Source organism: Streptomyces sp. NPDC055400, assembly GCF_053644375.1.
The window spans coordinates 1-114,904 of sequence record NZ_JBSHLM010000012.1 but is presented as its reverse complement, the minus strand read 5'-3'; the positions used below and the strand labels follow the sequence as shown (position 1 = coordinate 114,904).

Sequence of the window (114,904 nt, the reverse complement as noted above, 5' to 3'; positions counted from 1 at the left end):
TCCTGCCCCAAAGGCGTCAGTCCCGGGCCCGGCGCCGCCGTGTCCAGCAGGTGCTTGAGATTGGACGGGGTCTGGCCATGGCGTATGAGCAGCAGGCGCATGCGGGAACTACCTCCTCGGGTCGGAACACGTCCCACCAGCCTCCCACCTGAACCTGGGGTGCCACACGCTCGGCCCGTCGGCGCGGGCGAGCGGTGAGCTCTCCTCTCGTGGGAACAGCGGCTGGGTGAGGTGCCCGCTATCCCGGCTGATCACGCCGGACTTCTGGTTCGTCCGCCTCGCCCTTCCCGCTCGTCCTCTTCACCGACGTGCTCGTTTCGCCAAACCTGTTCATCTCGCCGACGCTGCCGGTGAGCGTCCGCTCGTAGCCGCCCGCAGAAACCTTGGCCACCATCTCGGCGAGATACCCGCAGGCCCGCGAGATCTCCTTCTGGGACTGGTTGCGTTCACTGACGGCGGCCGCCACCAGCAGGGCCGTCAGCGCGGAGGAAGCGTTGAAAGCCTGCAAGGTGATCATGTTGGTGAGCAGATCGTGACCGGCGAACGGTCCTGACCCCCGGGCGGCGGCGACGATCGTGAAGGTGGACACGGCCAGGGCGCAGGGCGCGGCCCCGGCCAGCTGGAAGCGGAAGGCCGCCCAGATCAGCAGCGGGAAGCCCAGGAACATGAGGGGCGCACTGCTCCCGAGGAGGCCGACGCCGGCCGTGGCTGCGAGGAGCAGGAAGCCCTCCGCCCAGCGGGACGGCCGAGCGTCCTTCGGCCAGCGGGCAGAGCGGAGAACGAGCAGGACCGGCGTCACCACCAGGACGCCCATCGCGTCGCCGGTCCACCAGACCGACCACGTCGGCCAGAACCCGTCGCCGCTCACCACTCCGGACAGGGCCAGGGTCCCGCTGCCGATCGTCGCGCTGACCAGCATCCCGGTGAACGCACCGAGAAAGATCAGTGCGAGCACATCCCGCAAACGGTCCAGTTCGACACCGAATCCCGTACGACGGAGCAGGGCGAACGAGCAGAGGGGCGCGAGCGTGTTGCCCACCACGATGGCGAGCACGGCCGGCAGCGAGGGGCCGAGCGAGGCGTTGACCAGGAGCGCGCCGAGCGCGATCCCGGGCCAGACCCGCGGGCCGCGCAGGAGGAGACTGGCGACGGCGATACCGGTCGGCGGCCACAGCGGGGTGACCTGGCCGCGCACCAGCTGCTGGAGCAGTCCCAGCTTGGCCGAGCCGTAGTAGACCGCGGCCACGATGCAGATCTCCAGGGCGGCTGCGGCGCCGCGCCGGAGCCGTTCCTGCCGGGCGACAGTCATGGGGACGGCCTCCGCTTCGACCTCGCTCCGTGATCCATCATCCGCCGCTTCCCCGGGATCCTCCACGGCACCGTCGAGCCGGGTGTCCGGCGCGGACCCGAGGTCAGGCGGGCGGGGTGCGCAGGGCGAGGACGGCCATGTCGTCGTGACCGTCGCTGGGGTGGTGATCGGCCAGTGCCTGAACGAACTCCGGAAGCGGCAGGGCGGCGTAGGCGGTGGCGAGATCGGCGAGATCGCCGAGGCTCTCGTCGATGGACCGGGCAGGGTGTTCGATCAGCCCGTCCGTGAAGAAGACGACGGTGGAGTCAGGGGGCACGTGCCGGGAGTGGTCGGGGCGGGGTTGTTCAGGGTCGACCCCGAGTGGCAGCCCCGGCTCGGCGAACAGGGATTCCGCCCGGCGCCCAGGGACGATCAGCAGGGGCGGAACGTGGCCCGCGGTGCTCCAGTGGAGGCGCCAGCCGGGGCCGGCCGGTTCGATGCGCGCCAGCGTCGTGGTGGTGATGGGGCTGCTTGTCATGGCCTGCAGAGTGCGGTCGAGCTGGGTGAGGACGGCACCGGGTGCATTGCTCTGTTCGAACAACAGAGCGCGCAGCATGTTGCGGGTGGAGGCCATGGAGGCCGCGGCCCGCAGATCGTGGCCGACCACGTCACCGATGACGACCGCCACGATGTTGCCGGGCAGCGGGATGGCGTCGTACCAGTCCCCGCCGAGCTGACTGGGCTCGGCTGCGGGCCGGTAGATCGCGGCCGCGGTGAAAGGCCGCAGGTCGGGAAGCGTCGGCAGCAGAAGCCGCTGGAACTGCTCGGCTCCGACCCGTACGTGCTCGAACAGGCGGACGTTCTCGATCGCGATCCCGGCAGCACCGGCCAGGGCGACGACGACGTTCTCGTCGTGAGCGTCGAAGGGCTGTCCGTCACGCCGCTCGGAGAGGTAGAGGTCACCGTAGATCTCGCCGCGGACGCTGATCGCGACGCCGAGCAGGGTGCGCATACGCGGGTGACCGGGCGGGAACCCGGTGGACGACGGATGAGACAGGATGCCCTCCACGCGCAGGGGCTCCGGGTGGCGGATCAGGTGCCCGAGGACCCCGTTGCCACGGGGGAAGCCGGTCTCGGCCAGATCGGCGCGTTCCTGTTCGGACAGGCCGGCGGCGATGAACCGCTCCAGATGGTCTCCGGACTCGTCGAGTACGCCCAGTGCCCCGTAGCGGGCACCCACCAGATCCATGGCAGTGATGACGATACGGTTCAGCACCGCGGGCAGCTCCACCTCCCGGCTGATGGACACCACGGCATCCAGCAGGCCCTGAACTCGGTCCATGGCGTCCAGCAGAGACCGCAACTGCTCGTCGATCCGGCCGAGCTCGGCACGCAGACGCACGTGCAGGTCGGGGGTGTGCGACTGTCTCGGGTGGAGGCCGTGCTCGATTCCCACCATCACGACCACCCGGGGGCGGCACGGCCGATCTCGGCCGGCTTCCGTCTGCGGCAATCTCTCCGCGCCGTTGTCGGGTCCGCCCACACGATTGAGGAGTGCATTTCGGCCTCCTGGCAGGACCCTCGGTGGTCGAGGTCATGTCCTCATGGCGTCGCACGACAGAAAGAGCGATGAGGACATTATTTCAAATGTGCGAGGACGGCGTCGGCGGTGCGTAGCCGTACGGCTGACAGCTTCGGCGGAGCAGGTCTACACAGTGTCAACGGTCCGCCGGAAGCATGATCACAGAGGTTCCGCAGGACAGGTGCGGACGCTTGACGGCCAGGGCGAGGCGGTGCGTCTTCAGGTCGATGGCCAGAAGCAGCTGCGGGACGCGCTCGACCGGGGATGGACCCGGTCGAGCGTGTCGTTGCCTCAGGGCGGCCGTGCCCGCCGGCGCGCCTTTCCGTCGGCCGTGGCGATGGCGGCGACCTCACCCACCGTGCCGTAGATCAGCAACTGATCGACCACCGCGCCCGTCAGCGCCGCCGGCATGCCGATCAGGCCACGGCCGAGTGTCCGCCCCGGTGACGGCGAATGCTTCGTCGCCTGCCCGACAGAGACTGGCTGGGATCCATACCGGGCACGCTACGGCGCAGCGGCTGGGCCGGCCTTCTTCCTGGGGCGAGCCGGTCTACTTGCCGACGAGGCCCATGTGCATCTCGTTGTAGCGATCACCCTGGACGCCGATGCGGGCGGCGAGCTCATCGAGATCCTTCAACTCATCTGCAGACAGGGCCAGTCGGGTCGCAGCGGCGTTCTCTTCGACACGTTCGATCCGGCGCGTCCCGGGGATGGGCGAGATCCACGGATGCTGGGCCAGGAGCCAGGCCAGCGCGACCTGCCCGGCAGTGGCGTCCTTGGCACGGGCCAGCGCGGTCACGTGGTCGACCAGCGCCTGGTTGGCCGCTCGGTTGCCCTCGCTGAATCGCGGAATCGTGGTCCGGACGTCTCCTTCGGCGAAGGAGGTGGCGACGTCGACGGTGCCGGTGAGGAAGCCCTTGCCGAGCGGGCTGAACGGGACGAACCCGATGCCCAGTTCGGCGAGGACGGGCAGGACCTCGGGCTCGGGGTCACGTGTCCACAGCGAGTACTCGCTCTGGACGGCGGTCACGGCGTGCACGGCGTGAGCGCGACGGATCGTCGGCCCTGCGGCCTCGGACAGGCCGAAGTGTCGCACCTTCCCGGCCTGGACAAGTTCGGCCACCGCTCCTGCGACCTCTTCGATGGGGACGTCGGGATCGACACGGTGCTGGTAGAAGAGGTCGATGGTCTCGGCGCGCAGGCGGCTCAGAGACGCATCGGCCACGCGCCGGATCTGTTCCGGGCGGCTGTTGAGCCCGACCGGCCTGCCGTCGCGGATGTCCCAGCCGAACTTTGTGGCGATGACGACCTGGTCGCGTACCGGAGCGAGCGCCTCGCCCACGAGTTCCTCGTTGACGTAGGGGCCGTACACCTCGGCCGTGTCGAAGAAGGTCACGCCTCGGTCCACGGCACCACGCAGGACGCCGATCATGTCGTCGCGGCTGCCCGGATTGGGGCCGTAGCTCTGGGACATGCCCATGCAGCCCAGGCCGATCGCCGACACTTCAAGACCCTGTCCGAGTGTGCGCGTATGCATGGTGTGTCTCCTCAGATGTATCGACGAGGTGGTGCGTGGCGTCGTGCGGCCGCCTGCTCGGTGGGCGGTGAAGCCACCATCCACAGGGAGTGCGGCCCCGGTGACGAAGCTCGCGCCGGGGCTGTACAGCCAAGCAGCACGGCGGCGCCGACCTCGTCCGCCGTGCCGGAGGCCGTGTCCGTGTCCGTGTCCGTGTCCAGTGCGACCCGGCCGGTGAAGTCGTATCGGGGATCCATGAGAGAGGTGAGTCCATCGGGATTTCGCTCAAGGAGCGACCCGCGGCGGCGGGACGCTCCCCCTGGGCCCGGGGTGTCACGGGCGCAGCAGGGCCTTGATGGCGCGCCGCTCGTCCATGGCCTGGTAGCCCTCGGCTACCTGGGACAGCGGAAGTTCGAGGTCGAAGACCTTGCCCGGGTTGATCCGCCCGGACAGTACCCGCTCGATCAGATCGGGCAGGAATTCACGGACGGGGGCCGGGCCGCCGCGCAGGCCGACGTGCGAGTAGAACAGCTCCGTGCCGTCGATCGACACGTCGTGCGGCACTCCGACGAAGCCGACGTTGCCGCCGGGGCGGGCCGAGCGCAGGGCCTGCTGCATGGACTGCTCGCTGCCGACGCATTCAAGGACCCGGTCGGCGCCGATCCCGCCGGTCAGCTCCTTGATGCGGGCGACGCCTTCCTCGCCGCGCTCGGCGACGATGTCCGTGGCGCCGAACTCGCGGGCCAGTTCCTGGCGCGGCTCGTGCCGGGACATGGCGATGATCCGCTCGGCGCCGAGTTCCTTGGCGGCGATGACCGCGCACAGGCCCACCGCGCCGTCACCGACGACGGCGACCGTGTCCCCGGGGCGTACTTCCGCGGCGACGGCCGCGTACCAGCCGGTGCCCATGACGTCGGAGCAGGCCAGCAGGCTCGCGATGTGCTCCTCGGCGGGCCGCTCGGGGGTGGCCACGAGGGTTCCGTCGGCCAGCGGGACGCGGATGCGTTCGGCCTGGCAGCCCTCGGCACCGACGAACTCGCGGTGCAGGCAGTTCGTCTGGTAGCCGTTGCGGCAGTTCGGGCAGGTGTTGTCGGAGGCGAAGAACGAGCCGATGACGAACTGGCCGACCTGGACGTTCCTGACGTCGCTGCCGACTTCCTCGACCACGCCGACGTACTCGTGCCCGAACGGAGTGGGCTCATCGACCGGGTTGATGCCCCGGTAGTCCCACAGATCCGAGCCGCACACGCAGGTCGCCACGGTGCGGATGACCGCGTCGGTCGGGTTGATGATCTTCGGGTCGTCGCGCTCCTCGAAGCGCACGTCGCCGGGGGCGTGCAGGATGGCTCCGCGCATGGTGGTGTTCCTTGTCTGTGCTGCGTCGGCGTCTGATGTGCGTCGGCGTCTGTGGTGCGCCGGCCGGTCAGCGTCAGCGGGTGCTGCGCCGCTCGCCGGTGTATTCGGTGTCCGTGACGTGCTCCAGCCAGGCGACGTCGTCGGTCTCCCACAGCGCGATGTGCGTCATGAAGTGGTCGGGGGCGGCACCGTGCCAGTGCTCCTCGCCGGCCGGAGTCCAGATCACGTCCCCGGGGCGGGCCTCGACGATCTCGCCGCCGCGGGACTGGATCAGGGCGATGCCCTCGACGATGTAGAGGGTCTGGCCCATGCCGTGGGAGTGCCAGGCGGTGCGTGCGCCGGGCGCGAAGTGCACCGCGTTGGCGCGGGCCTGCGAGGGCTCCTCTCCGCGGTAGATGACATCGGCCCAGGCATCGCCGGTGAACCACTCGGCCGGCAGCTTCATCGTCGGCTGCTTCTTCAGCAGTTCCATGGTGAGAAATGCTCCTTCGTCACACAGGGGGTACGGGGCAGGGGTGTGGGTCAGGCGTACGGGTTGGCGTATGGGCCGGCGTATGGGTCAGGCCTGCGGCCGCCGGTCGGCGAGCTGCTTGAGCTGGTTGATCGCGGTCATGGCGTTGGGCCATCCCGCGTAGAAGGCGAGGTGCGTGATCGCCTCGGACAGCTCCTCGACGCTCAGCCCGTTCTCCAGGGCCTTGCCCAGGTGGTACGGGAGCTGCTCGCTGCGGTAGAGCGCGGCCAGCACGCTCACCGTGACCAGACTGCGGTCGCGCGGCGACAGCTCGGGGCGTTCCCATATGTCGCCGAAGAGCACGTCGTCGGTGATCTCCACCAGCTTCGGCGCGATCCCGGCCAGCTCCCGCGGCGCAGACTGCTTCGCCATGTGATGACTCCTTGCAATGGTTCGCCTGCGTTCCTGATGGACCCATCTCCCCTCACGGTGAGTGAAGTGGCTCCGTCCGGCAGCCGCAGACAGCCGCCCGGCCCCGTCGGGGCCTGCTGTCCGAGTACCGCCGATACCTACGAAACCGCAGGTCACGCGCCTGCGGAAGGTACTGCCGTTACAGGTACTGACAGGACCCCCCAGGCCTGGCGCAGTCCGCCTAGCCTGGTTGCATGGACACGGCCCAGGACATCCGCGAGTTCCTCGCCAGCCGCCGCGCGAAGATCACGCCCCAGCAGGCCGGACTGCCCGCCTACGGGGGGAACCGCCGGGTTCCGGGGCTGCGCCGCGAGGAAGTCGCTCTCTTGGCCGGCGTCAGCATCGACTATTACGTGCGCCTTGAGCGCGGCCATCTTGCCGGGGCATCGGAGGCTGTCCTCGACGCGCTCGCCAACGCCCTCCAGCTCGACGAGGCCGAGCGCGCCCACCTCTACGACCTGGCGGCCGCCCAGCGCGGGCGCCCGGCCCGCCGCACCAGGAAACCGCGCGGCCCGATCCCCGCCAGCGTCCAGCGTGTGCTGGACTCCATGACCGACACCCCGGCCTTCGTCCGCAACGGACGCCTGGACATCCTGGCGGTGAACCGGCTCGGCCGCGCTCTCTACGCGCCACTGTTCGCCGCCGACGCGCCGCGGCCGGTCAACATCGCCCGTTTCCAGTTCCTCCACCCCGCAGGCCGGGACTTCTTCCCCGACTGGGATGCCTCCCTCAACACCACCGTCTCCCTGCTGCGCACCGAGGCGGGACGCGCCCCGCACGACAGCGAACTGACCGGGCTCATCGGGGAGTTGGTGACGCACAGCGACGAGTTCCGCACCGCGTGGGCCAAGCACAACGTGCGCCTGCACCACACCGGCAGCAAACCCTTCCGCCACCCCGAGATCGGCGAGATGCGCCTCGACTTCGACGCCATGACCCTGCCTGCCCAGCCCGGGTTGACCATGACCGTCTACAGCGCCGAACCGGGCACACGCGATCAGGACGCGCTGCGCCTGCTGTCCGCCTGGTCCGCCACCGAGGACGCCCACCCTTCCCCCAGCCCGCAAAGCCGCGAGGCGTAGCTACTGCCGACGGCTGCCGGGCGAACTGGAGCGCGAAGCGCTGCCAAGAGGGCCGCGTCAGCGCCGCGCGCGACGGCGCGCGATGTACAGGCCGAGCAGTATGCCCACGATGAGGGTGACGGTAAGGACACTCCAGAGAGGGAGCGTCACATTCGGGATCCACAACCTGACGGTGACAGATGCCGTATTGGCCGCGATGAACCAGATGGTCACTGCGGCGAGAACAACGAAACCAATGGTGCGCAGCCGCATGGCGCGCCCTTTGACCGTCACGGTTGACGGGCCATGCCCCTGCGTGAAGCTCTGGGTCATGAAGCCATTGTCTTATGGTCGGGCTGATCGGTCGACTTGTGCCCGATGCCGCTCCCGACCGTCAGCGCAACACCTCGAGCGCCCAGTAGTCAGCAGGGGCCGTCGCTCACCGGAACGGCTTCGCGTTCGGTCTCCCGATTGCATCGGCCGGGCGCTATGGTCTGCGCCCCAGGTGGGAGTCGCCGGTTCGCGAGGGTGAAGTGCGAGGGATCCGATGGCCACGGAGCCGTGGAGTACGAGGCGAGGGGCGCCACGCGGCGGTCACGAGTGGTGGCCGCGCATCTGGAGTCACCGTGACCGGCTCCTGGAGGTGGCGGGGCGCGGATCCATGAGTGCGGAGGACGCCGAGGACGCCGTGCACGAGGCGATGCTGCGTGCCGTGGAGCGGCCCGAGCTGGACGACGAGCGGCTCGGCGACTGGCTCAGGTCGGTCACCGTGCGGCTCTGTGCCGACCGGCATCAGCAGGTACGCCGGGAGGTGGAGGCGGGCCGTCGTGCCATGGCCGCGACTGCGGGCGCGGCCCCGCTCGATGAGGTGGTCTGCGACCGGGAAGAGGCCAGGTGGCTGGCGCGCAGGAGCGGGGGCCTGCCGGCCCGGCAGGCCGAGGCCCTGCGGTTGCGGGCCGAGGATCTCGACGTGGGGCAGGTGGCCCGGCGGATGGGGCTGAGCTATCGCACGGTGGAGTCACTCCTCGCCCGGGCCCGGCGCACCCTGCGCCAGGCGCTGGCGGGCACTCTGGCCGTCTGGTCGTGTATGTATCCGGTGCGGCGCCTTGGCGCGGCCGGTCAGGCGGCGGTCGCCTCCACCGCGGCGGCCGTGGCCGTACTCGGTCTCGCCGTGCCGGCTCCGTCCCGGCTGCCCGAGCCGCCGCGTTCCGCTCCGTCCGCCGCTCGGCGGACGCACCCGGTACAGGTCTCGTCCGTGCCCGACAGGGGCGTCAAGGCGGTGCCTTCTGCAACCGACTCCGCCGACGGTCCCGGCCGCGGCGCGCGCCCGGGCCGCGGCAACGGTGCTCCGACGGCGGGCCGCACCGGCCTGGCCTCCGGGCCGTTGGGGCTGCCGGCGGAGTCGGTGGAGTCGGTGATGCCCCGAGTGAGCGTCCCGTCCGGGCTGCGCCTTCCCTCACATCCCTCACATCCCTCACATCCCTCACTACCTGAGCAGCCTTCCGCCACGGAGCTCGATCTCCCCGCCGTTCCCACGACGTCCGAAGTGCCGAAGTCGCTGCCCTCCGCCCTGCCTTCCGACACAGTGCCTTCCGATGCAGTGCCGCCGTCGGACTGAGGGAGAGAGCGAGAGGGAGGCCGGCGGGTCGGTGCCATGTGAGTCCCGTGTCCTACGACGACTTGGGGGACGGGAACAGGGGGGAAGGACTGTGCCCGGGTGACGGCAGCCGCAGAGAGGGCAGCGGGGCCGGCTTCGGATCGTCGGACGGGGGCCGATCGGTCGGAAGACCGGGGGTTGTCGGTTTCGACCCGTGCCCTTCATTCCCCTCATTCCCCTCCTCGTCCGAGGGGCTGCTCTGCCCTGAGGGCGTGGGGGGCCGCTTCGCATCGTGGTCGTGGTCGTCCTCTGCCGGCTGGTGCGAGGGTTCGCTGGCTCCGGGGTGTCCCGCGGTCGCGACGGCCTGGTGTGCGTAGACCCGCATCCAGCTGAGCACCAACTCCAGGTAGGAATCGGAGTGGTTGTAGGCGAGCACGGCCTTGCGGATGCCGGTGCTCTGCGACAGGTCGCCGCCCGCCGTGCACAGATACCGCCCGGCGGCCAGCCAGGCGTCGTCGATCTGGTGCGGGTCGCGTATGCCGTCGCCGTTGCCGTCGCTGCCCCAGCGCTGCCAGGTGGACGGGATGAACTGGGCGGGCCCGACGGCGCGGTCCCAGACGCGGTCGCCGTCCCAGACACCGTGATCGGTGTCGTGGATGGCTGCCACGCCCGGGCTGCCGTCAAGTCGCGGGCCGAGTATCGGACTTCGTGTACGCCCCTGCGCGTCCAGGGCGCCACCGCGGGCATGCCCGGACTCCACCCGGCCGATCGCCGCGAGCAGCGGCACCGCGATCCCGCACCCCGGCGCCTCGGACGCCAGCTCCTTCGCCGCGCTCCGGTATGCCGCGAGGACCCGGCCCGGAATCCCGTACGCCGCCGGCAGCACCGGCAGCGCCTCCCCGGCGCCGCCCTTGCCCATGCCCTTGCCCGTGTCCTTGAACGGGACCGGGCGCGTCCCCGGGATCACCGCCGGCGCATCGGGATACAGGGGCGGGCTGCCGCCACTGGCCTGGGACGGCGCAGCGGACCGGCTTTCGGCCGCCACCGGCGACAGGTTGGCCAGCTGCCAGAGGGGGACGCTCGCCATGCCGCCGGTCGCGGCGACAGCGACCGCCCCGCTGAGGATCTGGTGCCAGAGCAGTGATCTGCGCTTCCCGCCCCGGCCGCGGGCGCGGCTTGTGTCCCGGCCGTCGCGTCCCGTACGCCGTTCCGTACGCCGCCTCGTACGGCGGTCCGTCGGGTGATGCGTGGCGCGGTCACCGTCCATGGGCCGGCTCACCAGCAGAACGCCTTTCCTCCGGACATCGCCGTCCATGTGCCGCCCGAACCGCGCATCCCGAAGGCGCACTTGGTGTCGTTGGTCCCCTTGCCCGCGACATAGGTCAGCGGGACGGTCAGGCCGTCGAAGCGCTGCCCGCGGAAGGTCGTGAGCTCCTTGATCAGACCGGTCCTGCTGATCTCGCCCGCGCCGCGCGCCGCCTTCTCGAACACCTTCGCGGAGGCCCAGCCCTGCGCGGCCGCCGGACCGGGGGCCTTCCCGCCGCCGTACTTCTTCCAGGCGGAGTTGAACTGGCCGAACCCGGCCGCTGTCGATCCCGTGAAGGGGAACGTGGGTGTCACGGCCAGTACGTTCTTGAGGCCGGGCTTGGAGGCGGTGGCGCCGTCCACCGTGGCGCCCGGCTGCAGGAATTGCGGGGTGAAGTTCTGTCGGCTGCACGACGAGGCGACCCTGTTCACGGTGTTGGGGTCACCGGTGACGAGCATCAGCTCGACGCCCGCGTTGCGTGCCTGGATGCACTCGGCGGTGAAGTCCGGCTGGGTCACCGAGATCTTCGCGTTGTACACGGGATCGAGGCCGTAGCGCTCGGCTGCCCTGCCGCTTCCGAAGAACCGGTCCTGCACATGCGTGCACGCGTCGGAATCGGTACAGAAGAGAGCGCCGAGCTTCTTGCCCTTGCCGTATTTCGCGCCGACCTGGGCGAGGCCGTCGAGCGCGGAGTTGGTGCCGGGGCACTCACTGAACAGCATCGGGCTCGCGGTCCACGCGGTGGTCGAGCAGTCTCCTCCCACGACGGGGACCTTCATCTTCTCGACGTAGCCCTTCCAGGCGTTCATGGTCTGCGTGGTGGTGAACGAGGCGACGATCGCGACGACCTTGCGCTGCTCGACCAGCTCCTGCATCTGGCTGCGTCCCTTGGACGCGTCGGCGCCGTCGTCCATGACGATCACCTGGACCTTGCGCCCGTTGATCCCGCCCTGGGAGTTGACGGTCGCCGCCCAGGCCTGCAGGGCGCGCGGGCCCTGCGCGAACGCGACGCCGCCGGGACCCGAGGTCGTACCGACGCTGCCGATGACGATGGGCCCGCCGCCCCTCTTGGCCGTCTTGCCTCCGCCGCCCGAGGCGGAGCCGCCACTGCCGCTGCCGCCGCCGCTGGTGCCCGCCCCGCTCCCGGACGCCGCGCCGTCCGACGCGCCGTCGCCCGAGGCGGTATCGGCCGATCCGTCGGCGCCGACGCCGGTGTCCGCGCCGGCGGCCCCGGTGGCGACCTGGCCCCCGCCGCCGACGGAACGTACGACGGTGTCGTGGTCGACCCGGCTGCCGCAGGCGGCGAGCGCCAGGCTCAGCGCCGCCACGGCCGCCGCGGTGGCGCGCGTACGGGTTGGGATCATGGTCTCCTCCACGGAGCGGGGACGAAGTCGTGCGGTACTGGGGTGGGTGGCCGGGCCGAGGCGTTCAGGTGGGGGCGCCGAGGTACTGCGCGACCAGCCGGTCGCTGTCCAACTCGCCTGGTTCTCCGGCGAATTCGATGCGTCCGCGGTTCATCAGGTAGACGTAGTCGGCCAGTTCGAGGGCGCGGGCGACGTACTGCTCGACGAGGAGCAGGGCGCGGCCGTCGTCGGCCAGCCTGCCGAGAAACTCGAAGATCTCGTCGACGACTACGGGGGCCAGGCCCATCGACACCTCGTCGAGCAGCACGTATGCGGCGTCGGTGACATAGGCGTGGGCGAGCGCCAGCATCTGCTGCTGGCCTCCGCTCAGCGATCCGGCGAGCTGGCCGAGCTTGTGGCCCAGGACGGGGAAGGCCGAGACGGCCCGCTCGACGGCCTCGTCGAGGTCGCCGCCTGCCGCCTGGATGAGGATGTTCTCCTTCACGGTCAGGGTCGGGAACACCCCGCGCCCTTCGGGGACATGGCAGACGCCGTTGCGGGCCAGGGTGTGCGGGCGCTTGCCCGTGAGGTCCTTGCCGTCCACGCTCAGGCGTCCGGCGGTCGGCGCGAGGAGGCCGGACGCCACCCGCAACAGGGTTGTCTTTCCGGCGCCGTTGGTGCCGAGCAGCGCCACCACGGACTGCGGGGGGAGCCACAGGCTCACGTCGCGCAGGACGCGTGTGCCGCCGTATCCGGCGCTGATGTGGTCGAGTGCCAGCACTACGCGGCCTCCGATCCCAGGTAGGCGGCGCGCACGGCGGAGCTGGCGCGCGCCTCGGCCGGGGTGCCCTCGAAGATCATCTGTCCGAAGTCCAGTACGTACAGGTAGTCGCAGACCGACATGACGAGGCCCATGTCGTGCTCGACGAGCAGGACGCCGCAGCCGCGTTCGGCCACGACCTCGGTGACGATGGCGCCGAACTTCTCGGTCTCGGCGGTGTCGAGGCCGGACGACGGCTCGTCGAGCAGCAGCATCGAGAAGTCGCCGGCCAGGACCCGGCCGAGGTCGACGAGGCGGCGCTGCCCGGTGGAGAGGGAGCCCGCGATCTCGTGGCGCAGGGCGCGCAGGCCGCACAGTTCGAGGACCTCCTCGGTGGCGGCACGCACGGCCTTCGTCTCGGCGGGGGTGGACAGGAGCTGCTTGAGGGGGTGGCTGCGGGCCAGTCCCGCCTCGCGCCCGAGGGCGATGTTCTGTTCGACCGTGAGGGAGTCGAACAGGTCCATCCGCTGGAAGGTCCGCCCGAGGCCGAGCTGGGCGCGGGCGGCGGGCGGGCGGGCGGTGATGTCCTTCCCGAAGAGGTGGATCTCCCCGTGGGAGGGACGCAGCAGCCCTGAGCAGGCGTTGAAGGTGGTGGTCTTGCCCGCGCCGTTGGGGCCGATCAGTCCGGTGACGCGGCCGAGCGGTGCGTCGAAGGCGGCCAAGTCCACGGCGGTGTTGCCGCCGAAACGGATGGTCAGGTCCTTGATCTGCAGGCCCGTCGGCCGCGCGTCGGACGTGTTCTCGGCCCCGGTGGCCTGCGCGGCGGCCGCCCTCTCGGCCTTGGTGGCCTGCGTGGTGGCCGCGTTCTCGGCCTCCGTCGGCTTCGTGAAGGCGTGGCCCTCGTTCATCGCGTGACCTCCTTCGTCAGGCCCGCGCCGACCCGGATCCTTGTGGTCCCGGTCCGGGCGCGACGCGCCTTCCTGACGGCCGCCAGACGCTGGGCCGCGGGGCCCGGCGCGTCGAGGCGCTCGTCGGACCGCGAACCCGCCGGCTCCTCGGGCGGCGGCCCGGTGCCGCGGCGCCGGGCCGCGCCCGCCTCGTACAGCGCGACCAGGAGCGCCCCGATGCCGAAGAGCACGGGCAAGGCCTGGGCGAAGGTGTCGTCGGTGAGGTACGCCGGGACCACCGCGACCAGCACCGCCGCGAGGGGCGGGCCTGCCGAGCGCAGGCCGGAGCAGAGGACCAGGACGGTCAGCCAGGTCAGTGAGGTGTACGAGAGGAAGGGCGCGCCCGTCGCCGACTGGCCCTGGGCCGCGTACAGCGCTCCCGCGACTCCGGCGACGAACGCCGAGAGGGCGAAGACGGTGACCCGGGTGACGTTCACACCGAGGCCGAGGGTGGACAGCGTCGTCGGCGAGTCGGCCATGGCGCGCAGCAGCCGCCCGAGCCGGCTGCGGCCGACGAGTGCGATGAGGAGGGATCCGGCGACCGCGAAGGCGAGCAGGACGTAATAGAAGGCTTCGTCGCTCTCGAAGAGGCCGGGGCGCGGCGCGGGCAGCGTGTTGGTGGCGCCGAACATCCAGGACGTGCCGTAGACCGCCCGCTCGAGGAGCAGCCCAAGACCGAAGGTGGCCAGGGCGAGATACAGGCCGGAGAGCCGGATCGCGGGGATCGCCACCAGCATGCCGACCGGCACGGCGACCGCCCCGGCGAGCAGCACGGCGAGCAGCCACGGCAGTCCGGCGCCGGCCGCCAGATGCGAGAACGTCGATGCGCCCACCGCGACCAGGGCGGCATGCGCGAGCGAGACCTGCCCCGAGGTGCGGACCAGGAGCTGCAGCGAGGCGAAGATCAGCACGAACACCAACGCGGCTGAGTACACGGGGAGTTTGGACGCGGCCACGATCGGGATGCCCGCCGCGAGCACGACCGCGGCGACCGCCGTGATCCGAGCGGTGGCACGGCTGACCAGCGGCCGGGTCGCCGGCGCCGGGCGGTGTCCGCCGATCTCGGCGAGTCTGCCGCGGCCGACCAGGAGGAGGGCGACGAACAGCACCACGAACGGCATGGCGGGCGGCAGCCCCGCGAACGTCTCGGAGTGGGACACCCACTTGGTGGCGAGGGCGGCGAGGACGCCGATGAGCAGTCCGCCGGCGTAGGTCAGCGGGAGGCTGGAGAAGAGTCCGACGGCCGCCGCCCCGTACGCCTGCACCACCAGAAGGGTCAGGAGAAGGACGTCCAGGCCGAGTTGAGGGGCCAGCAGCACCCCGGAGGCGGCGGCGAACCAGCAGCCGACGAGCCAGGCCCGGCTGCGCACGGCGAACGCACTGGTGCCGGAGAGCTCCAGAAGATCCGGGTCGTCGACGACGGCGCGCATCCGCACGCCCATCGAGGAGAGCCGGAAGAAGGCGAAGAACCCGAGTGCGCAGACCGCGGCCACAATGGCCGAGGTCAACTGGTCGATGCCGACGTTGACTCCGATCACGGTGACGGCGTCGGTGGGCAGGAAGCCGGGGAAGTCGAGGGCAGCGCCGCCATAGCCCGCGAGCAGCGCGCTCATGATGATCAGCTGCAGCCCGATGGTGGCCACCATCTTCGTGGCCGCGGTGCCTGCGGCCAGCGAGCGGGTGACGCGTTCCATGAGCAGCGCGATGAGCGGCGGTACGAGGATCACGGCGACGGCGAGCGCGAGGGGCCAGGGCAGTCCGCGCAGGGTGCGCAGGTCATAGTAGACGAACGCGGACACGGCGGCGATGGCACCGTGCGCGAAGTTGAAGATGCCCGACGTCTTGTAGGTGAGCACCAGGCCCATGGCGGCGAGGCCGTAGACGGATCCGGTGGTGATGCCGACGACGAGGAACGGCAGCAGGTCGTTCACGCGGCACACACCCCGCAGAGGTCTCCCCCGCCGGCACCGACGGGTACCACGTCCTTGCCCGCGACCAGCGGGCAGTCGGGGTGGTGCAGGCGGTCCATGCCCTCGGCCTTCACCAGCGGCAGGGCGTGCGTGGTGTCCGCCGGCCCGCTGCGGTGGGTGCGCGTCGCGGGGAAGGCCTCCTCGTCGTCGTCCACGGGAGCGAGGGCGATGAGCGAGATGCGGCGCTCGCCGAGCGTGCGGCGGGCCCGCAGCAGCCACAGGCAGAGGCCGCCGGCACAGACCGCGAACCCGGCGGCCCCGAGGTTCAGCCAGGCCGCCTGCCGCGCCGTCGACACCGTGCCCCCTGCGCCGAACCAGGCGGTCACGATCAGGGCGAGTCCGGCCAGGGTGGTGCCGCAGACGGTCACCACGTCCCGGTCGCGCCAGGGCACGGTGCGCCCGTCCACGCCGCTCATCGAACCTCCTCTTCACCGAGGGCAGTCGGAGCGGACCGCTCGCGCTCGGCCGGGGAGGCCGCCGAGCCCGGGGAGACCGCAGCGGTCCGCTCGCGTAGGGGTGATGTCACGACGGAACCGTTGTCGTGCCGGTCCCCGGCGAGGGCGGGAGCGGCCCCGTCGACGCCGCCGGCGGCGCGCAGCGCCTGCTCGATGCGGTCGAGTTTGCGCCACTCGTCGCGCAGGTCCGCCGAGAGCCAGAGCGCGGTCGAGATGCCGAGCAGGAACAGGCTGCCGAGCCCGGCGCTGACGACGTACGGCAACTGTTCGGCGGGATACGGCGTACCGCTCACTCCGCGCCAGCCGACGACGAGGGTCGCGGCGCCCGCCAGTGCGGTGACCGCAGCGGTCAGCCGGTCCCACTGACTGCGGATCCGGGTCACGATGTCCATCGAGTCTTCACTCCCAACAGGCGCAGCAGGGTGCCGGCGGCAAACGTGGCCACGGCGCCGAACGCGAGCACGATGTAGAGGCCGGTGACGCCCATGTCGGCCGGGCTGGTGGCCAGTTGGACCGGCCTGGTGTCCTCGGGCTTGGACGAGCCGTCGTCGGACGGCGTTTTCGGGGTGGCCGGACTGTCGTCGGCCGGTGCCTCGGAGCCCGCGGCGTCCCCGCCGCCGCCCGCCCCGGACGGCGCCTGCGGCACCTGGGCGGGCGGCACGCCTCCGCTGCCGGGCGGCGCCTCGATGCGACCGGCGTCGGCGGAGGCGCGGCCGAACACGTACGTCACGGTGTAGACCGCCCCGGACTGGGTGTCCTGTTGCCGTGCCTGCACTTCGAGACCGGCCGACACGACGCCCTGCTCGGTGCGCTTCTCGTCCAGGTAGTGGATCTTGATTCCCGCGGCCGCGAGGGCCTTGGCCGGATCGGCGGCGTCGGGCAGCGGTGCGGTCTGCCCCACGACCTCGAGTCCGTCCGGGGTTATCTCCACACCCTGGCCGGCGATCTCGGTGCGGCCGATGCTGAGTTCGGAGTCCCGTACGACCTTGCCGTCCCGGTCGACCGTGGCGGTCGCGGAGCTGAGCACCCGGCCCAGTTCGAGGACGCCGTTGACGGTCCACGGCTTGGTGTCCGAGGCGGCCGTGGCCTTGCCCGTGAGGGCGTCCGGGTCCACCGACGTGCGGGCCCTCGCCGTGGTGGACGCCGCCGCCGCGTCCTGGCCGAGGACCGTACTGGCCTCCGCCTCGGTGGACGTCCTGGTGCTGTGCGAGCGCATGACATGCGGATCCTTGCCGCTGGTGGCGCTCTCATCGGAGGGGTACGTGGAGGCTGCGTACGCCGGATAGCCGGGGAACTTCTGCCCGGTCTGGCTGCCGATCAGCGCGGGCGCGGAGATGACCGTCTCGCCGGGGTAGGGGCTGCCGGCCCACCCGGATGACTCGCCGACCGCGTAGTTCACACAGGCCCGGGCCACCGGAACACCCACCCCGGTGGGCGCCTGCAGCAGCGTGTCGTTGCTCGCGCTCACGGTCACCTGCACGCCCTGCGCCGTCGCGGCAACCGGGCAGTCACCGCCCTCGGAGCCGTCCGGCCCGGCCGCGTGGGCCGCCGCCGGCAGGCACACCAGGAGCGCGACCGTGCCCGCCCCGCAGAGCGCGCGGGCCCGCAGGGTGAGGGAGAGGGATCCTCGCACGGACATCGATGCCCTTCGCCTAGATTTGACGGACCGTCATATTTGGCTGACCCGCCGCACTCTCGGCGCACGCATCGAGACTCGGAAGGGGTCACATGGCCTCATCCCGGTGAACGGACCTGCCACTCCCGCTCAGTGGGACTCACCGACGGACATCGCGGGATCCGCGGAGCAGCAGCGGCGCACCCGAAGGGTGAGGATTCTGTAGGTGCACGGCAGGGGCCTCGCAAGGGACGCCCATCATGGCCAACGGACCGTCAACACTGTCGGCGTCCAGGTCGGATCGGCCGCGGACACGTGCGCAGAACACGGCCGGACCCATCACGGCACGGCCCCCGGCTCGCACTCTCGCGCTCACTCTCGTTCTCGGTGGAGGCGGACATGACGGCACCGGCAAAGGCCGGCGGACACGCGAGCGACGTCCCCGCCCCGAGTTCCATGATCGAACGTATGACGCTCATCCTCGACGCGTTCGACCCCCACACGCCGAGCCTCTCCCTGCTCGACCTCGCCGAACGCACCGGCCTGCCCCGCTCCACCCTGCATCGCATCCTCGACCAGATGATCCGGCTGCGCTGGCTCACCCACTCCACGGGCGGCTACCGGCTCGGCATGCGCCCGCTGGAACTCGGCGGGCGCGCCGCGGGACACAACGAGATCAGGGACGTCGTCACGCCTCTGCTGCACGAGATGTGCCGGCACACCGGCCTGGCAGGGCATCTCGCCGTCCTCGACGGACGCGAGGTGGTCTTCCTGGAGAAGGCGGGCGGCCGGTCCGCCGCCCAGCTGCCCACCCGGCTCGGCGCACGGCTGCCCGCACACACAACGGCTGTGGGCAAGGCCATCCTCGCCACGCTCGACCCGGGCCTGGTCGACTCGGCCTATCGCGGGCAACTGCCCATGAGCACCCCGCGCACCCTGCGCACCGCCACGGACCTGCACCACGAACTGTCCAGGATTCGCCGGCGGGACGGCCTGGCCATCGACAACGAAGAGACGCTGACGGGCTTCCGCTGCGTCGCGGCCCCGTTGCGCGGTGGCGGCCCGGCCACGGCCGCGCTGTCGCTCTGCGGGGACTACCAGGCGGTGGATTTCAAGGAGTTGGCCCCCCTGGTGCACGACCTCGCGGGCGAGGCGCGCCGTGCGCTGTTCCCGCGTCAGTGTCACCATCGGACGGGGTAGCGGGGGGCAGGGACGCCGGCACCTGAACCGCTCCGCCCCGGACCTTCGGAGTTGTCTACCTACCCGACCCGGTGAGTCTGCCGGACTCCGCATCGACCGCACTTTCCGCGCGCCACCGCAGCGTGAAGTCCGCGTTCACCGTCTCGCCCGGCCGCAACAACTCGCGGAGGGCCAGAGGGTGCCGCCCGGGCGCCGACGCCACGATGCCGAGGTGCCCTTCGGGCAGCCCCGCGACGGCGTAGCGTCCCTGTGCGTCCGTGACCGTGCTGACCAATTGCCGCCCCCTGCTGTCCAGAACGACCACCACCGCGCCGCGCACCGGTTCTTGGCCGACGTCGCGGACCAGGCCGGCCAGCGCGGGCACCGGTTCGCCGAAGTGGTGCCGGTGCACCGGGAGTGCGGTGGGTACGGGCGTCTCGAGAGCGGGGTCGTCCGCAGGCGGCTCGGCGACCGCTTCCTCGAGCGCAGCGCGCTGGTGGCGCCCATGGTCCAGTGCAAGGAGCGCCATGCCCCCGGCGATCCAGCCGCACAGCACGAGGACCGGCTTGAGTACGCCCGCACCGCCGAAGTACAAGATGCCGCGCAGCGCGTCGACGGCGTTCGCCAAAGGCATGACGGCGTGCACGTCCTGGTAGAACTCCGGCAGCAGTGGGGCGGGCACCGCGCCTCCGCTCGTGGGGATGGACATGACGATGAAGAGCGTCATGCCGACCGCGGGCAGGAACCGGCCGGTGAAGGGCGCGAGTCCGGAGGCGGTCGTGGCCACCGCCGTGGTGAGCAGGAAGGCGACGGCCATCACGGACGGTTCGGGGTTCAGGTAACCCAGGCCGGCCCCGAACGCGTAGCCCACGGTGCTGAACACCGCGGCGACGACCGCCAGGGCCAGCAGCTTGCGCCGACGGTTGAGGGTGACCGCGCGCAGCAACGTCGTGGCGAGGATGTAGGCCGGGATGTTCCATGCGATGCCGAAATAGAGCACGGTCGAACCCATCGGGTCCTTGGCCGTGGTCGGAGCGACGTCGCGGACCGTGAGCGGGTCTGCCGTGCCGGCGACCTTGCTGAAGGACGTGATCAACGTCTGTTCCAATGACGCTCCGTTGGCCTTCGCGACGTAGAGCACCGGGTGCCCCCCGTCGACGGCGTAGCCCGCGAAGGCGTCCCGGTCCAGGACGGCCTGCCGCGCCCGCTCTCGACCCGCCACGGCCGTGACGTCGAATCCGCCGGCGGTCTGCGCGCGCAGCTTCGCGTCGACCCGGTCCGCCTCGGCGCCTGTGGCCACGACCACCTTCACGTGGTGCGGCCCGGGCGCGTGCAGGGCGGGCGCGAAGAAGAAGATCACCCCCAGAAAGAGCACCGCGGGAAACCAGGCCGCCTCGGCCAGGGCCTTCACCACCGACCCGCGCGGTCGTGTGCCGTTCTCCACCGTGTCGCGCTCCGTTCCCGCATCCATAGACGTACCGATCGGCACACAAATAATGACTGGACGATACATGTACCGTGCGGTACATTCAAAATGTGTCTCGTCCCCTGAACACCGAGAAGCGCGCCGAACTCCTCGGCCAAGTGGTGGATTACGTGCAGCGCCACGGCCTCGCGAACCTGTCGCTGAGCCCGCTCGCCGAGGAGATCGGCACGACGAAGCGCATGCTGCTCTACTACTTCGGCAGCCGTGGGAATCTGCTGGCCCGGGCCCTGGCGGCAAGCCGGCCCGATGCCCACGCCATGTTCGACACCGTCGAGGACGCCGCGGACCTGCGCCGGTCGGCCCGGGCACTGTGGAAGGCGATCACCGTGGGCGAGCAGGCCGGGCCCATCCGGATGCTGCTGCAGCTTCTGAGTCTGGCCGCGACCGAACCGGACGAGTACGGAGACCTGGCCCGCGAGACCGTCGAGGTCATGATCGGCCCGATTGCCGATGCCGTCGGCCGCCTCGGCCACCCGAGAGAGGTGGCCCGCGAACGGGCGACTCTCCTCGTCTCCGGCCTACGAGGCCTGTGCCAGGACCGCCTGGTGACGGACGACGCGGCCCGCACCGACGCGGCGGCCTTCCACCTCATCGAGGCGGTGGTCGGGCCGAGGCGGTGAACCCTCGGGCACCTGGTCGGCACTGTGCCTCCGGGTGTTGGGAGAGGCGAGGCGCCGTTCCGCCCGAGTGAGCGCGGCTGAGCTACCCTCACCGCGTGATCGGCAACCGGATACGCGAGCTGCGCCAGTCCCGCAAGATGACCGTACGGGACCTGGCCTCGCACGCCGGGGTGTCGACCGGTCTGGTCAGTCAGGTCGAACGCGGCCTGACCGATCCCAGCCTGGAGACGCTGCGCAGGCTCTCCGCCGCCCTCGGGCTCCCGCTTTTCGACCTGTTCCGGCAGGACGATCCTGACGACGTCACGCTGGTGCGGCGCGACCGCCGGATCGTGGTGCGTTCGCCGCAGGGCGGGATCGAGTACACACGCGTGTCGGCCGGCTCCGCACGCCTCGAAGTACTTGAGGGCGTACTGGAACCGGGAGGCGCGTCCTCGGAGGAGCGCTACAGCCACCCCTCGGAGGAGTGCTTGGTGGTGCTGAGCGGCAGCCTGGTCGTCGAGGCAGGCGACGTCCGCCACGAGCTGAGGCCCGGGGACAGCTGCACCTTCGACTCCCGCGTCCCGCACCGCTACGTCAACGAGGGCAGCGAGCCCGCACGGTTCCTGGTGAGCGTGACACCGCCGAGCCGGTGACCTTCTGCCAGTAGCCGGCCGGCCTCAGGACGCCCGCCGGCCGCCGACCCATTGACGCGCGCATGACTCGACTGCTTCGATCACCCGCACTGAACAATTTCACCGTGATTGAAATGCGAGGCGCCCCGTGTCCATCGTGCCCCTCGACGCCACCGAGTGTTTCCGTGCCCGCTTCCCCTCCCTCAAGGACACGGTCCACCTGGCCAGTTGCAGCCAGGGTGCGGCATCCGAGCACGTACTGACGGCCCTGCAGGAGTTCCAGTGGTCCATGCGCAGCCAGGGCGCGCCCTGGGGCGCCTGGATGGCCCAAGTGGACGCCGCCCGCACCGCGTTCGCCGACCGCATCGGCGCGCAGCCGGACGAGATCGCGGTGGTCGGCTGCGCCTCCGAGGGTGCCTACCAGGTGGCGTCCACGCTGGACTGGTCGCGCCGCCCCGGCCTGGTCACCACGGACATGGAGTTTCCGTCCGTCGCCCACGTCTGGCTCGCGCAGGAGCGACGTGGCGCACGGGTGCGCCATGTCCCGGAGCGGGAAGGGTCCGTCCCCGCCGAGGACTACGCCGCCGCGATCGACGACTCGACCGCCCTGGTCTCCGTACCGCTGGTCTCCTACCGCAACGGCGCCCGGCTGCCCGTCGCCGAGACGGTTCGAGCGGCGCATGCGGTCGGCGCCCGGGTGTTCGTCGACGCTTACCAGGGATTGGGCGTACTCCCGGTGGACGTACGGGAGTTGGACTGCGACTACCTGGTGTGCGGTGCGTTGAAGTACCTGCTCGGCGTCCCCGGCATCGCGTTCCTCTACGTACGCGGCGGCCTGCGCGACGATGTGGATCCTCAACTGACCGGCTGGTTCGGGCGAGTCGACCCCTTCGGCTTCGACCCGCGCTCCCTCGACTTCCCGGACACCGCGCGCCGCTTCGAGACCGGCACCCCGTCGATCCCCTCCGCGTACGCCGCCGCGGCCGGGCTGCGCACCCTGGCCGACGTCGACCCGAAGGACATCGAGCCGCACGTCGGCGCGCTCACCTCGTACGCCTGGACGCGCCTGACCGAGATCGGCGAGACGCTCGCCTCGCCCGCCGACCCGGAATTGCGCGGCCCGCAGGTGGCGATCGCCGACCCCGCCCCGGACGCGCTCGCCGCAGCGCTCGCCGAGCGCCGCATCGTCACCAGCCCGCGCGGCACCCTGCTCCGCGTCTCCTTCCACTACTACAACAACCCGTCCGACGTCGACGCGCTGATCGACGCGCTCGGTGAGATACGCGCCCAGTAGCACGTCCAGGAACACCGCACCCCACGGAGCGAGTGACATGCCCGACGACGCCGGAAGCAGCCCCACGGCCGCCCCCTCCCCCACCACCGGTCCGCGCCAGAGCCACAGCCACGGTGCGGACGGCCGAGAACATGGCCTCAAGCGGTCCTTGACCGGGCGTCAGCTCAGCATGATGGGTCTGGGCGGCGCCATCGGTACGGGCCTGTTCCTCGGCTCGGGTCTCGCCATCTCCGCCGCGGGCCCCGCCTCCGTGCTCGCGTACGTGCTCTGCGCGCTGATCGCCCTGGTGATCGGCTGGGCGCTGGCCGAGATGACCGCGGTACACCCGGCGACCGGCTCGTTCGGCACCATCGGCCGCCACTATCTGGGCCCGCTGGCCGGCTTCGTGATCCGCTGGACGTACTGGACGATCCAGGTGATCGCCATCGGCGGCGAGGTCATCGCCGCCGGCATCTACGTCCGCTACTGGTGGCCCGAACTGCCGCTGTGGGCACCGGTGGTGGCGTTCTCGCTGCTGCTTCTGGCCGCGAACGCGCTGACCGTCGGGGTGTTCGGCCGTCTGGAGTACTGGTTCTCCACCATCAAGATCACGGCGATCGGCGTCTTCGTCCTGCTCGGTTGCGCCTACATCTTCCTCGGCCTGCCCGGCCACGAGGCGGTCGGCACCTCGAACCTCTCGGGTCCCGGCGGTCTCCTTCCCCACGGCATGAGCGGCCTGGGCACCGCCTTCGTCTTCGTGATCTTCAGCTACATCGGCACCGAAATCATCGCGGTGACCGCAGCCGAGTCCGAGAACCCGGTGCGGGACATCCCGCGCGCCGCCCGGCGAATGGTCGTGCGCCTCGCGCTCTTCTACGTACTGGCCATGGCGGTGGTGGTCACCGTGGTGCCGTGGTCGCGCACGGCGGCGGGCGGAGACGTCACGGCGAGCCCCTTCGTCCAGCTCTTCGACGTCGCCGCGATCCCGGCCGCGGCGGGCATCATGAACTTCGTGGTCCTGACCGCGGCGCTCTCCAGCGCCAACGCCAACACCTACCTCGCCACCCGTATGATCCACTCCCTCGCGGTGGACCGGCACGCGCCACGGACGTTCGCACGGGTCGGCCGTGGCGGCGTCCCTCACCGGGCGCTCGCCGTTTCCGGGCTCGGCCTGGGCGCCGCCGCGATCCTCTCGGTCCACTCCGAGGACACGGCGTACGTCCTGCTCTTCGGCATCTCGGTGTTCGGGGCGCTGGTCGTGTGGATCCTCATCCTCGCCACGCACCTGATGTTCCGCCGCCACCGCGCCCGCCACCGTCTCCCCTCCTCCCCGGCCCGGCTGCGCGGCGCTCCGTTCACCACCGTCGCGGCAGCCCTCGCGCTGGCCGCGATCCTGGTCTCCACCGCGTTCATCGACGGCCTGGAGGACTCCTGGAAGGCCGGACTGCCGTTCTTCGCGCTGCTCATCGTCGTGTACCGCTTCGGCGCCCGGCGCCACGAGACGGCGGAGCCACTGCCGGACAGCACGCTGCCGCCCTCCGGGCACTGACGGCGCGCGCCACGCACCGATGAGCCGTCCGGTCCGGAAGCGGTGCCGAGCTGACGCCGCGCTCGGTCCCGCACCCCGGTCGCGCTGCCGCGCGCCGGCTCAGCCGAACGGACGGTCCCCGGCGATCGCCACGCGTTCGGCGACCCGGGGGTACGGCGCGTAGTCGTTGACGGCGTAGTGCTGGGTGGCGCGGTTGTCCCAGAAGGCGACGTCGCCCGCCTGCCAGCGGAACCGCACCTGGAACTCCGGGACATGGGCCTGCTGGAAGAGCAGCCGGAGCAGGCGGTCGCTCTCGGGGCGCTCGAGGCCGATGATCCGGGTGGTGAAGGAGGTGTTGACGAACAGCATCCGGCGTCCGGTCTCCGGGTGGCGACGCACCACGGGGTGCTGGACGGGCGGGAACTGCTCCTGGAACGGGGCGAGTTGCTCCGGCGGGTAGAAGCGCGCGAAGCCCGGCAGGAAGTCGTGGACGGCACTCGCGCCGTCGATCCGCTCGCGCACGTCGACCGGCAGGTTGTCGTACGCGGCCGCCATGTCCGCCCACATCGTGTCGCCGCCCACGGGTGGCACCTCCCGCAGCTGCAACACGGCGCCCAGGGCCGGACGTTCTCGGAAAGTGACGTCCGTGTGCCAGACGTTCTCGTAGGTGGGAACGGCACCGGCCGACTTGTCGAAGCGGACCACGTCGTCGCCGTCACCCGGGGCGAGCAGCGGATTGGTCTCCAGCTCACCCCAGTTCCGGGCGAATTGGCGCTGCGCGTCGGTGGTCAGGTGCTGGCCGCGGAAGAAGAGCACCTTCCATTCGAGGAGCGCGCGGTTCAGTTCCTCCCGCACCGCGCGGGACACGGGCCGCGAGAGGTCGAGGCCGCGGATCTCCGCTCCGATGACGCGGCCCTGCGGAACGAGTCCGAACCGCTCGTACGGCCGCTCCTGCACACCGTCCGGCAGGCGATTCAGGATGCGAGTGCCCTCGTACAGGCCGTCGGCGGGGATGCGGTGGTCGCGCAGGGTTGATGAGGGGGCGACGTCGTGGGTGAGCGACATGGCGAACTCCTTCGAAGCTCAAGAAGGGGCCGGCGACGGACGGCGCGACGCGACGTTTCCGGGAACCGGTACGGGACGGCTCAGGCCCGACTACGGAGGCCTGCGGCGGATTCAGCGACAGGAAGACGCCGGGGGCGAACCCACCCGGCCGCGGCGGCGCAGAAAGCCGTATCCGCGGGGCGCGCACTCACCGCGGGGGCCGCTGTGCTGCGGCTCATCCTCACGGAAGCTCGAGTGCGTCTGCATGTCGGCCACACTAACGCAGACATCTGTGGGCCGACACCACGCGTCCATACTGCGGAGACGGGCGACCTCGGCACATGGGTGCAGCCAGCATTGCGGGGCAGGTGCGGATGCCGTGGGTCAATCGTGCCGCGTCGTGGTCGGTGTCGTCCGTGTCCGGTGAATTGCGCGGGCAGCGGGCCGGGCCTACAGACCCAGGTCTCGAGCGACGATCTCCTTCATGATCTCCGTGGTGCCGCCGTAGATGGTGGTGATGCGCGAGTCGAGGTAGTCGTGTGCGATGCGGTATTCGAGCATGTAGCCGTAGGCGCCGTGCAGTTGGAGGCAGCGCCCGACGATGTCGACGTAACTCTCCGTGGCCCAGAACTTCGCCGACGCGGCGTCCACGGCGCTGAGTTCGCCGCGGGAGTGTCTGACGAGCAGATCGTCGATGTAGGCGCGGCCCACGCGAGCGGTGGTGACCATGTCGGCCAGCTGGAAACGTGTGTTCTGGAAGGAGCCGACGGTCCGGCCGAACGCCTTGCGCTCCCTGACGTACTCCACGGTCCGCTCCAGCACGCCCTCGATGGAGGCCATGGCGTTGGCGGCGATCGAGATCCGCTCCTGGGGAAGGTTGCGCATCAGGGCCTTGAAGCCGGAGCCCTCCTCGCCGAGCAGGTGGGCGGCCGGCACGCGGAGGTCCTGGAAGAACAACTCGCTGGTGTCCTGCGCGTGCAGGCCGACCTTCTCCAGGTTGCGCCCCCGCGAGAAGCCGGGCCGATCCGCCTCGATGACCAGCAGGCTGATCCCGCCGTGGCGGTCCGGGCCGGTCCGTACGGCGGTGACGACCAGGTCGGCGTTCTGGCCGTTGGAGATGAAGACCTTGCTGCCGTTGACCACATAGTCGTCGCCGTCCCGGACGGCGGTGGTGGCGATGCCGGCGAGGTCGCTCCCGGTTCCGGGCTCGGTCATCGCGACCGCGACGATGAGGCTGCCGGCGGCGATGCCCGGCAGCCAGCGGGCCTTCTGCTCGTCGTCGGTCAGGTCGGTGAAGTAGGGCACGACGATGTCGTTGGACAGCCCGACCCCGGCGAGGCCGTCCGAGGCGGGATGGCGGGAGAACTCCTCGCCGATCACCGCGTTGAAGCGGAAGTCGGTGATCCCGCCGCCGCCGTACTCCCCGGGGATGTTGAACCCGAGGATGCCCGCCCGGGCGGCCTCCTGGAAGAGTTCGCGGTCGACCTTGCCCTCGGCCCTCCACCGCTCGGCGTGCGGCGCGGCGTGCTTGTCGACGAACGCGCGAACCGTCTCGCGCAGGAGTTCGTGGTCGTCGTCGTAGAGCGACCGTTCACCGAAAATCGCATGGGTCATCGAGACTCCGATCTGAACTGATCCCGTACATGCGGCAAGAAGAGAGCGGGGGGAACGAGGACGGAAGAAGGAAGAAGGAAGAGGTGAGGAGAACGGTCAGCGGGTCGTACGAGCACGGGCCACAGCACCAGGTCGGCGCCCACGGGCGACGTGTCGCCGCTCATCGCACACCGAGCCGACGCAGCAGGGCCAGCTGTCCGTCGGTGCGGCGAACGAAGCGCTCCACGGCGCTCTGCCCGGCCTTCGCCGGTCCGAGCGGCAACAGCCGCTGCGTGGCGATCGTCCGGCTCTCGGTGTACTTGCGGATTCCCTCGGCCCCGTGGCGCCTGCCGAGTCCGCTGTCGCCCATGCCGCCCATCCCGGCCTCGACGCTGCCGGCCGCCGCGGCGGCACCGTCGTTGATGTTGACCGTCCCGGCACGGATCCGCACGGCCATCCGGCCGGCCTCACGGGAGTCCTTCGACCAGATCGACGCCGACAGCCCGTAGGTCCCCTGGTTGGCCAGGCTCACCGCTTCACTGTCCGCGCCGTACGCGCAGAGCGAGAGCACCGGATTGAACGTCTCCTCGTCGCACACGGCCATCTCGTGCGTGACGCCTTCGAGGACGGTCGGTTCGCAGAAGAGCGGGCCGATGTCGGGACGCGCCCGGCCACCCGCGAGTACGGTCGCCAGCTACAGGGCCGTCGGGCGCGGGGGTCTGGTCCTGCTCCGTGGTCATGCGGGCTCCTCGTTCGTACGGGACTGGTTCGAGCCGGAACGCCGTGGCCCTGCGTCGGGCTCGCCGGTGCGGATCCGGCGGGCCGGGGGCCTGAGCCGGCGGACGGCTCCTCGGTCACGTCGATGCCCTTGTCGACGTCAGCACACCTCGCTATGTTAATCAGAAATCACATCCTGGAACAAGCGTTGAATCGTGCAGGCAACGCCAACTCTCAGTAGAACAAGGCGAGATGAGCCGCACGTCCTACCAGGAAGGCGAGCAAGTCAATGCACAATCTCAGCCGCAGAAGAGTCCTGTCCCTCGGTGCCGCGCTAGGCCTCGCGGGCGCGACGAGCACCACCAACGCGTGGGCGTGGTCGCCGACGGGCTCGGTCGCCGGAACCGGCGCGGGCACCGACCCGGAATACGTGTGGGACGACGAGGTGGACCAGCTGGTGGCCTCGCTCTTCGACAACGGTCAGGTTCCGGCGGTCAACACCGCGATGGCGTCGTGGGTGAACAACAACGACCCGTTGCCCAGCGGCTTGCCGGCCGACCTCACCGCGTACCTGCAGAGGGTCAACAAGCTGCCCTCCTGGGCGGATTCCGGCAAGCTGGCCCGCGCCGCCGACTTCAACCGGCGCAAGGACACCTACCTCTTCATGCTCTACGGGCTCGGCAGCGGGATCATGAGCACCGTGATCCCGCGGGAGGCCAGGAGCGTCTACTGGTCCGCGGGCGGCGCCCACATGAAGGACCGCGCGGCCAAGACGTTCACGTTCGGCTACGACCTGGCCCAGCTGAAGGGCTTCGAGCCGACGGGCCAGTTCGTGGTCACCGCCAACAAGACACGTGTGGTGCACGCCGCGGTGCGCCACCTGCTGCCGCAGTCACCCCATTGGACCGCGGTCACGGACGAGCGGATCCCGATCAGCAACGCCGACATCCTGGTCACCTTCCACAGCCTCGGCACCTTCGTGCGCAGGAAGCTGCTCGAGTGGAAGGTCCCGTTCCCGGCCGAGGACCAGGATGCCTTCCTGCACAGCTGGCAGGTCGCCCTGCATCTGCTCGGCGTGCGGGACGAGTACATCCCCAAGTCGTGGGCCGACGCGGAAGCGCAGTCGGGGCAAGTGCTCACACCGATCCTCTCCCCGACGACCGAGGGCATCGAACTGGCCGAGGACCTGCTCGGGTTGACCGCCCAGGTGGACCTGGGCGTCACGCGCGGATTCCTCAACGAGTTCGTACGCTACGTCCTCAGCAACGAGATCGGCGACTGGCTGGGGCTGAAGCGCGACTACGCCTCGGCGGCACTGATCCGCACCGCGTGGCCGGCCTTCATACTGTTCCGTGAGGGGCTGTCACCCGTCGCGCCCGGCGCCTTCTACATGTTCGACCAGTTCGTGCGCGCCTTGGCCATGGCGTTCCTGAACAACGGCTCCTCGGGGACGACCACCCCCATCGTGATCCCGACGGGGAACAGGCCGACCTCCTGAGTACCCCGGACCGACCACGCGCAGGCCCGTCCCGCGCGGCACACCTGCCGCAGGACGGGCATCTGCTCGCTCTCCGCCCAGAGGCCCCGGCTCTGCTCAGAGACCCTGGTTCCGCTCGGAAACAACCAGGCTCTGCTCAGAGCCCCAGGGCGCCCGCGACCAGGCCTGTCACGGCGGCCCGGTGGTCAGGGCTGTCCTGCCATCGCAGTCTGCGCCCGGCCTCGACCACCACGCCGAACCCGGCATGCACCAGCACCCGGGCCTGACGCGGGTCCAGCTCCGGACGCGCCAGTCGCAGCTGCTGCTCCCAGACGGCGATATGCTCACGCTGCGCAAGGACCAAGGGGCGCTGCAGGTCGGCCGGCAGTCCTACGCACTCGGCTTCGGCAACGCTCGTGAGTGCGGTGTGCTCGAAGCTGTAGGCCACGTACGTCGCCGCAAGGGCCACGACGGCGTCACGCGGATCGGCCACCTCCTGCAGACTCCGGTCCACCGCCTGAGCCAGCAGCCCCGCCGCCTGCAGGCATGCCGCGGCCAGGATGTCGACCTTGCCCGGGTAGTGACGGTAGAGCGCGGACGGGGTCAGCCCCACCGCCTCGGCGATCTGGCCGTTCGTGACGTTGGCGAACCCGTCCCGGGCGAACAGCGGGACGGCGGCGGCGAGGATCTCCGCACGCCGTGAGCGCGCCACCGGCAGGGTCGGCAGCTCGACGGAGCGCTTGCTCCTCATGGCCGGTACGGGGTCGGTCGCGATCACGCGCAGGGCGCACGCCAACAGCAGTTCCTCGAGCCGACGTTGAGCAATGGAGGTGCGATGCATCGTGATGGACCCGATCGCGCCGAGAGCCGCCACCACCCGCAGCTGCTCGTCGGACAGCGGACCCTCGCGCCGCACCGCCTCGATGACCCGCCCGACAACGCGCCCGAACTTCGCCCTGACAAGCCTGCGATCGTCACGGTCGAGGTATCTGGCCTCCCACCGGTACACGCCGCCCGACGCGCGATGCGCGACGGTGACCCGGATGAGGGCGGTGACTACGTCTGCCGGGGGCGCCTCGGGCGGCATCTCGTCGAGCGCGCCGACGAGTCGGTCCACCATGACGTGCGCGCACTCGGCGAACAGTGCGTACTTGTTCGGGAAGTGCCGGTACAAGGCCGTGGCGGTGATGCCCACACCGGCGGCTATCTCCTCCATGGACGCCGCGTGGTAGCCGCGCTCGCTGAAGAGCCGGCCGGCCGCCTCGACGATGAGCTGCCTGCGGTTGCGGGGGCGGGTGGCCGCGGTCGGTTCGGCGGTCATGAACGCACACACCAATGCGGAGACAGGGCCATACGGCCCAGTCAATCACACGTCGAGCAGGGCCCGGGGCCACCCGCGTGCGGACCGGGCGACCAGCGGGTCCCGGACGGCACCCACGTGATTCTCCATTAACAAAGTGCGTCACGACACTTCTCGAACCCCGACATTGAACGGCACAATGCCGCAGGACCACCGATCGATACGCCCCCTTACGCCCCTGAGGAGTCGCCCATGTCGACCGATACGGCGCCCGCCTGGTCCTTCCGCCACCACTGGATGCCCCAGACCGCCACCCACGCGATGACGCGACCCGACAAGCCCGCGCTGCGCCATCTCGGGGTGACCACGACCTGGGAACAGTTGTCACGGCGGTCGCTGCAACTGGCCGCCGCGCTTGCCGACCGGGGCGTCGCCGCGGGCGACCGCGTGGCCCTGCTCACGCTGAACCATCCCTGGTTCGTGGAAAGCGTGTTCGGGACGAACAGCCTGGGGGCCATGGCCGTGCCGCTGAACTTCAGGCTCGCGCCGCTGGAACTCGACTACATCCTGACCGACTGCATGCCTTCGGCGATCGTCGTCGACGCACGGCTCCTGCCACTGCTCCGGTCCGTACCGAGCACCGCCTCGATCGGCACGGTCGTGGTCATCGGCGAATCGAGCGAGGCCGAGGCCGAAGACGGCATCGCGTACATCGCGTACGAGGACTTCCTGTCGGCGTACGAGCCGATGGAACTGCCCGACATCAGTGAGGAGTCGACCGCGCTGATCATGTACACCTCGGGCACGACCGGCCGGCCGAAGGGGGTGATGCTGTCCCACCGCAACATGCAGGTACAGGCGATCACGTGCATCCGCGCGATGGAGATCTTCGACGACTCCGATGTCGGCTTCCTGACGGCGCCCTTCTTCCACATCGCGGGTCTGGGTTCGATGGTGGCGAACTTCCTGGTCGGCAGCACGGTCGTGATCCATCCTCTGGGCGCTTTCGACCCGCGGGCGGTGCTCGACGCGTATGAACGCGAAGGCGCCACCGTCGTGTTCAACGTTCCGCAGCAGTGGGACCTGCTCTGCGCCCAGCCCGACATCGACAAGCGTGACCTGAAGCTGCGGATCATCAGCTGGGGGGCCGCCCCCGCGAGCGACGCGACCCTGCGCGCCATGGGCGAGAAGTTCCCCGACGCGCTCAACGTGGCGGTGTTCGGCCAGACCGAGACCTCGCCCATCACCTGCGTCCTCCGTGGGGAGGACTCCCTGCGCAAGCTCGGCTCGGTCGGCCGGCCGATCCCGAGCATCCAGTACCGCGTCGTCGACGCGGACATGAACGACGTCGCCGTGGGCGAGGTCGGCGAGATCGTCTACCGCGGGCCCACGCTGACGAAGGGGTACTGGAAGAAGCCGCAGGAGACCGCGGAGGCCTTCGACGGCGGATGGTTCCACTCCGGCGACCTGGTCAAGCAGGACGACGAAGGCTTCGTCTGGGTCGTCGACCGCAAGAAGGACATGATCATCAGCGGCGGCGAGAACATCTACTGCGCCGAACTGGAGAACACGGTCGCCACGCACCCTTGCGTACGGGAGGTCGCGGTGATCGGCAGGGCCGACGCGCGCTGGGGTCAGGTGCCGGTCGCCTACGTCACGCTCACCCCGGGAGCCGACCTGTCGCTGCGTGAGCTGACGGGGTTCCTCGAAGGAAAGCTCGCCTCTTTCAAGAGGCCCAAGGACCTGGTACTGGTCACCGAGCTTCCCCGTAACGCGGGCGGCAAGGTGGTCAAGCCCCTGCTCCGCACCCAGGACGCCGCACGCGTGCAAGGACAGGACGAGGGGTGACTCCGGCTCACTCCCAGGCCGTCCCCCGCACAACGCGGAACGGTGACCGCCCGGCCCGCGCCGCGGCAAGCGCCTCCTCGACCGGCGGGCCGGATTCATCCCAGTTGCTCGCCGACCAACTGTCCCCCGTACACACGATCTCCCGCCCCTGCCCCGCGTCGACGTGCACGATCGTGCCGGTGACCACGGCGACCACCAATTCGTCCACCGCCTCGAGCAGGTCGGCGGAACCGCTGTCACAGGCATCGCAACCGCAGTCCGGAAGTTGACCGAGACTCACCGCGGGCTCCCCCGCCCCCACCACGAGAAGCGTCCCGGCAACCTCGTCAATGGCCGAGAACCCGAAGACGAGAGGTACGGCGTGTGCGCGCACCGGGTGCAGACGGACAGCGTCGCTCACAGCCACCCCCGGCGCCCGCCGCCAGATCGCCGCCGGGTCCGTCACCGTCTCCGCCTCGGCCAGCCCGAGCCGGGACAAAGCCCGTGTCCAGGCCTTGGCCCGGGCAGCGAGAACGAGGTACTTCGCCGGCTCCAGACACCGCGAGTACTCCTCGTCCCGCACTTCGCCACCCGGATGCGGATCGGGCCAGGGAGGGGTGTCCACGCCAGTAACGGCGAACTCCTCGTCGACAGCCCGGCAAAGCCCCTCTGGATCCATACCGGCAACCCTACGGCGCGGAGCCGGGACGGCCTTCGCCACCGGCCCGAGGCACATCGACAGCGGCGGCGCTGCACTGCGAAGGACAACGGGTCGACTACGCCCGGGGGGCGGTGACGCGAGTGATCGCGGACTCGACAGCGGCGATGCGGTCGGCCAGCATGCCCAGCGCGGCGACCGCGCGGACGACGGGGTCGCCGTCCGCGCCGCCGAGCGTGCGGGCGTGGCCGAAGAGCGTGTCCTTCCACCTGCTCCGTGTACGGGGCAGGTGCGCGGCACGCACCGTGACGGCCTCTCCTGGTTCGAGGCCGACGCCGACGCGCAGCGAATGATCGACCTCGACCCGGCGCGTCTCCTGGGCCGGTATGTCCTCGGCCACGATCACCGTGGCCGGCGCGCCGAGCCGCTCGTGGCGCGCCGGGGGATCTGGGCGTTCTGGACGATGGCGAACTGGGGGTCACCCAGGGCGGCTGAGACCGCGCTCGATAAGCGGACGACGCCGGCGCCGCGCTGGTCGAAGGCGTCCGGGGTGCGCCCGGTGTGATAGGCCCCGGTCGGGACGGAGTTGGCGGGGTGGATGTCGTCGTAGACCGTGGTGGCCGGCTCGGCAGTGACGTACTGACGCAGTCCCGAGTCCGTCAGCCGTCCCTCGTCGGCGAACAGTCGGGTGCCTTTCTCGCAGAGCTGCTCGTTCCCGCGGGCACGTGAGCTGAACTCCTCGGGTGTGTCCCCGAACCACTGTCTGAGCTGACGGGACTCGGAGAGGAGCTCGCTGAGGAGCTGGTGCTCGCCGGGATGCGGACGGGGGTCCCCGGAGCCGTCATGGAGGACTCCGAAGCGATGCACGTAGAGGTAGGCGCCGCCGAGCAGTTCACCCGATTCCAGTGCCATCGGGAAGTCCTCGGGCGGCAGGAGCACCCGGTCGTACTCGCCGTCGGGACGGGAGACGCCCTCGCTGGCGTCGACGATCTCCAGCTGGGCGGCGTCGAGCCAGGTGATGAACAGGTCCCGGCTCAGCCCGGGCGTGTGGAACGGCGACGAGGAGACGTAGCCCAGCGGGCTGACGTGCGCCGAGACCCCGATACCGATCCCTGTCACCCGCGCCTTCACCATGGGGATCGTGGAGGAGATCCCCAGTCCCTCCATCTTGTGCCGCAGTTGGGCGGGGCAGGCGTTGGAGCCGACCGAGATGACGGGGAAGCGGTCGCCGACCAGGGGCTGGTTGACGCTCATCAGGGCGTAGTTGAGGGGGACCGCGCCGTCACCCGTCTTGCCCGCGCGAAAACCGCCGGGAGGCTGCTCCACCATCCACTTGGCGAGCCGCCGGTTCTCCATGGCCTTGAGGCGCAGGAACCGGTTCTGATGCAGGAGACCGGATTCCGTCGGCCAGGCGCCGGGGTAGACGAGGGGGTGCTCACGGGGGGCTTCGGAAAGACCAAGTGCCTCGAGCGTACGATCGTCCACTGTGCCGTCAGGCCTTTCGCCGTCGGATGGCTGCCCCGAGATGACGAGTGCGCGGTCATCGTGAGTTGTACGCGGTCATCGTAAGGAACCACAGGCCGTCCTCATGGAGGGCCCGATCCCGGCGTGTTCAGTCCACCGGCGGCGGTCTCCCCGACGGAAGCGGCGTTCGGCGGCCGTTGCGGCCGGAGGCCCGGCGCATGGCTTGAGCTGCCGTGAGCGGGGTCAGGCGCGGGCCCTCGGCCTTCAGCGGCCGATCTCGAACCGGGGTGGCTTGAGGTCCTTGAGGCATGCGGTGTTCGGGGCGGCAGGCGCGTCGAAGAACGAGACGGTGATCCCCTGCGCGCACTTCGACGTGGCGAACACCACGTGGGGTTCGTAGGGGACGGTGACGACCTTGGCCTTGCTCAGCGTGCGGGCGACGTACGGCCCGTTGTCCGCACCGGTCTGGGAGTCGAACCCGCCCGAGAGGGCGAGCGTGGGAATGTCGCTGCGCGTGACGTCCCGGATCGAGCGCGGCGCCGCCGGGACGTTCCAGACGTCGCAGTCCGGGCGCAGGAAGGTGAGCTGTGGAGCCTGGGCCTGTACCGAGCGGGGGAACGACGGGAACGCTTCCTGCCCGCCCCGGAGCGCCTCCTCCTGGCTCTCGTACGGCGTCCACTCGCTGCAGAAGACGCCGTAGGCGAGTCCGTGGGCAACCCTTCCGACGGCCTGGGGGCTGAGCTTGCCGCCCGCCCACTGCTGGGCGATCCTCCGCGGCTTGCCGTGGGCCAGCTCGTCGAGGGCCAGGGGGACCTGGGGTGCCACGTGGGTGGCGGAGGTCATCCAGTTCACCAGAGCTCCGCCGTCCAGTACGACCTTCACCGGCTTCGCGCGGCCGGGGACCGTGACGGTGGTCGTGACCGGCCTGGCCTCCAGCTCACGCACCAGGCGGTCGAAGGTGGCCGGCAGGTGCGGATAGCGGCGGTTGCACGCGGGCTGGTCGGCGCAGGCCTTGAACAGGCCGTCGAAGCCCTGCCGGGCGCTGCTCCAGGTCGCGGCCGATCCCGCTGTGGACGGCGGCAGGATGCCGTCGATGCCGACCGACCGGAGTCCTTCCGGGTGCTGGCGCAGGTAGATGAGCGCCAAGTCAGTGCCGTACGAGATGCCGAACAGGTTCCACTGCTTGATGCCGAGTGCGGCTCGCAGGTCCGCGTAGTCGGCTGCGCTCTCGGTGTCGTTGTAGGCGCTGAGGTCGGTCCCGCGGGCCGCCAGTCGGTCGTGGCAGGCCTTCGTGGCCTCGACGTGCAGGCGCTCGGTGGACGGCGCGTCGTAGACGAGGCCGACCGCACGGGCGTTGAACTTGTCGATGTCGGGGCAGGTGAGCCTCGGGGCGGCCGAGTACGTGCCCCGCTGGGACATGAGGATCACGTCCCGGTCGCGGTTCAGGCCACCCCCGACCACCATCTTCGCCTCTCCGACCGCGTCGTCGCCGGGTCCGCCGGCCAGCCACACGATCGGGTCGGGTTCGGGCTTGGCGGCCAGTGCCGGCACGACCGCGACGCCGAGCTTGATCCTTCGGCCGTCCTGCTTGGCGCGGTTCTCGGGCACGGTGAGCGTTCCGCAGCGGGCCCCCTTGAGCTCGGGGATCGGCTCGGGCGTCTTCGGGCACGGGCCCGGCACGTAGCGGGCGTCGCCCGCCTTGCCGGCGGTCGTTCCGATCGGAGTCACGGTGTCGTCCCGCGCTTGGGCGGGCGTGGCCGGCAGGCCGGTGACGAGGAGCCCCGCGGCCGCACCGGCCGCTGTGGCGTGGATCCGTCGTACGGTGCGCCGACGGCTGGGCGCCTGAAGGGAAGCCATCTGTCCTCCCGGTCACTTCGGGGTGATCGTGAACGGTCGCGGCGTGAGACCGGCCACGCAACCGGTGTCGGGCGCGGTCGGACGCGCAAGGAACGAGGCCAGCACGCTCTGCGCGCAGGGCGACTGGGGTACCACCCAGTGGGTGATTCCGGGGATGAGTACGGAGGTCGAGCGCGACAGCGTACGGGCCGCCTCCTTCGCCCAACTCGCCCCGGTCTTCGCGTCGAACGTCCCGGAGACGAGGAGCGTCGGCACCGCGCTGGTGGTGGCCACCCGCTGGACGGCGGCGCGGTCCGGAACGTGCCAGAGCCGGCACACGTCGTACTGGAACGGCAGCTGCGGCACCTGGGCCAGGACCGTGTCAGGCCGGCCGGGGAAGGCCCGGCGCCCCGCCTTCAGCACGTCGGATTCCGAAGAGCCCGGCGCCCATTCCCCGCACGCCACCGATTCCGTCAGCCCGTGCGCGGTCACGCCGACGGCCTGGACCGAGTCGGCCGCACGGGCGCGCGCGAAGCGGCCCGGGCGCCCGTGACCGAGTTCGTCGATCGCCGCCGGGACGTCCTTGGCCTTGACGGCATTGGCGACCAGCAGGTTCAGCACCGCGCCCCCGTCGAGGACGACCTTCACCGGGTCTCCCCCGCTCGGCGGCTCGGCCTGCAGCGTCAGCGGCTTCGCCTCCAGCCGGCGCACCTGCTCCGTCAGGGTGGTGGCGAGGTCCGGGTAGCGGCTCTTGCAACGGGGCTCAGCCGCGCACGCCTCCAGGATGTTGTCGATCCCCTCACGGGCGCTGCTCCAGCCCCACGGCAGGATCGCGCTCTGCGGAGGTGTGACCGAGTCGATCGCCACCGCGCGGATCCCCTTGGGGTGCAGGCGCAGGTAGGTGAGGGCCAGGTCGGAGCCGTAGGAGTACCCGTAGACGTTCCACCGGGAGATGCCCAGCGCCGTACGCAGGTCGGCGAAGTCAGCGGCGTTCTCTGTGGTGTTGTAGGCGCTCAGGCCGACCCCGTCGCCCTTGAGGCGGTCCCGGCACTTCCTCACCGCGTCCAGCATGAGCCGCCGCGCCGCTGCCGAGTCGTAGCCAAGGCCGACGGCCTTCGCGGTGAAGCGGTCGATCTCAGGGCAGGCGAGGTTCGGCTGGTCGTAGAGGTTTCCGCGCTGGGCCATGACGATCAGGTCGCGGTCTTTGTTCAGACCGGAGTCGACCAGGAGGGGAATGTCGTCGATGCTGTCGCCGCCAGGGCCGCCCGCCATGAACACCACCGGGTCCGCGGAGGGCTTGGCCGAGGCGGCCTTGATGACCGCCACTGCCAGCTTGACGGTCCTGCCGCCGGGCCGGCCGCGGTTCTCGGGGACCTCCAGGTGTCCACACCGTGCCGTGCTCAGGGCATCGACCGGCTCAGGCGTCTTCGGACAGGGACCGGGCACGAACCGTGCCGGTCCCACCGGGCCGGGCCCGGCAGCGTGAGCGAGTGGTGTGGAGGCACTGCTCGGTGTCGGGCCGAATGCCGCCAGACAGGCTAGTGCAGCCCCGGCAGCCGCCGCACGGAGGCGGTGCTGTCTCATGGGATTCCGTTCCTCTGCCGATGCCGAAGGCTGCCCTGCCGGGCAACACCGCAGCGGTGTGGGCGGAACACACGCATTTCGACGGTATCGCGAGGGGCGGACTCGCGCATTCCGGCAGCCGCCTGCCACCTCGGGCCGAGGTGGCCGACCGACGGCATGGTGCGGGCAAGCACGAGCGACAGCACTATGCCGCCGATTCCGGCGGTCACAAGGCGGGCGTGAGGCCCTCCCAGCAGACCGTCCAGCCCTGGTCCGGGAATCCCGGAGCCAGGCCCCGCGGGCCGGGACGACCCCGCTCGCCCGCGGGGCCACCAGGAGAGTCGCGCCAGCCGGCGCACATCATCGCGACGGCGTAGAGCAGGCCTCCGGCGGCCGGGAAGTACGGGGACGGCACCCCGCTCTTCCCGCTGGCGGGCAGGCCGGTGCCGGTGAACCCGAACCGCTCGTGCAGCAGGTACTCCACGGCCGCGTCCGGGTCGCCGAGGCGGGCGGCGTTCATCGCCAGGAGCGGGAAGTCCCAGCTGTACAGGTCGGTGACCGGCCAGGTCTCGCGGACCTTTCGGCTCGTTGCCCGCATGGTCTCCACGTCGACGCCGTCCCCGGGCAGCATCCCGAAGGGCGCGACGGGATCGGGGTGGTTGGTGTTGTGCTCGGTCCACATGCCGGGCACGCCCTCGTACAGCACATACACGCCGTCCTCCACGGGCAGCGGCGCCAGGCCGTCGAGAACCTCGTCCCAGTACGGCTCACGCGCCATGCCGAGGCGCTCGCGCCACTCCTGGGCGATGCGCAGACCGAAGCGCCAGTAGGACAGTTCGAAGGCCGGGTTCAGGGTCTGGGCGGGCGGGTTGCGTTCGTTGCAGCACATGATCGGCGGGCCGATGACGTAGCGGCCGCCCTCCTCGCGGTGGGCGAACGAGGCGATGAACTCCGCGCTCTCGTGCACGACTTCGCGCCACTTGAGCAGGGTGCCGCGTCCCGGATGGGCCTGATGGTCGAGTTCCGCGAGGAAGAGGGGGTGGGGCTGCTGCCAGATCAGCAGACAGGTAGGGGTGCCGGGCGACTCGCGGCCGATCGCGGCGCCGTACGTCGTCGTCATCTTCGGCCAGCGAGCGCCGCGGAACCCCTGGGACACGGCGAGGCGTCGCGCCGTGGGCAGGAACCGTTCGTAGATGTCGGTGCCGCGGTCCAGGAGCGGCCAGCGGTTCCCCGCCGGTCCGCCAGAACCGCGGCCACCAGGTCCCGCTCGCGCGCACCACCTCACCGGCGCTCGGCACGGCACCTCGCACCCTGGGCGCGAAGAGGGCGGCTACGTCCAACTGGTCTCCGCCTCCCACGACTTCGTAGCGGTGCCGTTCCGGATCGCTGCGGCTGACGCGGGCGCCGGGCAGCAGAGCCAGGCCGACCTCGTAGCGGGTGGCGTCGACGGTGTGGGTGACGACCGGTGTGCGGCCGCGGCGGCGCAGCGCGGTGGCGTGCAGCGCGACTTGCCAGATTGAAACGTATCAGTGCCTTCTGCCTCGGACCCTATGAAGAAGCTGAGGAGAGTGTCAATGGGTGTGCACAGGAGTGGCAGAAGTGCGCCCGCACCGACTCCCAGGACTTCGGCGACGACCGCCTCGGAAGCAAGACCACCGGGGCGCCGGCAGCGTTCGACTACGTCCACTGCCCGTGGGCGGCTTACCTCGGCGAGACGGGCAAGTCGCGTGAACGGGGCGGGACTTCGGTGTGGTTGCCGTTCATCCGGCTCGTCGAGCCGGTCCCGCCTGCCTTCCGGCCGACTCGGTGAGCAATCCGAGGCCGTCCCCCGAGGAGATCCCGGGCTTCCTGGACGGACTGCCGAAGTACCGGACCCGCGAGGTCCGCGAGGGGTACGGCACGCTCTGGTCGCGGTACTCGCGCGGACCGCGTGCGCGGTGCCGACCGGGGCGACCTCCCCGCCCGGCGGTTGGCGAGTGGATCGTGGACACTGACAACGCAGCGAACCCCGCCGCTTCGCAGCTCCGGTCCGAGGATGAGCTACCCCCTCCCCAGAAGAAGGGGTCTGCGCTCAAGAGACCCGATCAAAGATCCGGGTATCCCCGACCGGGATCACAGGGCCTCGTCGCTCCTCGAAGTCAAGGGCGCCCAGGTGTACTGGACGCGCACGCCGTGGTCGTGGAGCCAGGCGGTCTCGCGGTGCCGGAGTTCGTGCGCGGACTCCGGGGCGATGGCGCTGGGCCAGCGGACGAGTACCGCGGTGACGTGGCCCGTCTGTGCCAGCTGTCGCACCCGGCGCCACCCCCTGCGCTGGACCGGGTCGGGCTCACCGTACGTGTCGGTGACGACCTCGGCGATCGCCAGTCCGCGCTCCTGGGCGAACGCGTGGCCTTCTGTCTGCGCACACTGCGTGGCTGACCCGGGCGCGCCCCGGGCTCGGTCGGCGCATACGTACAGAACGACGGGAGGAGCGGTTTCGCTGTGGGGGGTCATGGGCGCCTTCTGTAGGTGGATCGAGGAGAAGGGGTTCCTCGCCGCGTGAAGGGGACGTAGCGGGGCCGTGCGGGGCCGAATGCGGTCTCTGCCGTTGGACGGGGGAACGGGTCTGGTGCGCAGCCGGCCGGGCCCGGCCACGCCGCATCCGGGCCGTCACTGCAGGCGCGGGCCCCGCATTCGGCGCCGGCCCGTGCCCATGGCCTCAGGGGTGAGCCGTCAACTCTGCCCAGACGACCTTGCCTTCGGCCCGCGTCGAGCGCGCGGAGCCCCAGCGGTCCGCGAGTTGCTGGACGAGGAACAGGCCTCGCCCCCTCTCCTCGCCGGGGCCGGCGTGGTGCTCGGGCGGGCGGACCGGGGTGCGGCCGTCGTCGTGGAGTTCGATACGCAGGCACCGCTCGTCGCCGGTCAGCGTGAGGCCGCACAGGACCTGACCGCTGTCGGTGTGGAGTACGGCGTTCGTGGTCAGCTCGGAGACCAGCAGTACCGCGTCGCAGCACGTGTCGCCGGGAACCTTCCAGGCACGGAGCCGGTCGCGCACGGTGTCGCGGGCGGATCTCGCGCTGGTGCGCAGGGCGGGCAGGCCGAACCAGTACTCCCGACGAGGCACGGTCGCGGCTGAGGCGGGGGGCAAGGCCTGGGCTGAGGGCGTGGGCAGAGTCACGGATGTCGCCTTCCAGTGCCTTCCGGGGGGCAGGCGCGATGTGGGGATGCGGGCTGCGGCTCGAGGGGTGTGAGGCGTGTGCCGGGCCAGGCGCCCCGCGGTGGGGTGCCCACGACGGCATCAGCATCACACGTCCCGTCCGGGCCGGATGCTGCGTCAGAGCTGTGACTTGACCGCTCACATGCCAACTATGCGCGTGATCGCTATCACGCTGCAACCGACTCTCTGATAATTTCAGGAGCACGGATATCACCCTGGCGTCGTCATCAAGTCACTGCCAGAATGCTGATGTTGATGAACCATCAGGAGGTTGGGCGTGAGTGAAGCCCGTTCCAGCAGCAGCGCACCGACAGTCCTGCGCATGATCCTCGGCCGTCGGCTGCGGGACATGCGGCTGGGCGCCGGTGCCTCGCTGGAGGACGCGGCAAAAGCACTTCGCGTAAAGACCCTGACGATCCGCCGGCTGGAAAAGGCCGAAGTCGCGCTGAAGCCTCTCTACGTGGAGAAGCTCCTGGAGACCTTCGGCGCGGACCGCCAGGAGATAGACGAGTTCGTCGACCTGGCCGAGCAGGCCAACGAGCCCGGCTGGTGGCACTCCTACCGTGACGCCGTCCCCAGCTGGTTCACCGCCTACGTCAGCCTGGAGACCGACGCCAAGACCCTGCGCACCTACGAACCCCAGTACGTCACCGGCCTTCTGCAGACTCCCGACTACGCTCGCGCGGTGCTGCGCGGCGGGTTGCCGAACGGCAGCGAGGAGGAGCTCGCGCGCCGCGTGGAGCTGCGGCTGCGCCGCCAGAGCCTGCTCGAGGGCGAGGACGCCCCCACGTTGTGGGTGGTCATGGAGGAAGCCGTTCTGCACCGGGCGGTGGGCACCCCTGATGTGATGCGGGAGCAGATCGAGCGGCTCCTGGACGTGTCCGAGCTCGCGCACATCAGCATCGACATCGTCCCGTTCGCCGCTGGCGCCCATGTCGGGGCGTGCGCCCCCTTCACCTATTTCCGGTTCGAGGGACCCGAGCTGCCGGACATCGTCTACAGCGAACTCCTGTCCGCCTCCGTCTATCTGGACCAGCGTGAGGACGTCGTCGCGCATCTCGAGGCGCATACCCGAATGGCGCTGCTGACGTCGTCCGAGGACAGCAGGTCGCTCTTGAACCGCATGCGCAAGGAGTACTCATGACGATCACCGACGAGGGCGTGTACAACGGGATGCCGGCCCGCGATCTCGGTGAGCACGGCTGGGAGCGCCCGTGGAGCGGGCCGAACGGCGGTCAGTGTGTCGAGGCGAAGCAGCTCGCCGACGGCCGCGTGGCCGTACGGCAGTCGACCGACCCGGCCGGGCCGGCGCTGATCTACACGCCGCAGGAGATCGCCGCGTTCGTCCGCGGGGTCAAAGAGGGCCTGGCCGATCACCTGGCCGCCGGGTGAACCGGCGGCGGGCAGCAGGAGGGACGACGACACCGGTCCCGCCCATGGCCTGCGGGCCGACAGACACACAGCCGACAGACACACACCTGAAGGGGAGAACATGACCACCAGGCAGGCCGGCCGGGATCTCGACACGAGCAAGGCGCACTCGGCCCGGATGTACGACTACTTCCTCGGCGGCAAGGACCACTTCGAGATCGACAAGGAGGCGGCCCTGGTCGCCGCCCAGGCCCACCCCGGCATCTACGTGACCGCCCGCGAGAACCGGGCGTTCATGCACCGGGCCACCCGTGTGCTGGCGCAGGAGCACGGCATCCGCCAGTGGCTGGACATCGGCACGGGCGTCCCGACCGAGCCCAACCTGCACCAGGTCGCCCAGTCCGTCGCCCTCGACGCCCGCGTCGTGTACGCCGACAACGATCCCCTCGTCCTCAAGTACGCCGAACGCCTCATGCGCAGCACGACGCAGGGACGCACGGCCTACATCGAGGCCGATGTCACCGACCCCGATGCGCTGATGAACGCCGTGGAAGCCTCGGAGGTCCTGGACTTCGACCAGCCCATCGCCCTCTCCCTCAACGCGCTCATGCACTTCATCACCGACCCGCACGACCCGTACGCCATCATCCGCCGGCTGCTCGAACCGCTCCCGGCGGGCAGCGCCCTCGCCATGAACCACTGCACGCCCGACTTCGACCCCGTCACCTGGAACAAAGTCGCGGAGGTCTACACCAAGTCCGGGTCTCCGGTGCAGTTCCGTTCGCACGACGACGTCCGCCGTTTCTTCGACGGACTCGACCTGATCGAACCCGGCATCGTCTGCTGCCACCGCTGGCGTCCCGCCGAACCCGCCGACGGGACGGAGCCCAAGGACGCCGAGATCAGCCTGTTGGCGGGCGTAGGCATCAAACGCTGAACGGGGTCGGGCCGACAGTCCCGTCGGCCGGACACCCGCACCGCTCACCCCGCTCCTGTGCCCTCCCGACTCCCTCTCGACCCGCCCAGCGCAGCGTTCAGTACTGCTCGGTCTCCACGAAACCGGCGTCCCCGTCGTCGTCCGCGCCAGAGGCGTCGGCGGCAGCGGTCAGGTCGAATCCGGGCGGGCTGTCCTTGAGGCCCAGACCCATGCCGGCCAGCTTCGCCTTGACCTCGTCGATCGACTTCGCACCGAAGTTGCGGATGTCGAGCAGGTCCGCCTCGGAGCGGGCGACGAGCTCACCCACGGAGTGGACTCCCTCGCGCTTGAGGCAGTTGTAGGAACGGACGGTGAGGTCGAGCTCCTCGATCGGCAGGACCAGATCGGCGGCCAGGGCGGCGTCCGTGGGGGACGGGCCCATGTCGATGCCCTCGGCGTCGATGTTCAGCTCGCGGGCGAGACCGAACAGCTCGACCAGGGTCTTACCGGCCGACGCCATGGCGTCACGCGGACGCATGGCCTGCTTCGTCTCGACGTCGACGATCAGCTTGTCGAAGTCGGTGCGCTGCTCGACACGGGTCGCCTCGACCTTGTACGTGACCTTCAGGACCGGCGAGTAGATCGAGTCGACCGGGATGCGCCCGATCTCCTGACCGACCTGCTTGTTCTGGACGGCGGAGACGTAGCCGCGACCGCGCTCGACGGTTAGCTCCATCTCCAGCTGGCCCTTGCCGTTGAGCGTGGCGAGGACGAGGTCGGGGTTGTGCACCTCGACACCGGCCGGGGGCGCGATGTCGGCGGCGGTGACCAGACCCGGGCCCTGCTTGCGCAGGTACATCACGACCGGCTCGTCCTGCTCCGAGGAGACGACCAGCTGCTTGATGTTCAGGATGAGGTCGGTGACGTCTTCCTTGACGCCCGGCACGGTGGTGAACTCGTGCAGGACACCGTCGATACGGATGGACGTGACCGCCGCACCCGGGATCGAGGAAAGAAGGGTCCGGCGCAGGGAGTTGCCGAGGGTGTAACCGAAGCCCGGCTCCAGCGGCTCGATCACGAATCGGGAGCGGAACTCGTCGACGACCTCTTCGGTCAGGGACGGACGCTGAGCAATCAGCACGAGGTATTGCCTCCAGTGGTTTGGCGCCCGCTATGTGACACCGTGGTCACCACGAAGAGTACGGGCGATACGGGCGATACGGCCTCTGAAAAGACCGAACCGCCCGACTCCGCCCGTCTGCCGCCCAGTCGGCGGGCACAGCCTTCGCAGGAGTGGAGCCCGACGGTCAGCTGCTCCTGCTCCTGGGCGTCAGCCATACGGAGGGGGCCGGGACCGATGGAGCCGGATGACAGCGGCCTTCTGCCGGTCGACCGGAGTAGGGCCCAACTCCCGTACATCACGGGCGTACTGACGATTCGCACGGCACCACACAAGGCACCCTTCGATGACTGCCAAAAACATACATCTGGCCCATACAGGCACAGTCATCTCCAATAAGGAGCATTCCTTATGATTTCATCTCGCCAGGAGGAGATCAGATGATGACTGGAGACAACCAGGCGGCCACGACTCGGCGACGCGTGCTGGCCGCTGCCGCACTGGCACCGGTGCTGGCCGGGGCGGGACCGGGCTACGCACGCGCGATGACCGACGGGGCGATGGTCAAGCCGGTGACCACCACCGAGTCGGACTGGGCGGCCGTAGCGAAAGTGCTGGGCCGCAGCGGCAACCTGCTGCGCGGGACGACGTACCACACCCCCTTCCCCCGCGACGATCTCCGCGTCGTCGTCGAGGGCAACGTCGTCATCACACCGGAGCTCGCACTGGGTGCGCACGTGGCCTTCGTCCGCTATGCCGACGGCAGCACGATGTGCATGGGCGATGTGGCGGTCACCGAGAGGGAACTGCAGCGGGTGATCGACGCCTGGCAGGCGAACGGAATCGCGCAGACCGCGCTCCACAAGCATCTCCCCGCCCATCACCCCGACATCTGGTGGGTCCATGTCCACGGACACGGCCTTGACGAACTGGCCCTGGCGCGCGGCCTGCGCGCGGGATTCGACCGCACCGGCATCCCGCCGGCGACACCAGCCGGCCCGCCGAGCCCCGTCGACCTGGACACTGCCGCCATCGACGCCGCGCTGGGCGCCAAGGGTTCCAGCGACGGCGTGGTCTACAAGGCCGTCTTCGCCCGCCGCGAGACGATCAGCGACGGCCATCTGGTGCTGCCCTCCGGTCTGGGCGCGACCAGCGCGTTCATTTTCCAGCCGCTGGGAAACGGCAGGGCAGCGCTCAGCGGAGACTGCGTCATGCTCGCCGAGGAGGTCCAGAACGTACTGGGAGCCTTGCGGCGCGGCGGGATCCAGCTCGTCGAGCTGCACAACCATCACTTGACGGAGAGCCCCCGCCTGTTCTTCACCCATTTCTGGGCCGTGGGCGACGCCGTCGAGCTCGCCAAAGCGCTGCGCCCCGCAGTGGATGCCACCAACGTGGTGCCCACCAGCGGAGTATGACGGGCAGACACCGGACTACTGCCCCCACGGCATCCCCGCAGGGGCTACCTTTGGCCAGATGCCCCCTTCACGGCACAGGCGTTCTCAGCCGCCAACGCCGTTCCGCCCTTCTGGCCACCGGTGTCATGACAGGGCGGCGGCGTTGCGGTACCGAGCTTCGAGCCGGCTCGGAACTCCACCTTCGCGACACTCGTGCAAGTGCTCATCATAGGTAGAGGTACGAGGGCAGACGCCTTCACTGTTTGCCTGGGTGGCATCAGGGCCGCAGACTGCCGCTGCGGACAGCATCACGAGCCATCAGCGCGGTACCTGCGCACCGTCGAGCACGTCCCATCGTGCCTCCTCCCCGAAGCCCGGACCCGACCGAGGGCTCGCTTGATCGGCACTGTGCTTGAGGCCGCCGACGCTGTCAACATCCTTGTGCGGCCTGCAAGTTGACATACCGGCCCCGCCGACAACATCGCGCGCCTGCTCGAATCAGCTTGAAGGTCGTGCACTTCAAGCTCTTGCAAGCATGAAAGCGCGCTCATACGCTCGTCGGCCAGCGCGCCCTGCCCCGCGGGACAGCACGCCTCAAGGGATCGAACGTCAACGCCCCACCTGTCACGGGAGCCTCATGTTCAGATCGTCCCCCCGAAGAGCGCGGTGCACGGCCGCCCTTCTCACCACCCTGGCCGTGGTCGTCACCATGGCGCCGGCCGTCGCGGCTGCCGACGCCTCACCCAATCCGGCGCCGGATGTCGTCCCCTCCCTCCGTACGTGGTCCGGCGGACACGGGACGCTCGAACTCGGCCGGGACGCGCGCATCGTCGTCGACGCCCGGCAGCAACAGGCGTTGACCGGTGCGGCGAAGACACTGAGCGGGGACATATCCAATGTCACCGGTCTGACCTTGCCGGTCGTCGCGGGGCCCCGCCCGCACGCCGGTGATGTGTTCCTCTCGCTGTCGGACGCCGACAAGTCGCTGGGTTCCCAGGGCTACGCACTCCAGGTCGGCGACGCGGCGGTGATCAGGGCCGCAGACGGCACCGGCGCCTACTACGGCACCCAGACCCTGCTGCAGATCCTCGAAGCCACGCCCGGGCACCGTTCCATACCGAGGGGCCAGGCCCGTGACTGGCCCAAGGAGCAGGAGCGGGGGATCCTGCTGGACGCGGGGCGGAAGTTCTACTCGCCCGACTTCATCGTGCGGACCATGCGCGAGATGTCGTATCTGCGGCTGAACACGCTGCAGTTGCACTTCAGCGATCACAATGCGTTCCGCCTGGTCAGCGAACGCCATCCGTGGCTGGCCGCCCCCGAGGCGTACACCAGAGCGGACATCCGCCGGTTCGAGGCCGCGGCGCGCCAGTACCACGTCACTCTCATCCCCGAGATCGAGATGCCCTCGCACGCGACGGCGATCCTCAAGGGGCGCCCCGACCTCGGGTTCGACTGCCCCGAACTCGGCGGCACCGTCGACGTGACGAATCCTGAGGCACGGAAGTTCACCGCGAGCCTCATCGAGGAGTTCGCCCCGCTGTTCGCCGGCCCTGAATTCCACATAGCCACGGACGAATACGCACGCCAGTCCGACCAGGAACGCTGCCCCGAACTCGTCGACTACGCCAAGCAGCACGGCTTCGCCACGACCTCGGACGTGTTCGTCGACTACATCAACGCGATGAACAAGGTGGTGCGGGCCCAGGGCAAGCGCACAGTGATCTGGAACTGGTGGGACGTCGACCAGAACCCGACGACCCAGCCGGACAAGAACATCAAGGTCGAGGCATGGACCACGGCGGCCGAGTCGGGAGCGGACCACAGCGCGCAGAAGTACCTCGACATGGGGTACGACGTCGTCGCCTCACCCAGCGACCAGCTCTATGTCACCCCTGGTTTCCCCCTGCTGCCCGACTCCAAGTCGCTGTACGAGAAATGGGATCCGATCGAGCACCCGCGACTCGACGGCTACCAGATATCCGTATGGTCCGACAACGCGATCACCCGCCCCGACAGCTATTTCGACGCCTATATGCGCCGCCCGCGCGAGGTCCTCGCGGACCGCACCTGGGGCGGCCCGCGACACGGCACCGTGGAGGACTTCTTCGCCCGCGCCGACGCCATCGGCGTACCACCCGGCGTCGCCGCGTACTCCCTGCCCGGCCGCCTCACGGGCACCCCGTACGGCACGGGCCCCGCCTGGGACGACTCGACCAGCACCTACGACAAGGCCTTCGACGGCGACCCGGACACGAACTTCCTCTACGCGCAGCCCAGCAGCGGCTACACCGGCATCGACCTCGGCGCCGACCACGCCTCCCCCGTGTCGACGGTCCGGTTCTTCCCCGGAGCGAACGACACGGAGCTCGACCGGATGAAGGGCGGCCGGTTCGAGGGGTGCACCGACGGTCCCACGAGCGGCTGCCACACCCTCGTCACGGTCAAGGACAGGCCCGAGTTCGGCTGGAACCAGATCGCGGTCAACGACCGGGCGCGCTACCGGTGGCTGCGATACGTGAGTCCCGACGACGGCTACACCAGCGTCGCCGAGATCGAATTCCTGGGGCCGCGCAGCAGGGACCAGCAGGGCACCGTCACCGTCACCGGCCCGGACCGGCTCCGCCAGCTGGGCGACAACGACGTGGTGACCACGTTCCGCAACACCACCGCCCACCGGCTCCACGACGTCCACCTCTCCCTCACCCCCCAGTCCGCCAAGGACCTGTCCACTCGCCTGGTGCACGCCGCCGACGCCACCACGTTCACCACGGTCGGTCCGGGCGAATCCGTTTCCACACGCTGGCAGGTGGACGTTCCGCTGACCGCCGCCGAGGGTGCCTACCAGCTGGTCGGCAGGGCCACGTCCCAAGAAGAGAGAGGCGCCGCCGCACGCCGGGACGAGAGCTGGGGACGGAGCTCCACGACACTGGACAGCCCCCTGACCGCACGCCTCGACCCTGCACTCGTGGCCCTCGACCCGGGTGACTCGGCGCACACCCAGCTGCAGGTCACCAACCACGCTGCCCGCGAGATCGAGGTCGCCTGGGACGAGGTGCGGGCCCCGGCGGCCGACCCCGGCTACACGCTCGCCCGCCCCTCGGGCACGGTCCGGATCCCGGCGGGCGGGACCCGGTCCACCACCCTCACCGCATCCGCGTCCGACCAGGCCGGACAGACCCCGACCCCGCTGCGCCTGGACCTCACGGCCGCCGCGCCCGGCCACTCCGCGGCGCGGGCCGGCTCGCAGGACCTGCGCATCCGCAGCCGCCTCCACCCCTACCTCTCCGACCTCGACTGGACCGGAGCCACCAGCGAGTGGGACGTCGTGGCACGGGACACCTACGTGGGCTCCAGCGAGCAGATGACGCTCAACGGGACGCACTACACCAAGGGTCTCGGCGCCGCCGGCAATGCGAAGATCTCCTTCGACCTCGCCAAGCAGTGCTCACGGCTGACGGCGACCATCGGCATCGACGACGCCGCCGACGGCACCACGGACGGCGGCACGGCCCACTTCTTCGTCTACGCGGACGGCAAGAAGCTCTACGAAAGCGGCCTCGCCACCCGCGCAACGGCAAAAAGGATCGACCTCGACATCACCGGCGCCACCACCCTCGACCTGGTGACGGACAACGCCGGCGACGGGTTCGACCACGATGCCGTGGACTGGGCGGATGCGCGGGTGCAGTGTGCGTGAGGACCTGCCCTGGAACTCGGCAGACCCGGCGCGCACGCCAGGGCCTGCGGGAGGTGAAGGAGAACTCCGCGACACCGTAGCTGCGGTACGACTCGACACGGCCGAGTTCGCGTACGCAGCTCAGTTCTGAGGTTTGTCCCCCGGCGCTGCAGACGGCACGTGCCGGACGACGGAGTCGTTCAGCCGGTTGAGGAGGGACGCCAGGAGTTCGACGTCCTCGTCGGGCCAGTCCGACACCGCTTCGCCCAGGAGGCGGGAGCGGCGGGCGGTCGCGAGGGCGAGATGGCTGCGGGCGGTGTCGGTCAGGGCCACTCTGCGGACTCGGCGGTCGACGGTGTCGTGGACTCGGGTGACGAGACCGTCGGCCGACAGCCGGTCGACGACGCGTACGGCGCGGGCGCGGTCGGTCAGCAGCAGGGCAGCGATGTCGGAGAGCGTCGGGGCCGGTGGGGTGCTGGCCTCGACGAAGCGGAGGACTCGGTAGGCGGTCGGTGTGATCTCCTCCCCGAAGAGGCCGTCCAGGAAGCGTTCCCGGACGAAGGGCCCGTACAGGCCGAAGCGGCCGTGCCGCAATTGCCGCATCGCGGCGTCAAGGTCGTGCACCATGTCTGCTCACCCTCCTGTGCCGCCAGCCTGTGGGGTGTCCCGCGGTCACCACAATCCGGGTCACCGGAATGGTTGTCGACGTTCGGCGTCAAGTCGCTTTGAGGTAGCGCCGATTGGCGCGCTGTTCACAACCGGCCGGTGTCAGAGGGCGTATCGGCCGTGGGAGTTTTCCGTTCATGACGACGACAGCGAAGTCCGGGGACCACCTCGGCACGAGTGCGACGCGGTCCGGCCGGCAGAACGAGACCGCCCGGCAGACAGGCGTGGTGAGCCGGCGGGGCCTTGTCGCGGCGGCCGGTGCGGCGGGGGCGGGGGCGCTGCTGGACGTGCGGCCGGCGGCCGCGGCCTCACCGGTGCTGTGGGCCCGGCCCGGAAAGATCGGAATGCCGCCGGTCAGCGGCCTGCACCTGCAGTTCGGTGCGGACGCGGCGCGTGAGGTGGTGGTGAGCTGGCAGACGGCGGTGCCCGTACAGCGGCCGCGGGTCATGCTGGGGACGCCGGCCCACGGTCTTGGCGGGGACACGGCGGCGCAGACCTCGTTCTACCAGGACGCGGCGTCCGGACGGACGGTCTACGTGCACCACTCGCGGCTGAACCGGCTACGGCCCGGCACCGCCTACGTCTACGCAGCCGTCCACGACGGTGCGACGCCCGAGGCAGGGTCGTTCCGTACCGCGCCGGGCGGCAGGGCGCCGTTCACCTTCACCAGCTTCGGCGACCAGGGAACGCCCACAGTGGGCAGGTTGAACGGGCCGAGGCCGCCGAAGATCACCGAGAAGCTCGTGTACCTCAACGACAATCTGGGTTCGCCGTACGCCAACGACGTCACCACGGCCGTCGAGCGGATCGCACCGCTGTTCCACCTCATGAACGGCGACCTGTGCTACGCGAACCTGGCAACGGACCGCATCCGTACATGGTCGGACTGGTTCGACATGACGAGCCGGTCCGCACGGTTCCGGCCGTGGATGCCGGCCGCCGGCAACCACGAGAACGAGCTGGGCAACGGCCCGATCGGGTTCGCCGCCTATCAGACGTACTTCAAGCTCCCCGGCAACGGCGGCGACGTGGAGACACAGGGGCTGTGGTACGCGTTCACGGTCGGCTCGGTGCGCGTGGTGAGCCTGGCCAACGACGACGTGGCGTACCAGGACGCCGGCAACTCCTATGTACGCGGCTATTCCGGCGGTGCCCAGCGCCGCTGGCTGGAGGCCGAACTCGCCCGCACCCGGGCGGACGAAGGCATCGACTGGATCGTGGTCGTCATGCACCAGGTGGTCATCTCCACCGCCGACCATCCCGGCAACGGCGCCGACCTCGGCATCCGGCAGGAATGGCTGCCGCTGTTCGACCGGTACGGCGTCGACGTCGTCGTCTGCGGCCACGAGCACCACTACGAACGCTCGCACCCGATACGGGGCCACCAGCCCAACGACACGATGACGCCCGTCCCGGCGTCCACCCGTACCGACGTGGTCGACACCACCGAGGGAACCGTCCACATGATCATCGGCGGTGGCGGCACGTCCGTCCCGTCGATGGACGTCCTGTTCGACACGCCGCGGTGCAATGTGATCACCGGCGTGGGCCCCGCGGGGGCCGGCGGCAAGAAGACGCCGCTCTACGTGTCGGAGGCGGCACCGTGGTCGGCGGTCCGCGACCGGGTCAACCCCTACGGATTCGTCGCCTTCACCGTCGACCCCGGCACCCACCCGGGCGGGCGCACGTCGATGGCAGTCACGTACTACGCCGTCAACGGCCCGTACGGTCAGGTCGAACCGATCGACACGTTCACGCTGGAGCGGACCCGGAACGACGGCGCGTGACGGGTCGGAACACGACTTGCCGCAGTGACCCCATGGACTGACCAGAGCGCACATTTACTTCAAGCTAAGAGTGACTCGGTTCCGCCTATGTGCTGACCCAGCTGCCGGCCGCCCTCGAGGCGCGACTCCCGGCGCCTGCTGCGCGCCCTGGACGCGCCCTGCCCACCCGATCCCGACAACTGGGACACCGGCGGCGCATAGCCGACCGCCGCCCCGCACGTCACCTTCACCGCCCACCCGATCACGTCCGGGGTCGGCGCAGTCACGCCTGCCTTCACGCAGCAAGGAGAACCACCATGCCCACCATCGCCATTGTCGGGGCCGGCCCCGGCCTCGGTCGGTCCATCGCCGACGTCTTCGGCGGTCACGGCTTGGACGTCGCCCTGATCTCCCGTACCAAGGACAAGCTCGACACGCTGGTCACCGAGCTCGCAGAGGCCGGTATCACCGCGGAGGGCTTCCCCGCCGACGTCGCGGACCCCAACCAGCTCACCGGCGCGCTGGAGGGCGCGATCGCGCGGTTCGGCCGGATCGATGTGCTGGAGTTCTCCCCGCACGCGGGCCTGACCATGACCGCGCCCAAGGACGTGACGCTGGACAACCTGCGCCCGCAGATCGACAGCCTCCTGTACGGCGCGGTCGCCGCCGCGCAGACGGTGCTCCCCGGGATGCTCGAGGCCCGATCCGGCACCCTGCTGTTCACCATAGGCGGCGGCGCCATCACCCCGTACCCGATGCTCGCCGACGCCAACATCGCCCAGGACTACTGGGAGCTGCACACGCGCCGCGACCCGGCCGTCGCCGAGCACCTCATCGCCTGACCATTCCCACCAGAGCCACTCCGTCCGGCCTTCCCCTCAACACGGCAGCCCGACATCGTCATCAGACGGGCCGCCGTGCGATTCCCCTGCCCACGACCCCGCGAGGCGCGGACTCCGGCGCCGACCCCTGGACCGGCCCGACCTACTGGAACACGCCCGGCGCCTTCGACCGCCGAACCCCCATCACCGTCGACGAGACGGTCACCGGGCGGCTGATGGCCATGTCCCACGACCTCACCAAGGCCTGTCCGACTCCGCAAGGACCCGGCTCCCTGCACCAAGTCGCCTCGCATCGAACGGAACCCGACTCCATGAGCACGTGGATCACGACACCCTTCACCCCGCGGTCGACCGCCGTCGAAGAGGTCTCAGGCATCGACCGGTCCGATCACCGCATCATCGTCACCGGCGCAACAACCGGTACCGGCCTGGCCAAAGACACAGTTTGGTCATTGGATGTCGGCAAGGCCCGAACGGGGGATGCCGCGAGCGCGGTTCCTCGGAGCCGTATGCGCTTCTCATAGGCTGCCCAGTATCCGTCGTAAGGGCTAGTCGAGGAGCGCGTGTATGGCGGTCACATCCACCGTGAACGGTCCGCATGACACGAAGACGGTGGATGTCCGGCCGGGCTCCGCGGTGGCCCTGTGGTGGCGGGCCTGGTGGCCGTCCGTGGCGACGTGCGTACCGCTCATCGCGTTTGCCTGGATGGTTGTTCAACGTGAGCCGTGGATCTGGGACTACGGCCAGCACGCGGCGGTCATCGATCGTCTGCAGCACTCCCTGACCCACCCGGGCAATCCGCTCGTGGACCTGCCGAACGGATCAAGTCCCTACTACACCCCGTACACGGTGACGGCCGCTTGCGTGGGACGGATGTTCGGCTTCGCGGGGGCATTCGGCACGCTCAAGCTCTGTGCGCTGTTCAACATGCTGTTGCTGTTCAGCGGTGTGTGCCGGGTGACCGGCATTTTCAGCGCCAACCGGTGGGCCCCGCCGACCGCCGTACTGTTCGCGCTCTTTCTGTGGGGTCCGCACGGCTTCCTGTGGGCCGGCTACCACTCCGGCCTTGCGGTGACGGTCAACGTCGCATTCCCCAGCTACTTCGCTCTGGGAATGGCCCTGCACCTGTGGGCCGCGGCGGCGCAGTGGGCGCGCAGGCCGCGTCCTGTGCCGCTGCTGGTGATGAGCCTGGCCACTGCGGCGACGCTCATCAGCCACACGATCGTCGGGGTGGGGACTCTCTTGGGTTGCGCCGCGTTCCTGGTCCGCCCCGTCTTGCGGCTCACCGCAGCGCAGCGGATCCAACTGGTGCTCGCAGCAGGGGTGTTCACGGCTCTGGTGTTGGCGTGGCCCTACTACAACGTTCTCACCCTGGCCGGCTCTCACCAACTGGATGCCATGCACGCCCGTGCCTACGAGGACCTGTGGGGCGTCTACGGATTCGGTGCGCTGGGGATCGTGGCGATCCTCGCGCGCGCCCGCAGGGACCTCCTCGATCCGCTGGTTCTGCTGGCCGGCATGGCGCTGGCCGTGGTGACGTACGGATGGTTCAGCGGGTCGTACACCCTCAGCCGCATGTTCATCTTCGCCATGCTCGCCCTCCAGATGGCGCTCGCCGTCGAGTTGGTGACGTGGTGGCGGTCGGCTGCCGTCAAACGTCTGCTCGCAGCTGTGACCGTTATGGCCTGCGCGGTGGGCATCTGGGCCCAGTCATCGCCGGTCGTCTGGCTCGTGCCCGCGTCGGGGAAGGCGGCGGCCGAGCGCCTGCTGCCCTCGGCTCTGCCGTTGTGGCCTCACTTGGGGTGGGCTGCTTCGTACATGCACCGCGGTGACGTCGTCGCGGCCTCTGCCAAGCCGCTCAATCACTTGATCCCCGCCTACGGCATGTCCTTGATCAGTCCTGCATGGCCCGACCCGGCACTCCACAGCCAAGAGGCTGCGGCCCGAGCGCAGGCGCAGCGCGCGTTGTTCTCGCCGCATACGCCATCGGCACAACGGCAGAAGATCCTCGCGCGGTACCGAGTGCGCTGGATTCTCGCGTCTCCGGCCCAGGCTCCTCTGTTCTCCCAGGTCCGAGGGGTCACCGAGGTCCGCCGGGGCCCTCAAGGCACGTTGCTCTTCCAGGTCTGACCAGCACGCCGGGAACGTCGTCGTGGCCAACTCCTGGGCCCGTGCAGGGCACTCCAACCTGTGGACCCTGGCCGGGAGTTGGCCGGCCCCGCAGAACGACGGAGCTGCCGGCAGACGAGTTCCCGACCGAAGTCACCCCCGTCGCCAGTGCGCCCCCTCGCCCCCGCGGCCTGACGAACCCCGCGAACCTGATCCGGTCACAGAACTAACCGGCGTAGGGGTTGCCGCCGCGTCATGTGGTCCTGTCGATCAGCTCGCGCACCGCGTCCAGGTGGCCGCTGTGGCAGGCGACTTCGGTGAGCACGTGGATCAGGATGTGCCGCACGTCAGGCAGCCGCCAGGCCGGCCAGATCTCCATGGGCCAGGCGGCGGGCTTCTGTTCGGGCTCGGCGGCAGCGAGCACGGCGTCCGCGCGCGCGATGGCTGTCCGGTAGCCGGCGAAGACCTCCTCGACACTCATCCCCTCGGGCACGTACCAGTGCGCCTCCGGGCCTGCCGTGAGCCGTCCGGCCACATCCGGCTCGCCCGCGATCACCCCGGGGAACCAGAAGCCTTCGATATCCAGGGTGAGGTGGCGCAGCAATGCCAGGCAGCTCCAGCCGCTGGGCAGCACCGGCCGCCTCAGATCGCTCTCCGAGAGCCCTTAGAGGTCCCGACGACGTGCTCGCGCTGCTGGTCCAGGGCGCCCTTGAGGGTGTCGAGTTCGGCGTTCACCGGGCTGCGCACAGTTTGACGCGCCGGGACACCGCCACCACGGCCTCGCCTGTCGTACTCGTCATCCGCGCGCCTCCGTCAACCGCAGAGCATGAGCCTGACTCCCGCCCGGACGCTACACCGGGGGTACGACAATGGCTGGCTGAGCATGTACGAGCCTCGCCCTGCGCCGCGCGCACTCGCACCGAACCAGGTCTGTCACCGGCACCCCATGTCGTCGCGTGCCCGGCGATCTCCTCCGAGCAGTACTCGCCCCGGTGCGCGGCCCCTCTCTGCCATCGGCTGCCGCACGCTGGTCAGTGTGGTGCTGTGCACGCCATACACGGCTTTGAGGCCGGGGATGCCCGACTGGATGCGGATGGCCTGGTAGCCCTCGGCGAGCTGGGCCCGCACCGAGTCGAGGAGTTCGGGGATGTCACGCCCGTTCGCGTGACCGTAGGTGCGCATGCGGTCCCGGCCGGCCCCGCCCAGGAGTTGGTAGAGCGGGAGGCCGGCGGCCTTGGCCTTGATGTCTCACAGGGCGACGTCGACAGAGGCGATCGCAGCCATAGTGACGAGGCCTCGCCGCCAGTACGCCCCGCGGTACAGGTACTGCCAGGTGTCCTCGATCCGGTGCGGGTCGAGGCCCCGGAGGAGGGGCGCGACATGGTCGTTGAGATAGCGGACGGCCGAGAGTTCCCGCCCGTTGAGCGTGGCATCGCCCAGACCGGTGAGGCCGTCGTCGGTCGTCAGCTTCAGGTGACGAAGGTGCGTCCGGGGCTCGTGACGACGACTTTCGTGTGAGCAGGACTGGTCGATGCGTCGGGATGCCTGCCGGCCGGCTGCCCCATGTGCCGCGCAGACCGGCGGGGCTTCAAGGCGGGGCAGGCCGCAGCCCTGAACGTGCCGATCAGGAGCCGGCTGGCCTGTGTCACGTCACGGTTGTGGGTGTAACAGGGGTGTATTAGGAGGCAGCCGGGCGGAACGGCCGGCGGACTCAGCGGCTCTTGGTGATCAGAAACGATCCGCCGGTACCTGACCAGCACCGAGCGGTGGGACCTCAACCGATACGGGGAGTATGACGATGCGCGTTCACAAGCTCACCTTTGCGGCCCTGGCCGTTGCCGCGGGTCTGTCACTCACGGCCTGCCAGAACGGTGACGACGGCACGGGGCAGAGTGCCCCGTCGTCGGCGTCCACCGCGTCGTCCCCGGGCGGGGATTCGGCATCGGATTCGGGTTCGGGTCCGGGTTCGGCGGACTCGGCGCAGGCCGGCGGGAAGGGTTCTGACGGGAAGGGGTCCGGCCAGAAGAGCTCCGGTGGGCAGGGCGCGGCGTCGTCCGGGTCCGGTTCCCAGGCCGGCGGCAAGGCCGGTAAGTGCCGCACCGACGAACTGGAGATCACGGCGATCGACAGCACCATCGACGGCGATCCGGACGGCACGGTCGCCGTGGAACTGAAGAACGGCGGCGGCCACGACTGTGCGCTGGCGGGCTATGCCGGTGTGGACCTGAAGACCGGCTCGGGTGTGGTGTCCGCCAAGCGGACTGGTGAACCTGCGGACACTGTCGTCCTCAAGAACGGCGAGAGCGTCGCGTTCGGCATCAACTACCCGCTCAACACCTCGGGTGGCTCCGGTGTCCGTGTCACGGGCCTGGTGGTGACGCCGCCCGACGAGACGAAGTCGGTCACCCTCGACTGGCCGGGCAACGCCACGCTCCCCGTCACGGACGGCTCCGGTTCCCCCGTGAAGGTCGGCCCGATGGGTAGCGCCGGCCAGGGAGGCTGACCCGGACGCCCGGGGCGCTGCGGCAACACCGTCTGGTCACACCCCACACGATTCCGCGGTGGCCCGAGGAACGGCGCCCCGCCCCGCGTCGGCAGGAACTCTTGTCCGACGTCGACCAAGCAGTTGTGAGGCTCTGTTGATGGGCCGCTGAGGTTCGGCGCCGAGCGCTTCCGTGCGCGCTTGTTGGCCTTCAGCGTGCCGGATCGCGGCCCGTTCGCTGAGCGTGCTGGTCAGCCGTCCGAGGACAGCAGTCGCGTCACGGCCGTCGGCCGGCGGACGCGCTGCCGCCGAGATTCGCCCTTTCGGACGAACCACCAGGCGGCGACGTCCCCCCTCTCCCCGGCCGCGACCAGCAGCGGCCGCAGGCTATTGACGGCCATCTGCTCGGCGGCCTGCCAGGTGTCGCACCACAGGTCGACCTGCCACCAGCGGGTTTCCGTTTCGCGCCGCAACGTGCAAGGACCGCAGGGCCAGCAGCAGGAATCCGATGTCGTCGAGGTAGACGGGGTCCGGCAGCAGGTCGATCGGTGACACCGTGTAGATCACGGCGGCCCACACCAGCGCCTTGTTGCCGAGCGGGATTCCCGCGGCGCGGAGCAGCCTCCGCGCCCGGATCACCCGCACCAGGAGAACTGCGGCGATGCCCATGGTGAGCAGCACGACCGCTGCGGCGAGGATGAGCCAGGCTTTGGTGTCCATGCTTCATCGTGTACCCGCTGAGCGGGTGGGCCCCAGGGCACCGCAAGCCTCTCCCGGATGCGGGATGCGGGATGCGGGATGCGGGATGCGGTCAGAGTGCTGAACGGCGCAGCGCGAGGAGCGCCTGGTCGTCCTGTGGCCGGCCGCCCGTGTGACGCCGTACGTCATGGATCAGCATGTCGAGGACCTGCGCCGGTGTGGGGTGCTCGCCGGACCGGGCGCGGTGCCGGAGCAGAACGGGCAGGCGCTCCGCAGCGTCGTAGAAGGTGCCATCGGCGTCCCGTGACTCGGTGATGCCGTCCGTGTAGCACAGGAGTGTCGCGCCGGGCGGGAACGGAAACGTGTCGACGGGTGCGGACCAGTTGCCCAGCACCGCCATCCCCAGCGGAGGCACGTCCTGAGTCGGTTCGAGGACGGTGGCCGAGCCCTGTGCGTCGAGGAGCAGGGGCGGCGGGTGGCCGCGGTTGACGATGCGTACGGCGCTGAGGTCCGCGGGGAACTCCGCGATCAGGGCGGTGGTGAATCCCTCCTCCTGTTCGAGGCCGCCGCGCCGCCCGCCCTCACGCAGCAGTGCCTGCTCCAGCGAGCGCACAAGCTGTTCGAGGTCCTCGGCCTCGTCCGCGGCGTACCTGAACGCGCCGATATCGGCGCAGACCGCGCTCACGGCGCCCAGGCCCTTGCCCCGTACGTCACCGACGAGGACGCGTGTGCCGTACGGGGTGTCCTGTACCACGTACAGATCGCCGCCGATCATGGCCTCGTCCTCGGCGGGCACGTACCGGGCGGCGACGTGCAGGCCGCCCAGGCGCGCCGGCGGTCTGGGCAGCACGGCGCGCTGGGCGACGGCCGCGACGTGCTGAGCACGCCGGGTCCGGACGTCCTGTCTCTTCAGCGTGCGGTTGATGAAGACGGCCAGCAGGGTCACGGCCAACAGGGTGAACTGGTTGGCCAGACCGCGGTGCCAGCCGAAGGTGCCGTCCACCCAGGCCAGTCCCGCATGGACAGCCATCGACGCGAGGCCCACGCAGACGATGCCGGGCAGCGTCAGGAGCGGGGCGGCGGCGACGGGCGCCGCCATGATGAGCGGGGCCGATGTCACCTCGGTCGGGGTCATCAGGTCGATCACCACGGCCAGCACGATCACGCCGGCGGGAATCCACTGAGCCTTGTTCTGCTGCACCACTCCCCCACGCTGGCGGCATCGGGCGTGCGCCGCATCCCGGCGGGCGCGGCGGAGGGCTCATGCGACGAGAACGCCGGGGGCGGGGCGGTGGCACGTGCGGCGTCGAGCCGGGTGCGGTGGTGCATGTCCGCATCCGACTAGTCGACGGTGTCGATCCTGACGCCGGGGTCTCCTGGATCGCCTGGTCACCGGTCTCGGGTGCGGGGACGCGGAGCAGGTTCAGGGGCGGAATGCCCGTCATCAGATGCGGGACGCGCGGCAGGTTCAGGGGGCTGACGAGCTCAAGCGGGCGGCGTGACCGGGGACCGCTGGCCGAGCCACTGCTCGGCGCCCCAGGCCCGGAACCGCTCTACCTCGGTGAACCCCAGTTTCGCCGCCAGGCGCATCGAGCCGACGTTGGCGGTCTGGGTCGTGAGCACCACCGGCTCGCCGGGAAGCACGCCGTCGAACCAGTCGAGCGCCGCCGTGCACGCCTCGGCGGCGTACCCGAATCCCCACGCTCGCGGCAGGAACAGGTAGCCGAGATCGGCCTTCCCCGATGCAGCCGGGCGACGGTGCTCCGTTGTTCTCCTCAGCAGGATCTGGCCGATCATCGCCCCGTCGAGCTCCACGACGAAACTCCCGGGCCACTGCTCGGGCGCCACGGGCATCTCGCGCTCGAGCTCGTCACGCGGCCGGGGGCCGCCGAGGTAGGTGTGCACCTCTGGCGACGCCAGCAGCTCGATGAACGCCGCTCGGTCCCGGGCCTCGGACTCGCGGAGCACGAGCCGCTCGGTCTTGATCGGGGCAGGTGGCCAGGGGGCGGGCCCTAGTTCAGTCATGGCGGGCAATCTATCGCCCTCCCGTAAACGCGCCTCCGCGTCGAGCGAAACGACATCGACGTGCCCTGATGTTCCTGATGCACCGCCAACAACTCGAGCTGATCAACGAGTTGGCGCTGTTTCTCGGATCTCGCGACGTAGGTGGGGTGTTGGGGTCAGGCTGATATGGCCTTGCAGGGCACCGTCGTCGCCGTGCTCAGCCATGGGCCCAGAAAACACAACGGTCCGGGACCTTGGTCCCGGACCGTTGTGTATCTCGCATGAGCGGACAGTTCCGAACTGTCAGGCGGCCACCGGTATCTTCGGCTCCTCACCCTTCTGCGCCGACGCGTCGCCCGTACCGTTCGCCCCGCCCTCGGGCGCGGGCTTCCGCATGCCCTTCAGGATCACGACCAGGGTCGTCGACACACAGACACCGGCGGCGATCGCGATGAGGTAGAGGAACGGGTTGCCGATCAGCGGGACCACGAAGATGCCGCCGTGCGGGGCGCGCAGGGTGCAGCCGAAGGCCATCGACAGGGCGCCGGTGACCGCGCCGCCCGCCATCGAGGCGGGGATGACGCGCAGCGGATCCGCCGCGGCGAACGGGATCGCGCCCTCCGTGATGAACGAGGCGCCGAGCACCCAGGCCGCCTTGCCGTTCTCGCGCTCGGTCTTGGTGAAGAGCCGGCCGCGCACGGTCGTCGCGAGGGCCATGGCCAGGGGCGGGACCATACCGGCGGCCATCACCGCGGCCATGACCTTGAGCGAGCCCTCGGTGGGGTTCGCGAGGCCGCCGACCGCGAAGGCGTACGCGACCTTGTTCAGCGGGCCGCCCAGGTCGAAGCACATCATCAGGCCGAGGATGATGCCGAGGATGATCGCGTTGGCGCCGGAGAGGGAGTTCAGCCAGTCCGTCAGGGCGCTCTGGAGGGAGGCGATGGGCTTGCCGATGACGAGGAACATCAGGAAGCCGACCACCGCGGAGGAGATCAGCGGGATGACGACCACCGGCATGATGCCGCGCAGCGCGGGAGGCACGTTCACCTTCTGGATCGCCATCACGACGCCGCCCGCGATGAGACCGGCGGCGAGGCCGCCGAGGAAGCCGGCGTTGATGGTGAGCGCGATCGAACCGCCGACGAACCCGGGCACGAGCCCCGGCCGGTCGGCCATCCCGTACGCGATGAAGCCAGCGAGGACCGGGACGAGGAACGCGAAGGCGACGGAGCCGACCTGGAAGAGGAGCGCGGCCCAGCTGTCGGTCTGGGTCCACACGAAGTGCTCGGCGACGGACGGCGCCTTGTTGATGGTGTAGCCGCCGATCGCGAAGCCGAGGGCGATGAGGAGACCGCCGGCCGCGACGAACGGGACCATGTAACTGACGCCGCTCATCAGCCACTTGCGCAGCCTGGTGCCGTAGCCGTCGCCGGCGTCACCGGCCCGGTCCACGGGGGTGGCGGACGCCGCGCCCGACGTCGTCTCGCCGCGGGCGGCCTTCTCGCGGACCTCGCCGATGAGTTCGGCGGGCCGGTTGATGCCGGCCTTGACGCCGACATCGACGGTGGGCTTCCCGGCGAAGCGGTCCTTCTCCCGTACGGGCACGTCGTGCGCGAAGATCACGCCGTCCGCTCCCGCGATGACCTCCGGGGCGAGGCGGGTGAACCCGGCCGAGCCCTGTGTCTCGACCACCACTTCCACGTCGCCCGCGTCCCGGCCCGCCTTCTCCAGGGACTCGGCCGCCATGTAGGTGTGGGCGATGCCGGTGGGGCAGGAGGTGACGGCGACGATCTTGAACTTCGCGGCGCGGGCCGCGGGAGCGGTCTCGGGCTCGGGCGTGGGCTCCGGCTCGGGCGTCGGCTCCAGCTCCGGCTCGGGCGTCGGCTCCAGCTCGGGCGTCGGCTCCGACTCGGGCGTGGGCTCCAGCTCAGTGGTGGGCTCTGGAGTGGGCTCGGGTTCGTCCCCGCGGATCAGCGCCGCCGTGGCCCCTGTGTCGGTCGCCGTGCGCAGCGCCGCCTTGAAGTCCTCGTCCATCAACTGCCGTGCCAGCGAGGACAGGATGGTGAGGTGGGCGTCGTCCGCTCCGGCGGGCGCGGCGATGAGGAAGATCAGGTCGGCCGGGCCGTCCGGCGCCCCGAAGTCGATCCCGTCGGTGCTGCGGCCGAAGGCGAGGGTCGGCTCGGTGACGTGCTCGCTGCGGCAGTGCGGGATGCCGATGCCGCCGTCGAGGCCGGTCGGCATCTGCGCCTCGCGGGCCGCGACGTCGGCCAGGAAGCCGTCCAGGTCGGTCACCCGGCCCTGGGCGACCATCCTTTCGGCGAGGGCGCGGGCCGCCGCCTCTTTGGTGTCGGCGGACAGGTCGAGATCGACCAGGTCCGCGGTGATCATCTCGCTCATCGCGGGTTCCTTCGCACTCGTATCGCCTTGGCGGCGGGGGTGGGGACGGGGGTTTCGCCGCGGGGACGGCGGCTCCGGAAAGGAGCGTGGGGAGTGATCAGGCCGGAGGCGGCCGGATGGGGCGTATTCAGGGGCGGCGCGCAGGCCGTCATGGCGCGGGCTCCTTCAGGACGCGGTCCAGCGGGACGTCCGCCGTGAGGGTCACCGCGTCCGGGTCCAGGTCGGCCGGGGCCGGCATCGCGCTGCCCGGGAGCTGGACCGCAGCGGCGCCGTGGGCGACGGCCGAGGCCAGCGCCCGCGGGCCGGTGCCGCCCGCGATGAGGAAACCGGCCAGGGACGAGTCGCCCGCGCCGACATTGCTGCGGACGGTATCGACCGGGGCGGTGGCGAACCAGGCGCCCGAGCCGTCCACGAGCAGCTGCCCGTCCGCGCCGAGGGAGGCGAGGACGGCGCGTGCGCCGAGGTCCCGCAGCTCCTCGGCCGCCTTGACCGCGTCGCCGACGGTGGCGAGCGGACGGCCGACCGCCTCGGCGAGCTCCTCCGCGTTCGGCTTGACGACGTCAGGCCGTTCGCGCAGGGCCGCGAGGAGGGCCGGGCCCGAGGTGTCGAGCGCGATCCGGGCGCCGGCCGCGTGGGCGCGGGCGACCAGCTCGGCGTACCAGGACGGGGCGAGGCCGCGCGGGAGGCTGCCGCAGCAGGCGATCCAGTCGGCGCCCGCGGAGCGCTCGCCGACCACGGCGAGCAGTGACTCGGCTTCTTCCGGGGTGAGTTCGGGGCCCGGCGCGTTGATCTTCGTCAGCGTTCCGTCCGGCTCGGCGAGCGCGATGTTGGACCGGGTCTGTCCGGCTACGGGGACGGGGTCGACGCTGATCCCCTGGGCGTCGAGGAGCTCGGCCACGAGGGCACCGGGCGCGCCGCCCAGCGGAAGCACGGCGAGCGTGGGGGCGCCGGCGGCGGCGACGGCCCGCGAGACGTTGACGCCCTTGCCGCCCGGGTCCATGCGCTCGCCGGTGGCGCGCAGGACCTCGCCCCGGTCGAGCGCAGGGACCTCGTAGGTGCGGTCCAGGGACGGGTTGGGGGTAACGGTGAGGATCATGCCGCGTGTGTCTTCCGTGGTGGCTTGCGTGGGGGGTGCCGGGGCCGATGCCGGTTCCGGGGCCGATGCCGGTGTCGGTTCCGGGGCCGATGCCGGTGTCGGTGTCGGTGTCGGTTCCGGGGCCGATGCCGGTTCCCGAGCCGATGTCGGTTCCGGTGCCGGTGTCGTGGGGCTCATGCGCGGACCACTTCCGTGCCGCCCTTCTCGATCGCGGCCGCGTCCCCGTCGCTGAGGCCGCTGTCGGTGATCAGCACGTCCACATCGCCCAGGTCGCCGAAGCGGGCGAAGTGCTCCTGCCCGTACTTGGCGGAGTCGGCGAGCAGCACGACCCGGCGTGCGGCGCCGACGGCCGCGCGCTTCACGGCGGCCTCGGCGAGGTCGGGGGTGGTCAGGCCGTGTTCGGCGGAGAACCCGTTGGCCGCGAGGAAGAGGACGTCCGCGCGGATCTCCCCGTACGCCCGCAGGGCCCAGGCGTCGACCGCGGCGCGGGTGCGGTGGCGGACGCGGCCTCCGACGAGGTGCAGCTGGATGCCGGGGTGGTCTGCGAGGCGGGCCGCGACGGGCAGGCCGTGGGTGACGACGGTGAGCGTCGACTCCAGGGGCAGCGCCGCGGCGAGGCGGGCGACGGTGGTGCCCGCGTCGAGGATCACGGTGCCGTCATCGGGAAGCTCGGCGAGCGCGAGCCGGGCGATGCGGTCCTTCTCGTCGGCCGCGGTGCCCTCGCGCTCGGCGACGTCGGGCTCGAAGTCGAGCCGCCCGGCCGGTATGGCACCGCCGTGCACCCGCCGTACGAGACCGGCCCTGTCCAGGGTCTTCAGGTCGCGGCGGATGGTCTCCGCGGTGACCTGGAACTCCTCGGCGAGCGACAGCACGTCCACGCGTCCTCCGTCACGCGCGAGACGGAGGATCTCCTGCTGCCGCTCCGGTGCGTACATGTCCGCCTGCCTCCGATGCCTCGCCCGGTCGTGCCCGAGTCTGTGGTTTCAATCAGAGGCTACGGCTGGATTTCCAGAAAGTAAACAGGTTCGGGCACACCACGGACACAATCGGACTTTGATTCATCGCTGCTGGTCGAGAGCTTCCGGCTCCAGCCCGCCGTTCTGGGACTACCGGATCAGTGCGTCCCGCAGCTGGTCGGGCGTGACGGTGAGCGACTGCTCTGCCCAGATGACCTTGCCCAGGGCCATGTACCTGGTCCCCCACCGCTTGGCCAGTTGAGCGACCAGGAACAGCCCCCGGCCGCCCTCGTCCGTCGTGGCGGCGTACCGCAGGTGCGGTGAGGTGCTGCTGTGATCGGAGACCTCGCAGACCAGGCCTCCGTCGCGCAGCATGCGGACGCGGACCGGCGGCCTGCCGTAGCGAATCGCGTTGGTGATCAGCTCGCTGAGGATCAGCTCGGTGGTGAAGGCGAGGCTCTCCAGCCCCCAGTCCGAGAGCCGCGCGACGCACTCGGACCGGATCCGCGAGACGGCGGACGGATCGCTGGGAACCTCCCACTCGGCGACCTGGTCGGGCGCGAACAGGCGCGTGCGCCCGATGAGAAGGGCGACGTCGTCCCTCGGCCGCGATGGAACCAGCGCACGAGCGACCGCGTCGCACATGCCTTCCGGAGAGTCGCCGGTAGCGTCCCGCAGAGCGGTGCGCAGGGCGGCGAGCCCCTCCTCCATGTCGCGTTCGCGGTTGTAGACGAGCCCGTTCGTGTAGAGGACGAGCCCGGTTCCAGCCTCCAGCTGCAGCTCGACCGCCTCGAACGGCAGACCGCTCACGCCGAGCGGCGCGCCCGCGGGCAGGTCGGCGAAGTCCACGCCGCCGTCAGGCCGCACGAGAGCGGGCGCGGGGTGGCCCGCCCGTGCCATGGTGCAGCGCCCGGAGAGCGGATCGTAGATCGCGTAGAGGCAGGTGGCTCCGGTGACCTCTGTGGCCTGCTCGTCGTGGGCGCCCGGCTGGTCGAGGCTGGTGACGAGGTCGTCGAGGCGAGCGATCAGCTCGTCGGGTGCCAGGTCGAGGGTGGAGAAGTTGTGGACCGCGGTCCGCAGGCGGCCCATGGTGGCCGCCGCGTGCAGCCCGTGGCCGACGACGTCACCGACGACAAGCGCGACCCGGAACCCCGGGAGCGGGATGACGTCGAACCAGTCTCCGCCCACCCCCTGCCATACGGGGCAGTAGCGGGAGGCCACGTCCAGGGCGCTCTGTTCGGGCAGGCCGCGTGGCAGCAGGCTGCGCTGGAGCTCCTCGGCCATCGTGTGCTCGTGGGTGTAGCGGCGGGCGTTGTCCACGGAGATCCCGGCACGGGCGACCAGCTCCTCGGCGAAGGAGAGGTCGTCGTCCCCGAACGGCTCGGAGGATCCGGCGCGCCAGAAGTTGACAATGCCGAGGTTCAGGCCCCGCGCACGCAGGGGCGCGGAAAGCAGCGAGTGGATGCCGTAGGCGAGGACCTTGTCGGAATTCGCCGGGTCGCGCTCCCGCCAGGCGCGGGCGCGGCTCAGATCGGCGGCGAGGGTGGGATGGCCGGTCACCAGGCCCATGCCTTCGGGTGTGGTCGGCAGGAAAGTGACCACCGATCCCATCGGGTAGAGCGGCGCATCGTCCCGGACGCCGCTCACGGCGGCGCGGCGGAGCGCCGGGCCGCCGCCCGTGCCCGTGTCCGGGGACGGCTCGTCGCCGTTCAGTACGGGGTCGGCCAGCTCGACGGTGACGAAATCCGCGAAGCGGGGGACGGCCACGTCCGCCAGCTCCTGCACGGTCCGCTTGATGTCCAGCGTGGTGCCGACCCGCCCGCCGGCGTCGTACAGGAGCTGCAGGCGGGTCCGCGCCCGGTCGGCCTCCTCGTACATGCGCGTCATCTCGGCCGGGACCAGGCCGTGCGTCTGGCGGTGCAGCCGCCGCCGGACCAGCAGCGCTCCGCCCATGCCCAGGCAGAGCGCGGCCGCCGCGCCACCGAACACGACCGGCAGCTCGCCGGTCACCCCCTGGTTCACCCGCGCGACGGTGACGCCCACCGAAACGTACCCGGCCACTTGGCCGCCCGGGCTGCGGACGGGCGCGGTGGTGTCCACGATGTGCGCCAGAGGGTTGGTGAAGCTGTTGGTGTACGGGCCGTTCCGGGCTCGCTGGTACGGGCTGTAGATGTGCTTCCCGATGAGGCCCGGGATGGGCGAGGTGTACCGGATCCCCTGCGGGTCGGTGATCACGACATAGTCGAAGCCCGCTCTCCTGCGGGTCCGTTCGGCGATGGGCTGCAGCGTCGCCGTCGGATCGCGGCCGGCCAGGGCCTTCGCCATACCTGGAGACCCCGCCAGCGCAATGGCCGCGCTACGGGTGCGGTGCTCGGCGTCGTTCGTGCTGTAGGACTGGGCCTGCAGCACGAGCGCCGACAGCGCCGCGGCGATCAGGAGCACCACGACACCGACCTGCCACAGGAACACCTGCCCCGCGATGCTGGGCACCCGCAGCCGCGAGCGCACGAACTCGAGCGGACGGCGCCACGCCGGTCCGTCCGTCCCTGCGGGCCGCTCCTGTACGTCCATGGCTGGTCGCCTTCCACGCTGCCACACGGCCGGACCACACGCATGCGGCACATGCCACGGACGGCATGACGCACCCGACCGAAGAAGCGGGTCACGGCCGGCATCGGCTCTCGCGCGTCGTTGCTCCCGCAGCGGTTCGCTGCGCGAGTGCGGCTGCCGAGATCGAGATCATGCAAAGTTCGCGTGGCGCGAGCCCTAGGGGCGCTCATCGACCGTCGCGCGGAAGGGACGGGAGCGCTATGCCCTTATTGTGCGGATACTCTGGGAAGCGTGATCGAGTCCGGACGCCTGCGGCTCCGTCGGCGCTACGGCCCGGGGAGGCTTGTGAGGCTGTCGCCGGTCATCCTGACCGTCGTGATCGCCGGCCTGGCCTACGCCACTCCCCCGGACATGGCCTTCAGCCGCCTCCTGCCCGCAGCACCAGCCCTGGCCGCCGCCATGTGGCCGGTCCTTCCCACCGTCCTGCTCGGCACGGTCTGCCTCTTCCTCATGATCGGCCTCAGCCTCGTCTTCCCCGGCCTGGGAACCTGGTGGACAGCCGCCGGAATCATCGCGGTCACCGTGGCCGCCGCATACGGAAGCCACGTCCGCCTCCAGCGCGAACGCACCCTCTTCCAGGTACGCCTCGTCGCCGACGTGGCACAACAAGTGGTCCTGAGCCCCATGCCACGCCGCTTCGGCAACATCGAGATCGAATCGCTGTATCTCGCCGCCGCAGCCGAAGCCCGCATCGGCGGGGACTTCTACGAGGTCGTCGACACCCCCTACGGAATCAGGCTGCTCATCGGAGACGTCCGCGGCAAGGGCCTGCCCGCCGTAGGAGCAGCCGCCGCCATCGTCAACGCCTTCCGGGAGGCGGCCTACACAGAGACCGACATGGCCGACGTCGCCCGCAGACTGGACGCCAGCAGCACCCGCTACAGCGCCGCCTTCCCCCCCGACGGACCGATGGAACGCTTCGCCACCGCCCTCCTCGCCGAGATCCCGCACGAGGGCAGACGCATCGACATCCTCAACTGCGGACACCCCCCACCACTCCTCCTGAACCGCAGGAACCTCCACGTCCTCGAATCCGCCGCCCCCTCACCCCTGCTCAACCTCGCCGAGCTGATCGGCGATCACTACACCATCGACACCTTCGACTTCACCCCCGGCGACCTGCTCCTCCTCTATACGGACGGCATCGCCGAGGCCCGCGCCCGCGACGGCGAATTCTTCCCGCTGACAGCCTGGATGCGCCGACAACCCCCCACACCACCACGCCAACTCCTCACAGCCCTTCACCGCGACCTCCTCCGCCACAGCAGAGGACGCCTCGACGACGACATCGCGGCCCTCGCCGTACGCCTGGGCCAACCCTGAGGCACAAAAGCCGAACCGGCCGCCCGCACCACACAGCCTCGACGTCGGCTGCGGAGATGTCGGCGGATGTCAGTACCACCGGGGATCGGCCGGGCCGCGCATACGGGAGCTTCACCGACTCGGGACGCGAGATGCAGTGCCGGCTGGTCTCGCCCTGCCGGGGTCGACGGAGGAGCATGGGAGATGAGAGACCGAGGGAGGCCCGCCATGAAGTCCGAAGCCTCGGATTACGACACCTGGCTGTACTCTCACACACCCTCCCAAGCCGAGGGCGAGCGCGACGAGCTGGCTGAGCGTGCGGCCCAGCACCCGGACGTCCCCAGGACCGAGCCGTCCCAGGCGGAGGGCGAGCGCGTGGACGACATCAAGCCCGCATGACCGCAGCGAGCCGGGCCGGGCGTTGCCGGGCCCGGCTCACTGCGGCTCGGCACGGACGGCCGTCCCGGAGGCGTCGCCTGCCGCGGCGGCTTCGGCTGCGGCGCTCGGGCGCAGAACACATGTGTAACGAGCGGCCATCTGCCGTGATCGGTGGGACACGAAGACCTCCGTGCGGTGCAGTCAGCCGAAGGCGTCAGAGGTGAACGTGACGGGCAGCTGTTCGGGGCCGCGCAGACCGCCCGAGCGCCATCGCAGTTCGCTGGGCGGCACGGCCAGGCTGAGGTGAGGCAGGCGGCGCAGGGCGGTTCCCAGGGCGATCTGGCCCTCGAGCCGGGCCAGTGGCGCACCCAGGCAGTAGTGGATGCCGTGCCCGAAGGCGAGGTGCGCGTTGTCCTGCCGGGTGATGTCCAGGCGGTCGGGGTCCGGGAACTGCGCCGGGTCGCGGTCCGCGATGGCGGAGGCGACCAGCACGGTCGCGCCCCTCGGGATCGCCACTCCCGCGATGGCGACGTCCTCGCGCGCGAAACGGGCGATGCCGGGGTTGACCGGTCCGTCGTAGCGCAGGAACTCCTCGACAGCGCCGGGCAGCAGTTCCGGATCGTCCCGCAGCATCTGCAGCTGGTCGGGGTGGGCGAGCAGTGCGGCGACACCGCTTCCGATCAGGTTGACCGTGGTGATGTATCCGGCCACCAGCAGCAGGAAAGCCATGGCGATCAGCTCGTCCTCGTCCAGCTGGTGTTCCTCGTCCCGGGTGGCGATCAGCGCGCTGAGCAGGTCGTCACCGGGCCGGGCCCGCTTGTCCTGGAGGAGTCCGGTCAGGTACGAGCGCATGTGCCGCCACGCTCGGTCCGTCCGGGCCGGGTCCGGCGGCTCGGCTCCTTGAAGGATCATGTCTTCGGTCCACCGGTGGAAGTCGTCCCGGTCGGCGACGTGCACTCCGAGCAGTTCGCTGATCACAGTGACGGGAAGCGGCAGCGCGAAGTCCTCGACGAGATCGGCCTTGCCTGCGGGCACGATCGCGTCGAGCAGCCCGTCGGTGATCTCCTGGACGCGTGGCCGCAGCTCGGCCACCCTGCGGGCGGTGAACGCCTTGGAGACCAGGCGGCGCAGGCGGGTGTGGTCGGGCGGGTCGGAGCGGAGCATGGTGCGCAGCATCGACTCGCGCTCCGTGGCGGGCAGCCGCTCGAGGAGCCGGGGGTCCGAGGCATCGCGGACATCGCTGCTCAGCCGTGAGTCGGAGAGGGCCGCGAGGCAGTCTTCATGGCGTGTGACCAGCCATGCCTCGAGGCCGCCGGCGAGGACGGCGCGCCGTACCGGGCCGTCCTCGCGCAGCTGCCGGTAGAGCGGGAAGGGATCCGCCATGAAGGCCGGATCGGCATAAGGCAGAGGGACCGGCTGCTGGCTCATCAGGCCTCCAGGGGGCGTCACGAACCGACACGGCAATGTTGTCAATTTTGAGGGTATATGCCCCATTGACTCGGGTCGTGGATGTCACGGAAGGGAAGGGCTGCGATGGAGCGGACAACGTGCTGCGTGGTGGGCGGTGGTCCCGCGGGAATGGTCCTCGGCCTGCTGCTGGCCCGCGCCGGCGTGGACGTCACGGTCCTGGAGAAACACGGGGACTTTCTGCGCGACTTCCGCGGCGACACAGTGCATCCCTCGACCCTGGCGCTGCTGGACGATCTCGGTCTGGCCGAGCGCTTCGCCCGTCTGCGGCAACGCCGGGTGACCACGGTCCAGCTGCCGCTCGGCAGGGACGGTTCGCTGATCACCGTCTCGGACATCAGCGTGCTGCCGGGCCCGTACAACTACGTGGCGATGGTGCCGCAGTGGGACCTGCTGAGCCTCCTCGCCGACGAGGCCGGAAAAGAGCCGTCCTTCTCCGTGCGGATGAACACCGAGGCGACGTCGTTCGTGGTGGAGCACGGACGGATCACCGGAGTGCGGTACCGCACGTCCGACGGCCGAACCGGCGAACTGCGGGCCACCCTCACGGTGGCCTGCGACGGCCGGGGCTCGCTGGCCCGCTCGCGGCCCGAGCTCCGGCTGCGGCGGTTCACCTGCCCCATGGACGCCTGGTGGTTCCGGCTGCCACGGCGGGAAGGCGACCCGCACGGGCTCGTGGGAGGCGCCGGCGACCGGCTCCTCACCGCGCTGATCGACCGTGGGGAGTACTGGCAGTGCGCCGCGCTGATCCCCAAGGGGACCGACGCCGAGCGCCGCGCCGCCGGTCTCGAGCGGTTCATGGCCGACTTCTCGGCCGCCGTGCCCTGGATCGCGAACCGGGCGCATGCGCTGCGGTCATGGGACGAGGTGAAGATGCTCGACGTGCGGCTCGACCGTCTCGGGCGCTGGCACCGCCCGGGACTGCTGTGCATCGGCGACGCGGCGCACGCGATGTCACCTGTCTTCGGCATCGGCATCAACCTGGCCGTCGAGGACGCGGTGGCCGCCGCGCGGTATCTCGTCGAACCGCTGAGCAGGGGTGTGGTCGGCCTGCGGGACGTACGCGGCGTCCAGCGGCGCCGGTGGCCGACCACGGCGGTGACGCAGGCACTGCAGCGGTTCGCTCACGCGAGGGTCATCGCGCCCGTACTCGCGGGACGCCCGCCTTTCGGCAATGCCGGGCGGGCGGAGCGGATGAGCGATCTGCTCACCGCCTCACCGTGGCTCAAGCGCGTGCCGGCGTACTTCATCGGCTACGGCGCCGTGCGCGAGCGTCCGCCCGCCGAGTCGGTGCGGTGAGCTGCGGCGCACGACTGGGCCTAGGAGGACTGACAGCGGCGTTGGACGTGGCCGTGGGTGATGAGGCAGGTGGCGGGGCCGAGGATGGCCTCCGCGAGTTCCAGGTTCCGCCCGCCCGCCCGCCCGGGCGGGCGGGCGGCCCGCCCGGCTCGGGGTGATCCTGGTGGCATGGGTGGTACTGGTGGCGTTCCCCGGGTCCGGATGCCCGCCGCCTACCGGGCGGCGGCCTGCCGCTCCGTGCGGGTCACGGTGGCCGCCGGCGCCGGGTTCTACCTGTTCCTGTACGGCTTCGGCTCGGCCGAGGCAGCGATCTACGCGCTGTTCGCCGCGGTGTCGCTCGCGGGACTGTCGCACATCCCCGGGACAGGCCGGCAGCGTGCCGCGGTGGTGGCGCGGCTGCTGCCGGTCTGCCTGGTGCTGATCACCGTCGGCACGTACCTTTCGGTGCGGACCTGGACCGCGACGGTAGGGATGCTGGTGGTCGGCTTCGCGCTGGCCTTCTCCGCGGTGGGCGGCCCGCGCCCGGCGGGGGCCGCGCCCGGGCTCCAGCTGATGTACATCCTGCCGTCGTTCCCGCCCTACGACCCCGGCTCACTGGGCGTCCGGCTGGCCGGAGCCTCGGTGGGCATCGTGTTCCTCGTGCTCGCGGAGACGTTCCTGCTGCCGGATCCGCCCACCGTCTCCTACAGGGAGCTGGCCGCGCGGGCCGCCGACATCGCCCGGCGGTGTGCCGAGGAGCTGACCGGGCCGCCGTACGCGATCACCGCCCGGACGGCGCAAGAGGCCCGGGCCGCCAGTACCGCGCTGCGGTGCTCGCGGGTGCCGGAGGCCGAGCGGCCGGCCGGGCCGGGCGTGCGGGACCGGGGTCTCACCCACACCGGCCTGGCCGGCCGTACCCTGCTGGCGCGGCTCACCGCTCCCCCGCAGCCGAACCCCGGGCCGGCCGAGTCCGAGCTCGGGCTGGTCGTACTGCGCGCGGTGCGGGACACGGCCCGTGAGACGGCCGACCGCCTGCGGGGCCGTGCTCCCGCCGCCGGGGACGCGCACGCCGAGCTGCTGCGGGCCCGTACCGCCCTGGCGGCCGGCCCGGACGCGGACGCCTCGCCGGCCGCGCTGCGCCGGAACGCGGCGGTGCTGGAGCTCGCGGACGCCGCGCTGGCGATGTCCACGGCGGCGGCCATCGCCGTACGGGGCCGGGCGGGCGCGGCCCAGGCGGCCCCGGGCCGGTTCTGGTACGCCCGCAAGCGTGCGCCGCAGCTGTGGTTGAGGCGGATGGTGGGGCACGCGAACGCCCGGTCGGTGTTCTTCCAGAACGCGGTACGGATCAGTCTGGCCCTCGCCGCGGCCCGGGTGATCGCGGGGGTGGACACGCTGCCGCACGGCTTCTGGGTGCTGCTGGCGACCTTGACTCTGACCCGGACGACCGTGCGGGAAACCCGGTCGACGGTACGGGTGGCGCTGACCGGGACCCTGATCGGCGCGCTGATCGTGGCCGGGCTGTTCACGCTGGTCGGGACCGGTATCGCCGTGTACGCGGCGGTGCTGCCGCCGCTGATGCTGTTCGCGTTCACGCTGGGGCCCGTCAAGGGTGTGGGATGGGCTCAGGCGCTGTTCACGCTGGTGGTCGCCCTGGCGTTCGCACAGCTGGCGCCCGCGAGCTGGCAGCTTGCCGAGTTCCGCCTGCTGGACGTACTGACCGGCAGCGCGATCGGCGCTGTCTTCGGGCTGCTCGCCTGGCCGCGCGGTGCCCAGGACGAACTGCGGCGGTCGATGGCCGTACTGCTGCGCGGTGCGGCGGAGACCGTGGTGGCGACCACCGCTCAGCTGGCCGCCGGCGGGGTGCGTGCGCCGGTGACCGCCGCGCCGGGTCACCGCTCGCTGATGCACTCGCTGGTCATGGCGGAGGCGGCGTACGCGCAGTTCCACAGCGAGCCGAAGGGCCTCGCCGCCGCCCGCCCCGGCCAGGGTCCGCAGAGCTCGGCAGGCCCTCATGAACCCGTCGACCAGGACGGCCCCCAGGACTGGCAGGCGACCCTGATGGCCGCCCACCACACCCTGTGGGGGGCCGACCGGCTGCTGGTGCCGCCCGAGCGGATCGTCGTACCGCCCCTGGAGCCGGCGCCGACGGCGGCTGTGTCCCGCCTCGGGGACCGGGTGGCCGGGCGGATGCTGCTGGTGTCGGCGCGGCTGGATCCGAGCGGCGACACCCCGCAGGCCCCGGTGCCGCTGCGGGACCCCGATCTCGACGGTTTCGCGGTCGAGCCGCCGGGCGCGCCGCGGGTGTACTACGCGGCCGCCTCGTGGCTGGACGCGCTGATGACGGACCTGGAGCGGATCACCGGCGAGGCCGCACCCGCGTCCCCCGGGCCCTGACGAGGTCGCGCATGGGTGGTGGTGTCGCCTGGGCATCGCCACATCCTCGGCGAACTCCTCGACAGGCCGGCGCAAGGCCTGGCCCGGGCCAGGAGACTGCACCCTTCCTCAACCGAGGGTGACGACGCGCGCCCAGGACGGCGGGGTGTCCGGGACGTAGTCGGGGTCGTCCTCGCGCGTGGCGCGGGCGGGACGCGGGAACAGGCCGACGACGGTGCGGCAGGGCGGCTGCCCGGAGGGCCACGGCGTCTGCCCGTCGGTCAGCGCGACGATCACGTCGGGGCGAGGCCGGGAGCGCAGCGCCCGGGCGAAACCGGAGCGCAGATCGGTTCCGCCGCCGCCGAGCAGCTCGAGGCTCTCGGCACGGCAGAGCGGGACGGCGACGCCCGCCGCCGCGTCGCAGGAGATCACCGAGACCAGGTCGCGCCGCCCGCCGACGGCCCTCGAGATCGCCGCGACCTCGATGAGCGCGCCGCCCAGCTCGGCGTCGCTGACCGACCCGGAGGTGTCGATGACGACGCAGACGCGGGGCGGCGTACGGCGAAGGCTCGGCAGCACCACTCCGGGGACGCTCGACGAGCGGCGGGACGGACGCCGGTAGCTGTGGTTCTCCCCCACTCCGGGCGCACCCGCCGCCGAGCGGACCGCCGCGCCCAGCAACTGCCGCCACGGCTGCGGTGGTTGGAACGCCTCGTCGGCCCACCGCCGCCACCCTTCCGGCGCCTTGCCGGGCCGGCCCTTGATACCCTCCGCGACCCGGAAGCGAACCGCGTCCCGCTGCTGACGGGTGAGTCCGTTCGCCCCGTCGGGCCCCAGCTCCCACGACCGGTCGTGCCCGTCGGCACCACTGCCGCAGTCCAGCCAGGCCAGTTCCGCGGCGAGGCCGGACATCGAGGCCGTCCGCAGGTACTCCTCCATCAGCAGACCGTCGGGCAGTCGCAACAGCGACGGCACGACTGCCCCGAAGGGCCGGGGCAGTCCGTCACCGTAGATGTCGTCGTTGATCTCGAAGTCGGCGGCGATGTTCCGACGCAGCCTCCCCCAGCCCTCGGCAGCCGGGGGGATCCCCGGCCCGGACTCCTCGTGCTCCCGCGCGTACCGCTCACCGCGCCCGTGGTGGTCACGGAGCAGATGGGAGACCTCGTGCACCCAGACGCCCGCCAGTTCCTCCAGCGGTGTGCGGGCCACGAATCCGGGCGACACATAGCAGCGCCAGTGCGGGTCGACCGCCATCGTCGGCACCGCACGGTCCTCCACCACATGCAGCGCGAAGAGCGCGTCGGCCAGGTAGGGGCGAACCTTCACCGCGTGCAGCCGGGCGGCCAGCAACTTCTCCAAGTCCAGCGGGAGTCCGGGCCGGTCGCCGGGCCCTGCGGAGCGGTCCCGTCGCTCCGGCGGTGTCGCCCGCACCGGGCGCGGGGGCGCGGGCGGGGACATGGGGCGCGGCAGCGGGCGTGGTCCCGGGCGCTCCGCGGCAGCCGTCATCGGCGCGCCCCCGTAGCGCGACGCGCGTCGGCCGCCGCCGCGACCCGTTCCACCGACCGGTCCGCGGTCCGGGCGAGCCCGACGACGCCGGCCAGCCGTTCCACCGCCTCCGGCACCTCCCAGTCGTCTCGTCGCAGCCCGGCCAGCGCCGTCGCCGGGGCGACCAGGAGGTCCGGGGCTCCGGTCTCCAGGGCCCTGACCAGCACGGCCCAGCCTGCCTCCCACCGGTGCCGCTGCGGCCGTGCCCCGACGGCGGCCACGACCGCCTCGAGCGCCGCCTGCCGCAGATCGCCCCGCTCCGGCAGTTCGGCGGCGGCCGGGTCGGCGAGCAGCGACTCCGGGTCCGGCAGGTCCATCCGGTCGAGGTGGGCGAGGAGTTCGAGCCCCGGCCCGTCCCCCACCGCGCCCCGCACCAGCAGCGCGAGGACGTCCCGGGAGACGGAGGCCGCCGTGCCGAAGGCGAGCAGGGTCAGCGCGGCCTCCCAGCTCCGGGGCGACGGCCACGCACCGCCGCGCCGTGTCTCGGAGGTCGGCAGCCGGTGGATCAGCGTCGGCCGGGCCTTCAGGAATCCGCAGACCGCGTGCCGGGCGGACGTCACCGCCTCTGCCAGCCGTTCCGGAGCGAGCCGGGGCAGCTCCGCCCGGGGCCAGACCCCGCCGAGGCCGCGTACCACCACGTCCCGGTCGTGCACCCAGTTCAGGTGCACGAAGCGGTTTGGCGAGCGGCGGGCTCAGCTCCCACCCGTCCGCTGCCGAGGCGCGCGGGTTGGCGGCGGCCACGATCCTTACGCCCGGCGGGAGTTGGAGCGCTCCGACCCGCCGTTCCAGGACTACGCGGAGCAGTGCGGCCTGGACGGCCGGGGTGGCGGTGGAGAGTTCGTCCAGGAAGAGCAGCCCCCGACCGGCGCGTACGAGTTCGACGGCCCACTGCGGCGGCGCCATCGGCACGCCCTGCACGGCCGGGTCGTCGCCGACGATGGGCAGCCCGGAGAAGTCGGACGGCTCGTGGACACTGGCGATCACCGTCGTGAGCGGCAGGTCGAGCGAGGTGGCGAGGTGCGTCAGGGCAGCGGTCTTGCCGATGCCCGGCTCGCCCCAGAGGAGCACGGGCAGGTCGGCGGCGACGGCCAGGGCGAGCGCTTCGAGCTGTTCGTCGGGGCGCGGCTCGGTGGTGGTCGTCCGCAGGAGGGACAGGAGACGGTCGGCGAGGGCCAGGTCCGCATCGGTCTCGGAGGTCGCGGTGGCGGGGGCGAGGGCAAGGACGGGCAGGACGGTGCTGGAAGTCATGGGGCATCACCTGGGAGTGGGAGGGGGAACGGTGCGTGCCGTTCCTGAGGGCGTGAGGGTCTGCGGCGCGCAACGCGCCATGCGTGAAGGGGACTTCGGCGAGTCGGCCGAGGAGAGGGTGAGGGCGGGTCAGAACTGTCCGGTACGAGGCCGGCCCCGGCTGCCGCGCTTGCGGCGCACCGCGAGGGACGTGTCGCGGCCGAGCCGGGGGCGGTGGCCCGCTTCCGTGTGCCGCGTGCCCGAAGCGTGCCCGCCCCATGGTTCGCCGGGGCCGGCCGGCACGTCGGCCAGCCCCGCGCGGAAGAGCCCGTGGTCGATGCGGCGGACCGCGGCCGACTCCAGTTCCTCCCTGAGCGGCCCGTCGCGCAGCACCGCACCGGGACCGAGCAGCCCCTCGACGACGGCGAGCGCACCGGTGACGTCACCGTGGCGGAGCCGTTCCCGTACGGCGGGAAGCGCCTCAGGGTTGCGGTGCACCGCGTCGATCGCCCGCAGGCAGGGCAGCCCCGGACCCCCGAGCGCCACCAGGAGGTCCTCTCGGCGGAGTTGGTCCCGGTCGTGATCGACCGCGCTCAGCACCCCGTCGCGCAGCGCGATGCGGTGGATCTCGCCGCGGCACTCCACCCGGTGCGGGTCGCCGGCCTCGGGGGCACGGCCGCCCACGGACTCCGGGCCGGCTCCCTGCACCGCCGGTGCCACGAGCGGATGCAGCCGCCCGACCGTGATCAGCCCGGCCCGCAGCAGTTCCAGATCCGGAAGGACCCGGGCCGCCGCCTCAGGCAGCACGGGCAGCACCGCGACCTCCTGCGGGGGCAGTGTCTCCCGCAGTGGCCGGAACGTCGGCGCGTGGCTGTCGTCGGGGGCGACGAGTTCGAGCACGGCACGACTGCGCGCACCGAGCCGTACGGTGAAGGCCGCGCGGGAGCGCCCCTCGGCCCGCAGCAGCAACTCCGCCTCGGCGGCCCAACTGGCCACTGCCCAGGGCGAGTCGTGCAGGGCGGCTCGGCCGGTGGGCGGCACGGGTGGCGAACCTCCGCGCCGCGCCAGTTCACCGCTCCGTCCCGAGTCCCAGAGATGCCGGTGCAGATCGAGCCGGAATCGCCGGTCGGGATGCGGATGCGGAGGGAGGTACGGACGGCTCGCGGAGCGGTCGTTCGCCGAGCCCTCCCACACATCCAGCGACATCCGCTGTCCGGCGTCCGCCTGGGCGGGCGGTGTCCGCACCACGAGGTGCAGCGGCGTTCCGCCCCCACTCCCGTAACGGGTCAACGAGATGGTGAGGCCGGGCCGAAGGCGCCCGTCTGGGGCGATCCTGGGCATGTGCCAGCGGAGCAGATCGGGCGCGAGCCTGCGCAGATCCGCACGGATACGGGTGGCGATATCGGTGCCGTGGCGGTCGCGCACGGCGCGCAGATCGAGGTCGACGTCGATCCGGGCGGCGGCACAGGCCCCCGCCCAGTCACCGGCCGCGCGGCGCGCGGTCGCGGTCTCGATCATGGACGGTGGCACGGCGTACTCGCGTACGCGCTGCCACATCAACAGGTGGGCCGGAATCTCCTGCGTGAAGTGATGTGCCATCAGCACTCACCTTGCGCGGACGATTCCTCCGATCCCCATGAGAAGTAGGTGTTCATCGCGGGCATCGTAACCACACCGACGACGGTCTGTCAGTCCCCTTTCGAACCGTGTGCCGCTCAAAAGGTCGTCGGCGCAGGCCAGGCCGCGTAGCGGCAGGCGCACTGCCGTGGGACCACTGAGCAGATGCTCGGATCAGCTCCAACTTGGCGCGGGTCCGTGCAGCGGCTTGAAGGCAACCGGTTTGCCGGTGATCGCGTCGAGCAGGATGCGGTCCCTTATGGGGCGTCCAGCTTCACCGCCACCTGCTGCAGCTTCCCCTGCTTGGCGCAGACGCCATCGCCCTTTCTGCCCTTGACGGCAGCTGACAGCACCACGCTGCCGGGTGTTTCCAACGCATCCACGCCCGGGCTGTTGTCGCAGGCACGATGAAGGGTGGCCACGGTCACCCATCGCCCGTCCGCCAAAATCTGGACCAGGCGGTCGAGCGGATAACCAGGAACGATGCGGGCGCCTCGCACATCGCGCGCGGCTCGGCGATGTCCCGAGTCGATGCCACCTGGGACGTCCTTCGAGTACGGCGGCAAGGCGTGCTGGCTCAAGTCGGGTGCCGGCAACGGCTACAGCGCGTTCGTCGTGGCCACCCGCGACCTTTCCCGCACCCTCGTCCACTCGGTCAACTCACAGAGGCGAAGGGCGAGTCGATGAACCCGGTGACCCGCCGCTCGCGCCGGCGGCGCTCACGTAGCCATGGCAAGCGGCACAGGCGAGGTGAGTGCCTCCAGCCGCTTGATCTTCCTGCGGACGACGTACAGCGGGATCACCCCGAAGACCCCGAAGGACATGTCGATGACCGACCACCAGAAGGGGATGCCGCGGAGCGGTCCGCAGATCAGGGCGAGCGGGACGATGCCGGCGCAGGCGATCATCGCGAACTCGACGACCCAGATGTTGCGGACCGGGTCGCGGTAGGGCCCGTAGAAGGCGACGGCGATCACGAGGTGCGCGAACGCCAGCCAGTCCGTGCCGTACACCAGGAAGGGGTACTGCTCGTCGGCGACGTCGATCCCCTGCCGTACGCGCTCGATCCAGTCCATGAGCGCGGGCAGGTGCTCCGGCACGGACAAGGACCTCAACAGATCCTCGGTCCAGTGCAGTTCGTGCACCAGAGGGAAGGCCGTCGCCCCGCTCAGCACGAGGCAGACGACGAAGAGGACCAGCCACGCACGGATGCCCTTGAGAAGGGCGGCTCTGTCACCACTGTCGCTCATGGCAGGAGCCTACGCCATACTTGAACGTGTTCAAAACTTGCCCTCGTGCGACCTGGATCGATGGCTGGCATCAGGCAACGTTCGTCACCTGCGCGGATGCTGTTCAGCCGGATGAGTGACAGACTGATCTCTGGATTCAGCGGTCCGCCGAGTACACCTGGGGCGCGCCCTGGCCATCCACTCCGTCTTGCATCCCATCAGCGATCGATCGGTTCGCTGACCAGATGGGAACCGACCATGACTTCTGAAGCGCCGTACGCACCGGACGAAACCGCTCTTCTGATCGTCGACCCGTACAACGACTTCCTTTCCGAGGGCGGCAAGCTGTGGCCCCGAGCAAAGGAAGTGGCGGAAGGCGTCGGACTGCTCGACCACATGGGCACCATGCTCGCGACGGCCCGCAGCCGGGGCTTTCGCGTCTTCATCGTGCCCCACCACCGGACGACGCCGAGCGACTATCTCACGTGGGACCATCTGTCCCCGACCCAGCGGCGCACCGTGACACAGCAGACCTTTGCCGAGGGCAGCTGGGGGGCCGAGTGGCACCCCGACTTCCAGCCTCGCGAGGACGAGCTCGTCATACGCCAGCACTGGGCCTCGAGCGGTTTCGCGAACACCGACCTCGACTTCATGCTCAAGCAGCATCACATCCGGAAGATCCTGCTGATCGGTATGCGGGCCAACACCTGTGTGGACACCACCGCACGCTTCGGCCAGGAGCTGGGCTACCACGTAACCCTCATCCGCGACGCCATCGCCTCCTTCAGCTGGGAGGAGATGACAGCGACGTTCGAGCTCAACGCGCCCCTGTACGCCCACGCCATCCTCACAACAGACGAGTTCGTCGACATCGTGAACGGCGGGGCCGGCAAGGGCTCCCCGTAGTGCCAGATCTCCGGCAGCCGGATTACGTACGGAATCCATGTCCTGAAGGTGGTGGCCCCTGTGAACGGGACCGACGGAGGAGCCGGTGGAACGCACGGGGGGCTGGCCGGGCAGACGGTCGTGGTGGTGGGAGGAAGCGCGGGCATCGGTCTGGAGACCGCGCGACAGGCGCGTGCGGCCGACGGCGAGCTGGTGCTCGTGGCGCGCGATGCCGAACGCCTCAAGCGGGCGGCGGACGAATTGAACCCCCTTGGCACGGCCGCGTTCGACGCGCAGGACACCGACCGCCTGGAGCGCTTTCTCGGGGAACTGCCCGGGCAGGTCGACCATGTGATGGTCACGGCCGGCAGCCCGTCGTACACCCCCCTCGCCGAACTCGACCTGTCCGAGGCCGGGCGTGACTTCGGCGGGCGTATCGCGATGATGCTGGCGGTGGCACGGGCCGGCCGGGGCAAGGTCAGGGCCGGGGGAACGCTGCTGTTCATCGGTGGCACCGGCGGCAGGCGCCCCGCGCCCGGGATGGCCGTGATGGGCGCCCTCACCGCGGCGCTGCCGGCGCTGACCGCCAACCTGGCACTGGAGGTCGCTCCGGTCCGGGTCAACCTGATCGCGGCCGGGTTCGTGGACACGCCGCTGTCAGCCTCCCTCCTCGGTGACCAACTCGAGGCACGGCGCGAGGAGTTGAGGAAGACGCTGCCCATTGGCCGGGTGGTCGGACCGGCGGATGTCGCCGCCCTCGCGGTGCACATCATGGCCAACGGCGCTCTCACTGGCGCCACGTACGACATCGACGGCGGCCAGCAGCTCGTCGCACACTGACCGCCCTGCCCTCGGCCCCGTCAGCCGTCGACCGCGCAGACTCCCGCAGCCAGCACCACCTCGTGCGGCGCCTTATGTGGCGCCTCACGTGATCCGCCGCCGGCGAAGTGGGCGAGCGTCCACATGCGGCCTGATCGAACGCCTGTCTACGCTGGAAGACGGCACAGCCTGTAGGGCTTCAGGGCGTCGCCGCGCCGGGCCTGAGCCCAGGGGCTCGCAACGTGTTTCGAGTGCCGTGGGATGCGTCCTCCAAGCCCGGCGCCGCCGCGGATCCGGTCGTCGCCGGTATCCCCTTCGAGACAGGAGGCGCAAGCCATGGACATGAAACTCGAGGTCGTCGTAGTGCCGGTGTCCGACGTCGACCGAGCCAAGGACTTCTATACGGCGCTGGGCTGGAGGCTCGACGCGGACATCGCTCCCGACGAGGACTTCCGGGTGGTGCAGGTGACCCCTCCGGGTTCCCCGGCGTCGGTCATCTTCGGCACGTCCGTCATCGATCAGGCCCCGGGCTCGGCTCGAGGCCTGCACCTGGTCGTCGACGACATCGAGGCGGCCCACGATGAGCTGATGCGGCGCGGCGCCGACCCGAGCGATGTGTTTCACGACGCCGGAGGCGTCTTCCACCACGCCGGCGCTGACGCCCGGGTGCCGGGCCCGGATCCGCAACACGGCAGTTACGGCTCCTTCCTGTCGTTCAGCGACCCGGACGGCAACGGCTGGATCCTGCAGGAGATCACCACACGGCTTCCGGGACGGCTGGATCCCGCGACCACATCGTTCGCCTCGGCCGAGGACCTGGCGGGCGCTCTACGGCGGACCGCAGCGGCTCACGGCGAGCACGAGGCGCGCATCGGTGCGGAGGATCCGGACTGGCCGGACTGGTACGCGCGGTACCTGGTGAGCGAGCAGGCGGGGACGGAACCGCCCTCGTGAGCGGTCGGATGCGCGGTACACGGCGCCTGACAAGACACTGCCGGGTCAATCCGCGCGAGCCGCAACACCAAGAGCCGGATGAAGCGCACAGTCCGCGGCCTTCCCGAGCGCTTCGGCCGGGAAGCGGCAGCGTGGCGGCCTGCGACCAGATCGCGGAGCCGGCGCAGCACCGTATCTGAAGGCACCGGCAACCCCACCCTGCGCAGCAACTCCGACGGCAGCCGGTGCAGCAACGCCTCCAAGAAGATTCAGCTCCACGCCCCCTGATCGGCCGGCAAGGACCTCCGCCGCATCCCGGGCCGGGTACGCGAGGTCGTCGGTCGCTACACGAACGACGCCATGAACCTCGACGTGGCCATCGCCGGCATCGCGTCCCGCTCGAAGTCACGATTCTGGGCTTGCCCTGGAAAGTTCCCTTACCAGAGGACTGGCCCACACAGCCGCTGCGACGATTCTTCGATGCCGCTGTCCATCGCCACCGCGCTGGTCCGGAACCTGATCAAGGTGCCTGCTGCCGTAGCTGCCATACTGCGCAGCCGTGTGGACAAAGACGCGGAAGTTCTGATGTTGCGGCACGAGAATGCGGTGCTTCGGCGCCAGATCGCCGGGTCCGTTACGAGCCCGCGGACCGAATCCGGTTCGCCGCGCTCTCCCAGCTGGTCCCGCAAGCGCTGGCGCCAGGTGTTCGCGGTCACGCCCACCACGCTGCCGGCCAGCCATAGGCCACTCGTCGCCCGGAAGTGGACGCACGCTCAGCGCAGCCTCCCAGGACGCCCCCCCACCGCACCCACCGCACCCACCGCACCCACCGCACCCACCGTCAAGTAACTCACCCTGCGCCTGGCGAAGGAGAACCACATCTGGGGCCACCCCCGGATCCAGGCCGAACTCGCCCGCCTCGGCCACTCCATCGCTCCATCGCTCCATCGCTCCATCCACGGTCTGGGAGATCCTGCGCGCCGCCGGCATCGACCCCGCCCCGTAGAGCTCCGGCCCAACTTGGCGTGAATTCCTCACCGCCCAGGCCCATTACCTCGATTGCGCCGTCACCCTCAAGCGCCCGTACGCCCCGGTCTTCATAGAGCACGGCACCCGCCGTATCCACCTCGCCGACCTGCACCGGCCCGACCTGTTCCAGTGCCGGGCCGCAGGAGTTGTCCGCGAAATTCCCCGGACTTGTCCGTGATCGGTAACGGATGCATCCGTGGGCCCGTGCGTCTCGTCCTGCCCAGTGATCGCAAGGTGATCGGGACCGGTGAGGCACTGCGTGAAGGGGACGGATATGGCGCGGCGGAGCAACGGGCGGGGCTGGAACAGCAAAATGGTCGGGGCCGCGCTCGGGGTGACGTTGCTCGCCACCGGTGCCTCGGTGTGGACCGCGCAGGCCGGTGCCGCGGACGGCTCGTCACCGGAGGCGACAGCCCCGGCCTCACCGGGCAGTGACGTGAGACCGACCGCGGTGACCATCGCACACGCCTCGGACGCGGGGACCCGCGGCATCAACATCACCATCGACGACGGTCCCGACCCCGAGTGGACCCCTCAAGTGCTCGACGTGCTGCGGGAGTACGGGGTGAAGGCCACGTTCTGCATGGTGGGCCCGCAGGCCAAGGCGCACCCCGCCCTCGTGAAGCAGGTCGTCGCGGCCGGGCACCGGTTGTGCGACCACTCGGTGTCCCACGACACCGCCATGGACAAGAAGTCCGAGGCCTACCAGTCGCGTCAGATACTCGACGCCGAACGCATGATCACCAAGGCCTCCGGGGGCGTACGGCCGATGTACTACCGGGCACCCGGTGGAGCTTTCACCCCCTACAGCCGCAAGCTCGCCGCTTCCCGGGGCATGCGCCCGCTGGGCTGGAACGTGGACAGCAAGGACTTCGAGCGTCCGGGTACGGACGCCATCGTCGCCACCGTCGAGCGGGAGCTGCCCAACGGACCAACGCTCCTCTTCCACGACGCGGGCGGCGACCGCGCCCAGACCGTCGAGGCCCTGCGCCGCGCTCTCCCCCGCCTCAAGGAACAGGGCTACTCCTTCGGCTTCCCGGTGCGCTGAGCCTCGACCCTGGCTCGTTGCTTCGGGGCCGATGCCCGCACACAGCCGGCAGCGGCATCCATCGCCGACGACGTCACCCAGCGGAGAAGCCCCTGGCTGCCCGAACCTACCCCTCCCACCTGCACGGATGACGTTCTCGGCAGGGGCGGCACGCTCCACGAGTCTGACACGGCTGCCTCCTCATCTCAGGCGCTCGACTACGTATTGGGCCACGCGGATCGACGGCCACCGCCGCCGTGCGGGAAACACCATACGAAGCGTCGGGGTGCGAGCTCGCGGGGCAGGGGCGCGAGCGCCGGCCCGACGGCATGGACGGGGCGCTACACCAGGCGATCGTCGCTCCCCACGGGGCCACTCGTTGGCCGACCGGCAGAGCAACTCCCCACGGCTGCTCCTCTGTTGAAGGAATCTTGCGTTGCGTCTGAGCATGCGGGGATCTCGAGTGATTATCGGACGAATCGGTGGCACAGTAGTAGATTCCGCTGACGGCGGCATCGCTCCTGCGGCCCTCTCGCGGCAACCCGACTCTTCATCATCAACAGCCCAGCGAAAGGCAGCCCATGAAGCGCACGTTCACGTTGATCACCGCGCTGGTCGTCACCGTGCTGTCGCTGACACCGGCGCACGCCGCGGTCAAGAAGGCCAAGTCCCCGCTCAGTTGCGAGTCCCGGCCGTTCACCTCCAGCCCGGGCCCGCGCTTCAACGACCCGGAGGACCCCGCCGCCCAGATGAAGATCATGGGTCCGATCATCGAATCGATCAACAGCGCCAGCTGTGGGCAGACCATACGCGTCGCCATGTACTCGATCAGCAACGCACAGCCGGGCCCGGACTTCGCCAACGCCCTGATCGCCGCGCACCAGCGCGGCGTCATCGTCAAGGCGCTGATGGACGCTCACAGCGACAATGCGATATGGCAGTCGATGGTCACCGAGCTGGGCAACGACCCGCGAGCCTCGAGCTTCGCCGCGCTGTGCCCGGGAGGCTGCCTGTCCCACTTCGACGGCTCCGCCCTGCACGCGAAGTACTACATGCTCAGCGGCGGGGCCGATGCGAACAGGACCGTGACCGTCAGCAGCGCCAACCCCACCGCTGCCCAGGCCGGCACCGCGTGGAACAGCAGCGCCACCGTCAAGGGCAACGTCGACCTGTACAACTCCTACGTCCGCTACTTCACCGCCATGGCCAAGGGGGCGATCTACGGCCCGGGCCCTCTGGCGCCCGACTACTACAACTCCACCAGCGCCACGGACGCCAGGAAACTGTCCCCGCCCTCCTACCAGTGGCCCAAGGCGCGTACCAGAAGCGACACCTGGGTCGACTTCCTGAACAACATCAAGGCGCCGGCCACGATCAACATCGCCATGTTCCAGTGGACCTCACACGGAGAGCCGGGCGACCTGAACTATCTGGAGCTGCCGAAGAAGCTGGTGAGCCTGGCGCAATCCGGCGTCAAGATCCACATTCTCATCACCGCCGGCCAGGTCGATGACAGCGTGCAGAGCTACCTGAAGAACCGGACGAACATCGACATGCACGACACCAGCACCGGCACCGACGCGAACGGCAACGCCCTGCACTACACGCACGACAAGTACATGATGGTCAGCGGCGGTTACGCGGGCACGACCGGTTCCAGGCTCGTGTTCGTCGGCTCCTCGAACTGGACGAGCAACGGCGTCTGGCACAACGACGAGTCGGACCTGAAGCTGATCGGCCAGTCCAACTACGACACGTTCATGGCGGACTGGCAGAACCAGTACGACCGCTGCTGCGGGACCGTGGCGCGGGAGTCGAGCGCCGAGCAGCGCGCCGAGAAGACGGCACGAGAGATTCCGATCGATCCGAGGCAGGTCCAGGAATAGGCATTCTCGGGTCCGAACAGTGCGAGTGAACTCCAACCTGGCCGGCCTGACGGGCAGTTGGTGTGAGTGGGGTCCGGACGTGAAGATGCTCTTGGTGGACGAGGTCACGACCAAGACCGGCCTGTCCACCAGGAGCTCACGCGTGCTCGTCTGCCCAGCCGGCGTCGCTCGTCCGCCTCGGCCCTGCGCTTCCTCGCCTGTGAGCTCGCCGCACGTTCGCCGGGGACCGGGAACTCGCTGGGCGTCGGCTGTCCGCCGGACAGCGAGCGCTGCCGGTTCCAGCCCCCCTGCGCTGCGGTCTGCGTCGTGCCGAGCTCCGGGCTCAAACGGCAGCGGCTTTCACGATCCTGATCAGGTTGACCTGATCGTGAAGGCCGCTGCCGTGGTACAGGGCTGGGAGCTACTTGATGTAGACGAGTCCGTCCGTCGTGATCGTCGGACGACCGCTCGTGCCAACCACTACGACCTTCACTGTGTGCTTGGCGCTGCTGGACCACGCCTTGGTCCAAATGGCCTGGCGGTACAGGGTGCTGGAAGACTTCAGGTCGACGGTACTGACCTTGACGCCGTCGACGTATACGTACGCCTGGCCTGAGCTCGACGCCCGCGAGACCACCCACGAGGCGGAGCGGCCCGTGAACGTCCAGGTGAGGCTCGCGCCCTTGGAACCGCTGGAGTACGACTTGCCGCCGAGGTAGCTGGAGGAGGAACGGGCCGTCCAGGTGCCGGACTTGGTGGCCGAGGTCTCCTGAAGGATCACCGGGGTAAAGGCTGCGGAGGACGTACCGGTGTTGCCCGCGTAGTCGTAAGCCTTCATCGACCAGGTGCTCGCGTTGCCGGACGCGGCGGTGCGGCTGGAGCTGGTCGTCGTCGGGCCGAAGGTGGCCGTCGTCGGGGTCAGCAGGCTCACGGACTTCAGCGCGGTGTTGTCGGTCGCCTTCCAGCCGAGGGTGACCGGGACGGCGCTGGTGTTGACGGTGCCGGTGCGCAGGGAGAGCTTCGGTGCGGTGGTGAAGGCCGGTGCTGTCGTCTCCGCCACGACGTTCAGCGCCGCGGACGTCGTGCTCTTGCCGGACTGGTGCACGGCCCGCACGGCGACGGTGTGGGTGCCCAGGGGGAGGGTGGTGCCAACCGAGGCGGCCGTACCGGAGGCAGTGGCGACGGCCTTGCCGTCGACCAGCAGCTCGAACTTGGAGATCAGCGAACCCGGTGTCGTCGTCGACCACTTCGCCGTGATGGCGCCCTTGGTGTAGTACGTCGCCCCGGACTGACCGGCGCCGGACAGCGAGGTGACCTTCAGGTCCTGCACCGGGCCGGACGCCCAAGCGCGGATCGTCGGCAACTGGCCATAGAGAGAGCTACCGGGGCACTGGGTGTTGTAGCCGTCGCGGTGGGCGGAGATCCGGTTGAACGTGTACTGGCTGCCCGCGGTGAAGCTGGTGCCGAAGTAGTTCGTCTGCGTCGCGCCGGCGGTGAGTTTCACGGTCGACACCGGGTCGGCGTTGTACTGGCCGAGCTTCCAGGCCGCGATTCGGGCGACAGAGGTCAGCGCGGCGTTGGTGGCGCCGGTGGTGGTGTAGTCCCCGAGCACCGCGATGCCCGTGGACTCCCGGTTCCAGCCGTAGGTGTGCGCGCCGAGCACGGGCAGGTCGACACCGCCCTTGCGGCCCTCGAAGATCGTGCCGCACTTGTCGACCAGGAAGTTGTAGCCGATGTCGTTCCAGCCGTTGGTCTGAGTGTGGTACGCGTAGATCCCCCGCACGATCGACGCGGAGTCAGCGCAGGAGTAGTCGTTCGTCCCGTCACTGTGGTGGACGAAGACGGCCTTCACATCGGGGTTGTACTCGGACGGGTCGGGGCTGAGCGACTCGTCGGCGCCCCAGCCGGCACGCGACGTGATCGGCGGCTCGGGCACCGTGGACGGGGGAGCCGTGGGGGTGGTGGCCGACGGGCTCGCGGACGTGCTCGGCGTGGCGGAAGCCGACGGCGACGCGGGCGCGGACGCGGTGGCGGAGTCGCTCGGGGACGCGGGGTCGGTGGGCGTGACCGAGTCGGTGGGTGAAGCGCTTTCGCCGGCGGCCGGCATGACGTACGCGGCAGGCTTGGCCTTCATCTCGGCGCCGGTCGCCACGCCGGGGTCGACCAGGTTGACCTCGAGGCCCTTCGGCAGGCCCGCGCTGGTGGAGCCGTCCTTGTGGACGACCTGGACCTGGACGCCGTCGGAGGGGCCGACCCACAGCGGCTCGGACGCGCCGCGCAGGTCGGCCCCGGACTCGGGCTCCTCCAACGGGTCGACGTTCGCCTCGAGATCCTTCCAGGCGGTCCACGCTCCGGTCTCGAGACTGCGGGTGCGCACCTGGGCGTCGCCGTGCAGCCGCTTGGTCGCCCCGGTCCAGGAGACGCCGAGCATCGAGAACTGCTTGGTCTGCGTGCGCGGCAGCTCACGCTTGCCGCTCGTGGTGCCCTTCAGCGCGAGGTCGTAGACCTTCACAGGCCGCTTGGCCCGGCCCGCCGCACCTGGATCCTCGGAAGGGCTGGCCACGGCGTAGGTCACCACGCCCCCACCCCCCAGCACCACGGCGCCGAGCGTGATCCACACCCGTCGTTTCAGGCTCAGCGGTCTGTAGGCACGCGAGGTACGACGACTCAAGACGATCCACCCCAATAGAAGGCCCGTTCAGGCCACATACGAATGTCACTTGAGGCACATCCGTCACAGGGGATGGGCCCACTCAGACAGCGCGGCCCGGCCGGCAAACGTCACCTCGCCACCGGACGGGGTGACGGAGGTCACTTCGCGTGAAGTCGCGGGGGAATCCTGGGGATTGGGTGAGGGAAGGGAGTCTGAACGCGCGGTGACAGCAGTCCGTCACACGCGAGGGGCGTGCTGGTCCAGGATGGCCCGCAGCCGTTCGAGGCCCTCGGCCTCTTGCACGCCCCTCTTGGGCAGGACACCGAGGTACATGATGTTGGGGTCCCGGCTGAGCAGGACGAAATGACCTGCCGTCTCCCGGTAGCCCTGGAAGACGGACCACTTCTGGACCAATGCGCTGTGCTCGGTGCGGCAGGTGATCCCGGCCGCGGACACGGTGACGTGGTACTCGCCCTGCCATCCGATGAGCCGCTGCACCTGTGCGGCCTGTAGCCGCGGGTACCCCCACACCACCAGGACGACGAACAAGAACAGCACCGTCGAGACCACGTCGATCCTCCCGCGGCCCACGGTGCCGAGCAGCCACTGCCCTGTCCACAGTGCGAGGAATACGCCTCGCAGCACCAGCCCGGTCCGCTTGACCCGCTCGCGGACCCGCAGGCCGACCAGTGTGTCGGCAGACTGGGGCCGGTACACCAGCTGGACCGCGGTCTGTTCGTCCACGACATCGTTACGGGTTCCCGCGCTGCTGTTGGTGCCTTCGGCACTGCCGCTCTCGGCCATGATCCCTCCCCGGTGCGAAGAAGTGCGGATCCTACCGAACCTGAGTCACAGCGCCTTCAGGGTGCGATCAAGATCGATCGGCCTGCGGCCCGTTTTTTCGGGCGAGCCGGCGTATCGGCGGCTGACCGGGGCGGAGGCGCTGCGGGAGGGAGTTCCAAGAGCGGGCGAGGGAGGGGCTGCTGCGGGGGCGCCGGATGTGACGCGGCCGGCAGCGAAGCGAGGGCGCCGGGCGTGACGGAGCAGGCCGCGAAGCGTTGAACCCAGCGGTCGTGGTGCCGCCGGACTGAGTGTCCAACGACGTTGGACGTCAGCCCCTGTAGCACCTGATGGCAAGCCGTTCAAGAGTGTTTGCTCAACCGCCTTGCTAGCAGGAAGAATCGATGTCGTGGCCAACGCACTGCAGGAATTGGTGAAGAGCCGGCTGGAGCAGCAGGGCTGGTCCTACGGCGACGTGGCCCGGCGCGGCGGCATCCCGCGATCCACCGTCCACCACCTGGCGACCGTCACGCACGTGGCCCGCATGCCGCAGCAAGCCACCCTCGAAGGCCTGGCCCGGGGACTGGAACTGCCCCTGGACTCGGTACGCAGAGCCGCCGCCGAAGCCTGCGGCATCCACCTCTACTTCGAGGACCCCGCCGACACCGCGTCCGACCCGGAGATCGCCACCCTCATCGCCAGCGTCCAGCGCCTGTCCGAAGCCGACCGCCGCCACGTCACCGCACTCGTCGAATCCCTCCTGCGCAGCACCCCCGACGGCCCCGGCTAGGGGTTTCCGCGCACGGGCGTCCATTGCGTGGCGAAGCGTCAGATCGCCGTAAAAATCATTCCATTGGGGCTATCCTCTCGTCGCACGGGCCGCGTTGAACCGCCCGAATCCTCCGGGGAGAGAGGGGGTCCACGTGCTTGTCGTCCATGGAGTGTCCGCGACCGCCGTCGTGCGGGGCAGGACAGGGGAGCCGGTGGTCCTGCTCTCCGGCGAACTCCCCGAGGCCCTCACCCCCGCCGCCCTCGACGAGCTGCTGAACCTGGCCTCCGCGGTGCTCGACGCGGAGGAGCTGCGGCTGTTCCGGAGCTGCCTGTCCGCACTGCACTGCGGCGAGAAACTCGACGAACGCCGTATCGAGATCAGCGGAGCCGTCCTGACCGTCTACCGAAGCTGATTCCGGAACAGCCGAGGGGCTCCCGGGAGTTGCTCCCGGGAGCCCCGCATCGGGTGCGCCCTACATCGGGTTCAGCCCGATCAGACCGGATCAGAAGTCGCGGTCACAGTTCCTGTAGTCGTTGTAGTCGTTGTAGTCGTTGTAGTTGTGGTAGCCGCGGTAGTTGACGTGGCGGTAGCCCCTCCAGTCCTTGCGGTAGCCGCAGTTGTCGTCCCACCGGCTCCAGTAGTGCCCGCGGTGGTGCCGGTTGTACCGGTAGTCCCCGCACCAGCCGTTGTTGTGGAGGGCCGGCTTGTGCAGGAACCGGTGGGTTTGGGCCGGGGCGGCCGTCGCGGTGGAGGCCATGGCCGTGCCCGTCAGGGGGATGGCGACCGCTGCGATGGTCAGGGCGGCCGTCGCGGTGGCGCGTGCCAGTTTTCTCACCGTGTTTCTCCTTGTTTCGATGAATTGCCGGATGGCGTGCCAGACATTACTCGGCAACGGCCCTCACTCATTCATCCAACCGGCTATGGACGACTTACCGGAGCACAATCGATGCAGGGTTCCGAGGCACTCAAAACAGGCTCTGAGCTTTGCTTACCAGGTATTTCCGGTCTCGCTTCCGCGGTGACGGGAAGCACTCTCCAGGGTGAAGCAACTCCCGTGTGTCGCGGTCGCATTGCGAGCTCTCGTGAAATGTCAAAAAGCTTCTGAACCGCCCCGGGTGATGCGTTGAAGAATTCTCCACTGTTTTCATAAGCGCAGATTCCTGCCCTGCGGAAACGGAAATCTGCCGCAGCGTATTCGCCCCGTGTTGTACGCAGTCGGTTCAGCGCGGTCAGTTTCGGTAGACGGTCAGGACGGCTCCGCTGATCTCGATACGGCGTTCGTCGAGTTTCTCGCCGCAGTGCAGTGCGGACAGGCAGCTCCGGAACAGCCGCAGCTCCTCCGCGTCGAGCACCGCGGAGGCCAGGTTCAGCAGTTCGTCGAGGGCGGCGGGGGTGAGGGCCTCGGGGAGTTCGCCGGAGAGCAGGACCACCGGCTCCCCTGTCCTGCCCCGGACTACGGCGGTCGCGGACACTCCTTGGACGACAAGCACGTGCACCCCTCTCGCGGAGGTTTCGGGCGGTTCACCCGACTTGAGGGTCGAGAGGATAGCCATGGTGGAGCCGCGCAACATGGGCCGAATGGCCCCGAGTTGAGCCAATCGGGTGAGAGTGCGAGGCGTGTCGGCCGGAGTTCATATCCAGCCGTTCGCCCTCCCACCTGCCGTTTCCCTCGATGGGCGATGTGTCCGGTGAGGGCGGATGTGCGCGAAGTGGTTGTCCGAGGTTCTTGGACGGCCTACTGTCCAACCTCGTCAGACAGATCGTCCGGCATGGATGGACGTCCGGGATCGGATGTGACCGTCCATGCCCATTCAGTAAAGGAACCACCATGCTCGGCATGCGTGAGCTGGACGCGGAATCCGCAGAGCTGCTGCCCGGCCGTGAGGCCCTGGGCCGGCTGAAGTTCAGCTTCGTCAAGACGACCAACGTGACGCGGCACGTCGCCTACGTCGACGCCCACAACAACTCGGTCGCGGCGAACGTCTACTCCCCCGAGGCCATCGCCGCCTCCGAGGCCAACCAGACCATCAACATCAGCCAGTAGCGGCACCCGACGCGTGCGGGCCGTGTTCGTGGCGACGCGGTCCGCACCGGGGAGGGAGGGCAGGACGATGGTCGACGGTCAGGGGGCCCATGACCCCGCTCCCATGGGGACGGTGGTCCGGGACGCAGACAAAACGTTTCCCGGGGACGTGTACGAGGAACCGCGCTTCCCCGTCCCGCGACTCGGCGCAGGGCTTCAACGCCTGGGCGAGTACCAGGGATCCGGTTCCACAGAACGCAAGTACCTGGTCCGCCGGCAGGACGGACAGGTGGTCCAGCTCTCCCGGCTGCTCTATCTCGTCGTCGAAGCCATCGACGGCGTACGCGACAACGAGGGCATCTCCCACCGGGTCAGCGGCCGCTTCGGGCGCGAGATCAGCGCGGACAACATCCACTACCTCGTGGAGCACAAGCTCGAACCGCTCGGCCTCACCGTCCCGTTCGGACAGGCGGACGAGCAGGTCGTCGCCGGTCCCCGCTCCGACCTCCTCCTGGTCCTCAAGGGCCACCGGGTGATCTTCCGCGAGCGGCAGGTCGCCCGTATCGCCAGGGCACTGTCCTGGCTGCACCGGCCGCCGGTGGTGGCCCTGGTGCTGGCGGCGGTCACCGTGCTGGACGTCTGGCTGTTCGGCTACCACGGCGCAATGCAGCCGGTGCTCCAGGTGCTGGAACAACCCGTCCTGATGCTGGCCGTCTTCGCGCTGATCGTAGCCTCCCTCGTGTTCCACGAGTTCGGTCACGCCTCGGCCTGCCGGTACGGGGGCGCGCGACCCGGAACCATCGGGTTCGGCCTCTTCCTGATCTGGCCCTCGATGTACACCGACGTCACCGACGTCTACCGCATCAACCGGACCGGCCGGATCCGCACCGACCTGGGCGGCGTCTACTTCAACGTCGTCTTCGTACTAGGGCTGGCCGGCGCCTACCTCCTCACCGGCCAGCCCTTCTTCCTCGGCGCGGTCTACCTGGTGCACTTCGAGATCCTCGAACAGCTGATGCCGGCGGTCCGGCTGGACGGCTACTACATCCTCGGTGACCTCGCAGGGATCCCCGATCTCTACGGCAAGATCAAACCCATCCTCCTGAGCATGCTCCCGGGCCGGCCGGTCCCCCCGGAGGTGTCCGGCCTCAAGCGCTCCGCACGGGTCATCGTGACCGGCTGGGTGCTGACCATGGTGCCGCTGATCCTCGCCGAGCTCGGTTACGTCCTGTGGAACTTCCCGCGCCTGCTCGCCACCGGGCTGCGTTCGCTGGCCGAGCAGGCGACCGGGACCTGGCTCGCCTTCGCCGACGGGGAGATCGCGGCCGGACTCGTCGGCGTCGTCGGAGGGTTCATGATCCTGTGCCCCCTGGCCGGCGCGGGCTATCTCGCCGTGCGCCTGACCGGGCGGCTCGTGCGGGCAACCCGCCGCGCCACCGAGGGAAACCTCCGGCTGCGCCTGGTCATCTGCGCCGGTGTACTGGCCGCGGCCACCGCGCTCGGCGCGGCATGGCTGGGCGGGATGACGCCCAAGCCGCTGCCGCCGCGGCCGCCCATCATCCCCATCCTCCAGCCCGGCGTGCCGACGCTCCGCGCGGCGGCAACGCCGTCGGCCTCGGACGAGGCGCCGCAGGACGACACCCGGCCGGACTCCCCCGGACTCACCGGCCCGTCGCCGGAGGCGAGCCTGCTCTCGCCGACGCCCGATGCCAGTCCGTCCGACGAGGCCGACACAGCGAGCGGTTCGCCCTCTGCCGAGGACGAGACCAAGACGGCCACCCCGACACCCAAAAAGACGACTTCGAGCCCGACCCCGACCCGCGGGCAGAGTCCGGCACCGTCCGGTCCCAGCCCCTCGGCCGGTACGCCGAGCGCCTCGCCGTCGGCCCCGCCCTCGGCAAGCCCTTCCTTGCCGCTGCCCACCGAGAGCTTCCCCGGCCCCTTCACCTGGTGATCCCCGGGGCCCCAGCCCTCCGATGAACAGCCGTGAACCCCCGGTGAACCCCATGGGCCTCCCCGGTCCCCGTGCCGCCCATACACCCGCAAAAGGAGAACTTCAGTGAGCCACCGCAAGCCACGCACCGGCACAGTCGGCCGGACGGCCGTACGCCTGGGCATGCTGACCACCGTCTGCCTGACCGGCCTCGCCGCCGTGACCCCAGCGGGGGCGGCGACCGGATCCCGCATCACCGGTGGCGCCGGCATCGCCGTGGACGAGGCACGGTCCCTGGCCAACCCCAGACACCGCGTCGACCACGACGAGGAGTTCACGATCCATCAGCTCGGCACGGTCGTGGGCGCCGGCGTACGCAACCGGGCGATCGCCCGCTCCGTCGGCTGCTCGATCGACGCGCCATGCCGGTCGGTCGCGCTGTCCTTCCAGGTCGTCACCACGAACGGGATCGCGCGCCTCAACGCCTCGAACACCAGCAAGGCCGTCAACGACCACTGCGAGGGCTGCGAGACCTTCGCCGGCGCCTACCAGTTCATCGTCTCGACCCCGTACCGGTTCGCTCTGAGCTCGTCGACCAGAAACAAACTCGACGGGTACGAAGGGCGGCTCGCCGCGCTGGAACGCAGTCGCGAGCCGATCGACGCCGTCAAGGGCCACGCCGACGCTCTGGCCGCCGAGATCGTGAGCCTTCTCCAGCAGGCGGTGGCGGCCGCGCCGCACGGCGAGAGAGTCGACCCGCTGGGCTTGCGGCCCACCGTCACCCTCCGGCGTCACATCGACTAGCCCTCCGCGCTCCGTACCCACGGAGCCCACCACCTCCCCGGGCCCGGGCCTGCTCTCCCGGACCCGGGGGCCGACCTCCCCAGGGATGACACCCATGCGACCCACGCGATACCCGCCCGAACTGCGCCGCAAGGCCCTGGACCTGCTCGCCGGCGGCGAGCCCGTGAAGAAGGTCGCCGTCGCTCTCGGCCTCAGCGACCAGACGGTCTACCAGTGGCGGCGCCGGCACCTGCCGCACCTCAGCAGAGGAGGGCCCGAACCGTCCAGGGTGATGGACCTCAGGGCCGCACGCCGTCGTATCGCCGCACTGGAGTCCGAGCTCACCGCCCTCCGGCGCGCGACCGAGCTGCTGCGCGATGTGGTGTCCCCAAAAGGCGATTCGAGGCAGTGCACGTGATGGCCGGCGAAGGGCTGCCCGTGCGGACCGCCACCCGGGCGCTCGGGGTGACCGAGTCCGGCTACTTCACCTGGCGCGCCCGCCGTCCCTCCGCCCGGTCGATCCGTCACACCTGGCTCACCGAACTCATCACCACCATCCACGCAGCCTCCGGCGCCACCCACGGATACCGGCGCATCCACAGCGAACTCACCCGGACGTACGGGATCGCCGTCAGCCACGGGACGGTGGAACTCCTCATGCGCCGGGCCGGTATCCAGGGTCGCGCCGGTGACGGCGCCCCTCCCGAGAGGAACCGGAACATGAACCTGGAACACCCCACGCCCCCACTGCCCATCTCCGCGCTGCTGCGCCCCCAGATGCGCACGGACGGGGATCTGCCGGCCACTCAGGCGCACCAGGTGATGCTGCACTGTGCCCTGGACGCGGCCTGCGTCACGGTACGGACGCCTGACCTCCACGCCGTCAACCGGATCGCCGAACTCGACTACCAGACGGTGGCCACGGTGATCAGATGGCTGCGGTTCCTCGGAGCCGGGCGGTGAACGGCCCGACGCCGCCCATCAGTCGCCGGAGCCGGAGCCGGAGTCTGTCGGGGCGTCGCTGTCGGGGGTGCTGCGCAGGAGGGATTCGACGAGTGCGGTGACGTGGCGGCGGTCGGCTTCGGACAGGCGCTGGACGCTGGCGATGAGGGTGGCGATCTCCGGGTCGGACGCGGTGTCGGCGGGGTCCTCGAAGTAGAGGTGGATGCCGCAGGCTTCGGCGGCGGCTCTGCGTACCGAGTCCAGGGGCAGTTCCAGTCCCCGGGCCAGGCCTTCGAGGGTGGCTTGCTGCGGCATGCGGGCCACGTGCGTGACGGTCGCCAGGTGGTGGACGGTGGATCGCGGGATGCCGCCGCGCCGGGCCACGTCGCCGTAGGACCAGCCCTGCTGCTCCAGCCGGCTCTTCACCAATTCCTGCAGTGCGTTGGCCACGACATCGATTCTTCCTGCTAGCGACAAGCTGACGCGTTCGGGCGAGATCGAGTCTATGTCGGTGCGTGTGGGGACGATCAAGCGAAAGAGGTAACGGGTCCCCTTCCACGCGGCGTGAACCCGACCGTGGTCTTCCCCTCGACGGACGATCTGGGGAACACGTCCGCAGCTGGCCGACAAGAGCCTTGTGGCGCATCAACACGCTTGACGATGCTGCCTCGATGATGACTTCCGTCGTTGCGTTCGTCGGTGCGGCCTTCCTGATCGCCATGGTCCCAGGGCCAAGCACGGTCGTGATCCTGCGCCGAGCGGTGGTGAACGGCCGGAGGGCCGGCATGGCCACAGTCCTGGGTAACGAGTGCGGGGTGCTGCTGTGGGGCCTCGCCGCGGCCTTCGGTCTCTCCGCCCTGCTGCTGGCCTCGCAGGTCGCCTACGACGTCATCCGGATCGTCGGCGCCGCGGTGCTGGTGTGGATGGGAGCGCGTGCCTTGTGGCAGGCGAGGCGAGCTGGACAGCCGGATCAGGGACCAGCGGAAACAGCCACGTTGTCGCTTCGGCGGGCGTACTGGCAGGGCCTCGTCACCAACTTCGCCAATCCGAAGGCCGGCGTGTTCGCCGTGTCCTTCCTGCCGCAGTTCGTGCCGCATGAGGCCCTTGCTTTTCCGACGCTGCTCGCCTTCTCGGTGATCTGGGCCGTGGTCGACTTGACCTGGTACCTACCGTTGGTCTGGCTGGCCGGACGTGTCGGAGGAGTGCTTCAGCGGCAGTCCGTTCGGCGCCGGATGGAACAGGGCTCCGGGGCGCTCTTGGTCGGGCTGGGGGTGCGTCTGGCCACCGAGTCCTAGAAGCCTGTGCCGCACGAAAAGTCATCGGGCAGGTAACGGGAGCGATCCGCTCAGCGGCGATCCGGTGCCCCAGTCGAGCCAACTCCCCCTGGATTCGTCGATGCCCTCATCCCGGATTCTGCCGGGACAGCCGCGGAACGAGCGTCTTGATCGCTCCTCGGGTGGGTGGGCGTCCGGTGTGGTGGCGTGCGGTGAATTCCCACTTCGCGGTGATGAATCTGCGATGCCAGGCCGGCGGACTCTTTCCCCCTCGACACCGGGCTCAGCAAGAGGCTGTACGCGCTGGCGTCCCTCAGACACGGCACCCGGCGCCTGCACGTCACCGGAGTCACCGCCCACCCCACCCGAGATCGGGCCGTGCAACGGGCGCGGGATCTGACCACCGGTCTGGGCATACGCACAGAGACTCTGCGTTTCCTGCTACGCGACCGTGACGGCAAGTACGGCGAGGTAATCGACACCGCCTCCCAGTCCGAGGATGTGGAGATCCGCTGGAGCGCCCCGCAGGCGCCGCGGAATCAGCGACGACCGCCCCGCGAACCACAGCCGATCCACCAGCTCGAAGCGCGCCGACTTCGTGAGCTGCCTGCGCAGCCTGCCCGGACCGCGGCAGGTTCTCCCGGCAGGAGGCGCAGCGCCCGCGGGTGGACTGGACCCAGGTGGCGCCTACCCGGTCGCCGACCTGCATCATGGGTGCTGGTCCTGTTCATGGCCCATGCTTCCAGCGGCCTACCGCAGACGCCGCTTGGTCGTGGTGGACGTCCCCTTCGATACGCCCGCATGCATCCGGGCCGGAGCCGGCGTGGTCGCCGACTCCGGCCCGGTCGCGGAGGACAATGAGCGCCGCATCGGGCGACCACTGTCCTCCGCGAGGGAGACGCGGCCAACCAGTGTTACCGGCCGGGCCGCTGAAGGTGCATCAGATACTTCACATACTTCCGATGCTTCAGGTACGTCAGCCGGTGAAGGCAGCCGTGCCGTTCGGGACGCCGAGGCCGGTCGGGCCGTCGTAGCCGGTAGCGGCGGTGCACAGGTACGCCGTGGTGCAGCTGCCGTTGGAGCCGCTGGTCACGTCGTAGAGCGCCGAGGTGTGCGCGTAGGGGAACGACGCCGGGTAGGAGCCGGACGACGGGGCGCCCGCCAGCGCGTAGGTCGCCGCGATGAGCGGGGCCGATGCGCTGGTGCCGCCGAAGACCATCCAGCCGGTGGACTGGCGGTAGGTGTCGTAGACCGCGACTCCGGTGTTCGGGTCGGCGACCGCGGAGACATCCGCGATCGACCGCTTGGCGCAGCCGCTGTCGGTCTGCCAGGTGGGCTTGGAGTCGTACGAGGAGCAGCCGGATCCCGCTCCGCTCCACACCGTGTCGGTCCAGCCGCGCGTGGTGGACGAGGTCTTCAGCGACGTACCTCCCACAGCCGTCACGTACTTGGATGCGGCCGGGTACTCGGTGCCGTAGCCGTTGTCACCGGAGCTGACGGTGATGGCGACGCCCGGGTGGTTGAAGTACGTCGAGTCGTACGTGGCGTCGCTGGAGGACTCACCGCCGCCGTAGCTGTTGGAGACGTACTTGGCGCCCAGGCTCACCGCGGTGTTCACGGCCGTGCCCAGATTGGTCATCGAGGCGGAAGCGGCCTCGACCAGCAGGATCTTGCAGTTCGGGCAGGCCGCGCTGACCATGTCGACGTCGAGGGATATCTCCTGGGCCCAGCCGGAGTCGGCGCGCGGGTAGCTGGTGCCCCCGGTCTGGTTGACCTTCTTGAAGCAGCCGTTGGCGGTGGTGCAGGCGGACAGGCCGTACTGGGAACGGTAGGTCGCGAGATCCGCTTCCGCGTTGGGGTCGTCGTACGCGTCGACGATGGCCACGGTCTGGCCGGAACCGCCGCCGGCGGAAGGAAGGTTGTACGCGGCCTGCAGCGAGGCGGGGCCGTAGCCGGAAGGCGCGGCGGCCGACGTCAGGTCGCTCTCCGCGTGAGCGGATTTCGGGGTGCCTGTGGTGACGCGGAGCGCCTTGCAGGCCATGAAGTCCTTCTGCGTCGGAGTCGCACAGGAGTGGGCAACGGCGACGCCGTTGGGCGCCGATGCCTGGCCGGCCGGGGCGGCCAGGGCCAGGGCCGCTGCGGCCAGCGAGGCCACAGCTACGAGGGAACTGGATCTGCGCAACGTACTTCCTCCGTGAGGTGGGTGAACCAGGGGGATATGCGGGTGCGCTGTGCAGCCTGTGACGCGTGGTGCGCATCAGGACCGGCGCAGAACCTACGGTGTCCGGAGCACGTCAACAAGAAGATCGTTGAATCTGTAACTCCGCATTGCCGACTTGGACATGTCGCAGGGTGTTCCTGGGATGTACATGGCAGAACGCTGGCGTGATCACGGTTGACAGAACCCGCAATGAGGCGTCGAAGCGTTGAAGGGCAGCTTCAACTGGGCGGAGCCCGCGGTGGCGATGCCCATGTCAGTGCGGGGCGCGCCGAGTTGGGAGGCGATGGTGATGCCGGCCATCGAGGGGCCGGGGTGCAGGGCGGTGGTTGTGGCGAGCCGGTTGCCCGCCGTCGCGCCGGAGCGGCAGGAGCAGCGGCCCGGAGGGAGCGGCCGAGCGGCCGCGGCCGGGGGCAGGCCAACGGCCTGCCCCCGCCCGGATTCGTTGGGCGGCTCAGGTGCTACGTCGCGGGGTGCACGCCTCGCACGGTGAAGTCGTACGTGCCCGACCCGACCTTGTAGATCGCACGCTCCCCCTCGACGCGCTGGAATTCGGCGCCGCGGGGTGCGTCCGGGGAGCCCGTGCCGCCCTTGGGGACGCGTACCTCCGCTGTGGTGTTCGGCGGCACCTGGATCTTCAGCCGGAAGGTGTCGTCCTTAAGGGTCCACTCGGATGCGACCTCGCCGTACGGGGTCTGGTAGCTGCCCTCGACGTGGGTGAGGTCTCCGACGATCCTCGGGTCGATCACCAGCTCGCGGTAGCCGGAGGAGCCGGGCGCCTGCCGGATACCGGCCAGGCCCGTGTGGAACCACTCCTCGACCTGGAGCAGGATCATGTGGTTCTTGGAGTTCCCCATGTCCCACTGTTCCGGGAGAGTGGTCAGGCCGTTGGGGTTCGCGGTCGTGGGGGCCAGGAAGAAGCCGTAGCTCGGGCGGGTGTCTTCCTGCAGCACCTTCCACAGGACGTCGTCGCGGCCACCGGCCGTCAGCGCGCGCACGATCGGAGCCAGGCCGATGGTGCCACCGCTGAAGTGCGGGCCTCCGCCGAACGGCTGGAATCCGTTGACCAGCTCGACGAGCGCGTCGAGGACACGATCGCGTTCGCCACTCGGGACCAGTCCCTCGTCGAGCGCGAGGGCCTGGGCGGCCTGGGTCGCGCCGGTGGAGCCGAGCGGGCCCTCGCTGGTGTAGCGGCCCAGGGCCGGGTTGTAGAACGCGTCGTTGAATGCGCTCTTGATGGCGGCGGCCAGGCTGCGGTACTCGGCGGCGTCGGACTTGCGGCCCAGCAGGGCGGCCATCTTCGCCATCCGGTCGGCGATCTGGTGATAGCCCCATGTGCCGGTGATGCGGCCGGATGTGGCTTCGGCGCCGATCCAGTCGCCGAGCGCCGCGTCGACGATGTGGGCGTTCGCCCCGGTGCCGGCCTTCCGCGTCCGGATGTAGGTGACGAAGGCCTGCATCTGGGGGTAGTAGCGGGCCATGGTCTGGGTGTCGCCGTACGTCTCGTACAGGAACCAGGGGGTCAGGACGATGCCGTTGCCCCAGTTGATCTCGTCGCCGAACCGGCCGGTGTAGCCCCAGTCGTAGACGGGTGCCTTCAGGGCGACGTTGCCGATGTTGTCGCCCGCCTTGGACTGGCCTTCCGCGAGGTGGCGTTCCATGGTCCGCAGGAAGGCCGCGTAGCCGAATTGGCGGTGCAGGGACGCGAAGGGCTGCAGGTAGTCCGCGGGGTAGGCGAGCTTCTCGCGGCCGGGGCAGTCCGTGAACGTGGACATCGTGTTGCTCATGACCGAGTACCGCGCCATCCGGTGGATGCGGTTGACGCGGTCGTCGGAGGTGGTGAGGTGCCCGGCGACGGGGACGTCCGCGTGGAGCTGGAGTCCCGTGATCGTGTCGGCGGTGGGCCGGTATCCCTCCGGCAGTCCCGTCACCTGCACCCACTGCATGCCGAAGTAGTTGAACTCGGGGTGCCAGCTCTCGCCCTTGGTGCTGCCGCGGGTGGTGTAGGCGGCGAAGATGTTCGTTCCGCGGCTGCCGCCTTCGCCCATGATGGAAGCCTGGTCGACGGTGCCGTCCGCGCTCAGGGACTCCGCGGGAAGCATCTTGACCGTCACCCCGGCCGGGATCTTCCCCTCAAGGGTCAGTTGGGGCCAGCCGGCGAAATTCTGGCCGAAGTCGAAGACCCACACGCCCGGCTGGGGCTCGGTGACCGAGACGGCGCGGAGCCGGTCGGCGATCTTCACCGGCTCGCCCGCGCGCCAGACGAGGTCGGTCGTCAGATTGGGCGGCGGCGCGATGCCCGCGGCCACCCAGCCGACCGCTGAGCCGTCGCGGCGGCGGGCGCCCTCCCCCAGGTCGGCGCCGGGGTCGGTCCACCCCGCCTGTTCGCGGCGGGCGTCGTAGTCAGTGCCGGAGTACCAGTTGTTCGTCGTGGTCGGGCCGAGCGAGGTCTTCCACGAGCGGTCGCTGACCACGGTCTCGACCGAGCCGTCGGCCCGGGTGATCTCAAGGCGGGCAATCATGCGGGGTGTGACGGCGGCACCGGCGCTGGGGTCGGTGCTCGCCAGGGAGTTGCCGGATCCGGTGACCGCGGCGCCGCCGGCGTGCGGCTTCTTGAGGGCGGGCTGGAAGGTGATGCCGGTGCCGTCGGCTCCCGCGGTGCCGATCGCGGTGATGGTGCGCGACTCGAGGCGCTCTCCGCCGTCCCCGGTGTCGATGTTGACGGTGCCGCCGACGTGGTAGTTGCTCGTCGCGCTCAGCTTGACGGTGGTGTCACCTGGGGCGGCGGGAGCCGCGAGGGTGCCACTGCCCTTGAACTGGCTCTGCCACCAGCTGTACGGGGCCGACCGGCCGGTCGCCGGGTTGGTGACCGAGCGGGTGACCAGAGCGGGTCCATGGCCCAGTTCGACGCCCACGGTGTTGGCGCCCGTGCGGATCAGGTCGGTCACGTCGTAGGCGCGGTACTCGGCGGAGAGCTGGTAGTTGGAACTGCCGGGGGCCAGCACCTCGTCACTGACCCGCTCGCCGTTGACGTACGCGAGGTGCAGGCCGACCCCCGACAGATACAGCCGCGCCTTGGTGACCTTCGCGCCCGCGCGCCTGCCTGCAATGAACGTCCGCGCGAAGAGCGGCAGCGGGTCGCCGACGCTGCGGCCGGGGTGTTCGATCCACTGGGCGTCGCCCCAGTCGTCGCGCTTGAGCAGGCCCGTCTCCCAGGTGGCGGGGCGGCTCCACGGTGTGGCCTTGCCGTCCTGGTCCCAGACCCTGACCTGCCACACGACCGGCTCACGGGCCGCGAGGCCGCGGCCGCGCCAGGGGATGTCGGTCTGGGCGTCGGAGTGCACCTTGCCCGAGTCCCAGAGGTAGGGGCCGGAGTCGAGTTCGTGGGCGGTGCGGGCGGCGCGTATCTGGTAGGCGGACTGCACCCAGCCGTCCCGGTGGGTGGTCACGCACCAGCTGAGTCGGGGGGCCGTGTCGTCGACACCGAGCGGTTCGTCGAGGCGGCCGTTGATGCCGAGCAGACCGACGGCGGCACCGGCCGCCGCCGCGGTGGCGGTGGCGGTGGCATGGCGGACGGGAGCGGCAACGGCTGAGCCGCCGGCCGCGAGGGGCAGGGCCATTCCGGCCGTCCCGGCGGCGAGGATTCCCACGACGTGTCTGCGGCTGAGCGCGTCACGCGGCTCTGCGGACATGCTGAACTCCTTGAGTGTGTTTGCCTGTTGGGCAGGGCTGTCTTCCCCGAGGGCGTGCTGCGCCCTCGGGGTGCGGACCGGGAACGGATGTCTCCGGCCGGGTGGGGTGGGGTTCGGTGGCGGTGCTGATCCGGGGCGCGGCCGTGCCAGGCGTTGCCCGTGCGTAGCGGCCTCGCTCGCCGGAGGATCAGTCCCCGGCCTGGTAGTCGGCGTCCATTGCCTTGAGTACCTTCTCGGGCGTGGACTGGTCGCTGAAGATCTCCTGCAGGCCGCTGAGCATGGTCTGCTGCACCTTGGTGTTGGGCCACAACTGGTCCATGAACGGAACGGTCCTGCCGTCCTTGATGAACGTCGACAGCTCGGTCAGCGACGGGTCGGCGGTGTAGCCGGTGTCGGGCAGGGTGGGCAGGCCTCCCTGCTTCTTGACGTACAGGTTCATGCCTTTCGGTGACATCACGAAGTCGACGAACTTCAGGGCGAGTTCCTCGTTCTTGGCCTTGGCGTTGATGCCGTAACCGGCGCCCGCCGCGGCGGGGACGATCGTCCTGGCGGGGTCGTCAACAGCCGGTAGCGGCTTGAGGGTGTAGGTGGCTTTCGGGTTCTTCGGCTTGAGCAGGGCGATCACCCAGTTGCCCTGGATGATGCCGAGGGTCTTGCCGGTGGCGGCCAGTTGCTGGCTGGCTTCGTAGGTGGTCCCGAGCGGGTTCTTCTGGAAGCAGCCCGTCTTCTCCATCGTCAGGTACTTGTCCAGGGCGGTGGTCCACTGCGACTCGGCGAACGTGGCCTTGCCCGCCTGCATCTTCGTGTCGAAGTCCCGGTCGGGCCCGTAGACGGTCGTGGCAACCAACGCGTACAGGACGATCTGTGTCACCCAGTTGTCCTGGTTGCCCAGCGCGAAGGCGGGGGTGCCCTTGGCCGTGGCGTCCTTGCAGAACTTCAGCAGCTGCGTCCATGTGGTCGGCGCGGTGAGGCCTGACTTCTGCAGGGCCTGCTCGTTGTAGACGGCGCCGATGCCGTTCTGCCCGAATAGCGCGGTGTACGTCTTGCCCTTGTCCTGGGCGACGCTCTTGACGGCGTCCGGTAGCTTCGCCGCCCAGGGCCGGTCGGAGAGGTCGCGCAGGTAGCCGGGCTCGGCCAGGACGTGCGTGGCGGCCGGGTTGCCGTTTCCTGGCCAGACGGACATCACGTCGGGGGCGGTGCCCGAGGACAGCTGGGTGCGGATCTGCTGCTGGTACTGGTCCGCGCCGCTGGTCGTGTAGCGGACCTTGACGCCCGGGTTGGCCTTCTCGAACGCCTTGACGACGTCCTCGACGGAGCCTTGGTCGACCGAGGCGAGAGTGAGCGTCCGGGTATCGCCCTGGTCGCCCGCGGTGGTGCCGCCGCTGCACGCGGCCAGCACGGTGACAGCGATGGTTGCGGCTGTCAGGGCCGTCAGTCGGGGTGTCTTCATGGTGTCTCCCGCGAGGATGGACTGCGGTGCAGGGGCATGGGACAGAAGGGGACGAGGGGGCGGTGCTGCTGGACGCGCACCGGGAGGGTGCGCCGGTGCCGGTCATCCACGCAGGCCGCCGGCGAAGCCGTTGATGATGCTGCGCTGGAGGGCGAAGTAGACGGCCAGGACCGGCACGACGCTGATCACCAGTGCGGCGAAGATGAGGTTCCAGTCGGTCGCGTACTGGCCGACGAAACCGGCGATGGCGACGGGCAGGGTCTGCTGGGCGCTGCCGCTGAGATACAGCAGCGGGGTGAAGAAGTCGTTCCAGACCGCGACGGTGTTGAGGACGAGCGCGGTCACCGTGACCGGCTTGAGCATGGGCAGGACGACGTGGCGGAAACCTTGCAGAGGGGTGCAGCCGTCGATCAGCGCGGCGTCCTCGAAGTCACGCGGCAGTGCGCGCAGGAACCCCACGTAGAGGAAGACGGTGAACGGCACCTGCAGACCGGAGTAGAAGAGGATCAGCGCCCACGGAGTGCCCAGCAGGCCGAGATCGCGCATCGTCTGGTACAGCGGCAGCGACGCCAGCTGGAAGGGCAGCACCAGCCCCAGCATGATCAACAGGTACGTCCCCCGGGACCAGCGCGCCGCGACCCGCGCCAGGGGGTAGGCCGCCAGCGAGGACACTGCCAGCACGATGACGACGCTGACGGCCGTGACCAGGACACTGTTGGCCAGCGCGCCGCCCAGCGCGCCCTGCTGCCAGGCCTGTTGGAAGTTCTCCAGCGTGGGTGACGCGGTGGGCCGGATCGGCGACGAGGTGTCCGAGGGGGCGCGGAGGGCGAGGTTGACCAGCACGTACACCGGGAAGCCCACCACCAGGGCCGCGGTGACCATGGACAGTTCCAGGGCGAAGGTACGGCGGCGGTAGCGGTTCACGACGCGGCCCTTTCGTTGCGGGACAGCACGACGTACTGGCCGGTGGAGGCGACGGCCACGATGACGGTGAGGACGACCGCGAGGGCGATGCTGTAGCCGAACTCGCCCAGAGTGAACGCGTTCTTGTAAATCAGCGTGGAGATCGTGTCGGTGGCATGCCCGGGGCCGCCGCCGGTCAGCGCGTACACCTGGTCGAACAGCTTGATTCCGCCGATGATCGACAGCATCAGGTTGATGGTGATCGCCGGAGCGAGCAGGGGCCGGGTGACAGACCAGAAGCGGCGGACCGGGCCGGCCCCGTCGATGGCCGCGGCCTCGTGGATCTCCTTGGGGACCGACTGCAGCCCGGCCAGGAAGATCACCATCGAGTAGCCCGCGAACTGCCACACGATCACTCCCACGACCGCCCAGAGCGCGAGGTCCGGATCGCCCAGCCAGTTCTGCTGCCAGGAGTCCAGGCCGACCGCGCTGAGCGCGCTGTTGACCGCGCCGTCCGGTCCGAGCAGGTTGCGCCACAGGTAGGCGGTCACGATCGGCGTGATCACGGCCGGGGCGAACAGGAACACGCGCAGGACGTTGCGCGACTTGATGGCGCTGTTCACTCCGAGCGCGAGCAGCAGCCCGATGAGGTTCTGGACGACGGTGATCGACACAGCGATCAGCAGCGTGTGCCAGACCGCCCGAACCGCGTCGGGGTCGCCGGTCATGTCGGTGAAGTTGTCCAGGCCGACGAAGGACAGGTCGGGGTCGAGACCGTCCCAGTCGGTGACGGCGTAGTAGACCCCACGGGCACTCGGCACCAGGACGACGAAGGCGAAGAGAACCAGCGCCGGAAGCGCGAACCACCACGTCGACGCCAGGGGCGTGCGACGAGCGGTTGCTGAGCGAACCTCCTGTGGAGGCCGATCGGTTGGAGCGGTCATCACCGGCGGACCCGTTCTGTTTGAAACGATTCAATAAAGCATCTGGATCGAGCCCAGGCACAGCTTCGCGCGAAGGAGCCCCCCACCGCCCTCGTTCCGGTGCACCCCAGGCCCCAGGCCCCAGGCCCCGAGCCCCGAGCCCCAAGCCCCAAGCCCCAAGCCCCAAGCCCCAAGCCCCAAGTGGACTGTCGCGCACCCGCCCGGCCAGGGGGCTGGTTCATGAGAATGGGCAACGTTTTCCAGAAGTTGGGCTGACCTTAGAGTCGGCTCCGTAAGACGTCAAGATGTCCCGCATGCTGCGACTTCATAACGGGAGAAGCTCCATGGCACCCGGCCCCGCAGCACGGGCAGCGCCTGGGCGGCGTGGCTTTTCGCATCCACGGCTCTACACTCGGCGGCAACGTTTCCCACACTCGGAGGCACCCGGATGGCACCGTCGGCCCAGCCGCGGCGCGTGACGATCGTCGACGTCGCGCGCCATGCCCAGGTCTCCACGACCGCCGTGTCGAAGGTGCTGCGCGGCGCCTACGGCGCGAGCCCGAGGATGCGGGAGAGGGTGCAGCAGGCGATCACCGAACTCGGGTACCGCCCGTACGCGGCGGCGCGGGGCCTGCGTGGGCAGACGTACACCATCGGCGTGATGCTTCCGGACATCCGCAACCCGTTCTTCCCCGAGATCCTCGACGGCGTCACCGAGTGGTTCGAGAACACCGACTACCAGGTCCTGCTGGGACCCGGGTGCAACGGCGAGGAGGCCGAGGCCCGGGTCACGGACGCGATGATCGACCGCGGCATGGACGGTCTGCTTCTCGTCGCCCCCGTGTCGTCGCGGGCCCGGCTCGAGCACCTCGCCGGTGCAGTACCGATGGTGGTCATCGGCCGTCACGGCCGATCCACGCGCTACGACACCGTGGTCGACGACGATCTCGCGGGCGCCGCGCTGGTCGTCGATCACCTCGTCTCCCAGGGCCACCGGCACATCGCACACATCGAGCACCTGGAGACCGACCCCACACGCAGCGAGGAGATGCCCAACGCGCGGCGGGCGGAGGGATATCGCCGCGCCATGCGGGCTCACGGGCTGACCGACGAGATCGACGTCGTGTCCACCAGCTACACGCAGGAGGGCGGATACCTCGGTGCGCGGGAGCTACTCACCCGCGCCCGACGACCCACAGCGATGTTCGCGGGTGCCGACGTCGTCGCCATGGGGGTCCTCGACGCCCTGTCCGAGGCCGGGCTCTCGGTGCCCGATGACATCGCAGTAGCCGGATACGACAACACCACGCTCGCCGCACTGCGCCAGATCTCTCTCACCAGCGTCGACCAGGGCGGCCGCGCCATCGGCGGCAACGCGGCACGCCTGCTGCTGGAGCGCATCACGGACCGCGCCAAGCCGACGGCCCAAGTGACGCTCTCCCCCACCCTGATGCCGCGGAACTCCACGGCGCCACCAGCCGAAGGGTGAACAGCGCGCGTCCCTTTCCCTCCTGTTTCCCTCCTGCCGACGGCACCTCCTTTGGCCTCCTCTGGCATCGGCCACACCCTGCCCTTCGACGGCGGCCGGATGTTCCAGCAGGCGTGCCTCCCGCTGCCCACCTCATACCGCGCTCCGGAGGGAAGCTCGACGACTGCCCGCGCGTTCAGGGGCGGCGGGGCACAGCCGCAGCACGGCCTCGAATCGACGAACAATCAGGCCCCACCACGTCGGCATCGAGGCCGGCCTCTGGCCCGAGCGACAAAACAGCGGGCCCACGTCTCAGCAACTTGGAAATGGGATCCATGTTCATATAGCGTTCTCTGTGGCACCGCCCGTCCCCACCACCACCACCAAGCCAGGAGAGCCTCATGGCCGTCCCCAAGCGGAAGATGTCCCGCAGCAACACCCGCCACCGCCGCGCCCAGTGGAAGGCGACCACGCCCCAGCTCGTACCGATCACCGTCGACGGCGCCTCCTACCTGGTCCCCCAGCGGCTCGCGAAGGCATACGAGCGCGGGCTGCTGCGCCCCGAAGGCTAACCGCACATGTCCGACCGGTCCGACCGCCGCCTGCCCGTCACCGTCCTTTCGGGATTTCTCGGCGCAGGCAAGACGACCCTGCTCAACCACGCCCTCGGCAACCGCGAAGGGCTGCGGGTCGCCGTCATCGTCAACGACGTGAGCGAGGTCAACATCGACGCCGCCCTGGTACGCGGCGGCGATGCCGCCCTCTCGCGCACCGAGGAACGTCTGGTCGAGCTGACCAACGGCTGCATCTGCTGCACCCTGCGCGACGACCTGCTCGAAGAAGTCGAACGGCTGGCCCGCGAGGGGCGGTTCGACTACCTGCTCATCGAGTCGTCCGGCATCTCCGAACCCATGCCGGTGGCCGCCACCTTCGCCTTCGCCCGCGACGACGGCGCCACCCTCGGCGACCTCGCCCGCCTGGACACGATGGTCACGGTCGTCGACGCGGCGGGCTTCCTGGTGGAGCTGGAAAGCGGTGACGAGCTCGTCGAACGCGGCCTCGACCAGTACGAGGACGACGAGCGCACGGTCAGCGATCTACTGATGGACCAGATCGAGTTCGCCGACGTCATCGTCGTCAACAAGCTCGACCTCGTCGACGAGGAGGCCGCCGACCGGCTCCGGGCCGCGCTGTCCCGCCTCAACCCCGCCGCCCGCATCATCCCCGCCGTCCATGGCAAGGTGCGCACCGCCGACATCCTCGGCACCCGCCTCTTCGACATCGACCGCGCCCAACAGGCCCCGGGCTGGGTGCGAGAGCTGAACGGCGATCACGTCCCGGAGACCGAGGAGTACGGCATCTCCTCCACCCTCTTCCGCTCCCAACTCCCCTTCCACCCAGGGCGGTTGTGGAGTTTCGTCACGGAGCAACTCGACAGCGGCGCGTTCGGTCAGGTCCTGCGCTCCAAAGGGTTCTTCACACTGGCCAGCCGCCCGCACGTCACGGGCCTTTGGTCCCAGGCCGGCTCCGTCGCCCGCTTCGAGCCCTCCGCCGCCCGCGGCACCGACGGGATCGACGGCACCGGGTCCCAGGAACTGGTCTTCATCGGCACGGACTTGAACCGGGACGCACTGCATGCGGCCCTGAACGCCTGCCTCATGGAGCCCGGCGAGAGTCCGCCACCCGTCGACCCGTTCCCGGCCTGGGACACCTACGGCATCGACGACACCTGCGTGCACGAGCGCTCCGAACCCCTGGCAACCCTCTGAAGACTCCCGGCCGGGCGGCGAACTTCCGGCAGCCACGGCGCCTCCCGTGCAGCGGTCCGGTCCGGACCGCTGCACGGGAGGCAGAGACGGCTTTCAGGGACACCTGTGTCGGTCAGTGCCCCAGATTCACGTCCGCGTCCTTCTCGCCCTCGCCGCTCACCAGCAGCGGCACGGCCTGGGGCGCGTACCCGCTGGCGATCACGGTGTAGTCGCCGGTGTCCAGGTCGTTGAACGCGTAGGCGCCGTGCGCGTCGGTGACCGTCGTGGCGACCGTGTTGCCCGCCGCGTCGAGGAGCGTGACCCGGGCGTCGTCGAGCGGGTGGCCCGCGCGGTTGCGGACGGTGCCGTGGACGTGGGCGCCTGGGTCGAGGCGGATCTCGTAGCGGTTGGCGGCGCCGCCCGCCGCCTCGGCCGGCAGGGCCGCCGGGCGGTGTCCGGGGGCGCTGACCACGAGGGTGTAGCCGCCGGGGACCAGGTCGGCGAAGCCGAACTCGCCGGTGTGGTCGGCCGCCGCGGAGGCGACGACCTCGCCGTGCACGTCGGTCGCGATGACCAGGGCACCGGGCAGCGGCCGGTCGCCGGGGGTGGCCAGGACCGTTCCGGTCAGGCCGGCCGCGCCGGAGAGCACCAGGTCGAAGTCGACCGGACCGTCGGCCACCGTGATGGTGGTGGCCTGCGGCTGCCGGGCGCCGCCGGAGGCGATCAGGACGTACGTTCCCTCGGCGGGCGCGGCGACCGCGTAACGGCCGTCCGCCTGCGTCGTCGTACGGCCGAGCTGGCTGCCGCGCAGGTCGATCAGTGTGACCACGGCGCCCGCCACGGGCGATCCCGTGACATCGCGGATGTGGCCGCGGACACCCGGGGCAGGTTCGTCCGCGAGGGTGGTGGCGAGCGAGGCGACCGGGGCCGCCTCCACCGCCTCCGCGGTGTCCGCCGTCGCCGTCACGGACGTCTCGGCGGCGGCATCCGAAGCGGTGCCGTTCTCCTCCGCCGCCCGCGCCTCCAGGCCCGACATCTTGCGCAGTGGGACCTCCTTGGTCCACAGGACCATGAGGAACGCGACCGCGATCACGCCCGCCGCGATCAGGAACACCACGTGCATGGAGTCGGCGAAGCCCTGCTTGAAGGGCTCCGACAGGCGCGGGTTCAGGTGCTGGATGAACGACGAGTCGCTCAGTACGTCGGAGCCGCCGCCACCCGCGCCGGGGTGCTGCAGCATGTCGAGGACCGGCTTGTTGGCCGGGTCGGACAGGACCGCCGGGTCGTGCAGCGCGGCCTGGAACTGGGGCGTCCCGGCGGCCGACTTGAACGCCGAGGAAATCTTGTCGCCGACGTTCGAGAACAGCACCGACAGGAAGATGGCCGTACCGGCGGTGGCGCCCATCTGCCGGAAGAACGTGGACGACGCGGTCGCCACGCCCATGTCCTGCGGCGGCACGGCGTTCTGCACGGCCAGTACCAGGGTCTGCATGCAGCCGCCGAGGCCGAGGCCGAAGACGAGCATGTAGATCATGCTCTCCCACAGCGGGGTGTCCCACTGGACCTTGAAGTGGAAGAGCAGCAGCGCCGTGACCATGAGGAGGGTGCCGATGGTCGGGAAGATCTTGTAGCGGCCGGTCTTCGCGGTGATCTGGCCGGAGACGATGGACGCGATGATCATGCCGAGCATCAGCGGCAGCATCTCGAGACCGGACTTGGTGGGGCTCGCGCCCTTCACGATCTGCAGGTACTGCGGGATCATCAGCATCCCGCCGAACATGCCCGCGCCGATGAGGACGGACAGCAGGCTGGTCTTGCTGAAGATCGCGTTGCGGAACAGGCGCATCGGGATCAGCGCGTCGTCGCCCATCCGGCGCTCGACGAGGATCCAGGAGATGATGCCGACGACGCCGATGCCGTAGCAGGAAAGGGACTTGGACGAGTCCCAGCCCCACTCGCGGCCCTGCTCGGCCACCAGGAGCAGGGGCACGACGCCGAGCGCGATGGTGAACGCGCCCCACCAGTCGATCCGCCGGTCGCGGCGGGTGTGCGGGATGTTGAGGACCTTGGCGACGACGAACAGCGCGATGATGCCGATCGGCACGTTCACCAGGAACACCCAGCGCCAGCCGACGACGCCCAGGATGCTGTCCTGTCCGGCGAGGAAGCCGCCGATGAGCGGCCCCGCGACGCTGGAGGTGGCGAAGGTGGCGAGCATGTAGCCCTGGTAGCGGGCCCGTTCGCGGGGCGGCACGATGTCGCCGATGATCGCGAGGGCGAGGGACATCAGGCCGCCGGCACCGATGCCCTGCAGGGCGCGGAACGCGGCGAGTTCGGTCATCGACGTCGAGAACGTGCACGCCGCCGAGCCGATGATGAAGACGCTGATCGCGCCCAGGAAGTAGGGCTTGCGGCCGTGCAGGTCGGACAGCTTGCCATAGAGCGGCGTCGCGATCGTCGAGGTGATCAGGTACGCCGTCGTCGCCCACGCCTGCTGGCTGAGGCCGTTCAGGTCGTCCGCGATGGTGCGGATCGAGGTGGAGACGATGGTCTGGTCGAGCGCGGCCAGGAACATGCCCAGCATCAGACCGCTCAGAATGGCCAGGATCTGACGGTGGCTCAGGCCACCGCCGGAGGAGGCGGGTATGGCCTCCGTGTGCTCAGTGGTGTCTCGGCGCGGTGCCGACACGGCCTCACTCATGCTTGCTTGCTCCCTGCTGCGCCCCGGCTTCGGGCTGAGTCCCGTCGCCGTGGCGTTTCTGTTGATGCGCTACCAGGTCGTCGTTGAGGCGTGTCATCAGCCGGATCAGCTGATACCGGTCCTCGGGGGGCCACGGACCGAGGAGCTCCGCCAGCTGCGCGTCGCGCTGCTGCCGGTACTTCTCGTACGCCGCCCTGCCGGACTCGGTCGCGTACAGCAGCGTGCCGCGCCGGTCCTCCGGGTCGGGCCGCCGCTCGATCAGGCCGCGCTCCACCATGGAGCGGACCTGACGGCTGACCGTCGACAGGTCGAGGAAGGTCTCGGCGGCCAGATCGGTGGCCCGCTGCTCCCCGTCCCGTACGAGCCGGGCCAGCAGGACGCGCTCACCGGCGCCCTGCTCCAGCTTGGTCTGGTTCCTGCGTGCCGCGACCAGCCGGGTGAAGCGCACGATCTGGCTCCCCAGTCCTGCCCCGGCCTCCTCGGCACTGGCGACCCCGGTGTCCCCGGTTGCCCTGTGCTCCCCCGCTGTGCGGTCATGGACCGTCCCCTTGCCCATTGCCCGCCCCCTCTTCCGTTCAGATTTTATTGCTTGTAGCTACCAAGTGAGTGTAGACGGCCCGGACCGGCGCTCAGTACGGGGCCTCGGATGCACGCCCCGGCGCATGGGGCAGCCTGATGCGCCGGTAGTGAAGAGGCCGACGCGAGAAGCTCTCGCTTTGAGGCGATCATGGTCTGATGCTGACGGGGCTCGTACCGGCTGCGGGTGCCGGTGCCGATGCCGATGCCGATGCCGATGCCGATGCCGATGAATCATCCGCCCAGGCGACCGCCTTGATCGCTGATTTTGGGCCGTACCCGCCCCCCCGCCCGAGCACTGAGCGGCGCGTTACCGACACCTCGAATGCGATCGACGACTGATACCAGCGCGCCCAGCAGGGACCGACCTACGGCATTTCGTCTCGTGCAGCATCCTGCGCCGACAAGCTCCAGGACCTTCGAAACGCACGCGACGCCTTCTCGGACACCGCGAGCGGGCTGCTACACAGCGAGCCTCACGCGCCGGACTTCCGGCACATCCAGCACAACCGTCACCATCGCCCCGCATGACATTCCGTGGCGACCGATCGAGCCCGCCCAGGCAGAGAAGCTCACAATCCGCCGGCGCTGGACCGCGCGGCTCCCCACCGCACGACCACCTCCGCCATCCCCCAGGGTCACGAGCTTCGTCTCGCATGACGGCAGTTCGGCCGGCTGACGCAAGACTGCGCCCCGCGGCGCTGCCCACCTTGCGCCGGCAGGGGTCGGGCACCGTGGTGCAGTTCTCCTCGGTCGGCGGGCGGGTCGGCGGGTCGGCGGGTCTCCGGGCATCGCCTCGTATCAGGCGGCCAAGTTCGCGGTCGATGGCTGCCATCTGCTGCCCGGGGTGAACGCGGTGAGCATGGCCCTCGACCACTCCCGCCGCCAACTGACTGAGGCGGCGCCGTCCGCGGCGGCTGCTTGCCTCCACCCCGCTGCCGAGGGTGGCCGACGGGCGAATCGTCCTCGCGGTCGATGTGAGCAACCGGCTGCGGCCCGACGCCTCCTAGGTGTCGGCGGATACCGGTGAGTCGGTGCGTGCGGCGACTGAGTTCTGGGTGGCGGATTTCGGGATGGGGCGGTCGTCGCGCAGGGCTTGCCAGAGCTGGTGGGTGGCTTTGGTCAGTGGCAGGACGCGGCCGGCGTCCTGGGTGTCGTAGCTGACCGGGAGGGTGACCATGTTCATGTGGTCGGGGCTGATGCCCTTGAGGTCCTTGGCCAGGCCGAGCAGTTTGTCCGTGGACGCGAGAGCGGAGTCGGCGCGCACGGTCTTGGTCGCGGTGTCGGCGAGCTGGTAGGCCCGGGCGGGGTTGCCGACCACGTCGATCGACTCGGCGCGGTGGATCAGTGCCTTGATGAAGGTCTGCTGGAGCTGGATCCGTCCCAGGTCGCTGCCGTCGCCGACGGCGTGCCGGGTCCGCACGAGCGCCAGGGCCTGGTCACCCTTGAGGGTGTGCTTTCCGGCGCTCAGGGACAGGTGGCTGCTGGTGTCGTTGAGGGCCCGGTGGGTGCGGATGTCGACACCGCCGAGTTCGTCGACGAACTTCTCAAAGCCCTTGAAGTCGACCTCGAGATAGTGGTCCATGCGCACGCCCGACATCTTCTCCACCGTCTTCACGGTGCAGGCGGGACCACCCGCCTGGTAGGCGGCGTTGAACATCGACTGGTGCTCGCCCGGCGCTGTGCCGCCCGACGGCTTCGCGCACTGCGGCCGGTCGACCATCGTGTCGCGGGGGATGCTCACGACGGAGGCCTTTTTGTGGCTCTTGTCGACGTGCAGCACCATCGCCGTGTCCGAGCGGGCGCCGGTGACGCCCGTGCCGTACTTTCCGTGTGTGCCCGCGCGCGAGTCGGAGCCCAGGAGCAGGATGTTCATCGCCCCGTCGTGACCCGC

General features: G+C 70.2%; 99 protein-coding genes and 4 pseudogenes (1 of these 103 cut by a window edge). 42 read left to right on the top strand and 61 right to left on the bottom strand.

Going from position 1 to position 114,904, the window contains the following annotated elements; all coding sequences use genetic code 11:
* The 8 genes from ACWIGU_RS29155 to ACWIGU_RS29120 all read right to left on the bottom strand — a co-directional run.
* On the bottom strand, window positions 1-101 hold the beginning of the coding sequence (locus ACWIGU_RS29155) for a histidine phosphatase family protein (protein WP_454404676.1). The gene continues 562 nt to the left of window position 1, outside the view; 101 of the gene's 663 nt are visible here — the first part of the coding sequence; the start codon lies at window positions 99-101; its stop codon lies beyond the left edge, outside the window.
* A gap of 137 nt (window positions 102-238) precedes the next feature.
* Complete coding sequence (locus ACWIGU_RS29150) at window positions 239-1,309, bottom strand: MASE1 domain-containing protein (protein ID WP_454404675.1); 1,071 nt, start codon at window positions 1,307-1,309, stop codon at window positions 239-241.
* Between the two features lie 103 nt (window positions 1,310-1,412).
* Window positions 1,413-2,747 carry a PP2C family protein-serine/threonine phosphatase gene (locus tag ACWIGU_RS29145; RefSeq protein WP_454404674.1) on the bottom strand — a complete coding sequence of 445 codons (1,335 nt, stop codon included), beginning with the start codon at window positions 2,745-2,747 and terminating at the stop codon, window positions 1,413-1,415.
* A gap of 673 nt (window positions 2,748-3,420) precedes the next feature.
* Entirely contained in the window at window positions 3,421-4,407 is a 987-nt protein-coding gene (locus ACWIGU_RS29140; protein WP_454404673.1) for an aldo/keto reductase, read from the bottom strand.
* An 11-nt stretch (window positions 4,408-4,418) separates the two neighbouring features.
* The gene (locus ACWIGU_RS29135) at window positions 4,419-4,643 is read right to left on the bottom strand and encodes a hypothetical protein (RefSeq protein WP_454404672.1); all 225 of its coding nucleotides are present in this window, start codon (window positions 4,641-4,643) and stop codon (window positions 4,419-4,421) included.
* Between the two features lie 76 nt (window positions 4,644-4,719).
* Window positions 4,720-5,742, bottom strand: coding sequence for a zinc-dependent alcohol dehydrogenase family protein (locus ACWIGU_RS29130; RefSeq protein WP_454404671.1), 1,023 nt, complete (start codon window positions 5,740-5,742; stop codon window positions 4,720-4,722).
* 73 nt (window positions 5,743-5,815) lie between these two features.
* Window positions 5,816-6,214, bottom strand: coding sequence for a (R)-mandelonitrile lyase (locus ACWIGU_RS29125; protein WP_454404670.1), 399 nt, complete (start codon window positions 6,212-6,214; stop codon window positions 5,816-5,818).
* A gap of 87 nt (window positions 6,215-6,301) precedes the next feature.
* Window positions 6,302-6,625, bottom strand: coding sequence for a carboxymuconolactone decarboxylase family protein (locus ACWIGU_RS29120; protein WP_454404669.1), 324 nt, complete (start codon window positions 6,623-6,625; stop codon window positions 6,302-6,304).
* 233 nt (window positions 6,626-6,858) lie between these two features.
* Between ACWIGU_RS29120 and ACWIGU_RS29115 the strand changes: the two genes are divergently transcribed.
* Window positions 6,859-7,746 carry a helix-turn-helix transcriptional regulator gene (locus tag ACWIGU_RS29115; protein ID WP_454404668.1) on the top strand — a complete coding sequence of 296 codons (888 nt, stop codon included), beginning with the start codon at window positions 6,859-6,861 and terminating at the stop codon, window positions 7,744-7,746.
* Window positions 7,747-7,803: 57 nt separating this feature from the next.
* Here the strand turns inward: ACWIGU_RS29115 and ACWIGU_RS29110 are convergent, their stop codons facing one another.
* Window positions 7,804-8,058: a LapA family protein gene (locus ACWIGU_RS29110; protein ID WP_454404667.1), complete on the bottom strand. Its 255-nt coding sequence runs from the start codon at window positions 8,056-8,058 to the stop codon at window positions 7,804-7,806.
* 214 nt (window positions 8,059-8,272) lie between these two features.
* Here ACWIGU_RS29110 and ACWIGU_RS29105 point away from each other — a divergent pair, with 214 nt between their 5' ends.
* Complete coding sequence (locus tag ACWIGU_RS29105) at window positions 8,273-9,343, top strand: RNA polymerase sigma factor (RefSeq protein ID WP_454404666.1); 1,071 nt, start codon at window positions 8,273-8,275, stop codon at window positions 9,341-9,343.
* Between the two features lie 52 nt (window positions 9,344-9,395).
* Here the strand turns inward: ACWIGU_RS29105 and ACWIGU_RS29100 are convergent, their stop codons facing one another.
* The 8 genes from ACWIGU_RS29100 to ACWIGU_RS29065 form a co-directional block, all read right to left on the bottom strand.
* Complete coding sequence (locus ACWIGU_RS29100) at window positions 9,396-10,601, bottom strand: lytic transglycosylase domain-containing protein (RefSeq protein WP_454404665.1); 1,206 nt, start codon at window positions 10,599-10,601, stop codon at window positions 9,396-9,398.
* The gene (locus tag ACWIGU_RS29095) at window positions 10,598-11,992 is read right to left on the bottom strand and encodes an ABC transporter substrate-binding protein (protein WP_454404664.1); all 1,395 of its coding nucleotides are present in this window, start codon (window positions 11,990-11,992) and stop codon (window positions 10,598-10,600) included. Before ACWIGU_RS29095 ends, ACWIGU_RS29100 begins: the two co-directional genes overlap by 4 nt.
* Window positions 11,993-12,056: 64 nt before the next feature.
* Window positions 12,057-12,752 (bottom strand): ABC transporter ATP-binding protein, encoded by a 696-nt coding sequence (locus ACWIGU_RS29090; RefSeq protein ID WP_454404663.1) that lies wholly within the window; start codon window positions 12,750-12,752, stop codon window positions 12,057-12,059.
* Window positions 12,752-13,639 (bottom strand): ABC transporter ATP-binding protein, encoded by an 888-nt coding sequence (locus tag ACWIGU_RS29085; protein ID WP_454404662.1) that lies wholly within the window; start codon window positions 13,637-13,639, stop codon window positions 12,752-12,754. The genes ACWIGU_RS29090 and ACWIGU_RS29085 overlap by 1 nt, the downstream gene beginning before the upstream one ends.
* Window positions 13,636-15,609: a branched-chain amino acid ABC transporter permease gene (locus ACWIGU_RS29080; RefSeq protein WP_454404661.1), complete on the bottom strand. Its 1,974-nt coding sequence runs from the start codon at window positions 15,607-15,609 to the stop codon at window positions 13,636-13,638. The genes ACWIGU_RS29085 and ACWIGU_RS29080 overlap by 4 nt, the downstream gene beginning before the upstream one ends.
* Entirely contained in the window at window positions 15,606-16,064 is a 459-nt protein-coding gene (locus ACWIGU_RS29075; RefSeq protein ID WP_454404660.1) for a hypothetical protein, read from the bottom strand. Before ACWIGU_RS29075 ends, ACWIGU_RS29080 begins: the two co-directional genes overlap by 4 nt.
* Window positions 16,061-16,495 (bottom strand): hypothetical protein, encoded by a 435-nt coding sequence (locus ACWIGU_RS29070; protein WP_454404659.1) that lies wholly within the window; start codon window positions 16,493-16,495, stop codon window positions 16,061-16,063. Before ACWIGU_RS29070 ends, ACWIGU_RS29075 begins: the two co-directional genes overlap by 4 nt.
* The gene (locus ACWIGU_RS29065) at window positions 16,483-17,742 is read right to left on the bottom strand and encodes a hypothetical protein (RefSeq protein WP_454404658.1); all 1,260 of its coding nucleotides are present in this window, start codon (window positions 17,740-17,742) and stop codon (window positions 16,483-16,485) included. The genes ACWIGU_RS29070 and ACWIGU_RS29065 overlap by 13 nt, the downstream gene beginning before the upstream one ends.
* Before the next feature lie 375 nt (window positions 17,743-18,117).
* Here ACWIGU_RS29065 and ACWIGU_RS29060 point away from each other — a divergent pair, with 375 nt between their 5' ends.
* Window positions 18,118-18,918 (top strand): IclR family transcriptional regulator, encoded by an 801-nt coding sequence (locus tag ACWIGU_RS29060; protein ID WP_454404657.1) that lies wholly within the window; start codon window positions 18,118-18,120, stop codon window positions 18,916-18,918.
* A gap of 55 nt (window positions 18,919-18,973) precedes the next feature.
* Here the strand turns inward: ACWIGU_RS29060 and ACWIGU_RS29055 are convergent, their stop codons facing one another.
* On the bottom strand, window positions 18,974-20,368 hold the full coding sequence (locus tag ACWIGU_RS29055) for a carboxypeptidase regulatory-like domain-containing protein (protein ID WP_454404656.1): 1,395 nt from the start codon (window positions 20,366-20,368) through the stop codon (window positions 18,974-18,976).
* Window positions 20,369-20,433: 65 nt separating this feature from the next.
* Here ACWIGU_RS29055 and ACWIGU_RS29050 point away from each other — a divergent pair, with 65 nt between their 5' ends.
* From ACWIGU_RS29050 to ACWIGU_RS29035, 4 genes are all read left to right on the top strand, one after another.
* Entirely contained in the window at window positions 20,434-21,003 is a 570-nt protein-coding gene (locus tag ACWIGU_RS29050; protein ID WP_454404655.1) for a TetR/AcrR family transcriptional regulator, read from the top strand.
* A 95-nt stretch (window positions 21,004-21,098) separates the two neighbouring features.
* On the top strand, window positions 21,099-21,635 hold the full coding sequence (locus ACWIGU_RS29045; RefSeq protein WP_454404654.1) for a helix-turn-helix domain-containing protein: 537 nt from the start codon (window positions 21,099-21,101) through the stop codon (window positions 21,633-21,635).
* A 127-nt stretch (window positions 21,636-21,762) separates the two neighbouring features.
* The gene (locus ACWIGU_RS29040; RefSeq protein ID WP_454404653.1) at window positions 21,763-22,908 is read left to right on the top strand and encodes an aminotransferase class V-fold PLP-dependent enzyme; all 1,146 of its coding nucleotides are present in this window, start codon (window positions 21,763-21,765) and stop codon (window positions 22,906-22,908) included.
* 37 nt (window positions 22,909-22,945) lie between these two features.
* A complete protein-coding gene (locus ACWIGU_RS29035; RefSeq protein ID WP_454404652.1) occupies window positions 22,946-24,436 on the top strand; it encodes an amino acid permease in 1,491 nt (496 codons plus the stop codon).
* A gap of 99 nt (window positions 24,437-24,535) precedes the next feature.
* Here ACWIGU_RS29035 and ACWIGU_RS29030 read toward each other — a convergent pair whose 3' ends face one another.
* The 3 genes from ACWIGU_RS29030 to ACWIGU_RS29020 form a co-directional block, all read right to left on the bottom strand.
* Window positions 24,536-25,480, bottom strand: coding sequence for a TauD/TfdA dioxygenase family protein (locus tag ACWIGU_RS29030; protein WP_454404651.1), 945 nt, complete (start codon window positions 25,478-25,480; stop codon window positions 24,536-24,538).
* Between the two features lie 429 nt (window positions 25,481-25,909).
* The gene (locus ACWIGU_RS29025) at window positions 25,910-27,073 is read right to left on the bottom strand and encodes an acyl-CoA dehydrogenase family protein (protein WP_454404650.1); all 1,164 of its coding nucleotides are present in this window, start codon (window positions 27,071-27,073) and stop codon (window positions 25,910-25,912) included.
* A 160-nt stretch (window positions 27,074-27,233) separates the two neighbouring features.
* Window positions 27,234-27,746, bottom strand: a complete 513-nt coding sequence (locus tag ACWIGU_RS29020; protein ID WP_454404860.1) for an aldehyde dehydrogenase family protein — start codon at window positions 27,744-27,746, stop codon at window positions 27,234-27,236.
* A gap of 312 nt (window positions 27,747-28,058) precedes the next feature.
* On the opposite strand from ACWIGU_RS29020, the gene ACWIGU_RS29015 reads away from it, so the two are divergent.
* Window positions 28,059-29,267, top strand: coding sequence for an oxygenase MpaB family protein (locus ACWIGU_RS29015; protein WP_454404649.1), 1,209 nt, complete (start codon window positions 28,059-28,061; stop codon window positions 29,265-29,267).
* A 136-nt stretch (window positions 29,268-29,403) separates the two neighbouring features.
* Here ACWIGU_RS29015 and ACWIGU_RS29010 read toward each other — a convergent pair whose 3' ends face one another.
* On the bottom strand, window positions 29,404-30,567 hold the full coding sequence (locus tag ACWIGU_RS29010; protein WP_454404648.1) for a TetR/AcrR family transcriptional regulator: 1,164 nt from the start codon (window positions 30,565-30,567) through the stop codon (window positions 29,404-29,406).
* A 231-nt stretch (window positions 30,568-30,798) separates the two neighbouring features.
* Between ACWIGU_RS29010 and ACWIGU_RS29005 the strand changes: the two genes are divergently transcribed.
* Window positions 30,799-32,394, top strand: a complete 1,596-nt coding sequence (locus ACWIGU_RS29005; RefSeq protein ID WP_454404647.1) for a long-chain-fatty-acid--CoA ligase — start codon at window positions 30,799-30,801, stop codon at window positions 32,392-32,394.
* A gap of 7 nt (window positions 32,395-32,401) precedes the next feature.
* Here the strand turns inward: ACWIGU_RS29005 and ACWIGU_RS29000 are convergent, their stop codons facing one another.
* From ACWIGU_RS29000 to ACWIGU_RS28965, 8 genes are all read right to left on the bottom strand, one after another.
* Window positions 32,402-33,052: a DUF6226 family protein gene (locus tag ACWIGU_RS29000; protein ID WP_454404646.1), complete on the bottom strand. Its 651-nt coding sequence runs from the start codon at window positions 33,050-33,052 to the stop codon at window positions 32,402-32,404.
* Window positions 33,053-33,149: 97 nt separating this feature from the next.
* Window positions 33,150-33,431 (bottom strand): hypothetical protein, encoded by a 282-nt coding sequence (locus tag ACWIGU_RS28995; protein WP_454404871.1) that lies wholly within the window; start codon window positions 33,429-33,431, stop codon window positions 33,150-33,152.
* A gap of 2 nt (window positions 33,432-33,433) precedes the next feature.
* Window positions 33,434-34,516, bottom strand: coding sequence for a hypothetical protein (locus ACWIGU_RS28990; RefSeq protein ID WP_454404645.1), 1,083 nt, complete (start codon window positions 34,514-34,516; stop codon window positions 33,434-33,436).
* Between the two features lie 243 nt (window positions 34,517-34,759).
* Window positions 34,760-36,352, bottom strand: coding sequence for an alpha/beta fold hydrolase (locus ACWIGU_RS28985; RefSeq protein ID WP_454404644.1), 1,593 nt, complete (start codon window positions 36,350-36,352; stop codon window positions 34,760-34,762).
* Between the two features lie 12 nt (window positions 36,353-36,364).
* A complete protein-coding gene (locus ACWIGU_RS28980; RefSeq protein ID WP_454404643.1) occupies window positions 36,365-37,657 on the bottom strand; it encodes an alpha/beta fold hydrolase in 1,293 nt (430 codons plus the stop codon).
* Between the two features lie 463 nt (window positions 37,658-38,120).
* Entirely contained in the window at window positions 38,121-39,014 is an 894-nt protein-coding gene (locus ACWIGU_RS28975) for a hypothetical protein (protein WP_454404642.1), read from the bottom strand.
* Between the two features lie 992 nt (window positions 39,015-40,006).
* Complete coding sequence (locus ACWIGU_RS28970; RefSeq protein ID WP_454404641.1) at window positions 40,007-40,387, bottom strand: hypothetical protein; 381 nt, start codon at window positions 40,385-40,387, stop codon at window positions 40,007-40,009.
* Between the two features lie 205 nt (window positions 40,388-40,592).
* On the bottom strand, window positions 40,593-40,997 hold the full coding sequence (locus ACWIGU_RS28965) for an ATP-binding protein (protein ID WP_454404640.1): 405 nt from the start codon (window positions 40,995-40,997) through the stop codon (window positions 40,593-40,595).
* 370 nt (window positions 40,998-41,367) lie between these two features.
* Here ACWIGU_RS28965 and ACWIGU_RS28960 point away from each other — a divergent pair, with 370 nt between their 5' ends.
* The 3 genes from ACWIGU_RS28960 (at window position 41,368) to ACWIGU_RS28950 (ending at window position 43,398) form a co-directional block, all read left to right on the top strand.
* On the top strand, window positions 41,368-42,234 hold the full coding sequence (locus ACWIGU_RS28960; protein ID WP_454404639.1) for a helix-turn-helix domain-containing protein: 867 nt from the start codon (window positions 41,368-41,370) through the stop codon (window positions 42,232-42,234).
* Window positions 42,231-42,482, top strand: coding sequence for a DUF397 domain-containing protein (locus ACWIGU_RS28955; protein WP_356291488.1), 252 nt, complete (start codon window positions 42,231-42,233; stop codon window positions 42,480-42,482). Before ACWIGU_RS28960 ends, ACWIGU_RS28955 begins: the two co-directional genes overlap by 4 nt.
* 100 nt (window positions 42,483-42,582) lie before the next feature.
* Complete coding sequence (locus tag ACWIGU_RS28950; RefSeq protein ID WP_454404638.1) at window positions 42,583-43,398, top strand: SAM-dependent methyltransferase; 816 nt, start codon at window positions 42,583-42,585, stop codon at window positions 43,396-43,398.
* 97 nt (window positions 43,399-43,495) lie between these two features.
* Here ACWIGU_RS28950 and ACWIGU_RS28945 read toward each other — a convergent pair whose 3' ends face one another.
* A complete protein-coding gene (locus ACWIGU_RS28945) occupies window positions 43,496-44,518 on the bottom strand; it encodes a DNA-directed RNA polymerase subunit alpha (RefSeq protein WP_454404637.1) in 1,023 nt (340 codons plus the stop codon).
* 419 nt (window positions 44,519-44,937) lie between these two features.
* Between ACWIGU_RS28945 and ACWIGU_RS28940 the strand changes: the two genes are divergently transcribed.
* A complete protein-coding gene (locus tag ACWIGU_RS28940) occupies window positions 44,938-45,912 on the top strand; it encodes a DUF1259 domain-containing protein (RefSeq protein WP_454404636.1) in 975 nt (324 codons plus the stop codon).
* Window positions 45,913-45,956: 44 nt separating this feature from the next.
* Here ACWIGU_RS28940 and ACWIGU_RS28935 read toward each other — a convergent pair whose 3' ends face one another.
* Window positions 45,957-46,118, bottom strand: a complete 162-nt coding sequence (locus ACWIGU_RS28935) for a DUF6281 family protein (RefSeq protein ID WP_454404859.1) — start codon at window positions 46,116-46,118, stop codon at window positions 45,957-45,959.
* A gap of 410 nt (window positions 46,119-46,528) precedes the next feature.
* On the opposite strand from ACWIGU_RS28935, the gene ACWIGU_RS28930 reads away from it, so the two are divergent.
* Window positions 46,529-49,591: a family 20 glycosylhydrolase gene (locus tag ACWIGU_RS28930; protein ID WP_454404635.1), complete on the top strand. Its 3,063-nt coding sequence runs from the start codon at window positions 46,529-46,531 to the stop codon at window positions 49,589-49,591.
* Between the two features lie 120 nt (window positions 49,592-49,711).
* Here the strand turns inward: ACWIGU_RS28930 and ACWIGU_RS28925 are convergent, their stop codons facing one another.
* Complete coding sequence (locus tag ACWIGU_RS28925) at window positions 49,712-50,197, bottom strand: MarR family winged helix-turn-helix transcriptional regulator (protein WP_454404634.1); 486 nt, start codon at window positions 50,195-50,197, stop codon at window positions 49,712-49,714.
* A gap of 176 nt (window positions 50,198-50,373) precedes the next feature.
* On the opposite strand from ACWIGU_RS28925, the gene ACWIGU_RS28920 reads away from it, so the two are divergent.
* The 4 genes from ACWIGU_RS28920 (at window position 50,374) to ACWIGU_RS28905 (ending at window position 54,974) form a co-directional block, all read left to right on the top strand.
* Window positions 50,374-52,023, top strand: a complete 1,650-nt coding sequence (locus tag ACWIGU_RS28920; RefSeq protein WP_454404633.1) for a purple acid phosphatase family protein — start codon at window positions 50,374-50,376, stop codon at window positions 52,021-52,023.
* Window positions 52,024-52,319: 296 nt separating this feature from the next.
* Window positions 52,320-52,844, top strand: a complete 525-nt coding sequence (locus tag ACWIGU_RS28915) for an SDR family NAD(P)-dependent oxidoreductase (RefSeq protein WP_454404632.1) — start codon at window positions 52,320-52,322, stop codon at window positions 52,842-52,844.
* A gap of 311 nt (window positions 52,845-53,155) precedes the next feature.
* Window positions 53,156-53,368 carry a hypothetical protein gene (locus ACWIGU_RS28910; RefSeq protein ID WP_454404631.1) on the top strand — a complete coding sequence of 71 codons (213 nt, stop codon included), beginning with the start codon at window positions 53,156-53,158 and terminating at the stop codon, window positions 53,366-53,368.
* 145 nt (window positions 53,369-53,513) lie between these two features.
* A complete protein-coding gene (locus tag ACWIGU_RS28905) occupies window positions 53,514-54,974 on the top strand; it encodes a hypothetical protein (protein WP_454404630.1) in 1,461 nt (486 codons plus the stop codon).
* Window positions 54,975-55,206: 232 nt separating this feature from the next.
* Here the strand turns inward: ACWIGU_RS28905 and ACWIGU_RS28900 are convergent.
* Window positions 55,207-55,688 (bottom strand): annotated as a pseudogene (locus ACWIGU_RS28900) (DinB family protein).
* Between the two features lie 303 nt (window positions 55,689-55,991).
* Window positions 55,992-56,518 (bottom strand): annotated as a pseudogene (locus ACWIGU_RS28895) (bifunctional D-altronate/D-mannonate dehydratase); the annotation flags it as partial.
* A 233-nt stretch (window positions 56,519-56,751) separates the two neighbouring features.
* Here ACWIGU_RS28895 and ACWIGU_RS28890 point away from each other — a divergent pair.
* A complete protein-coding gene (locus ACWIGU_RS28890; protein WP_454404629.1) occupies window positions 56,752-57,456 on the top strand; it encodes a DUF4232 domain-containing protein in 705 nt (234 codons plus the stop codon).
* Between the two features lie 366 nt (window positions 57,457-57,822).
* Here ACWIGU_RS28890 and ACWIGU_RS28885 read toward each other — a convergent pair whose 3' ends face one another.
* The 7 genes from ACWIGU_RS28885 to ACWIGU_RS28855 all read right to left on the bottom strand — a co-directional run bounded on the left by ACWIGU_RS28885 (window position 57,823) and on the right by ACWIGU_RS28855 (window position 67,158).
* Window positions 57,823-58,155, bottom strand: coding sequence for a YkvA family protein (locus ACWIGU_RS28885; RefSeq protein ID WP_454404628.1), 333 nt, complete (start codon window positions 58,153-58,155; stop codon window positions 57,823-57,825).
* Window positions 58,156-58,246: 91 nt separating this feature from the next.
* Window positions 58,247-59,338, bottom strand: coding sequence for a PP2C family protein-serine/threonine phosphatase (locus ACWIGU_RS28880; RefSeq protein ID WP_454404627.1), 1,092 nt, complete (start codon window positions 59,336-59,338; stop codon window positions 58,247-58,249).
* 281 nt (window positions 59,339-59,619) lie between these two features.
* Window positions 59,620-60,159, bottom strand: a complete 540-nt coding sequence (locus ACWIGU_RS28875; RefSeq protein ID WP_454404626.1) for a GNAT family N-acetyltransferase — start codon at window positions 60,157-60,159, stop codon at window positions 59,620-59,622.
* 282 nt (window positions 60,160-60,441) lie between these two features.
* Window positions 60,442-62,535, bottom strand: coding sequence for a PTS fructose transporter subunit IIABC (locus ACWIGU_RS28870; RefSeq protein WP_454404625.1), 2,094 nt, complete (start codon window positions 62,533-62,535; stop codon window positions 60,442-60,444).
* 148 nt (window positions 62,536-62,683) lie between these two features.
* The gene (gene pfkB / locus ACWIGU_RS28865; RefSeq protein ID WP_356291075.1) at window positions 62,684-63,631 is read right to left on the bottom strand and encodes a 1-phosphofructokinase; all 948 of its coding nucleotides are present in this window, start codon (window positions 63,629-63,631) and stop codon (window positions 62,684-62,686) included.
* 173 nt (window positions 63,632-63,804) lie between these two features.
* Window positions 63,805-64,566, bottom strand: a complete 762-nt coding sequence (locus ACWIGU_RS28860) for a DeoR/GlpR family DNA-binding transcription regulator (RefSeq protein WP_454404624.1) — start codon at window positions 64,564-64,566, stop codon at window positions 63,805-63,807.
* A 171-nt stretch (window positions 64,567-64,737) separates the two neighbouring features.
* On the bottom strand, window positions 64,738-67,158 hold the full coding sequence (locus ACWIGU_RS28855; protein ID WP_454404623.1) for a SpoIIE family protein phosphatase: 2,421 nt from the start codon (window positions 67,156-67,158) through the stop codon (window positions 64,738-64,740).
* A gap of 270 nt (window positions 67,159-67,428) precedes the next feature.
* Here ACWIGU_RS28855 and ACWIGU_RS28850 point away from each other — a divergent pair, with 270 nt between their 5' ends.
* Complete coding sequence (locus ACWIGU_RS28850) at window positions 67,429-68,520, top strand: PP2C family protein-serine/threonine phosphatase (protein WP_454404622.1); 1,092 nt, start codon at window positions 67,429-67,431, stop codon at window positions 68,518-68,520.
* Between the two features lie 207 nt (window positions 68,521-68,727).
* Window positions 68,728-68,898 (top strand): hypothetical protein, encoded by a 171-nt coding sequence (locus ACWIGU_RS28845; RefSeq protein ID WP_454404621.1) that lies wholly within the window; start codon window positions 68,728-68,730, stop codon window positions 68,896-68,898.
* A 180-nt stretch (window positions 68,899-69,078) separates the two neighbouring features.
* On the opposite strand, the gene ACWIGU_RS28840 is transcribed toward ACWIGU_RS28845, so the two are convergent.
* On the bottom strand, window positions 69,079-70,305 hold the full coding sequence (locus ACWIGU_RS28840; RefSeq protein WP_454404620.1) for a cytochrome P450 family protein: 1,227 nt from the start codon (window positions 70,303-70,305) through the stop codon (window positions 69,079-69,081).
* Window positions 70,306-70,410: 105 nt separating this feature from the next.
* Between ACWIGU_RS28840 and ACWIGU_RS28835 the strand changes: the two genes are divergently transcribed.
* Together ACWIGU_RS28835 and ACWIGU_RS28830 are read left to right on the top strand one after the other, a co-directional pair.
* On the top strand, window positions 70,411-71,643 hold the full coding sequence (locus tag ACWIGU_RS28835) for an FAD-dependent oxidoreductase (RefSeq protein WP_454404619.1): 1,233 nt from the start codon (window positions 70,411-70,413) through the stop codon (window positions 71,641-71,643).
* 168 nt (window positions 71,644-71,811) lie between these two features.
* The gene (locus tag ACWIGU_RS28830) at window positions 71,812-74,016 is read left to right on the top strand and encodes an FUSC family protein (RefSeq protein ID WP_454404618.1); all 2,205 of its coding nucleotides are present in this window, start codon (window positions 71,812-71,814) and stop codon (window positions 74,014-74,016) included.
* Between the two features lie 108 nt (window positions 74,017-74,124).
* Here ACWIGU_RS28830 and ACWIGU_RS28825 read toward each other — a convergent pair whose 3' ends face one another.
* The 5 genes and pseudogenes from ACWIGU_RS28825 to ACWIGU_RS28805 all read right to left on the bottom strand — a co-directional run bounded on the left by ACWIGU_RS28825 (window position 74,125) and on the right by ACWIGU_RS28805 (window position 79,634).
* Window positions 74,125-75,501, bottom strand: coding sequence for a vWA domain-containing protein (locus ACWIGU_RS28825; protein ID WP_454404617.1), 1,377 nt, complete (start codon window positions 75,499-75,501; stop codon window positions 74,125-74,127).
* Window positions 75,498-76,788, bottom strand: a pseudogene (locus tag ACWIGU_RS28820) (AAA family ATPase). The gene ACWIGU_RS28825 and the pseudogene ACWIGU_RS28820 overlap by 4 nt, the downstream one beginning before the upstream one ends.
* Window positions 76,789-76,917: 129 nt before the next feature.
* Window positions 76,918-78,366: a hypothetical protein gene (locus ACWIGU_RS28815; RefSeq protein WP_454404616.1), complete on the bottom strand. Its 1,449-nt coding sequence runs from the start codon at window positions 78,364-78,366 to the stop codon at window positions 76,918-76,920.
* A 275-nt stretch (window positions 78,367-78,641) separates the two neighbouring features.
* On the bottom strand, window positions 78,642-78,965 hold the full coding sequence (locus ACWIGU_RS28810) for a hypothetical protein (RefSeq protein WP_454404615.1): 324 nt from the start codon (window positions 78,963-78,965) through the stop codon (window positions 78,642-78,644).
* Window positions 78,966-79,103: 138 nt separating this feature from the next.
* A complete protein-coding gene (locus tag ACWIGU_RS28805; RefSeq protein WP_454404614.1) occupies window positions 79,104-79,634 on the bottom strand; it encodes a hypothetical protein in 531 nt (176 codons plus the stop codon).
* A gap of 237 nt (window positions 79,635-79,871) precedes the next feature.
* Here ACWIGU_RS28805 and ACWIGU_RS28800 point away from each other — a divergent pair, with 237 nt between their 5' ends.
* The 6 genes from ACWIGU_RS28800 (at window position 79,872) to ACWIGU_RS28775 (ending at window position 86,192) form a co-directional block, all read left to right on the top strand.
* Window positions 79,872-80,519 carry an isochorismatase family cysteine hydrolase gene (locus ACWIGU_RS28800; protein ID WP_454404613.1) on the top strand — a complete coding sequence of 216 codons (648 nt, stop codon included), beginning with the start codon at window positions 79,872-79,874 and terminating at the stop codon, window positions 80,517-80,519.
* A 60-nt stretch (window positions 80,520-80,579) separates the two neighbouring features.
* Window positions 80,580-81,338, top strand: a complete 759-nt coding sequence (locus ACWIGU_RS28795) for an SDR family oxidoreductase (RefSeq protein WP_454404612.1) — start codon at window positions 80,580-80,582, stop codon at window positions 81,336-81,338.
* A 315-nt stretch (window positions 81,339-81,653) separates the two neighbouring features.
* A complete protein-coding gene (locus ACWIGU_RS28790; RefSeq protein WP_454404611.1) occupies window positions 81,654-82,271 on the top strand; it encodes a VOC family protein in 618 nt (205 codons plus the stop codon).
* Between the two features lie 339 nt (window positions 82,272-82,610).
* Window positions 82,611-83,099: a hypothetical protein gene (locus ACWIGU_RS28785; protein WP_454404610.1), complete on the top strand. Its 489-nt coding sequence runs from the start codon at window positions 82,611-82,613 to the stop codon at window positions 83,097-83,099.
* A gap of 454 nt (window positions 83,100-83,553) precedes the next feature.
* Complete coding sequence (locus tag ACWIGU_RS28780) at window positions 83,554-84,327, top strand: polysaccharide deacetylase family protein (RefSeq protein ID WP_454404609.1); 774 nt, start codon at window positions 83,554-83,556, stop codon at window positions 84,325-84,327.
* Window positions 84,328-84,887: 560 nt separating this feature from the next.
* Window positions 84,888-86,192: a phospholipase D-like domain-containing protein gene (locus ACWIGU_RS28775; protein WP_454404608.1), complete on the top strand. Its 1,305-nt coding sequence runs from the start codon at window positions 84,888-84,890 to the stop codon at window positions 86,190-86,192.
* A 400-nt stretch (window positions 86,193-86,592) separates the two neighbouring features.
* On the opposite strand, the gene ACWIGU_RS28770 is transcribed toward ACWIGU_RS28775, so the two are convergent.
* Both ACWIGU_RS28770 and ACWIGU_RS28765 read right to left on the bottom strand, forming a co-directional pair.
* Window positions 86,593-88,803, bottom strand: a complete 2,211-nt coding sequence (locus tag ACWIGU_RS28770) for a peptidoglycan recognition protein family protein (RefSeq protein ID WP_454404858.1) — start codon at window positions 88,801-88,803, stop codon at window positions 86,593-86,595.
* Between the two features lie 258 nt (window positions 88,804-89,061).
* Window positions 89,062-89,628 (bottom strand): YcxB family protein, encoded by a 567-nt coding sequence (locus tag ACWIGU_RS28765; protein WP_454404607.1) that lies wholly within the window; start codon window positions 89,626-89,628, stop codon window positions 89,062-89,064.
* Window positions 89,629-90,013: 385 nt separating this feature from the next.
* Here ACWIGU_RS28765 and ACWIGU_RS28760 point away from each other — a divergent pair, with 385 nt between their 5' ends.
* Window positions 90,014-90,394: a helix-turn-helix domain-containing protein gene (locus ACWIGU_RS28760; protein ID WP_454404606.1), complete on the top strand. Its 381-nt coding sequence runs from the start codon at window positions 90,014-90,016 to the stop codon at window positions 90,392-90,394.
* 133 nt (window positions 90,395-90,527) lie between these two features.
* Window positions 90,528-90,788: a hypothetical protein gene (locus tag ACWIGU_RS28755; RefSeq protein WP_454404605.1), complete on the top strand. Its 261-nt coding sequence runs from the start codon at window positions 90,528-90,530 to the stop codon at window positions 90,786-90,788.
* A gap of 90 nt (window positions 90,789-90,878) precedes the next feature.
* Here ACWIGU_RS28755 and ACWIGU_RS28750 read toward each other — a convergent pair whose 3' ends face one another.
* Window positions 90,879-91,211, bottom strand: coding sequence for a hypothetical protein (locus ACWIGU_RS28750; protein WP_454404604.1), 333 nt, complete (start codon window positions 91,209-91,211; stop codon window positions 90,879-90,881).
* Window positions 91,212-91,605: 394 nt separating this feature from the next.
* Window positions 91,606-91,866, bottom strand: coding sequence for a hypothetical protein (locus ACWIGU_RS28745; protein WP_454404603.1), 261 nt, complete (start codon window positions 91,864-91,866; stop codon window positions 91,606-91,608).
* A gap of 338 nt (window positions 91,867-92,204) precedes the next feature.
* On the opposite strand from ACWIGU_RS28745, the gene ACWIGU_RS28740 reads away from it, so the two are divergent.
* The 5 genes from ACWIGU_RS28740 (at window position 92,205) to ACWIGU_RS28720 (ending at window position 96,078) form a co-directional block, all read left to right on the top strand.
* Window positions 92,205-92,420, top strand: a complete 216-nt coding sequence (locus tag ACWIGU_RS28740; RefSeq protein ID WP_454404602.1) for a hypothetical protein — start codon at window positions 92,205-92,207, stop codon at window positions 92,418-92,420.
* A gap of 148 nt (window positions 92,421-92,568) precedes the next feature.
* The gene (locus ACWIGU_RS28735) at window positions 92,569-94,353 is read left to right on the top strand and encodes a hypothetical protein (protein ID WP_454404601.1); all 1,785 of its coding nucleotides are present in this window, start codon (window positions 92,569-92,571) and stop codon (window positions 94,351-94,353) included.
* Between the two features lie 105 nt (window positions 94,354-94,458).
* Complete coding sequence (locus ACWIGU_RS28730; RefSeq protein ID WP_454404600.1) at window positions 94,459-95,136, top strand: hypothetical protein; 678 nt, start codon at window positions 94,459-94,461, stop codon at window positions 95,134-95,136.
* Window positions 95,137-95,230: 94 nt separating this feature from the next.
* Complete coding sequence (locus ACWIGU_RS28725) at window positions 95,231-95,533, top strand: transposase (protein WP_454404599.1); 303 nt, start codon at window positions 95,231-95,233, stop codon at window positions 95,531-95,533.
* Window positions 95,533-96,078, top strand: a complete 546-nt coding sequence (locus ACWIGU_RS28720) for an IS3 family transposase (protein ID WP_454404598.1) — start codon at window positions 95,533-95,535, stop codon at window positions 96,076-96,078. The genes ACWIGU_RS28725 and ACWIGU_RS28720 overlap by 1 nt, the downstream gene beginning before the upstream one ends.
* 18 nt (window positions 96,079-96,096) lie before the next feature.
* Here ACWIGU_RS28720 and ACWIGU_RS28715 read toward each other — a convergent pair whose 3' ends face one another.
* Window positions 96,097-96,507: a helix-turn-helix domain-containing protein gene (locus ACWIGU_RS28715; RefSeq protein WP_454404597.1), complete on the bottom strand. Its 411-nt coding sequence runs from the start codon at window positions 96,505-96,507 to the stop codon at window positions 96,097-96,099.
* Window positions 96,508-96,728: 221 nt separating this feature from the next.
* Between ACWIGU_RS28715 and ACWIGU_RS28710 the strand changes: the two genes are divergently transcribed.
* Window positions 96,729-97,352, top strand: coding sequence for a LysE family translocator (locus ACWIGU_RS28710; RefSeq protein ID WP_454404857.1), 624 nt, complete (start codon window positions 96,729-96,731; stop codon window positions 97,350-97,352).
* A 955-nt stretch (window positions 97,353-98,307) separates the two neighbouring features.
* Here the strand turns inward: ACWIGU_RS28710 and ACWIGU_RS28705 are convergent.
* From ACWIGU_RS28705 to ACWIGU_RS28685, 5 genes are all read right to left on the bottom strand, one after another.
* Entirely contained in the window at window positions 98,308-99,513 is a 1,206-nt protein-coding gene (locus ACWIGU_RS28705; RefSeq protein WP_454404596.1) for a S53 family peptidase, read from the bottom strand.
* A 497-nt stretch (window positions 99,514-100,010) separates the two neighbouring features.
* Entirely contained in the window at window positions 100,011-103,241 is a 3,231-nt protein-coding gene (locus ACWIGU_RS28700; RefSeq protein ID WP_454404595.1) for a family 78 glycoside hydrolase catalytic domain, read from the bottom strand.
* A 187-nt stretch (window positions 103,242-103,428) separates the two neighbouring features.
* Entirely contained in the window at window positions 103,429-104,691 is a 1,263-nt protein-coding gene (locus ACWIGU_RS28695) for an ABC transporter substrate-binding protein (protein ID WP_454404594.1), read from the bottom strand.
* 102 nt (window positions 104,692-104,793) lie between these two features.
* Entirely contained in the window at window positions 104,794-105,615 is an 822-nt protein-coding gene (locus ACWIGU_RS28690; protein WP_454404593.1) for a carbohydrate ABC transporter permease, read from the bottom strand.
* On the bottom strand, window positions 105,612-106,415 hold the full coding sequence (locus ACWIGU_RS28685; RefSeq protein WP_454404592.1) for a carbohydrate ABC transporter permease: 804 nt from the start codon (window positions 106,413-106,415) through the stop codon (window positions 105,612-105,614). The genes ACWIGU_RS28690 and ACWIGU_RS28685 overlap by 4 nt, the downstream gene beginning before the upstream one ends.
* A gap of 550 nt (window positions 106,416-106,965) precedes the next feature.
* Here ACWIGU_RS28685 and ACWIGU_RS28680 point away from each other — a divergent pair.
* The 3 genes from ACWIGU_RS28680 (at window position 106,966) to ACWIGU_RS28670 (ending at window position 109,754) form a co-directional block, all read left to right on the top strand.
* Window positions 106,966-108,006: a LacI family DNA-binding transcriptional regulator gene (locus ACWIGU_RS28680; protein ID WP_454404591.1), complete on the top strand. Its 1,041-nt coding sequence runs from the start codon at window positions 106,966-106,968 to the stop codon at window positions 108,004-108,006.
* A gap of 380 nt (window positions 108,007-108,386) precedes the next feature.
* Entirely contained in the window at window positions 108,387-108,557 is a 171-nt protein-coding gene (gene rpmF / locus ACWIGU_RS28675) for a 50S ribosomal protein L32 (protein ID WP_005308128.1), read from the top strand.
* A 6-nt stretch (window positions 108,558-108,563) separates the two neighbouring features.
* The gene (locus ACWIGU_RS28670) at window positions 108,564-109,754 is read left to right on the top strand and encodes a GTP-binding protein (RefSeq protein WP_454404590.1); all 1,191 of its coding nucleotides are present in this window, start codon (window positions 108,564-108,566) and stop codon (window positions 109,752-109,754) included.
* 112 nt (window positions 109,755-109,866) lie between these two features.
* Here the strand turns inward: ACWIGU_RS28670 and ACWIGU_RS28665 are convergent, their stop codons facing one another.
* Both ACWIGU_RS28665 and ACWIGU_RS28660 read right to left on the bottom strand, forming a co-directional pair.
* Window positions 109,867-112,434 (bottom strand): MFS transporter, encoded by a 2,568-nt coding sequence (locus tag ACWIGU_RS28665; protein WP_454404589.1) that lies wholly within the window; start codon window positions 112,432-112,434, stop codon window positions 109,867-109,869.
* The gene (locus ACWIGU_RS28660; protein ID WP_454404588.1) at window positions 112,427-112,990 is read right to left on the bottom strand and encodes a MarR family winged helix-turn-helix transcriptional regulator; all 564 of its coding nucleotides are present in this window, start codon (window positions 112,988-112,990) and stop codon (window positions 112,427-112,429) included. The genes ACWIGU_RS28665 and ACWIGU_RS28660 overlap by 8 nt, the downstream gene beginning before the upstream one ends.
* Window positions 112,991-113,169: 179 nt before the next feature.
* On the opposite strand from ACWIGU_RS28660, the gene ACWIGU_RS28655 reads away from it, so the two are divergent.
* Together ACWIGU_RS28655 and ACWIGU_RS28650 are read left to right on the top strand one after the other, a co-directional pair.
* Window positions 113,170-113,352, top strand: coding sequence for a hypothetical protein (locus ACWIGU_RS28655; RefSeq protein ID WP_454404587.1), 183 nt, complete (start codon window positions 113,170-113,172; stop codon window positions 113,350-113,352).
* Window positions 113,353-113,705: 353 nt separating this feature from the next.
* Window positions 113,706-113,839 (top strand): annotated as a pseudogene (locus ACWIGU_RS28650) (short-chain dehydrogenase/reductase); the annotation flags it as partial.
* 177 nt (window positions 113,840-114,016) lie between these two features.
* On the opposite strand, the gene ACWIGU_RS28645 reads toward ACWIGU_RS28650, so the two are convergent.
* The coding region (locus ACWIGU_RS28645) for an LCP family protein (RefSeq protein ID WP_454404586.1) at window positions 114,017-114,904 on the bottom strand (888 nt) is incomplete at its 5' end.

Bases quoted from the DNA above. Each gene is read 5' to 3' on its own strand.
- ACWIGU_RS29150 (WP_454404675.1), bottom strand. From the start codon at position 1,309: ATGACTGTCGCCCGGCAGGAACGGCTCCGGCGCGGCGCCGCAGCCGCC.
- ACWIGU_RS29145 (WP_454404674.1), bottom strand. From the start codon at position 2,747: ATGGTGGGAATCGAGCACGGCCTCCACCCGAGACAGTCGCACACCCCC.
- ACWIGU_RS29140 (WP_454404673.1), bottom strand. From the start codon at position 4,407: ATGCATACGCGCACACTCGGACAGGGTCTTGAAGTGTCGGCGATCGGC.
- ACWIGU_RS29135 (WP_454404672.1), bottom strand. From the start codon at position 4,643: ATGGATCCCCGATACGACTTCACCGGCCGGGTCGCACTGGACACGGAC.
- ACWIGU_RS29130 (WP_454404671.1), bottom strand. From the start codon at position 5,742: ATGCGCGGAGCCATCCTGCACGCCCCCGGCGACGTGCGCTTCGAGGAG.
- ACWIGU_RS29125 (WP_454404670.1), bottom strand. From the start codon at position 6,214: ATGGAACTGCTGAAGAAGCAGCCGACGATGAAGCTGCCGGCCGAGTGG.
- ACWIGU_RS29120 (WP_454404669.1), bottom strand. From the start codon at position 6,625: ATGGCGAAGCAGTCTGCGCCGCGGGAGCTGGCCGGGATCGCGCCGAAG.
- ACWIGU_RS29115 (WP_454404668.1), top strand. From the start codon at position 6,859: ATGGACACGGCCCAGGACATCCGCGAGTTCCTCGCCAGCCGCCGCGCG.
- ACWIGU_RS29110 (WP_454404667.1), bottom strand. From the start codon at position 8,058: ATGACCCAGAGCTTCACGCAGGGGCATGGCCCGTCAACCGTGACGGTC.
- ACWIGU_RS29105 (WP_454404666.1), top strand. From the start codon at position 8,273: ATGGCCACGGAGCCGTGGAGTACGAGGCGAGGGGCGCCACGCGGCGGT.
- ACWIGU_RS29095 (WP_454404664.1), bottom strand. From the start codon at position 11,992: ATGATCCCAACCCGTACGCGCGCCACCGCGGCGGCCGTGGCGGCGCTG.
- ACWIGU_RS29085 (WP_454404662.1), bottom strand. From the start codon at position 13,639: ATGAACGAGGGCCACGCCTTCACGAAGCCGACGGAGGCCGAGAACGCG.
- ACWIGU_RS29075 (WP_454404660.1), bottom strand. From the start codon at position 16,064: ATGAGCGGCGTGGACGGGCGCACCGTGCCCTGGCGCGACCGGGACGTG.
- ACWIGU_RS29070 (WP_454404659.1), bottom strand. From the start codon at position 16,495: ATGGACATCGTGACCCGGATCCGCAGTCAGTGGGACCGGCTGACCGCT.
- ACWIGU_RS29065 (WP_454404658.1), bottom strand. From the start codon at position 17,742: ATGTCCGTGCGAGGATCCCTCTCCCTCACCCTGCGGGCCCGCGCGCTC.
- ACWIGU_RS29060 (WP_454404657.1), top strand. From the start codon at position 18,118: ATGACGGCACCGGCAAAGGCCGGCGGACACGCGAGCGACGTCCCCGCC.
- ACWIGU_RS29055 (WP_454404656.1), bottom strand. From the start codon at position 20,368: ATGGATGCGGGAACGGAGCGCGACACGGTGGAGAACGGCACACGACCG.
- ACWIGU_RS29035 (WP_454404652.1), top strand. From the start codon at position 22,946: ATGCCCGACGACGCCGGAAGCAGCCCCACGGCCGCCCCCTCCCCCACC.
- ACWIGU_RS29030 (WP_454404651.1), bottom strand. From the start codon at position 25,480: ATGTCGCTCACCCACGACGTCGCCCCCTCATCAACCCTGCGCGACCAC.
- ACWIGU_RS29025 (WP_454404650.1), bottom strand. From the start codon at position 27,073: ATGACCCATGCGATTTTCGGTGAACGGTCGCTCTACGACGACGACCAC.
- ACWIGU_RS29015 (WP_454404649.1), top strand. From the start codon at position 28,059: ATGCACAATCTCAGCCGCAGAAGAGTCCTGTCCCTCGGTGCCGCGCTA.
- ACWIGU_RS29010 (WP_454404648.1), bottom strand. From the start codon at position 30,567: ATGACCGCCGAACCGACCGCGGCCACCCGCCCCCGCAACCGCAGGCAG.
- ACWIGU_RS29005 (WP_454404647.1), top strand. From the start codon at position 30,799: ATGTCGACCGATACGGCGCCCGCCTGGTCCTTCCGCCACCACTGGATG.
- ACWIGU_RS29000 (WP_454404646.1), bottom strand. From the start codon at position 33,052: ATGGATCCAGAGGGGCTTTGCCGGGCTGTCGACGAGGAGTTCGCCGTT.
- ACWIGU_RS28985 (WP_454404644.1), bottom strand. From the start codon at position 36,352: ATGGCTTCCCTTCAGGCGCCCAGCCGTCGGCGCACCGTACGACGGATC.
- ACWIGU_RS28975 (WP_454404642.1), bottom strand. From the start codon at position 39,014: ATGACGACGACGTACGGCGCCGCGATCGGCCGCGAGTCGCCCGGCACC.
- ACWIGU_RS28970 (WP_454404641.1), bottom strand. From the start codon at position 40,387: ATGACCCCCCACAGCGAAACCGCTCCTCCCGTCGTTCTGTACGTATGC.
- ACWIGU_RS28955 (WP_356291488.1), top strand. From the start codon at position 42,231: ATGACGATCACCGACGAGGGCGTGTACAACGGGATGCCGGCCCGCGAT.
- ACWIGU_RS28950 (WP_454404638.1), top strand. From the start codon at position 42,583: ATGACCACCAGGCAGGCCGGCCGGGATCTCGACACGAGCAAGGCGCAC.
- ACWIGU_RS28940 (WP_454404636.1), top strand. From the start codon at position 44,938: ATGATGACTGGAGACAACCAGGCGGCCACGACTCGGCGACGCGTGCTG.
- ACWIGU_RS28935 (WP_454404859.1), bottom strand. From the start codon at position 46,118: ATGAGCACTTGCACGAGTGTCGCGAAGGTGGAGTTCCGAGCCGGCTCG.
- ACWIGU_RS28930 (WP_454404635.1), top strand. From the start codon at position 46,529: ATGTTCAGATCGTCCCCCCGAAGAGCGCGGTGCACGGCCGCCCTTCTC.
- ACWIGU_RS28925 (WP_454404634.1), bottom strand. From the start codon at position 50,197: ATGGTGCACGACCTTGACGCCGCGATGCGGCAATTGCGGCACGGCCGC.
- ACWIGU_RS28920 (WP_454404633.1), top strand. From the start codon at position 50,374: ATGACGACGACAGCGAAGTCCGGGGACCACCTCGGCACGAGTGCGACG.
- ACWIGU_RS28915 (WP_454404632.1), top strand. From the start codon at position 52,320: ATGCCCACCATCGCCATTGTCGGGGCCGGCCCCGGCCTCGGTCGGTCC.
- ACWIGU_RS28910 (WP_454404631.1), top strand. From the start codon at position 53,156: ATGAGCACGTGGATCACGACACCCTTCACCCCGCGGTCGACCGCCGTC.
- ACWIGU_RS28890 (WP_454404629.1), top strand. From the start codon at position 56,752: ATGCGCGTTCACAAGCTCACCTTTGCGGCCCTGGCCGTTGCCGCGGGT.
- ACWIGU_RS28885 (WP_454404628.1), bottom strand. From the start codon at position 58,155: ATGGACACCAAAGCCTGGCTCATCCTCGCCGCAGCGGTCGTGCTGCTC.
- ACWIGU_RS28875 (WP_454404626.1), bottom strand. From the start codon at position 60,159: ATGACTGAACTAGGGCCCGCCCCCTGGCCACCTGCCCCGATCAAGACC.
- ACWIGU_RS28870 (WP_454404625.1), bottom strand. From the start codon at position 62,535: ATGAGCGAGATGATCACCGCGGACCTGGTCGATCTCGACCTGTCCGCC.
- pfkB (WP_356291075.1), bottom strand. From the start codon at position 63,631: ATGATCCTCACCGTTACCCCCAACCCGTCCCTGGACCGCACCTACGAG.
- ACWIGU_RS28860 (WP_454404624.1), bottom strand. From the start codon at position 64,566: ATGTACGCACCGGAGCGGCAGCAGGAGATCCTCCGTCTCGCGCGTGAC.
- ACWIGU_RS28855 (WP_454404623.1), bottom strand. From the start codon at position 67,158: ATGGACGTACAGGAGCGGCCCGCAGGGACGGACGGACCGGCGTGGCGC.
- ACWIGU_RS28845 (WP_454404621.1), top strand. From the start codon at position 68,728: ATGAAGTCCGAAGCCTCGGATTACGACACCTGGCTGTACTCTCACACA.
- ACWIGU_RS28840 (WP_454404620.1), bottom strand. From the start codon at position 70,305: ATGAGCCAGCAGCCGGTCCCTCTGCCTTATGCCGATCCGGCCTTCATG.
- ACWIGU_RS28835 (WP_454404619.1), top strand. From the start codon at position 70,411: ATGGAGCGGACAACGTGCTGCGTGGTGGGCGGTGGTCCCGCGGGAATG.
- ACWIGU_RS28830 (WP_454404618.1), top strand. From the start codon at position 71,812: ATGGGTGGTACTGGTGGCGTTCCCCGGGTCCGGATGCCCGCCGCCTAC.
- ACWIGU_RS28825 (WP_454404617.1), bottom strand. From the start codon at position 75,501: ATGACGGCTGCCGCGGAGCGCCCGGGACCACGCCCGCTGCCGCGCCCC.
- ACWIGU_RS28815 (WP_454404616.1), bottom strand. From the start codon at position 78,366: ATGGCACATCACTTCACGCAGGAGATTCCGGCCCACCTGTTGATGTGG.
- ACWIGU_RS28805 (WP_454404614.1), bottom strand. From the start codon at position 79,634: ATGAGCGACAGTGGTGACAGAGCCGCCCTTCTCAAGGGCATCCGTGCG.
- ACWIGU_RS28800 (WP_454404613.1), top strand. From the start codon at position 79,872: ATGACTTCTGAAGCGCCGTACGCACCGGACGAAACCGCTCTTCTGATC.
- ACWIGU_RS28790 (WP_454404611.1), top strand. From the start codon at position 81,654: ATGGACATGAAACTCGAGGTCGTCGTAGTGCCGGTGTCCGACGTCGAC.
- ACWIGU_RS28785 (WP_454404610.1), top strand. From the start codon at position 82,611: ATGAACCTCGACGTGGCCATCGCCGGCATCGCGTCCCGCTCGAAGTCA.
- ACWIGU_RS28780 (WP_454404609.1), top strand. From the start codon at position 83,554: ATGGCGCGGCGGAGCAACGGGCGGGGCTGGAACAGCAAAATGGTCGGG.
- ACWIGU_RS28775 (WP_454404608.1), top strand. From the start codon at position 84,888: ATGAAGCGCACGTTCACGTTGATCACCGCGCTGGTCGTCACCGTGCTG.
- ACWIGU_RS28765 (WP_454404607.1), bottom strand. From the start codon at position 89,628: ATGGCCGAGAGCGGCAGTGCCGAAGGCACCAACAGCAGCGCGGGAACC.
- ACWIGU_RS28740 (WP_454404602.1), top strand. From the start codon at position 92,205: ATGCTCGGCATGCGTGAGCTGGACGCGGAATCCGCAGAGCTGCTGCCC.
- ACWIGU_RS28725 (WP_454404599.1), top strand. From the start codon at position 95,231: ATGCGACCCACGCGATACCCGCCCGAACTGCGCCGCAAGGCCCTGGAC.
- ACWIGU_RS28720 (WP_454404598.1), top strand. From the start codon at position 95,533: ATGGCCGGCGAAGGGCTGCCCGTGCGGACCGCCACCCGGGCGCTCGGG.
- ACWIGU_RS28710 (WP_454404857.1), top strand. From the start codon at position 96,729: ATGATGACTTCCGTCGTTGCGTTCGTCGGTGCGGCCTTCCTGATCGCC.
- ACWIGU_RS28700 (WP_454404595.1), bottom strand. From the start codon at position 103,241: ATGTCCGCAGAGCCGCGTGACGCGCTCAGCCGCAGACACGTCGTGGGA.
- ACWIGU_RS28695 (WP_454404594.1), bottom strand. From the start codon at position 104,691: ATGAAGACACCCCGACTGACGGCCCTGACAGCCGCAACCATCGCTGTC.
- ACWIGU_RS28680 (WP_454404591.1), top strand. From the start codon at position 106,966: ATGGCACCGTCGGCCCAGCCGCGGCGCGTGACGATCGTCGACGTCGCG.
- rpmF (WP_005308128.1), top strand. From the start codon at position 108,387: ATGGCCGTCCCCAAGCGGAAGATGTCCCGCAGCAACACCCGCCACCGC.
- ACWIGU_RS28670 (WP_454404590.1), top strand. From the start codon at position 108,564: ATGTCCGACCGGTCCGACCGCCGCCTGCCCGTCACCGTCCTTTCGGGA.
- ACWIGU_RS28665 (WP_454404589.1), bottom strand. From the start codon at position 112,434: ATGAGTGAGGCCGTGTCGGCACCGCGCCGAGACACCACTGAGCACACG.
- ACWIGU_RS28660 (WP_454404588.1), bottom strand. From the start codon at position 112,990: ATGGGCAAGGGGACGGTCCATGACCGCACAGCGGGGGAGCACAGGGCA.
- ACWIGU_RS28655 (WP_454404587.1), top strand. From the start codon at position 113,170: ATGCTGACGGGGCTCGTACCGGCTGCGGGTGCCGGTGCCGATGCCGAT.